This window comes from Mesorhizobium sp. LNHC232B00 (genome assembly GCF_000502435.1).
Lineage (GTDB): Bacteria > Pseudomonadota > Alphaproteobacteria > Rhizobiales > Rhizobiaceae > Mesorhizobium > Mesorhizobium opportunistum.
Genome location: NZ_AYWP01000012.1, coordinates 1 through 114567, shown reverse-complemented (window position 1 = coordinate 114567; position 114567 = coordinate 1). Strand labels below are relative to the sequence as shown.

Annotated in this window: 102 protein-coding genes and 3 pseudogenes (1 of these 105 only partly in view); 57 read left to right on the top strand and 48 right to left on the bottom strand. The window is 63.9% G+C overall.

The annotated features are described in order from the left end of the window. The 10 genes and pseudogenes from X743_RS152185 to X743_RS152225 all read left to right on the top strand — a co-directional run. On the top strand, positions 1-266 hold the 3' end of the coding sequence (locus X743_RS152185; RefSeq protein ID WP_023766391.1) for an ABC transporter permease. 583 nt of this gene lie to the left of the window's left edge; only the last 266 of its 849 coding nucleotides appear in the window; its start codon lies off the left edge, out of view; the stop codon is at positions 264-266. Then, the gene (locus X743_RS152190; protein ID WP_023766390.1) at positions 263-1141 is read left to right on the top strand and encodes an ABC transporter ATP-binding protein; all 879 of its coding nucleotides are present in this window, start codon (positions 263-265) and stop codon (positions 1139-1141) included. The genes X743_RS152185 and X743_RS152190 overlap by 4 nt, the downstream gene beginning before the upstream one ends. After that, positions 1134-1970, top strand: a complete 837-nt coding sequence (locus X743_RS152195) for an ATP-binding cassette domain-containing protein (RefSeq protein ID WP_023766389.1) — start codon at positions 1134-1136, stop codon at positions 1968-1970. The genes X743_RS152190 and X743_RS152195 overlap by 8 nt, the downstream gene beginning before the upstream one ends. Before the next feature lie 153 nt (positions 1971-2123). Beyond that, on the top strand, positions 2124-2723 hold the full coding sequence (locus tag X743_RS152200) for a VOC family protein (protein ID WP_023766388.1): 600 nt from the start codon (positions 2124-2126) through the stop codon (positions 2721-2723). A 143-nt stretch (positions 2724-2866) separates the two neighbouring features. After that, positions 2867-5237: pseudogene (locus tag X743_RS01000000169020) on the top strand (bifunctional salicylyl-CoA 5-hydroxylase/oxidoreductase). Beyond that, a complete protein-coding gene (locus X743_RS152205; RefSeq protein WP_023766387.1) occupies positions 5234-6007 on the top strand; it encodes an SDR family NAD(P)-dependent oxidoreductase in 774 nt (257 codons plus the stop codon). The pseudogene X743_RS01000000169020 and the gene X743_RS152205 overlap by 4 nt, the downstream one beginning before the upstream one ends. After that, complete coding sequence (locus tag X743_RS152210; RefSeq protein WP_013891350.1) at positions 6001-6471, top strand: MarR family transcriptional regulator; 471 nt, start codon at positions 6001-6003, stop codon at positions 6469-6471. The genes X743_RS152205 and X743_RS152210 overlap by 7 nt, the downstream gene beginning before the upstream one ends. Further along, the gene (locus X743_RS152215) at positions 6468-7280 is read left to right on the top strand and encodes an enoyl-CoA hydratase family protein (RefSeq protein ID WP_023766386.1); all 813 of its coding nucleotides are present in this window, start codon (positions 6468-6470) and stop codon (positions 7278-7280) included. The genes X743_RS152210 and X743_RS152215 overlap by 4 nt, the downstream gene beginning before the upstream one ends. Positions 7281-7510: 230 nt before the next feature. Further along, positions 7511-8659, top strand: coding sequence for an acyl-CoA dehydrogenase family protein (locus X743_RS152220; protein WP_023766385.1), 1149 nt, complete (start codon positions 7511-7513; stop codon positions 8657-8659). 54 nt (positions 8660-8713) lie between these two features. Beyond that, complete coding sequence (locus tag X743_RS152225) at positions 8714-9109, top strand: RidA family protein (RefSeq protein WP_023766384.1); 396 nt, start codon at positions 8714-8716, stop codon at positions 9107-9109. A 222-nt stretch (positions 9110-9331) separates the two neighbouring features. On the opposite strand, the gene X743_RS152230 is transcribed toward X743_RS152225, so the two are convergent. Further along, entirely contained in the window at positions 9332-10423 is a 1092-nt protein-coding gene (locus X743_RS152230; protein WP_023766383.1) for an LLM class flavin-dependent oxidoreductase, read from the bottom strand. Positions 10424-10544: 121 nt separating this feature from the next. Here X743_RS152230 and X743_RS152235 point away from each other — a divergent pair, with 121 nt between their 5' ends. From X743_RS152235 to X743_RS152250, 4 genes are all read left to right on the top strand, one after another. Further along, positions 10545-11306, top strand: coding sequence for an HpcH/HpaI aldolase/citrate lyase family protein (locus tag X743_RS152235; RefSeq protein ID WP_023766382.1), 762 nt, complete (start codon positions 10545-10547; stop codon positions 11304-11306). 398 nt (positions 11307-11704) lie between these two features. After that, entirely contained in the window at positions 11705-12502 is a 798-nt protein-coding gene (locus X743_RS152240) for an ABC transporter substrate-binding protein (RefSeq protein WP_023766381.1), read from the top strand. Between the two features lie 144 nt (positions 12503-12646). Beyond that, the gene (locus tag X743_RS152245; RefSeq protein WP_023766380.1) at positions 12647-13321 is read left to right on the top strand and encodes an amino acid ABC transporter permease; all 675 of its coding nucleotides are present in this window, start codon (positions 12647-12649) and stop codon (positions 13319-13321) included. 49 nt (positions 13322-13370) lie between these two features. After that, positions 13371-14660 (top strand): cysteine desulfurase-like protein, encoded by a 1290-nt coding sequence (locus X743_RS152250; protein WP_023766379.1) that lies wholly within the window; start codon positions 13371-13373, stop codon positions 14658-14660. 167 nt (positions 14661-14827) lie between these two features. Here X743_RS152250 and X743_RS152255 read toward each other — a convergent pair whose 3' ends face one another. The 6 genes from X743_RS152255 to X743_RS1000000173330 form a co-directional block, all read right to left on the bottom strand. Then, positions 14828-15658: a dipeptide ABC transporter ATP-binding protein gene (locus X743_RS152255; protein WP_023766378.1), complete on the bottom strand. Its 831-nt coding sequence runs from the start codon at positions 15656-15658 to the stop codon at positions 14828-14830. After that, positions 15655-16512 carry an ABC transporter ATP-binding protein gene (locus tag X743_RS152260; protein WP_023766377.1) on the bottom strand — a complete coding sequence of 286 codons (858 nt, stop codon included), beginning with the start codon at positions 16510-16512 and terminating at the stop codon, positions 15655-15657. Before X743_RS152260 ends, X743_RS152255 begins: the two co-directional genes overlap by 4 nt. A gap of 2 nt (positions 16513-16514) precedes the next feature. After that, positions 16515-17369, bottom strand: coding sequence for an ABC transporter permease subunit (locus X743_RS152265; RefSeq protein ID WP_174324787.1), 855 nt, complete (start codon positions 17367-17369; stop codon positions 16515-16517). A 70-nt stretch (positions 17370-17439) separates the two neighbouring features. Further along, the gene (locus X743_RS152270; protein WP_013891362.1) at positions 17440-18447 is read right to left on the bottom strand and encodes an ABC transporter permease subunit; all 1008 of its coding nucleotides are present in this window, start codon (positions 18445-18447) and stop codon (positions 17440-17442) included. A 51-nt stretch (positions 18448-18498) separates the two neighbouring features. Next, positions 18499-20091: an ABC transporter substrate-binding protein gene (locus tag X743_RS152275; protein WP_023766376.1), complete on the bottom strand. Its 1593-nt coding sequence runs from the start codon at positions 20089-20091 to the stop codon at positions 18499-18501. Between the two features lie 194 nt (positions 20092-20285). Continuing rightward, positions 20286-20945: a hypothetical protein gene (locus X743_RS1000000173330; protein ID WP_245264238.1), complete on the bottom strand. Its 660-nt coding sequence runs from the start codon at positions 20943-20945 to the stop codon at positions 20286-20288. Here X743_RS1000000173330 and X743_RS152280 point away from each other — a divergent pair. Next, positions 20929-22632 carry a long-chain fatty acid--CoA ligase gene (locus X743_RS152280; RefSeq protein ID WP_245264237.1) on the top strand — a complete coding sequence of 568 codons (1704 nt, stop codon included), beginning with the start codon at positions 20929-20931 and terminating at the stop codon, positions 22630-22632. The two genes, X743_RS1000000173330 and X743_RS152280, sit on opposite strands and share 17 nt — an antisense overlap. Positions 22633-22718: 86 nt before the next feature. Then, positions 22719-23375 carry a methyltransferase gene (locus X743_RS152285; protein ID WP_245264236.1) on the top strand — a complete coding sequence of 219 codons (657 nt, stop codon included), beginning with the start codon at positions 22719-22721 and terminating at the stop codon, positions 23373-23375. On the opposite strand, the gene X743_RS152290 is transcribed toward X743_RS152285, so the two are convergent. After that, positions 23359-24081 carry an HAD family hydrolase gene (locus X743_RS152290; RefSeq protein ID WP_013891370.1) on the bottom strand — a complete coding sequence of 241 codons (723 nt, stop codon included), beginning with the start codon at positions 24079-24081 and terminating at the stop codon, positions 23359-23361. The genes X743_RS152285 and X743_RS152290 overlap by 17 nt on opposite strands. Before the next feature lie 5 nt (positions 24082-24086). Beyond that, complete coding sequence (gene pgi, locus X743_RS152295) at positions 24087-25730, bottom strand: glucose-6-phosphate isomerase (RefSeq protein WP_023766373.1); 1644 nt, start codon at positions 25728-25730, stop codon at positions 24087-24089. Positions 25731-26031: 301 nt separating this feature from the next. On the opposite strand from pgi, the gene X743_RS152300 reads away from it, so the two are divergent. Beyond that, positions 26032-27525: a PLP-dependent aminotransferase family protein gene (locus X743_RS152300; RefSeq protein ID WP_013891372.1), complete on the top strand. Its 1494-nt coding sequence runs from the start codon at positions 26032-26034 to the stop codon at positions 27523-27525. Positions 27526-27717: 192 nt separating this feature from the next. Then, positions 27718-29304, top strand: a complete 1587-nt coding sequence (locus X743_RS152305) for a trimethylamine methyltransferase family protein (protein ID WP_023766372.1) — start codon at positions 27718-27720, stop codon at positions 29302-29304. 20 nt (positions 29305-29324) lie between these two features. Here the strand turns inward: X743_RS152305 and X743_RS152310 are convergent, their stop codons facing one another. The 4 genes from X743_RS152310 to X743_RS152325 all read right to left on the bottom strand — a co-directional run bounded on the left by X743_RS152310 (position 29325) and on the right by X743_RS152325 (position 34159). After that, positions 29325-29723 (bottom strand): hypothetical protein, encoded by a 399-nt coding sequence (locus X743_RS152310; protein WP_023766371.1) that lies wholly within the window; start codon positions 29721-29723, stop codon positions 29325-29327. A 143-nt stretch (positions 29724-29866) separates the two neighbouring features. After that, positions 29867-31258, bottom strand: coding sequence for a chromate transporter (gene chrA / locus X743_RS152315; RefSeq protein WP_023766370.1), 1392 nt, complete (start codon positions 31256-31258; stop codon positions 29867-29869). Next, positions 31255-32079: a sulfurtransferase/chromate resistance protein gene (locus X743_RS152320; RefSeq protein ID WP_023766369.1), complete on the bottom strand. Its 825-nt coding sequence runs from the start codon at positions 32077-32079 to the stop codon at positions 31255-31257. Before X743_RS152320 ends, chrA begins: the two co-directional genes overlap by 4 nt. 274 nt (positions 32080-32353) lie before the next feature. Continuing rightward, on the bottom strand, positions 32354-34159 hold the full coding sequence (locus tag X743_RS152325) for an IlvD/Edd family dehydratase (RefSeq protein WP_023766368.1): 1806 nt from the start codon (positions 34157-34159) through the stop codon (positions 32354-32356). 151 nt (positions 34160-34310) lie between these two features. Between X743_RS152325 and X743_RS152330 the strand changes: the two genes are divergently transcribed. Next, on the top strand, positions 34311-34760 hold the full coding sequence (locus tag X743_RS152330) for a carbon monoxide dehydrogenase subunit G (RefSeq protein WP_023766367.1): 450 nt from the start codon (positions 34311-34313) through the stop codon (positions 34758-34760). 17 nt (positions 34761-34777) lie between these two features. On the opposite strand, the gene X743_RS152335 is transcribed toward X743_RS152330, so the two are convergent. Then, positions 34778-35962 carry an Mrp/NBP35 family ATP-binding protein gene (locus X743_RS152335; RefSeq protein ID WP_245264235.1) on the bottom strand — a complete coding sequence of 395 codons (1185 nt, stop codon included), beginning with the start codon at positions 35960-35962 and terminating at the stop codon, positions 34778-34780. 187 nt (positions 35963-36149) lie between these two features. Here X743_RS152335 and X743_RS152340 point away from each other — a divergent pair, with 187 nt between their 5' ends. After that, positions 36150-36527 carry a VOC family protein gene (locus X743_RS152340; protein ID WP_023766365.1) on the top strand — a complete coding sequence of 126 codons (378 nt, stop codon included), beginning with the start codon at positions 36150-36152 and terminating at the stop codon, positions 36525-36527. Positions 36528-36571: 44 nt separating this feature from the next. On the opposite strand, the gene X743_RS152345 is transcribed toward X743_RS152340, so the two are convergent. Further along, positions 36572-37576: an inorganic phosphate transporter gene (locus X743_RS152345; RefSeq protein WP_023766364.1), complete on the bottom strand. Its 1005-nt coding sequence runs from the start codon at positions 37574-37576 to the stop codon at positions 36572-36574. 3 nt (positions 37577-37579) lie between these two features. Continuing rightward, positions 37580-38221 (bottom strand): DUF47 domain-containing protein, encoded by a 642-nt coding sequence (locus X743_RS152350; RefSeq protein WP_023766363.1) that lies wholly within the window; start codon positions 38219-38221, stop codon positions 37580-37582. A gap of 167 nt (positions 38222-38388) precedes the next feature. Between X743_RS152350 and X743_RS152355 the strand changes: the two genes are divergently transcribed. From X743_RS152355 to X743_RS152395, 10 genes and pseudogenes are all read left to right on the top strand, one after another. Then, positions 38389-39288 carry a LysR family transcriptional regulator gene (locus X743_RS152355; RefSeq protein WP_023766362.1) on the top strand — a complete coding sequence of 300 codons (900 nt, stop codon included), beginning with the start codon at positions 38389-38391 and terminating at the stop codon, positions 39286-39288. Positions 39289-39482: 194 nt separating this feature from the next. Next, on the top strand, positions 39483-39962 hold the full coding sequence (locus X743_RS152360) for a formate dehydrogenase subunit gamma (protein ID WP_023766361.1): 480 nt from the start codon (positions 39483-39485) through the stop codon (positions 39960-39962). Beyond that, a complete protein-coding gene (locus tag X743_RS152365; RefSeq protein WP_023766360.1) occupies positions 39959-41515 on the top strand; it encodes an NADH-quinone oxidoreductase subunit NuoF in 1557 nt (518 codons plus the stop codon). Before X743_RS152360 ends, X743_RS152365 begins: the two co-directional genes overlap by 4 nt. A 10-nt stretch (positions 41516-41525) precedes the next feature. Beyond that, positions 41526-44514: pseudogene (fdhF, locus tag X743_RS01000000169015) on the top strand (formate dehydrogenase subunit alpha). Positions 44515-44693: 179 nt separating this feature from the next. Beyond that, on the top strand, positions 44694-45524 hold the full coding sequence (gene fdhD / locus X743_RS152370) for a formate dehydrogenase accessory sulfurtransferase FdhD (RefSeq protein WP_023766358.1): 831 nt from the start codon (positions 44694-44696) through the stop codon (positions 45522-45524). Beyond that, the gene (locus X743_RS152375; RefSeq protein ID WP_013891388.1) at positions 45514-45825 is read left to right on the top strand and encodes a formate dehydrogenase subunit delta; all 312 of its coding nucleotides are present in this window, start codon (positions 45514-45516) and stop codon (positions 45823-45825) included. Before fdhD ends, X743_RS152375 begins: the two co-directional genes overlap by 11 nt. Positions 45826-45937: 112 nt before the next feature. Continuing rightward, positions 45938-47491, top strand: a complete 1554-nt coding sequence (locus X743_RS152380; RefSeq protein ID WP_023766357.1) for an alpha/beta fold hydrolase — start codon at positions 45938-45940, stop codon at positions 47489-47491. Between the two features lie 108 nt (positions 47492-47599). After that, the gene (locus tag X743_RS152385; RefSeq protein ID WP_023766356.1) at positions 47600-48079 is read left to right on the top strand and encodes a carboxymuconolactone decarboxylase family protein; all 480 of its coding nucleotides are present in this window, start codon (positions 47600-47602) and stop codon (positions 48077-48079) included. A gap of 84 nt (positions 48080-48163) precedes the next feature. Further along, a complete protein-coding gene (locus X743_RS152390) occupies positions 48164-48526 on the top strand; it encodes a nuclear transport factor 2 family protein (RefSeq protein WP_023766355.1) in 363 nt (120 codons plus the stop codon). 29 nt (positions 48527-48555) lie between these two features. Continuing rightward, the gene (locus X743_RS152395; protein ID WP_023766354.1) at positions 48556-48870 is read left to right on the top strand and encodes a hypothetical protein; all 315 of its coding nucleotides are present in this window, start codon (positions 48556-48558) and stop codon (positions 48868-48870) included. A 183-nt stretch (positions 48871-49053) separates the two neighbouring features. Here the strand turns inward: X743_RS152395 and X743_RS152400 are convergent, their stop codons facing one another. The 7 genes from X743_RS152400 to X743_RS152430 form a co-directional block, all read right to left on the bottom strand. After that, on the bottom strand, positions 49054-50481 hold the full coding sequence (locus X743_RS152400) for a gamma-aminobutyraldehyde dehydrogenase (RefSeq protein ID WP_023766353.1): 1428 nt from the start codon (positions 50479-50481) through the stop codon (positions 49054-49056). 123 nt (positions 50482-50604) lie between these two features. Further along, positions 50605-51420, bottom strand: coding sequence for an ABC transporter permease (locus tag X743_RS152405; protein WP_023766352.1), 816 nt, complete (start codon positions 51418-51420; stop codon positions 50605-50607). Continuing rightward, a complete protein-coding gene (locus X743_RS152410) occupies positions 51410-52375 on the bottom strand; it encodes an ABC transporter permease (RefSeq protein ID WP_023766351.1) in 966 nt (321 codons plus the stop codon). The genes X743_RS152405 and X743_RS152410 overlap by 11 nt, the downstream gene beginning before the upstream one ends. A 223-nt stretch (positions 52376-52598) precedes the next feature. Next, positions 52599-53597 carry an ABC transporter ATP-binding protein gene (locus X743_RS152415; protein WP_023766350.1) on the bottom strand — a complete coding sequence of 333 codons (999 nt, stop codon included), beginning with the start codon at positions 53595-53597 and terminating at the stop codon, positions 52599-52601. Between the two features lie 183 nt (positions 53598-53780). Next, complete coding sequence (locus X743_RS152420; RefSeq protein ID WP_023766349.1) at positions 53781-54935, bottom strand: ABC transporter substrate-binding protein; 1155 nt, start codon at positions 54933-54935, stop codon at positions 53781-53783. A 138-nt stretch (positions 54936-55073) separates the two neighbouring features. After that, positions 55074-55985, bottom strand: coding sequence for a LysR family transcriptional regulator (locus tag X743_RS152425; protein WP_023766348.1), 912 nt, complete (start codon positions 55983-55985; stop codon positions 55074-55076). Between the two features lie 118 nt (positions 55986-56103). Then, positions 56104-56880 (bottom strand): DeoR/GlpR family DNA-binding transcription regulator, encoded by a 777-nt coding sequence (locus tag X743_RS152430; protein WP_023766347.1) that lies wholly within the window; start codon positions 56878-56880, stop codon positions 56104-56106. A gap of 420 nt (positions 56881-57300) precedes the next feature. On the opposite strand from X743_RS152430, the gene X743_RS152435 reads away from it, so the two are divergent. Together X743_RS152435 and X743_RS152440 are read left to right on the top strand one after the other, a co-directional pair. After that, positions 57301-58188 carry a phosphotransferase family protein gene (locus X743_RS152435; protein ID WP_013891401.1) on the top strand — a complete coding sequence of 296 codons (888 nt, stop codon included), beginning with the start codon at positions 57301-57303 and terminating at the stop codon, positions 58186-58188. Further along, positions 58185-60638 (top strand): FAD-dependent oxidoreductase, encoded by a 2454-nt coding sequence (locus X743_RS152440; protein WP_023766346.1) that lies wholly within the window; start codon positions 58185-58187, stop codon positions 60636-60638. Before X743_RS152435 ends, X743_RS152440 begins: the two co-directional genes overlap by 4 nt. 59 nt (positions 60639-60697) lie before the next feature. Here the strand turns inward: X743_RS152440 and X743_RS152445 are convergent, their stop codons facing one another. Further along, a complete protein-coding gene (locus X743_RS152445; RefSeq protein WP_023766345.1) occupies positions 60698-61330 on the bottom strand; it encodes a class I SAM-dependent methyltransferase in 633 nt (210 codons plus the stop codon). Between the two features lie 98 nt (positions 61331-61428). On the opposite strand from X743_RS152445, the gene X743_RS152450 reads away from it, so the two are divergent. Next, entirely contained in the window at positions 61429-62331 is a 903-nt protein-coding gene (locus X743_RS152450) for a phosphotransferase family protein (protein ID WP_023766344.1), read from the top strand. Here X743_RS152450 and X743_RS152455 read toward each other — a convergent pair. Both X743_RS152455 and X743_RS152460 read right to left on the bottom strand, forming a co-directional pair. Next, a complete protein-coding gene (locus tag X743_RS152455) occupies positions 62328-63248 on the bottom strand; it encodes a DMT family transporter (RefSeq protein WP_023766343.1) in 921 nt (306 codons plus the stop codon). The two genes, X743_RS152450 and X743_RS152455, sit on opposite strands and share 4 nt — an antisense overlap. Before the next feature lie 106 nt (positions 63249-63354). Beyond that, the gene (locus X743_RS152460; protein ID WP_023766342.1) at positions 63355-64635 is read right to left on the bottom strand and encodes an amidohydrolase family protein; all 1281 of its coding nucleotides are present in this window, start codon (positions 64633-64635) and stop codon (positions 63355-63357) included. A gap of 150 nt (positions 64636-64785) precedes the next feature. Here X743_RS152460 and X743_RS152465 point away from each other — a divergent pair, with 150 nt between their 5' ends. After that, positions 64786-66540, top strand: coding sequence for an ABC transporter ATP-binding protein (locus X743_RS152465; RefSeq protein WP_023766341.1), 1755 nt, complete (start codon positions 64786-64788; stop codon positions 66538-66540). Positions 66541-66708: 168 nt separating this feature from the next. Here X743_RS152465 and ilvD read toward each other — a convergent pair whose 3' ends face one another. After that, complete coding sequence (gene ilvD, locus X743_RS152470; protein ID WP_023766340.1) at positions 66709-68553, bottom strand: dihydroxy-acid dehydratase; 1845 nt, start codon at positions 68551-68553, stop codon at positions 66709-66711. Positions 68554-68818: 265 nt separating this feature from the next. Between ilvD and X743_RS152475 the strand changes: the two genes are divergently transcribed. Further along, entirely contained in the window at positions 68819-69286 is a 468-nt protein-coding gene (locus X743_RS152475) for a VOC family protein (protein ID WP_023766339.1), read from the top strand. A gap of 82 nt (positions 69287-69368) precedes the next feature. Here X743_RS152475 and X743_RS152480 read toward each other — a convergent pair whose 3' ends face one another. Further along, a complete protein-coding gene (locus X743_RS152480) occupies positions 69369-70961 on the bottom strand; it encodes a peptide chain release factor 3 (RefSeq protein ID WP_023766338.1) in 1593 nt (530 codons plus the stop codon). Positions 70962-71102: 141 nt separating this feature from the next. On the opposite strand from X743_RS152480, the gene X743_RS152485 reads away from it, so the two are divergent. Next, complete coding sequence (locus X743_RS152485; RefSeq protein ID WP_023766337.1) at positions 71103-72179, top strand: FAD-binding oxidoreductase; 1077 nt, start codon at positions 71103-71105, stop codon at positions 72177-72179. 177 nt (positions 72180-72356) lie between these two features. Here X743_RS152485 and X743_RS152490 read toward each other — a convergent pair whose 3' ends face one another. Both X743_RS152490 and X743_RS152495 read right to left on the bottom strand, forming a co-directional pair. After that, positions 72357-72581: a hypothetical protein gene (locus X743_RS152490; protein WP_023766336.1), complete on the bottom strand. Its 225-nt coding sequence runs from the start codon at positions 72579-72581 to the stop codon at positions 72357-72359. Positions 72582-72701: 120 nt separating this feature from the next. Beyond that, entirely contained in the window at positions 72702-72944 is a 243-nt protein-coding gene (locus X743_RS152495; RefSeq protein WP_013891414.1) for a hypothetical protein, read from the bottom strand. A 324-nt stretch (positions 72945-73268) separates the two neighbouring features. Here X743_RS152495 and X743_RS152500 point away from each other — a divergent pair, with 324 nt between their 5' ends. After that, positions 73269-74219, top strand: a complete 951-nt coding sequence (locus X743_RS152500; RefSeq protein WP_032923124.1) for a hypothetical protein — start codon at positions 73269-73271, stop codon at positions 74217-74219. Positions 74220-74263: 44 nt separating this feature from the next. Here X743_RS152500 and X743_RS152505 read toward each other — a convergent pair whose 3' ends face one another. After that, positions 74264-75064 carry a class II glutamine amidotransferase gene (locus tag X743_RS152505; protein ID WP_023766334.1) on the bottom strand — a complete coding sequence of 267 codons (801 nt, stop codon included), beginning with the start codon at positions 75062-75064 and terminating at the stop codon, positions 74264-74266. Positions 75065-75074: 10 nt separating this feature from the next. Then, complete coding sequence (locus tag X743_RS152510) at positions 75075-75323, bottom strand: DUF6356 family protein (RefSeq protein WP_023766333.1); 249 nt, start codon at positions 75321-75323, stop codon at positions 75075-75077. Positions 75324-75437: 114 nt separating this feature from the next. On the opposite strand from X743_RS152510, the gene X743_RS152515 reads away from it, so the two are divergent. The 5 genes from X743_RS152515 (at position 75438) to X743_RS152535 (ending at position 79089) form a co-directional block, all read left to right on the top strand. Continuing rightward, on the top strand, positions 75438-75908 hold the full coding sequence (locus tag X743_RS152515) for an Lrp/AsnC family transcriptional regulator (RefSeq protein WP_013891418.1): 471 nt from the start codon (positions 75438-75440) through the stop codon (positions 75906-75908). A 229-nt stretch (positions 75909-76137) separates the two neighbouring features. Beyond that, on the top strand, positions 76138-76623 hold the full coding sequence (dut, locus tag X743_RS152520; RefSeq protein WP_023766332.1) for a dUTP diphosphatase: 486 nt from the start codon (positions 76138-76140) through the stop codon (positions 76621-76623). Next, entirely contained in the window at positions 76623-77282 is a 660-nt protein-coding gene (locus X743_RS152525) for an HAD family phosphatase (RefSeq protein WP_023766331.1), read from the top strand. The genes dut and X743_RS152525 overlap by 1 nt, the downstream gene beginning before the upstream one ends. A gap of 78 nt (positions 77283-77360) precedes the next feature. Continuing rightward, on the top strand, positions 77361-78209 hold the full coding sequence (locus X743_RS152530) for a hypothetical protein (RefSeq protein ID WP_023766330.1): 849 nt from the start codon (positions 77361-77363) through the stop codon (positions 78207-78209). A 79-nt stretch (positions 78210-78288) separates the two neighbouring features. After that, positions 78289-79089 carry an oxaloacetate decarboxylase gene (locus X743_RS152535; RefSeq protein WP_023766329.1) on the top strand — a complete coding sequence of 267 codons (801 nt, stop codon included), beginning with the start codon at positions 78289-78291 and terminating at the stop codon, positions 79087-79089. A 57-nt stretch (positions 79090-79146) separates the two neighbouring features. Here the strand turns inward: X743_RS152535 and X743_RS152540 are convergent, their stop codons facing one another. After that, positions 79147-79854, bottom strand: coding sequence for a sulfate transporter family protein (locus X743_RS152540; protein WP_023766328.1), 708 nt, complete (start codon positions 79852-79854; stop codon positions 79147-79149). A gap of 88 nt (positions 79855-79942) precedes the next feature. Beyond that, the gene (locus tag X743_RS152545) at positions 79943-80845 is read right to left on the bottom strand and encodes an EamA family transporter (protein ID WP_023766327.1); all 903 of its coding nucleotides are present in this window, start codon (positions 80843-80845) and stop codon (positions 79943-79945) included. Positions 80846-81069: 224 nt separating this feature from the next. On the opposite strand from X743_RS152545, the pseudogene X743_RS01000000169005 reads away from it, so the two are divergent. After that, a pseudogene (locus tag X743_RS01000000169005) lies at positions 81070-82147 on the top strand (adenosine kinase). Positions 82148-82419: 272 nt separating this feature from the next. Continuing rightward, positions 82420-83106, top strand: coding sequence for an antitoxin Xre/MbcA/ParS toxin-binding domain-containing protein (locus tag X743_RS152550; protein ID WP_023766326.1), 687 nt, complete (start codon positions 82420-82422; stop codon positions 83104-83106). A gap of 62 nt (positions 83107-83168) precedes the next feature. On the opposite strand, the gene X743_RS152555 is transcribed toward X743_RS152550, so the two are convergent. Next, positions 83169-85448, bottom strand: a complete 2280-nt coding sequence (locus tag X743_RS152555; RefSeq protein ID WP_023766325.1) for an NADP-dependent malic enzyme — start codon at positions 85446-85448, stop codon at positions 83169-83171. 211 nt (positions 85449-85659) lie between these two features. On the opposite strand from X743_RS152555, the gene mutS reads away from it, so the two are divergent. Next, positions 85660-88389 (top strand): DNA mismatch repair protein MutS, encoded by a 2730-nt coding sequence (mutS, locus tag X743_RS152560; RefSeq protein WP_023766324.1) that lies wholly within the window; start codon positions 85660-85662, stop codon positions 88387-88389. Between the two features lie 81 nt (positions 88390-88470). Here mutS and X743_RS152565 read toward each other — a convergent pair whose 3' ends face one another. From X743_RS152565 to X743_RS152575, 3 genes are all read right to left on the bottom strand, one after another. Continuing rightward, positions 88471-89316 carry an aldo/keto reductase gene (locus X743_RS152565; protein WP_023766323.1) on the bottom strand — a complete coding sequence of 282 codons (846 nt, stop codon included), beginning with the start codon at positions 89314-89316 and terminating at the stop codon, positions 88471-88473. 85 nt (positions 89317-89401) lie between these two features. Then, positions 89402-89794 (bottom strand): DUF305 domain-containing protein, encoded by a 393-nt coding sequence (locus tag X743_RS152570; protein WP_023766322.1) that lies wholly within the window; start codon positions 89792-89794, stop codon positions 89402-89404. A gap of 43 nt (positions 89795-89837) precedes the next feature. Then, the gene (locus X743_RS152575; RefSeq protein ID WP_023766321.1) at positions 89838-92336 is read right to left on the bottom strand and encodes a heavy metal translocating P-type ATPase; all 2499 of its coding nucleotides are present in this window, start codon (positions 92334-92336) and stop codon (positions 89838-89840) included. Between the two features lie 190 nt (positions 92337-92526). Between X743_RS152575 and X743_RS152580 the strand changes: the two genes are divergently transcribed. The 4 genes from X743_RS152580 to murJ all read left to right on the top strand — a co-directional run bounded on the left by X743_RS152580 (position 92527) and on the right by murJ (position 99018). Beyond that, positions 92527-93369 (top strand): glycosyltransferase family 25 protein, encoded by an 843-nt coding sequence (locus tag X743_RS152580; protein ID WP_023766320.1) that lies wholly within the window; start codon positions 92527-92529, stop codon positions 93367-93369. Positions 93370-93582: 213 nt separating this feature from the next. Next, positions 93583-94380, top strand: coding sequence for a glycosyltransferase family 25 protein (locus X743_RS152585; protein ID WP_023766319.1), 798 nt, complete (start codon positions 93583-93585; stop codon positions 94378-94380). An 89-nt stretch (positions 94381-94469) separates the two neighbouring features. After that, entirely contained in the window at positions 94470-97271 is a 2802-nt protein-coding gene (locus X743_RS152590) for a [protein-PII] uridylyltransferase (RefSeq protein ID WP_023766318.1), read from the top strand. Between the two features lie 148 nt (positions 97272-97419). Next, entirely contained in the window at positions 97420-99018 is a 1599-nt protein-coding gene (gene murJ, locus X743_RS152595; RefSeq protein ID WP_023766317.1) for a murein biosynthesis integral membrane protein MurJ, read from the top strand. On the opposite strand, the gene X743_RS152600 is transcribed toward murJ, so the two are convergent. Both X743_RS152600 and X743_RS152605 read right to left on the bottom strand, forming a co-directional pair. Beyond that, positions 98993-99397: a type II toxin-antitoxin system VapC family toxin gene (locus X743_RS152600; RefSeq protein ID WP_023766316.1), complete on the bottom strand. Its 405-nt coding sequence runs from the start codon at positions 99395-99397 to the stop codon at positions 98993-98995. The two genes, murJ and X743_RS152600, sit on opposite strands and share 26 nt — an antisense overlap. Beyond that, positions 99397-99642, bottom strand: coding sequence for a type II toxin-antitoxin system VapB family antitoxin (locus X743_RS152605; RefSeq protein WP_023766315.1), 246 nt, complete (start codon positions 99640-99642; stop codon positions 99397-99399). The genes X743_RS152600 and X743_RS152605 overlap by 1 nt, the downstream gene beginning before the upstream one ends. A gap of 240 nt (positions 99643-99882) precedes the next feature. Between X743_RS152605 and trpS the strand changes: the two genes are divergently transcribed. From trpS to X743_RS152620, 3 genes are all read left to right on the top strand, one after another. Further along, complete coding sequence (gene trpS, locus X743_RS152610; protein ID WP_023766314.1) at positions 99883-100950, top strand: tryptophan--tRNA ligase; 1068 nt, start codon at positions 99883-99885, stop codon at positions 100948-100950. A gap of 90 nt (positions 100951-101040) precedes the next feature. Further along, positions 101041-101532 (top strand): universal stress protein, encoded by a 492-nt coding sequence (locus X743_RS152615; protein ID WP_013891439.1) that lies wholly within the window; start codon positions 101041-101043, stop codon positions 101530-101532. Between the two features lie 146 nt (positions 101533-101678). Then, the gene (locus X743_RS152620; RefSeq protein ID WP_013891440.1) at positions 101679-102248 is read left to right on the top strand and encodes a NifU family protein; all 570 of its coding nucleotides are present in this window, start codon (positions 101679-101681) and stop codon (positions 102246-102248) included. 132 nt (positions 102249-102380) lie between these two features. Here X743_RS152620 and X743_RS152625 read toward each other — a convergent pair whose 3' ends face one another. After that, positions 102381-102998 (bottom strand): L,D-transpeptidase, encoded by a 618-nt coding sequence (locus X743_RS152625; protein ID WP_013891441.1) that lies wholly within the window; start codon positions 102996-102998, stop codon positions 102381-102383. A 226-nt stretch (positions 102999-103224) separates the two neighbouring features. Between X743_RS152625 and cueR the strand changes: the two genes are divergently transcribed. Both cueR and X743_RS152635 read left to right on the top strand, forming a co-directional pair. Next, positions 103225-103641 carry a Cu(I)-responsive transcriptional regulator gene (gene cueR / locus X743_RS152630; protein ID WP_023766313.1) on the top strand — a complete coding sequence of 139 codons (417 nt, stop codon included), beginning with the start codon at positions 103225-103227 and terminating at the stop codon, positions 103639-103641. A 416-nt stretch (positions 103642-104057) separates the two neighbouring features. Then, positions 104058-104285 (top strand): hypothetical protein, encoded by a 228-nt coding sequence (locus X743_RS152635; protein ID WP_023766312.1) that lies wholly within the window; start codon positions 104058-104060, stop codon positions 104283-104285. A gap of 176 nt (positions 104286-104461) precedes the next feature. Here X743_RS152635 and X743_RS1000000172085 read toward each other — a convergent pair whose 3' ends face one another. Next, complete coding sequence (locus X743_RS1000000172085) at positions 104462-104632, bottom strand: hypothetical protein (RefSeq protein ID WP_156934436.1); 171 nt, start codon at positions 104630-104632, stop codon at positions 104462-104464. Between the two features lie 129 nt (positions 104633-104761). Between X743_RS1000000172085 and X743_RS152645 the strand changes: the two genes are divergently transcribed. Continuing rightward, entirely contained in the window at positions 104762-105274 is a 513-nt protein-coding gene (locus X743_RS152645) for a hypothetical protein (RefSeq protein ID WP_245264234.1), read from the top strand. 151 nt (positions 105275-105425) lie between these two features. On the opposite strand, the gene X743_RS152650 is transcribed toward X743_RS152645, so the two are convergent. Then, complete coding sequence (locus tag X743_RS152650; protein WP_023766309.1) at positions 105426-105668, bottom strand: hypothetical protein; 243 nt, start codon at positions 105666-105668, stop codon at positions 105426-105428. A 234-nt stretch (positions 105669-105902) separates the two neighbouring features. Here X743_RS152650 and X743_RS152655 point away from each other — a divergent pair, with 234 nt between their 5' ends. Then, positions 105903-106403, top strand: coding sequence for an MmcB family DNA repair protein (locus tag X743_RS152655; RefSeq protein WP_023766308.1), 501 nt, complete (start codon positions 105903-105905; stop codon positions 106401-106403). Positions 106404-106417: 14 nt separating this feature from the next. Here the strand turns inward: X743_RS152655 and nhaA are convergent, their stop codons facing one another. The 5 genes from nhaA to X743_RS152680 form a co-directional block, all read right to left on the bottom strand. Next, positions 106418-107602, bottom strand: coding sequence for a Na+/H+ antiporter NhaA (gene nhaA, locus X743_RS152660; protein WP_023766307.1), 1185 nt, complete (start codon positions 107600-107602; stop codon positions 106418-106420). A gap of 341 nt (positions 107603-107943) precedes the next feature. Further along, positions 107944-108507 (bottom strand): ActR/PrrA/RegA family redox response regulator transcription factor, encoded by a 564-nt coding sequence (locus tag X743_RS152665; protein ID WP_013891447.1) that lies wholly within the window; start codon positions 108505-108507, stop codon positions 107944-107946. 63 nt (positions 108508-108570) lie between these two features. Further along, entirely contained in the window at positions 108571-109902 is a 1332-nt protein-coding gene (locus X743_RS152670; RefSeq protein WP_032923119.1) for an ActS/PrrB/RegB family redox-sensitive histidine kinase, read from the bottom strand. 332 nt (positions 109903-110234) lie between these two features. Continuing rightward, complete coding sequence (gene hrpB, locus X743_RS152675; RefSeq protein ID WP_023766305.1) at positions 110235-112697, bottom strand: ATP-dependent helicase HrpB; 2463 nt, start codon at positions 112695-112697, stop codon at positions 110235-110237. Positions 112698-112744: 47 nt separating this feature from the next. Beyond that, the gene (locus X743_RS152680) at positions 112745-113635 is read right to left on the bottom strand and encodes a DMT family transporter (RefSeq protein ID WP_023766304.1); all 891 of its coding nucleotides are present in this window, start codon (positions 113633-113635) and stop codon (positions 112745-112747) included. A 27-nt stretch (positions 113636-113662) separates the two neighbouring features. Between X743_RS152680 and X743_RS152685 the strand changes: the two genes are divergently transcribed. Beyond that, entirely contained in the window at positions 113663-114352 is a 690-nt protein-coding gene (locus X743_RS152685) for a PIG-L deacetylase family protein (protein WP_023766303.1), read from the top strand. Positions 114353-114567 lie beyond the last annotated feature (215 nt).

The window sequence follows — 114567 nt, the reverse complement described above, 5'->3', positions numbered from 1 at the left end:
TGCCCAATGTGGTGCCTTCGATCGTGGCCCTGCTGTCGCTGGAAATGGGCATCGCCGTCATCGTCGAGGCGATCCTGTCCTTCGTCAATCTGTCGATCTCGACCGATGATCCGACCTGGGGCGGCATCATCGCCGAGGGCCGGCTGTCGATCCATCAGGCCTGGTGGGTTCTGGTGTTTCCGCTGGTCACGCTGATCCTCACCGTGCTGTCGTTCAGCCAGTTTGGCGAAGCGCTGAAGACGCGTTTCGACCCGGTGCTGCGATGAGCGCCAGTCTCGATATCGCCAATCTGAGCGCCCTGCTGCCGAACGGCCAGCGCGTGCTGCGTTCGGTTTCGCTCTCCGTGCAGCCTGGCGAGGTCCGCGCGCTGGTCGGCGAGAGTGGCGCCGGCAAGACGATGATCGGCAAGGCGGTGCTCGGTGTCCTGCCGTCGAGCGTGCGCATCGTCGAAGGCGACATGCGGCTCGAGGGCGAGGATCTTGGCAAGCTAGCGCCCAAGGCACGGCGCACGCTGATCGGCGCCCGGACGGCGCTGATCCCGCAGGATCCATTGACGGCGCTCAACCCGTCACGCCGCATCGGCTCGCAGATGACCGACCGGCTGGTGCGCATTCTCGGCTGGAGTGCAGAGAAGGCCAACACCCGAATTCGCCAGTTGCTGGACGAGGTGCAGATCCGCGACCCCGACCGGGTGCTGAAAAGCTATCCACATGAATTGTCCGGCGGGATGCGCCAGCGCGTGCTGATCGCCGCAGCCTTCGCCGCCGAGCCAAGGCTGATCGTCGCCGACGAGCCGACCACTGCGCTCGACGTCACCGTGCAGAAGCAGATCCTGCGGTTGATCGCGCAATTGCAGCGCGAACACGGCACGGCGATCCTGTTCGTTACTCATGACCTCGGCGTCGTCGCCAAGATCAGCCAGAAAGTGTCGGTGCTTTATGCCGGCAAGGTGGTGGAAGAGGCCGATACGGCTGCTCTGTTCGCCGCGCCGCAGCATCCCTACACACGGGCGCTGATGGCTGCCACGCCGCGCTACACGGACCCGCTCGCCTCGCTGAAACCGGTGGACGAGACGGTGCTGGCCGGGCTCGCCGCCGAGATCTCCGCCGCCGACCAGGCCTGGAGGCGACCGCATGGCTGAGCCGTTGTTTTCCGTGCGCGGGCTGAAGGTCGCGCTGCCCGACATGACGCGCAAGCCGCTGATCGGCCGCGCGCCGCTGGCCGAAATCCTGAAAGGGCTGGACTTCGACCTGCCCCAGGGATCGGTAACCGGCATCGTCGGCGAATCCGGTTCCGGCAAGTCGACGCTCGGCCGCGCCTTGGTGCGGCTCTCGGAACCCAGCGCCGGCAGCATCCGCTTCGACGGCCGCGATATCACGCATCTGCCGGAGAATGAGCTGCGGCCGTTGCGCCGCGACCTGCAGATGATCTTCCAGGATCCGATGTCGTCGCTCAACCCGCGCCGCACCATCGCCAGCATCATCGCCGCGCCGCTCAAGCAGAACGGCCTTGGCGACAACCTCAAGAGCCGCGTCGCCGAAGCTTTGCAGCGAGTCGGCCTGCCGCAGAGCTTCGCCAGCCGCTACCGCCACGAACTGTCTGGCGGCCAGCGCCAGCGCGTCGGCATTGCGCGCGCACTGGCGCTGTCGCCGAAATTCGTGCTGGCCGACGAGATCGTCTCCGGTCTCGACGTCTCGACGCAGGCGCAGATCCTCACTCTGCTGGAAAAGCTGGCGGCGGAGATGGGGCTGACGGTCGCCTTCATCAGCCACGATCTGTCCGTCATCCGGCGGCTGTGCCGGCAAGTGATCGTCATGCGCGAAGGCGTGATTGTCGAGGCGAGCGCCACCGACGCGCTGTTCGACAAGCCGCGGCAGGCCTACACGCGCGACCTCATCGCAGCCATTCCGCTGCCCGAGATCGATGCGGGCTGGCTGGACATTCCTTCCGCCGCCAAGGCGCCGACATGAATGCATACGNATTCCGCTGCCCGAGATCGATGCGGGCTGGCTGGACATTCCTTCCGCCGCCAAGGCGCCGACATGAATGCATACGCACGCCGAAGAGCGGGTCCGGACGTGCGGCCACAAAGACCCAAGTCCCGTCAAATGGAGAGGACCGACATGAAGACCACAATCACAATTGCAACGCTCGCCGCCGCGATGCTCGGCAGCGCCGGCATGGCCAGCGCCGGCTCGATCCCGGGCATGCGCGGGCACGACCACACCGGCATCACCGTTCCCGACATGAAGCAAGCGGTCGACTTCTTCACCGAAGTGGTCGGCTGCAAGAAGGCGATGTCGTTCGGCCCGTTCGCCGACGACAAGGGCACCTTCATGCAGGATCTCCTGGGTGTCGATCCCAAGGCTGTCATCGAGCAGGTCACCATGGTCCGCTGCGGCTATGGATCGAATATCGAGCTGTTCAAATACACCGCGCCCGACCAGAAGGACCTGACGCCGAAGAACAGCGACATTGGCGGCTTCCACATCGCCTTCTATGTCGACGATGTCGCCGCCGCCAAAGCCTATCTCGATGGCAAGGGCGTCAAGACAAGGATGGGACCGTTGCCGGTCAAGGAAGGGCCCGCCGCCGGCCAGACCATCCTCTATTTCCAGGCGCCCTGGGGACTGCAACTGGAAGCGATCAGCTATCCAGAAGGGATGGCCTATGAGAAGGGCGCCGAGACCGTGCTGTGGAGCCCCAAGAACCCGGAAAAGTGATATTTGGCAGCGCGCTTGCGGAGCGACACGCAAGCGCGCCGCCCCGATGTCGGCCAATGATTTCGGCATAAAACTTTAAGCTTGAAATATCTGGCTTCCGGCGCGATACTTGAGATGCAGCAAGCGAAGAGGAGATCGCACGGATGAAGGTTGCGGTTCTCGGCGGCGGACCAGCCGGCCTCTACTTTGCCATTTCGATGAAGCTCAGGGACGCCGCGCATGATGTGACGGTGTACGAGCGCAACCGCGCCGACGACACGTTCGGCTGGGGCGTCGTGCTGTCGGCCGAGACGCTCGACAATCTGTCGAAGAACGACCCGGTCAGCGCCGTCTGGATCAAGAAGCATTTCGCCTATTGGGACGACATCGCCGTCATCCATGACGGTGTGCGCACGGTCTCGTCGGGCCACGGCTTCTGCGGCATCGGCCGCAAGCGGCTGTTGATCCTGCTGCAGCGCCGCGCACGCGAGCTCGGGGTCAAGCTGATGTTCGAGACCGACATCGCCGACCCCAAACCCTATATGGAGACACATGATCTGGTTGTTGCCGCGGACGGGCTGAACTCCAGGGCGCGCAACAGCTTCGTCGATGTCTTCAAGCCCGACATCGACACCCGCAAGTGCAAGTTCGTCTGGCTGGGCACCAACCAGAAATTCGACGACGCCTTCACCTTCATCTTCGAGAAGACCGAGCATGGCTGGGTGTGGGCGCACGCCTACCAGTTCGACAGCGACACCGCGACCTTCATCGTCGAGTGCAGCGAACAGACCTGGGCTGCCTTCGGCTTCGGCGCGATGACGCAGCAGGAATCGATCGCCGTTTGCGAGAAGATCTTCGCCAAACATCTTGGTGGCCATTCGCTGATGACCAATGCCAACCACATCCGTGGTTCGGCCTGGATCAATTTCCCGCGCGTTCTTTGCGAACGTTGGTCGTACAAGAACCTGGCCTTGATGGGCGACGCGGCGGCATCGGCGCATTTCTCGATCGGCTCCGGCACCAAGCTGGCGCTGGAAAGCGCGGTGGCGCTGGCCGAGTATGTCGAGACGGAACCGGACCTCGACGCCGCCTTCCGCAAATATGAGGATGCGCGGCGCACCGAGGTGCTGAAACTGCAATCGGCGGCGCGCAATTCGCTGGAATGGTTCGAGGAAGTCGAGCGCTATCTCGGCCTCGATCCGGTGCAGTTCAACTACTCGCTTTTGACCCGCTCGCAGCGCATCAGCCACGAGAATTTGCGGCTGCGCGATGCCGAATGGCTGGGTGGCGCGGAAGAATGGTTCCAGCGCCAGGCCGGCGCCGGCGGCAACAGCCTGCGCCGCGCGCCGATGTTCGCCCCGTTCAAGCTGCGCGACATGCAGCTCAACAACCGCGTCGTCGTCTCGCCGATGGCGCAGTACAGGGCTGTCGCTGGCTGCCCGACCGACTGGCATTTCACCCATTACGCCGAGCGCGCCAAGGGCGGCGCCGGCCTCATCTATATCGAGATGACCTGCGTCAGCCCCGAGGGACGGATCACGCCCGGCTGTCCCGGTTTCTACGCGCCAGAACATGAGGTGGCATGGAAGCGGCTGGTCGATTTCGTCCACTCCGAGACCGAAGCGAAGATCTGCGCCCAGATCGGCCATTCCGGCGCCAAGGGCTCGACCCGGCTCGGCTGGGAAGGCACCGACGTGCCGCTGACCTCGGGCAACTGGCCGGTCATGGCGGCTTCCGCCGTCGCGTGGTCGCCGCAGAATCAGATGCCGAAGGCGATGGACCGCGCCGACATGGACAAAGTGCGCGACGAATTCGTGGCTTCGGCCGAGATGGCCGATCGCTGCGGCTTCGACATGCTCGAAATCCACGCCGCGCACGGTTATCTCTTGTCGTCCTTCATCACGCCGGTCACCAACCGGCGCACGGATCAATATGGCGGTTCCCTGGAAAACCGCATGCGCTATCCCCTCGAAATCTTCCGCGCGGTGCGTGCCGCCTGGCCGGCGGGAAAGCCGATCTCGATGCGCATTTCGGCCAATGACTGGGTGGGCATCGAAGGCGTGACACCGGCCGACGCGGTCGAGATCGCAAGATTGCTGCATGAGGCCGGCGTCGACATCTGCGACGTCTCGGCCGGCCAGACATCGGCACTGGCGAAGCCGGTCTATGGCCGCATGTTCCAGACGCCGTTTTCCGACCGCATCCGCAACGAGGTCGGCATGGCGACGATGGCTGTCGGCAACATCTATGAGCCGGACCATGTGAATTCGATCCTGATGGCCGGCCGCGCCGATCTCNGCGACGATGGCTGTCGGCAACATCTATGAGCCGGACCATGTGAATTCGATCCTGATGGCCGGCCGCGCCGATCTCGTGGCTCTGGCCCGGCCGCATCTTGCCGACCCCTACTGGACGCTGCACGCCGCCGTGACGCTCGGCGACCGCGGCGTGAAATGGCCGGATCCCTATCTGCCCGGACGCGACCAGCTCTACCGCCTGGCCGAGCGTGATGCGGCCGCGGGGCTGAAAGTATGACGGCCCCGGCAACGATCGCGGGCAAGCATGCTTTGGTCACCGGTGGCGGTTCCGGTGTCGGCCGGGCCATCGCGCTGGCGCTGGCGGGCGCCGGCATCGACGTCACCATTTGCGGTCGCCGTGAGGCCGAGCTTGCCAAGGTGGCCGGCCAAAGCGATCGGATCTTTGGCATCGCCGCCGATGTTACCGATGAGGAGTCTATGGCCTCGCTCTACAAGACGGCGGAAGCCGCGCGCGGGGCCTTCGACATCGTTGTCGCCAATGCCGGAATGGCCGGCAGCAAGCCGGCGCACAAGACCACGCTCGCCGATTGGCAGCGCACGCTCGACGTCAATTTGACCGGAGCTTTCCTGACGGTGAAGCCGGCACTGGCCGGAATGGCCGCGCGCAAGGCAGGGCGGATCGTGTTCATCGCCTCCACGGCCGGATTGAAGGGCTACGCCTATGTCGCGCCTTACGTCGCCGCCAAGCATGGCGTCGTCGGCCTGATGCGGGCTCTTGCCGCCGAGACGGCGAAATCCGGCGTCACCGTCAATGCGGTGTGTCCGGGTTTCGTGGAAACGGACATGCTGGAGGAATCCATCCAGCGCATCATCGAAAAGACCGGCCGCTCGGCCGGCGAAGCGCGAGCGAGCCTTGCCTCGACCAACCCGCAAGGCCGCTTCATCCAGCCGCAAGAGGTCGCCGCCGCCGTGCTGTGGCTGTGCGGCGACGCGGCGCAATCGATCACCGGACAGGCGATTTCCATCTCGGGAGGTGAAACATGGTAGCCGGCCCCCTGCCCGCGCCATCGGGACCCGGCAAGGACCGCTTGCGCCTGTGGATCAGGCTGCTGCGTGCCTCCCGCACCATCGAGGCCGAACTGCGCGAGCGGCTGAAGAAGGACTTCAACACGACGCTGCCGCGTTTCGACGTGATGGCCGCACTCTATCGCGCGCCGGAAGGCATGCTGATGAGCGACCTGTCGCGCTTCCTTTTGGTGTCCAACGGCAACGTCACCGGCATTGTCGATCGGCTCGTGTCAGAAGGGCTGGTGGCCCGCGCGCGCCGCAATGGCGACCGCCGCACCTCTATGGTGCGGCTGACCGATGAAGGCACCAAATCCTTCGCCACCATCGCCGCCGCGCATGAGGGCTGGATCGGCGAACTGCTGGGCAAGGTCAGCGAGGACGACGCGCGCCGGCTGACCGGCATGCTGACCTCGTTCCGCAGCAACTGGGAGGGACGCGAATGACCGCGATGGCCGGGCTCAAGCCGAAGCATTTCCTGTGGGAAGTCGAGGGTAGGATCGCCAAGGTCCGGCTCGACCGGCCGGAGCGCAAAAATCCGCTGACCTTCGACAGCTATGCGGAACTGCGCGATACGTTCCGCGACCTCGTCTATGCCGACGATGTCGATGCCGTCGTATTCCTCTCCAACGGCGGCAATTTCTGCTCCGGCGGCGATGTCCACGACATTATCGGTCCGCTGGTCAAGATGGACATGAAAGAGCTTCTCGCCTTCACCCGCATGACCGGCGATTTCGTCAAGGCGATGCTGAATTGCGGCAAGCCGATCATCGCGGCGGTCGACGGCGTCGCGGTCGGCGCCGGCGCCATCATCGCCATGAGTTCCGACATCCGCATCGCCACCCCGGAAGCCAAGACCGCGTTCCTGTTCACGCGCGTCGGCCTCGCCGGCTGCGACATGGGTGCCTGCGCGATCCTGCCGCGCATCATCGGCCAGGGCCGCGCCGCCGAACTGCTCTACACCGGCCGCACCATGACGGCCGCCGAGGGCGAGCGCTGGGGCTTTTACAACCGGCTCGTGGATGCCGCTGCGATCGAGGCCGACGCACTCGACATGGCGGCGCGCATCGTCTCCGGTCCGACCTTCGCCCACGGCATCACCAAGACGCAGCTCAACCAGGAATGGTCGATGGGCCTCGACCAGGCGATCGAGGCGGAAGCACAGGCGCAGGCGATCTGCATGCAGACGCGCGATTTCGAGCGCGCCTACAAGGCGTTCGTGGCCAAGGAAAAGCCGGTGTTCGAGGGGAATTGAGATGGGCGGTTTTTTGGAGACGTTGGCGGGACAGCGCCCCCCTCTGTCCTGCCGGACATCTCCCCCTCTAGGGGGGAGATCGGACGTCCCCCGCGCTTTCGCTAATCTCCGGCGTCGCAAGAATGGCGGCGGCGCCCGATCTGCCAATCTCCCCACTTGTGGGGGAGATGTCCGGCAGGACAGAGGGGGGCGCCGTAGAGCGCAAGGGCCAAAGTACCGCGGAGGCACCAATGCCTGACCGTTCCTTCCTGAACTGGCCCTTCTTCGAGGACCGCCATCGCGACCTCGCCGAGCGCCTCGAATCCTGGTGCCAGCAAAACCTCCCCGTCGACCACCACGACGTCGACGCCGCCTGCCGCGAACTCGTGGCGAAACTTGGCCGCGACGGCTGGCTGAAGCCGACGGCACTCGACACGGACAATCCCGCACCACTCGACGTGCGAACTTTGTGCATCACGCGCGAGACGCTGGCGCGGCATGACGGGTTGGCGGATTTCGCCTTCGCCATGCAGGGGCTGGGCACCGGCGCGCTCAGCCTGTTCGGCACGCCGGAGCAGCAGCAATGGCTTTCGAAGACACGCACCGGCAAGGCGATTTCGGCCTTTGCCCTGTCGGAACCGCGCTCCGGCTCGGATGTCGCCAACACGGAGATGACAGCGACCCGGGACGGCGACGGCTATGTCCTTACGGGCGAAAAAACCTGGATTTCCAACGGCGGCATCGCCGATCTCTATGTCGTCTTTGCCCGCACCGGCGAGGCGCCGGGTGCCAAGGGGCTTTCCGCCTTTCTCGTGCCTGGCGACGCCAAGGGACTTGGCATTGCCGAGCGTCTCGAAGTGATCGCGCCGCATCCGCTGGCGCGGCTGTCCTTCGATCAGGTCCGCCTGCCCGCCACCGCACTGATCGGCAAGCCCGGCGACGGCTTCCGTATCGCCATGTCGGTGCTGGACGTGTTCCGCTCGACCGTCGGCGCGGCAGCGCTCGGCTTTGCCCGCCGCGCGCTGGATGAGAGCATCAAGAGGGCGGCCGAGCGCAAGCTGTTCGGCGCGCCGATGGGCGAACTGCAGATGGTGCAGGGCCACATCGCCGACATGGCGCTCGACGTCGATGCGGCGGCCCTTCTTGTCTACCGCGCCGCCTGGACCAAGGACATGGGTGCGGCCCGGGTGACCCGCGAGGCGGCGATGGCCAAGCTGTTCGCCACCGACAAGGCGCAGGAAGTAATCGACAAGGCCGTGCAGCTGCATGGCGGCGACGGGGTCCGCAAAGGCCACATCGTCGAGAGCCTGTATCGCGAGATCCGCGCGCTGCGCATCTATGAGGGCGCCTCGGACGTGCAGAAAGTCGTCATCGCACGGCAAGTGATGGGCGCGGCCTGACGGCGAGATATTCGATTTTGAGACTTGGATTTTTGAAATACCGGGAGGCTTGAAATGCACGAGATTTTGCAGCCGGCGGGCTGGGCCAAACCGGTCGGCTACGCCAATGGCGTCGCGGCGCGTGGGCGGCTTGTCTTCGTCGGCGGACAGGTCGGCTGGAACGGGCAATGCCAGTTCGAAACCGACGATTTTGTCGGCCAGGTGCGGCAGACGCTTGCGAATATCGTGGCGGTGCTGGCCGAGGCGGGCGCCACGCCGCAGCACATTACCTCGATGACCTGGTATTTCACCGACAAGGCCGAATATCTAGCCAATCTCAGGGGGATCGGCGAGGCCTATCGCGAGGTGATCGGCCGACATTTTCCGGCGATGGCCGCCATGCAGGTGATGGCGCTGGTCGAGAACCGCGCCAAGGTGGAGATCCAGGCGACGGCGGTGATTCCGGACTAAACGCCACCGCTTCGTCATCCACGGGCGGAGCAAGGAGCGAAGCGACGCGGCGCAGACCCGAGGATCCATGCCGGGACTCCGATGCGTCACTACTGTCCAGAATTCTGCACCGCTGCATTACACCACTAAGGCCACGGCATGGATCCTCGGGTCTCCGCGACGTCGCTTCGCTCCTGCTCCGCCCGAGGATGACGACGTTGGGAAGCCTTCGGCTAACCACTCCTATTTGCGCAGCCCCGCCTTCCGCAAAATCGGCAGCACGTGATCGCAGAAATAGGGCAGCTCCTGCGTGTAATTGACGAAGGACAGGGCGATGCCCTGGTAGCCATGCCCGGCAATGGCGGCCATGTCGGCGGCGATCGTTTCCGGCGTCCCAATCAGCGGATAAGTGCCGGCGCCGCCGGCGAAACGCTGCCGGTAGCGGTCATAGGCGTACGGATCGTGCGATTGCGAGAATTCCTTCTTGCCGGCCATATGGGCATCGACCGCGTCGTGGTCGGCCATATCGACGGCATAGCGCGTGTAATAGGCCTGCGCCTCCTCCATGGTCGGGCGGCAGACGACATGCGCCACGGTGTAGACGCCGACATCGCGGCCCACTCTGTCGGCCCGCTCACTGATATCGGCGACATGTTTGCCGGCATCGCCCATTTCGGAGAAAGTCGTGAACAGATAGTCGCATCGGGCGGCGGCGAAATCGCGGCCCGGCCCGCCGAAAGCGGCGTTCATGGTCACCGGACGCGGAACCTGCAGGCTGGCCGGCCGGCTGACGGCTTCCTTGAGACGATAGTAGGTGCCTTCATAGTCGAGAGGCTCGCCCGATGCATAAAGCTTTTCCAGGATCTCGATCCATTCCGCAGCCTGGTCGTAGCCCTTTTCGACCAAGGGCGTGCCGAACATGCCGAATTCCCTGGGGTTCCAGCCGCAGACGATGTTGAGGCCGGCGCGGCCCTGGCTGATGTGGTCGACCGTTGCCAGCGCCTTGGCGGCATAGAGCGGATGCACCAGCGGCACATGCACGGTCATGAACAAGCCGATCCGGTCGGTGGCCATGGCGAGCGCCGCCGCCCAGGTAAAAGTCTCGAACGACCATTCGCGCACCTTGTTGCGGCCGCCGAAGCCGCGCCAGCGGGCGATCGGCAGCATGAACTCCAGCCCCGCGCGGTCGGCGATCTGGGCGACCGTCAGATTGTCCTGCCAGCTTGCCGTCCAGCGTTCCGACACATCGGTGATGGCCAGACCGCCATCGGCATTGGCGGAAAAGACGCCGAGCTTCAGTTTGTTGGGGCCGTGCAAGGGATGTGGTTTGTTCATGTCGCGACCTCCCGGCGAAGATCGCACGCTACGGCCCCGCGAAAATATTTCAAGCATGAAACAGCTTCGTCTGGCGATGGTTTGCGGATATGAATCCAGGCAGCACGAAAAAGGGGACGGCATGAGCGAATTCCGCCAGAAATGCATCGGCAAGACGAACCTCGTCGGTTCCTTCGCCGCCATTCCTCATCCCGTCGCGGTCGAAGTGATGGCACAGTCCGGCCTCGATTTCCTCTGCATCGACTGGGAGCATGCCCAGATTTCGCGCGACATGATCGAGACCATGGTGCGTGCGGCCGATGTCCACCGCGTTCCGGCGATGGTGCGGGTTCCCGGCCATGCGCCGGAAGCGATCCAGGCCGCACTCGACAGCGGCGCCCAAGGCGTGCTGGTGCCGCGCGTCTCGACCGCCGCCCAGGCGCAAGCAGCGGTGAAGGCATCTCGCTATCCGCCGAAAGGCGAGCGCGGCGTCGGACCCGGCCGGGCCGCCGGCTACGGCTATCGCATTCCCGAATATCTTTCCGGCGCCAACGACAGCACCGTCGTCGCGGTCCAGGTCGAGACAGCGGAGGGGCTTGCCAACATCGAGGCGATCGCAGCCGTGGAAGGCGTCGACATGGTCTTCGTCGGCCCCGGCGATCTCTCGGCGTCGATCGATGCGGTCGGACCGAACGGCGCTGACAAGCTCGCTGATGCAATCCGGACGATCATCGGCGCGACGATCGCGCATGGCAGGACAGCGGGCATATTTTGCGCCAGCCCGCAGACTATCAGCCGATGGGCGGCCATCGGGGCGAGTTTCTTCGTGCTGGCCAGCGACACGATGTTTCTTGGCGCCGGCACCGCGGCCAACTGTGCCGCCGCACGCGACGAATTGGCTTGAGACGGGCGCAGCCAGGCAAAAAGTCGTATCGGCCAGGCAACAGGCCAGCCAAGCTTTTTAAGCTTAAAACTTTCGCCTTGAAAAGCGCCTCACTTTGGATAAGCATTCAAAGTCGATGGGCGACTGCCGTGCCAAAGGGTTGCCGGCCAGTCCGTCGTCGAGTTCGGGGTGGGAGGGGTTTCAGTCCTTGTCGTTTGTACCGGCCCAGTCATCGTCGAACGCGCTCTATGCTTTCGATGGCGTGCGCGCCCGTGCTCCGCATACAAAGAATCTCGCCAATCGCGCGCGCAGGCTCGCTGCCATGAATTGACGCCCCGCTGGGAGGTGGGGCGGCAAAAAACCGTGCGGGAAATCCCGCCCGATCAACAACCAGAGGGAACACCCCAGAGGGACCAACAATGAAGCTCACCCGTCGCAATCTCATCCTGCTCGCGGCCACCATCGGTATCGCCGCCGGGCCTGCCACCGCCTATGCCGCCGATGTGCTCAATGTCGGCGCCTACCCGACCAATCCGCCCTTCGAGTACAAGAACGAGAGCGGCACCTTCGAGGGTTTCGAAGTCGACATCGTCAACGAAGCGGCAAAGCGCGCCGGCATGACCACCGACATCGCCGATCTCGGTTTCCAGGCGCTGTTCGCCGCCACCACCTCGAAGCGCATCGATGTCGCGATCTCGTCGATCACCATCACGCCCGAGCGGCTGAAGTCGCAGTCGTTCACGCAGCCCTACTATGATTCCGACATGGGCATCGCGACGAAGACCGACAGCGCTGTCAGCACCGAGGCCGACCTCAAGGGCAAGATCGTCGGCGTGTTGTCGGGCTCGACCGGCGAGACCTGGGTCAAGGGGCACCAGGAAGCCGATGGCTTCAGCGACGTGAAGGGCTATGACACGCAGCAGAACCTGCTGCTCGACCTCAGCGCCGGCCGCGTCGATGCCGCCGTCAGCGACATTCCGGGCATGGAATACTCCTTCACCAAGATGAAGGATTTGAAGGTCAAGCAGCGCATCAAGACCGGCGAACAGTACGGCCTGATGATGACCAAGGACCACCCGCTGCTCGGCAAGCTGAACGACGCGCTGACCGCGATGAAGAAGGACGGCACGCTGGCCGCGATCCACAAGAAGTGGTTCGGCAGCGACGCGCCGGCCGAGTCGTCGACCGTCAAGGAAATGCCTCTGCCGAAGGCCTGAGCGCCAATGCATTGACATCGTGCCGGCCTTCCACGCCGGCACGATTCATTTCATGCTCCGGCACCGGCTGCCGCAGGCCATCCCGCTGCAGGCGCGGGTCAACTGGTTTCAACCTGAGCATCCGTTGCTCTCGGGAACGCTCCCATGTCGCTGATCGACACTTTCTTCAACGCCGATGTCATCGCGTCGAGCCTGCCGGCGCTGTTGCGTGGTTTCCTGAACACGCTGCTGCTCGGAATCCTGAGCATCGGCATCGGCATCCCCATCGGACTGGTGATCAGCCTGCTGCGGCTCTATGCACCGAAGCCGCTGCGGTGGCTGGCGGTCGGCTACACCGACATATTCCGGGCCCTGCCGGTGCTGGTGGTGCTGATCCTGATCTACTATGCGCTGCCCTTCCTCGGCATTCGCTTGTCATCCTGGGCGTCCGCCGTGACGGCGTTCGCCATCATCATGTCGGCCTATTCGGCGGAAGTGTTCCGCTCCGGCATAGAGAGCATTCCGCGCGGCCAGTTCGAAGCCTCGCAGGCGCTTGGCCTGCCGTTCCTCTTGACCCTGCGCAAGGTGGTGCTGCCGCAAGCGGTGCGCGTAGTGATCCCGCCGATGACCAGCAATTGCGTCTCCATGTTCAAGGACACCTCGCTCGCCTCGACCGTGGCGCTGCCGGAGTTGCTCAAGGAAGCGACCAATGCGCAGTCGCTCTACGCCAATCCCTCGCCGCTGATCGGCGCGGCGCTGGTCTATCTCATCTTCCTCTGGCCGATGGTCCGTCTCGTCAGCCTGCTTGAAGACCGCTTCAAGACCGAAAAGACACGCTGACCTCGCCAACCAATCCCACCCCGACCAAGTCCTTCGCAGGAGCCTGCCCGTGAACAAGCACCAAACCGACAATGCGAGCGCCGCCGCGTTCCCCGTCGATACCATCCGCGCCATGTTTCCCGCTCTGCAGCGGGCCGGCGATTTCATCTTCCTGGACAACGCCGCCGGCGCGCAGATCCCACAGAGCGTGCTCGACGCGGTGACCAACCATCTGGTTTCGCACAATGTGCAGCGCGGCGGCCGCTATGGCCGCAGCGTCACCGTCGACCAGTCGGTTGCCGACGCGCGCGAGAGCGTGGCGCTGCTGATCAACGCCTACAGCCCGGCGGAAATCTGCTTCGGCATGAACGCCACCTCGTTCATCCGACTGGTCAGCCTCGGCATCGGCCAGATGCTTGCCAAGGACACAGAAGGAGAGCGCGACGAGATCGTCATCACCGACATGGACCACGATGCCAACATCGCCACGTGGCTCGCGCTGGAACCCGCCGGCGCCAAATTCAAGTGGTGGCGGATGCGCGAGGACGGCAATTTGCATGTCGACGATCTGCGCCCGCTGGTCTCCGAGCGCACCCGCCTCGTCGCCTGCACGGTGACGGCGCATTCGATCGGCTCGATCGTCGATGTCGCTTCCGTGGCAAAAATTGCGCACGCGGCCGGCGCGGAAGTGTTCCTCGACTGCGTGCATTACGGACCGCACGGGCTGATCGACGTGCAGGCCTGGGACTGCGACTACCTCGTCTGCTCCGGCTACAAGAACTTCTCGCCGCATATGGGCTTCCTGTGGGGTCGCTTCGAGACATTGAAGCGGCTGCCGACCTTCCGCGAGGATTTCATCCCGGACGAACCGCCCTACAAGGTCGAGGCCGGCACCTTCATCTACGAGAACGTGTCGGGCATGGATGCCGCCGTGCAGTATCTGGAACTGATCGGCCGCAATCTCGCGCCTTCCAACAACCGCTCGCGGCGCGAGAACATCGTCGCCGGCATGGGCGCCATCCGTGACTACGAGCTTGTGCTGGCGCGCGAGATGCTGGCTGTGCTGAAAGGGTGCGGGGCGACCATCTACGGTGTCGCCGACGAGGCACGCATCCATGAGCGCGTGCCAACTTTCTGCTTCAACATCGGCAAGTTGTCGCCGCAGCGGATCGTCGAGGAAATGGCCGATATGCAGATCGGCATCCGCGACGGCCACATGTACGCGCCGCGGCTGATGAAGCGGCTCAATTTGTCGATGGACAGTGGCGCCATCCGCGCCTCGCTGGTCCATTACAACACCATTGATGAGGTGCATCGGTTCGGCAAAGCGTTGCGCGCCATCATCGCCAAGCTGTCGTGACTAGCTGATAATGGCGAGTGGCTAAGGCGTGTCGAGATTCAGGTCAGGCCGAGTCGAGAGTGGCGGTTTCCGAGAACCGGAGCGGAGCGTACTTAAGTACGTGAGCACCGGAAGCGCAGGAAGCTGCCATTCGCAGACCGGCCTCACCTGAATATCGACACGCCGACTCAGGCCGCCTTCTTCTTCGCCAGCCTCGCCTTGATCGAGGCGACGTCGGCGCATGGTGTCGCGGCGAAGAGTGTCTTGGTGTAGCTGTGCTTGGGGTCTGAGAAGACCTCGTCGCGCGAACCGTATTCGACGGCTTCGCCGAAATACATCACCATCACGTCGTCGGCGATGTAGCGCACGACGGACAAATCGTGGCTGATGAAGACATAGGTCAGCTGGAACTCGTCCTGCAGGTCGGCGAGCAGGTTGAGAACCTGCGCCTGCACCGAAAGATCGAGCGCCGAGACCGGCTCGTCCAGCACCAGCAGGCTCGGGTTAAGCATCAGCGCGCGCGCAATGGCGATGCGCTGGCGCTGGCCGCCCGAGAACATGTGCGGGTAGCGGTTGTAGTGTTCGTGGCCGAGGCCGACCTTCTTCAGCATCTTCATCGCCAGGTCGCGCCGCTCGGCGGCTGGCTTGTCGGTGTTGATCAACAGCGGTTCGCCCAGCACATCGCCGATCTTCTGGCGCGGATTGAGCGACCCGTAGGGGTTCTGGAAGACGATCTGCACCTTGCGGCGCATCTCCCTGGTCAATCCGCCCTTGGCGATGTCGACCTTGTTGCCGTCGATGAACAGTTCGCCTGACGTGGCGGGATCGATCAGCGTAATGATGCGGGCAAGCGTGGATTTGCCGCAGCCGCTTTCACCGACGATGGCGAGCGTCTTGCCCTTGTCGACCGTGAAGGAGACGCCCTTGACCGCAGGCACAGTGCGCGGTCCGGTGAACAGGCCGCCGCCGATATGGTAGTCGCGAACGATGTTCTTGCCTTCGAGGACCGTGGTGCTCATGCCGGAGCTCCCGCGGCAGAGGGTGCCGGCTCGAACAGCATGTCGGAAACGGTCGGCAGCCGGTCGCCGACGGCGTTCTCGGGCAAGGCCGAGAGCAGCGCGCGCGTGTAATTGCTTTTCGGCGATTCGAACAATGACAGCACGTCGGCCTCTTCCATCTTGCGGCCCTTGTACTGGACGATGACGCGGTCGGCGGTCTCGGCCACCACGCCCATATTGTGGGTGATCATGATCAGGCCCATGCCGTATTTGGCCTGCAGCGAGACCAGCAGGTCGAGGATCTGCTTCTGGATAGTGACGTCGAGCGCCGTCGTCGGCTCGTCGGCGATCAGAAGCTTCGGATTGCAGGCGATGGCGATGGCGATCATGACGCGCTGGCACTGGCCGCCGGACATCTGGTGCGGGAATGAACTCAGCCGCTCTTCCGGATCGGCGATGCCGACCAGCTTCATCAGTTCGATGGCGCGCGCGCGCCTCTGGGCGCGGTCCATGCCCATGTGGAAGCGCAGCACCTCCTCGATCTGGAAGCCGACCGTGAAGCACGGATTGAGGCTGGCGATCGGTTCCTGGAAGATCATCGAGATGTCCTTGCCGACGATCTTGCGGCGCTCGGACGGGCTGAGCTTCAGGAGGTCTACGCCGTCGAATGCCATGCGGTCGGCCTTGACCGTCGCGGTGTTGGGCAACAGCCCCATCACCGCCAGCATCGACACCGACTTGCCGGAGCCGGACTCGCCGACGATCGCCAGCACCTCGCGTGGCTCGATCGAAAGGTCGATGCCTTGCACCGCCATGAACGGTCCGGCCGCGGTGTCGAAGGAAACGGTGAGGTTCTTGATCTCGAGCAGGGACATGCTCACGACCTCTTCAGCTTGGGGTCGAGCGCATCGCGCAGGCCGTCGCCGATCAGGTTGATGGCAAAGACGGTGATCAGGATGGCGAGGCCGGGGAAGGTCACCACCCACCAGGCGCGCAGGATGAACTCGCGCGCTTCGGCCAGCATCGTGCCCCATTCGGGCGTCGGCGGCTGCGCGCCCATGCCGAGGAAGCCGAGTGCGGCGGCCTCGAGGATGGCGTTGGAGAAGGACAGCGTCGCCTGCACGATCAAAGGCGCAATGCAGTTGGGCAGGATGGTGACCAGCATCAGCCTGAGATGGCTGGCGCCGGCGACCTTGGCGGAGATAACATATTCGCGGTTCTTTTCCGCCATCACGGCGGCGCGGGTGAGCCGGGCGAAGTGGGGCTGCAGCACGAAGGCGATGGCGATCATGGCGTTGACGAGGCCAGGGCCAAGCACCGCGACCAGCACCAGCGCCAGGAGCAGCGACGGGAACGCGAGGATGATGTCCATGATGCGCATGATCAGCGTGTCGACCCAGCCACGGCAGTAGCCGGCGAGCAGGCCGAGGATGACGCCGGAGATCAGCGCCGTGGTGACGACGACGAAGCCGATGGCGAGCGAGAAGCGCGAACCATAGATCAGGCGCGACAGCATATCGCGGCCGACGGCGTCGGTGCCGAGCAGGAACTGGGCATTGCCGCCCGCTTGCCAGGCCGGCGGCGTCAGGAAGAAGTCGCGGAACTGGTCATCAGGCGAATGCGGAGCAAGCAGCGGCGCGAAGATGGCGATCAGGATCAGCAGCGCGAAGACGAACAGGCCGATCACCGCGCCCTTGTTGACGGAGAAGTAGTGCCAGAACTCGGCGAACATCTGCAGCCGCGCGTCCTGCGGCTTGACGACGGTCGCGGCTTCGATTGTGGCTGGGCCTTCGTTGGTCATGTCAATTCGCCCGTATACGCGGGTTGATGACGGCGTAGAGCACGTCGACGATAAGGTTCACCGACATGACGATGAGGGCGATCAAAAGCAACCCGCCCTGCACGGTGAAATAGTCGCGCTTGGAAATGGCGTCGATCATCCATTTGCCGATGCCTGGCCAGGAGAAGATGCTCTCGGTCAGGATGGCGCCGGTCAGGAGCGTGCCGACCTGCAGGCCGATGGTGGTGACGACCGGGATCAGCGCATTGCGGAAGGCATGCAGGCCGATGACGCGACGCGGCGCCAGGCCCTTTGCGCGCGCGGTGCGCACATAGTCCTCGCCCAGCACCTCGAGCATGGCCGATCGCGTCTGCCTGGCGATGACGGCCAGCGGTATCGTGCCGAGCACGATGGTGGGCAGGACAAGGTGCGACAGTGCCGAGCGGAAGGCGCCCTTCTGCCCCGAGATCAGGGAATCGATGGTCATGAAGCCGGTGACCGGCTTGAAGAAGTAGAGAAGGTCGATGCGGCCGGAAACCGGGGTCCAGTGCAGCGTGCCGGAGAACACGATGATCAGCAGCAGGCCCCACCAGAAGATCGGCATGGAATAGCCGGCAAGCGCGGTGCCCATGGTGAGCTGGTCGAACCAGGAGCCACGGCGGATCGCGGCGAAGATGCCGGCGGCGACGCCGAGCACGACGGCAAAGATCATGGCGAAGATGGCGAGCTCGACCGTTGCCGGGAACCGCACCAGGAAATCCTTGAGCACCGGCGTCTTGGTGGAAAACGAGGTGCCGAAATCGCCGCTGAGGATGTTGGTCAGATAGGTCAGGTATTGTTGCCAGATCGGCAGGTCGAAACCGAACTGATGCATCAGCGCCGTATGGCGTTCGGGCGACAGGCCCCGTTCGCCCGCGAGCACCAGCACCGGATCACCGGGCAGGATGCGCACGAAGCCGAAGGCGAGGATGGTTATCCCGATGAAGGTCGGGATGATGAGGGCGAGCTTACCGAGGATATAACGCAGCATGGCGGGCGAGTGGGGACGGCACCGTGTGGCGCCGCCCCCGTTTCGCGAACCTTATTCGGCGATATCGACGCCGTCGAAGCGGTGGATGCCGAGAGGATCCATCGCAAAGCCGGAAACGGTCTTCTGCATCGGCATGAACACCTTGGAGTGGGCGAGCGTCGCCCACGGTGCCTGCTCCTTGAAGATGACCTGTGCCTGTTCGTAGAGCTTGGTGCGCTCGGCCTGGTCGGAAACCGTCTTGGCCTTGTTGATGAGCGCATCGAAGTCCTTGTTGCACCACTCCGCGCGGTTGTTCGAACCGACGGAAGCGCAGCTCAGGAGCACGCCGAGGAAGTTGTCCGGATCGCCATTGTCGCCGGTCCAGCCGACGATGACGGCGCCGTCGTGATCGACCGCCGAAGCGCGCTTGAGGTATTCACCCCAATCGTAGGTGACGATGTTAACGGTGACGCCGACCTTGGCGAAATCGGCCTGGATCAGCTCGGCGGTGCGGCGCGCGTTCGGCATGTAGGGACGCGACACCGGCATGGCCCAGACGTTCATCTTGAGGTCCTTGACGCCGGCTTCCTCAAGCAGCTTCTTGGCCGCATCCGGATCGTACGGATCGTCCTTCACTTCCTTGTTGTAAGACCACATGGTCGGCGGGATCGGGTTGACCGCCACCTGGCCAGCGCCCTGGAAGACCGCGTCGATGATGGCCTTCTTGTTGATGGCCATGTTGAGCGCCTTGCGGACGCGCACGTCGTCGAACGGCTTCTGCTGGGTGTTGTACATCAGCGCGCCGACATTGAGGCCTTCCTGCTCGTCGACCTTCAGGTTCGCATCGGCCTGGAGGCCGGCGATGTCGGCCGGTGCCGGATACGACATGATGTTGCACTCGCCGGCCTTGAGCTTCTGCGCGCGCACCGCCGGATCGGTGGTGATGGCGAAGACAAGGTCGTCGATCTTCTGCTTGCCGCCCCAATAGTCCGGGTTGGCCTTGTAGCGGATGGCGGCGTCGGTCTGATAGTCGACGAAGATGAACGGGCCGGTGCCGATCGGCTTCTGGTTGAACAGTTCAGGCGTCTTGTCGGCCTGCAGCTTGTCGGCATATTCCTTGGAGACGATCGAGGCGAAGTCCATGCCCAGCGTCGGAATGAAGGTGATCGCCGGTTCCTTGAGGGTGAACTTCACGGTCAGGTCGTCGACCTTCTCGACCTTGGTGATGTTGTCGCCGAACTGGTCATTGTAATACTGGTAGGCGATGCCCGGTATATACTGGAACCAGGGGCCGGTCTTGTCGACCTGGCGCTGGAACGAGAACACCACGTCGTCGGCGTTGAAGTCGCGCGTCGGAGTGAAATAGTCGGTGGCGGCGAACTTGACGCCCTTGCGCAGCTTGAACGTATATTCCTTGCCGTCGTCGGAGATCGTCCAGCTTTCAGCCAGCCCCGGCGAGGTCGTGGTCTTGCCGTGATCGAATTCGACGAGGCGGTTGAAGACGGTGCGCGAGGACGCGTCGAACGTCTGGCCCGCGGTGTACGGCGCCGGGTCGAAACCCTCTGGCGATGCTTCCGCGCAATAAACCAGAGTTTTCGCGTTGGCCACGCCTCCCAGGACGCTTGCAGCCAGCAACGCGGCTGCAAAAGTCAGTTTCTTCTTCATTGAGCACTCCCTGATGTTCTTCCAAGCCCCTCTATCAGGCTCGCGAAGCGCGCATATAAGCACCGTTTTTCCGGCTTTGGAACACCCCGTTTGCTTACCCCGCGGGAAGCAGGAAAAAAATCCGCGATTTTGCTAAATGGCAGAATAAATTAGCAGTTTTTTTCATTCACGCTATTATTAACCACCGCATTTTTTTATTGATCTGCCGTCTGGCGGTATCGATGCCGCGGCCGCTTCCAGCCGATCCACGGCCCGTTCCAGAGGTTACCTTGAGGAAAGATTTTCGACGGCAAATCTTTCGGCGGCTTGCCGCTGGGGCAAGACTTGCACCGCCGCCGATAGAGGCAATACATAGATAAACAGGCTGGGATGGACAGGCTGGCGGCAGCGGAGGACGTCTCCATCAATTTGGAGGCGGCGCGGCACGGGCGACCAAGAAACAGTCGAACAGGAATTCCTAGGGAGGAACGGGTGGCAAAAGCATCGAAGACGCCGGTGAAGGCGTCAGCCAAGGCAGTCTCGAAACCAGCCGCCGGCACCGACGTGCAAGGAAAGGCCACGGCCAAAACCGCGGCCGCGAAGACCGCAGCAAAGCCCGCGGTGAAGGCACCCGCGGCAAAAGCCGCCGCTGCCGCCAAGAGCGTCACCAAGCCGGCGGCGAAAGCCGCCCCGGCAAAGACTTCTCGGACAAAGGCCTCCGCCGCAAAGGCTTCTTCAGCAAAGGCGTCTTCAGCAAAGGCCTCTTCAGCAAAAACTGGGGCGAACAAGACCGGGGCGGCGAAGGCCGCATCGCCGGCCAAGGCAGTCCCGGCACCGAAGCCGGCGCCGGCCAAGCGGCTGCCGAAAGCGCTCACCGAACTTACCGCCGGCCTGCCGGAAAAACTGTGGCTGAAGAGCTATCCGAAGAACATGCCGGCCGAAATCGGGGCCCTTCCCTATAACTCCATCGGCGACTTCCTCGTTGGCGCCTGCAAGCAGTTTGCCGGCCAGCCGGCCTTCACCTGCATGGGCAAGTCCATCACCTATGCGGAGCTCGAGCAGCTTTCGGCGGCTTTCGGCGCCTATCTGCAATCGACGGGTTTGCAGAAGGGGTCACGCGTCGCGCTGATGATGCCGAATGTGCTGCAGTATCCGGTGGCGATGATGGCGGTGGTCCGCGCCGGCTACACGGTGGTGAACATCAATCCCCTCTACACGCCACGCGAACTGGAACATCAGCTCAAGGATTCCGGCGCGCAGGCCATCGTCATCCTGGAAAACTTCGCCAACACCTTGCAGGCGGTCGTCGCCAGGACCTCGGTCAAGCATGTCGTCATCGCGGCCATGGGCGACATGCTCGGCGGCCTGAAGGGCACGATCGTCAATCTGGTCGTGCGCCGCGTCAAGAAAATGGTACCGACCTGGTCGTTGCCCGGCCATGTCAAGTTCAACGCCGCCCTGAAAGCCGGCAGCGGCATGAATTTCAAGCCGGCCACGGTGGCCGCCAATGACGTCGCCTTCCTGCAATATACCGGCGGCACCACGGGAATCTCGAAGGGTGCGACCCTGCTGCACAGCAACGTGCTGGCGAACGTCGCGCAGAATTCGCTCTGGGTCGAGGACGCCTACACGATCAAGCCCAAACCCGCGCATCTCAACCTCATCTGCGCACTGCCGCTCTACCATATCTTCGCGCTGACCGTGAATGCGCTGATGGGCATGCAAATGGGCGGCCAGAATATACTGATCCCCAATCCGCGCGACATTCCGGGTTTCGTCAAGGAACTGGAAAAGTATCCGATCCATATATTCCCCGGTCTCAACACGCTGTTCAACGCGCTGCTCAACAACGAGGATTTTCGCAAGCTCGACTTCAAGCCGCTGGTCCTGACGCTGGGCGGCGGCATGGCGGTGCAGAAGGGTGTCGCCGAGCGCTGGAAGGCGCTGACCGGCTGCCCGGTCTCGGAAGGCTATGGCCTGTCGGAGACCTCGCCGGTGGCGACGGCCAACAAATTCAGTTCCGGCGACTTCACCGGCACCATCGGCCTGCCGCTGCCCTCGACCGAAATCGCCATCCGCGACGATGACGGCAACAACGTCCCGCTGGGAGAAGTCGGCGAAATCTGCATCAGGGGACCGCAGGTGATGGCCGGCTACTGGAACCGGCCGGACGAGACCGCCAAGGTGATGACCAAGGACGGCTTCTTCAAGTCGGGCGACATGGGCTTCATGGACGAGCGCGGCTACACCAAGATCGTCGACCGCAAGAAGGACATGATCCTCGTCTCGGGTTTCAACGTCTATCCGACGGAACTCGAGGAGGTGGTGGCGATGCATCCGGGCGTGCTCGAGGTGGCCGCCATCGGCGTGCCGGACGAGCACTCGGGCGAAGTGCCGAAGCTGTTCATCGTCAAGAAGGATCCGGCCCTGACCGTGGAGACGATCACCGCCTTTTGCCGCGAGAACCTGACCGGCTACAAGCGGCCCAGATACATCGAGTTCAGGACCGAATTGCCGAAGACGCCGGTCGGCAAGATCCTGCGGCGGGCATTGCGCGAATAGGAACGATCTTGGATAACGATCATGCCGGCGATAGTGGGCCGGATCTTGGATTGCGCCTCGACCCGGCTGAATTCATCAAAGCGAACATGCGCCTCGGCCCGGTGCCCGCGCTTCCCGAAATCCGGTTTTACACGGCCCATTCGGGCAGCGGCTTGAGACGGCTCGTCGACCCTGAAAACGAAGGTGATACGGACGACGACGGGCCCGAACCGCAACCGCCCTACTGGGCTTATGCGTGGGCCGGCGGCGCCGTGCTGGCGCGCTACATCCTGGACAATCCGTCGACCGTGACGGGCCGCCGCGTGCTCGACCTAGGGGCGGGATCGGGCATCGTCGGCATCGCCGCCGCGAAGGCTGGGGCGCGCGCTGTGATTGCCGCCGAGATCGATCGCAACGGTGTCGCCGCAATCGGGCTCAACGCGGCTGCCAACGACGTCGCCATCGGCGTGGTCGGAGACGATGTCACCAAGGGTGCGCCACCGGCGGTCGACATGGTGCTCGCCGGCGATGTGTTCTACGGGCAGGACGTCGCCCGCCGTGTCGTGCCTTTCCTCGACCGCTGCCGCGCCGCCGGCATCGAGGTGCTGGTCGGCGATCCGGGCCGGGCCTATCTGCCCCGCTCGCGGCTGCGCCTGGTCGCCGAATACCAGGTGCCGGATTTTGGCGACGCGAAGGGTGCGGCGACCAAACCGAGCAGCGTCTTTCGTTTCGAGGCCGGATCGGTCGTCAAACCGTCTCCTTGACCCGCGCCGACAGGAAATCCGGCAGGTCGGCAACCGAATCCAGGATGACGTCGGCAATCTCGGCCAGCGATTCGCGCGTGCCGGTGCCGGAGAGCACGCCCACCGCGAGGCCGCAGCCACCGGCCCGCGCCATTTCGAGATCGTGGCGGTTGTCGCCGACCATGGCGATCGCCGCCGGCTTCAGGCCGGTGAGATCGCAGAAGGCCTGGATCGTGTCGGGTGCAGGCTTGGGATTGGCCACCGCGTCGTAGCCATAGGCGGCATCGAAGAGTTGGGCGACGCCCAGCGTGACCAGCGTCTTTTCAGCGCCGCTGGTCGAATCGTTGGTGGCGACACCGAGCCGGTAGGCTCTTTTGTGCAGTGCCGCCAGCGTGTCGACGATACCAGGCAGCGCCACCGCCATCGCCGAGCCCTGCATCGAGGTGATCTCGTTGAAGCGGGCGACGGCCAGCATCTGGTCCTCGTCGGACAGCCGCGGGAACCACAATTCGACGACGTCCATGTTGGTACCCGAGGCAAAGATTGAATCAGGCTTGAAGCGGCGGTTGGCGAAATCGAAGCCGGCCGCGGCAAGCAGCCTGTCGGCCTTCCAGCGATCGCCTTCGGCCGCGTCCATGGCCATGAAGTCGGCGACGCCAAGCCAGGTCGCGTTGAAGTCGACAAGCGTTCCGTCCTTGTCGAACAATATTCCCTTGATGTCGGCCAAACGCTTCACTCCGAACCACGCAATTGGTGGATATGTCCGACAAGGCCGGCGGTCGAGGCATCCCGCTTTGCGGCACTTTCCTTGCCTTCCACGACAGGCAGGAGGCCGGTGGCCAGTTCCTTGCCGAGCTCGACGCCCCATTGATCGAAGGAGTTGATGTTGAAGAGCGTTCCCTCGACGAAGACGCGGTGCTCGTAAAGCGCGATCAGCCGGCCCAAGGTGCGCGGATCGAGCTTGCGGTAGAGGATGGTCAGCGAGGGGCGGTTGCCCGAGAAGACGCGGTGCGGCGCGATGCGGTCGACGTCGGCGGGCTTCATGCCCTTGGCCAGCATCTGCGCGCGCGCCTCCTCCAGCGTGCGGCCCTTCATGAAGGCTTCCGACTGCGCCAGGCAATTGGCGAGCAGCAGGTCATGCTGATGCTTGAGATCAGGCTCATGGCCGACGGCGGCGGCGAGGAATTCGACCGGGATGAAATCGGTGCCCTGGTGCAGCAGCTGGAAGAACGCGTGCTGGCCGTTGGTGCCGGGCTCGCCCCAGACCAGCGGTCCGGTCGGCGTGGTCACCGCGGTGCCTTCGAGGGTGACGCTCTTGCCGTTCGATTCCATGTCGAGCTGCTGCAGATAGGCCGGCAGCCTGGACAGGCGCTGGTCGTAGGGGATGACGGCGCGGGCCGGGTATTTGCAGATCACCCGGTGCCACCAGCCGACCAGCCCCAGCAGCGCCGGCAGGTTCTCGCGCAACGGCGCGGTGCGGAAGTGCTCGTCCATCTCGTGCGCGCCATCGAGGAAGGCGCGGAAATTCCGCGGACCGACCGCGATCATGACAGGCAGGCCGATCGCGCCCCAGACCGAATAGCGGCCGCCGACCCAGTCCCAGAAACCGAAGACGCGATCGGGCGCGATGCCGAACTTGGCGACCAGATCGAGCGCGGTCGAGACGGCGGCGAAATGCTTGCCGACCGCCTCCTTGCCGAGCGCTTTCTGCACCCAGTCGCGCGCCGTCTGCGCATTGGTCATCGTCTCGACGGTGGTGAAGGTCTTGGAGGCGATGATGAACAGCGTGGTTTCGGCGGACAGGCCCTTCAGCGTGTCATGGATATGGGCACCGTCGATGTTGGAAACATAGTGCGCGCGCGGGCCGTCATGATAGGGGGCGAGCGCCAGGGTCACCATGGCCGGACCGAGATCCGAACCGCCGATGCCGATGTTGACGATGTCGGTGATCTTCTTGCCGGTGGCGCCGGCCGCCTTGCCGGAGCGGATCGCGTCGGCGAAGACGCCCATCGCGTCGAGCACGGCGATGACGTCCGCCTTGACGTCCTGGCCGTCGACCGTGACGCCCTTGCCGCTCAGGTTGCGCAGCGCCGTGTGCAGCACGGCGCGGTCCTCGGTGATGTTGATCTTCTTGCCGGCGAACATGGCTGCACGTCGACCTTCGAGATCGGCAGCCTTGGCGAGCTCTTCCAGCAAATCCATGGTGGTCGCGTCGACGGCGCATTTCGACCAGTCGAGCAACATGTCACCGTCGGTGGCGGAGAATGTTGCAAATCGCTGCGGATCGGCGGCGAAGGCCTGGCGCATGTCGCCCGGCGCGCTTGCGCGATGGTCGCGCAAGGCGGCGAGTTGTTTCTGGAAGGCTGTCTGATCCACTGGCGAGAAACTCCTGGCGTCTTCGACGCACCATACCAGACCGGATGTTTCCGGCGCGTGTCGTCGCGCCACAACTATTGAGCCGAACTCGGTCCGGTCAATACGCGGTTATGCCGCATCGCATCACGATGCGATGACAGAATGTGTCAGCGGCGCGGTTTGCAGCCGTCGATTTCGGACGAAGGATCACTGGCATAAATCCCAAAGATCAGAAAAATTGATTGGCGCAACCCCTTGTGCCACCGTTACATTCGACTGGTCCAGCCAAACGAAAAAAGCTGGCCATCGAGGAACATTTCCCATGCCACAGCGCAACGACACGGCCATATGGTCCGGCCTGTTCCGGATTTCGGCCGAATCCGGCCAAACCCTCCAGGCACAGATCCGCCAGGCGATCGTGGCCGCCATCCTAGACCGCCAAATCGCCGCTTCGATGCCGCTCCCCTCGTGCCGTATCCTGGCCGAGAAACTCGGCGTGGCGCGCGGAACCGTGGTTCTGGCCTTCCAGCAGCTCGTCGACCAGGGGTTCCTGGTGGCGCGCGAGCGTCGCGGCCATTTCGTCAATCCCGACGTGCTGGCAACACCCGCCAAGCCGCACCAGAAGGCGCCCGACCAGGCCAATGAGATCGACTGGAAGGCACGCCGGCAGATCGCGGCAAGCGATATGCCGCCGCCGGCCAAGCACGAGAACTGGATCAAGTCGTCCTACCCGTTCGTCTACGGCCAGTTCGACCCGGCGCTGTTCCCGACCGCCGAGTGGCGCGAGTGCAACCGCATGGCCCTGGCAGTGCTCGAGATCCGCAACTGGGCGTCCGACATGGTCGATCGCGACGATCCGCTCCTGATCGAGCAGATCCAGGCACGGCTCCTGCCCCGGCGCGGAATCTTCGCCAATCCCGACGAGATCATCGTCACGCTGGGCGCCCAGAACGCGCTCTACATGCTGGCGACACTTTTGATGACCAAGGGCTCCAAGGTGGCGATGGAAGATCCCGGCTACCCCGATGCCCGCTCGATCTTCCGGCTTGCGGGCGCCGACATCCAGCCAGTGCCGGTCGACCAATCCGGCATCGTAACCTCTTCTATCCCCAATGATTCCGGCTTTGTCTTCGTCACGCCCAGCCATCATTGCCCGACCATGGTGCCGTTGTCGGCCGAGAGGCGGCAGGATCTCCTGGCGCGTGCCAACCGGCACAACCAGATCATCATCGAGGACGGCTATGACAGCCAGCTTCTCGACGAGGCGCCGCAGCAGGCGCTGAAGAGCCTCGATCGCTCCGGCCGCGTCGTCTATGTCGGATCGATGTCGAAGACGCTGGCTCCGGGCTTGCGGCTTGGCTACATCGTGGCGTCGGCTGGACTAATCGCGGAGCTCAGGGCCCTGCGCCGCTTCATGCTGCGTCACCCGCCGGCAAACAACCAGCGCGCCGTGGCACTCTTCCTGTCGCTCGGGCATCACGAAGCGCTGGTGCGGCGGCTGTCGAGCGCCTTCGATGAACGGCGCAAGCGCCTGGTCCATGCGATTTCCGCCTTCCTGCCGGAATGGCGTTCGACCGACTCGGCCGGCGGTACGTCACTGTGGCTCGAAGGGCCACGCGGCACCGATTCGCGTGGACTGGCCGAGGCCGCGGCCTCGCGCAGTGTCATTATAGAGCCTGGCGACCGGTTCTTCGACCGCACGGAAAAGCCTTCGCGTTTCATGCGCTTGGGCATTTCCTCGATCGCGCTGCAGCACATCGAGCCCGGCATTCGCGAGCTCGCCACCGCGGCCGGACGCAGGCCGGCAGCGGCCTGATCCACTCTCCGATCCTCTTGACCGGAGCCGCATAACAGCGGCTCCGGCTCCTGTAGCTCTGGCACATGCAACCAGACCGTCTGGCTCATAGTCTGTGCCAATGCCGGCGGCATAGTCGTGGCACAAAGGGGAAGAAGCAGCCGATGGTGGACCAACCGCCGCCCTGTTTCCGAGAAAAAGTGGAGTGCCTCCATGTCAGTGGTTGTTGAAAAGCAGGAAGCGGCGGACCAGCGTTCGCGCCGCTCCGGCGGGCGCGAAGCGCGCCGCGCCATGCGGGCAGCGCCGTTGGCCGACGACATCAAGCCGGTGCGCGCAGGCCTCGAGGGCGGCAGCTACGGACCGCTGGCGGGCAATGACCAGGAGCGCATCCATGAAGCGGTGCTGACGCTGCTGGAGACGGTCGGCTTTGCCAATGCCATCCCTTCCTGCATCGAGGCGCTGACCAAGGTCGGCGCCACCTATGGCGACGATGGCCGCATTCGTTTTCCACGCGCGCTGGTGCTCGCCACGATCAGACGAGCTGCCCGGAATTTCACCTTGCACGGCCAGGACCCCAAACACGATATGGTGATCCAGGGCAAGCGCGTGCATTACGGCACGGCCGGAGCCGCGGTCCACCTGGTCGATGTCGAAAAGCGCGAATACCGCGAATCGCTGCTGCAGGACATCTATGACGCCGCCCGCATCGTCGAGGGGCTCGACAACATCCATTTCTTCCAGCGGCCGATGGTGCCGCGCGACATTCCCGATCCGCTCGAAATGGACTTCAACACGCTCTACGCCTGCGTGATGGGCACGTCCAAACATGTCGGCACCTCTTTCACGGTGCGCGAGAACGTGCAGCCGGCGCTCGAAATGCTCTATGCCATCGCCGGCGGCGAGGAGAATTTCCGCGCCAGACCGTTCGTGTCCAACTCGAACTGCTTCGTCGTGCCACCGATGAAGTTCGCCGAGGACGCCTGCGGCGTGCTCGAAGCCTGCGTCGATGGCGGCATCCCGATCCTGTTGCTGTCGGCCGGACAGGCCGGCGCCACCGCGCCGGCGGCGATTGCCGGCGCCGTCGTGCAAGCCGTGGCCGAAGTGCTGGCCGGTCTGGTCTATGTCAACGCCCTGAAGCCGGGACATCCGGCGATCTTCGGCACCTGGCCGTTCGTGTCCGATCTGCGCACCGGCGCCATGTCCGGCGGCTCGGCCGAACAGGCGGTGCTGACGGCGGCCTGCGCGCAGATGGCACAGTTCTACGATCTGCCGGGTGGTTCGGCCGCCGGCATGACGGATTCGAAACTGCCCGACATCCAGTCCGGCTACGAGAAGGGCATCACCGATGTGATGGCCGGCCTTGCCGGCCTCAACCTGGTCTATGAATCGGCCGGCATGCATGCCTCGCTGCTCGGCTTCTGCCTGGAAAGCCTGATCATCGACAACGACATGCTCGGCCACTGCCTGCGCTGCGTGCGCGGCATCGAGGTGACCGACGAGGCGCTGTCGATCGACACCATCGCCGATGTCTGCCTGAGGGGACCTGGCCACTATCTCGGCAACGAGCAGACGCTGCGGCTGATGCAGACGGAATATTTCTATCCCGCCGTCGGCGACCGGTTTTCGCCGAAGGAATGGAACGAGAAGGGCCGGCCCGACATCCTGCAGCGCGCGATCATCGAGAAGAAGCGCGTCCTTGCCGAACGTTTCCCGCGCCACGTGCCGAAGCTGCTCGACGACAAATTGCGCGCCCGTTTTGGCGAGATGATCAAGCTGCCGCGCGCCAATATGGGCGGGTAGCGCCGCTTTTCGTCAAGGCTTCAGTCCGCGCCCAGCCCATAACGCTCGACGACCTCGGCATCGATCAGCTTGGCGTGCAGCGCCATCAGCACGATCCGCGCGTCGAAACTGTCGCCGGCCTCGACCGCGGCCTCGATCCGGTGCTCGGCGTCCTGCCGCTGCTGCAGGCCTTGGGACCGCTCGAACGTCTCCGGCCCGGCAATGCAATAGCTGAACAGGCGCGCGACTTGCGGATAGGCCTGCGGCGGCGGCTCGCCGGTCCAGTGATCCTTCATCAGATTGACGATGGTGAGTTTTACACCTTCGGGCACAAGGGCGGGATGCAGGTCGGCGCCGCGCAAGGCCGTGTCGAGCTGCCTCAGATCGCCCGAGCGGCCGAACATTCCGAGGAAGCCGAGGGAAGAGCGCCGTCCCGCCATGATGGTCCAATCCGTTTCCAACCAGTTAGGTGGTTCGCAAGCGGATTACAAAGGCAGCGGAACCTAAAGCGCGCCGCGCGCTTTGGTCTTTGTTTTGATGCATGTCGTTCTCCCAAAACCGAGTCACTTTTGGGCGACATGCATTAGCCGCTTACCGCCAACAACAGGACACCGGCCAGAGCCGATCCGGCGAGCGTCGGCAGCATGCCGATCTTCAGCTTCAGGATGGCGATCATGGCGGCCAGGGAAAGCAGCGCCGCGCGCCAGTCGATCGACGAGAGCACCGGCACATTCATGCCTGGGCCTATCGTGTGAACCTCACGAAAAACGACATGCAAGGCAAACCACAAAGCGAGATTCATGATGACGCCGACGACGGCGGCGGTGATCGCGCCCAATGCGGCCGACAGGGCCTTGTTGCCGCGCAGGGCTTCGATGTAGGGCGCACCGAGGAATATCCAGAAGAAGCAGGGCGTGAACGTCACCCACAGTGTGAGCAGCGCCCCGAGCGACCCGGCAAGCAATGGGTCCAGCCCCCCGGGGTGACGGAACGCAGCGATGAAGCCGACAAACTGCAGCACCAGGATGAGCGGGCCTGGCGTGGTCTCGGCAAGCCCGAGACCATCGACCATTTCACCGGGGGCAAGCCAGCCGAAGGACTGGACGGCCGCCTGTGCGACATAGGCAAGCACCGCATAGGCGCCACCGAAGGTGACGACCGCCATCAGGCTGAAAAATCGGCCTATCTCGGTCCAGACGCTCGCGGAGCCGGTGAACCACCAGATCGCAAGGACAGGTCCGAGCCAGATCGGCAGCCAGATGGCGACAGTGCGCGGCGCATGCCATTTGGTCGGCGTGACATGGGCCAGTTCGCCGCGCTCGAACATCAGGTCGACCGCGCCCTTGATATCGGCAGTGTCGCCCTTGCCATGGGCGGAGCCGGAAAACAGGCCTGGAACAAGGCGGTCTCCCAGCCATCCTGTCAGGCCCGCCAGCAGGACGATGAGCGGGAACGGCACATTCAACGCATAGATGGCGATGAAAGCCGCGACCGCGATCGACACCATGACCGGGTTTTTCAGGGCACGCCGTCCGATCCGGATCACCGCCTGGACGACAATGGCCAGCACCGCCGCCTTCACCCCGAAAAACAGCGCCTCGACGAGCGGCACGTCGCCATAGAGTGCGTAGAGAACGCTCAGGGCCAGCATGACGAGCGCGCCCGGCGCGACGAACAGCACGCCGGCGACGAGGCCGCCGATCGTCCTGTGCAGCAGCCAGCCGATATAGATGGCGAGTTGCTGTGCTTCCGGGCCAGGCAGCAGCATGCAGTAGTTCAGCGCATGCAGGAAACGCTGTTCACCGATCCAGCGCCGCTCCTCGACCAGTTCCTTGTGCATCAAGGCGATCTGCCCGGCCGGCCCGCCGAAGCTGAGCAGTCCGATTTTCGCCCAGAGCCTCAGGGCTTCGGCAAAGGTCGGTGCGGCCGGCACTTCGACATTTACCCCGGCATCCTGCGGCACAAGAGCACTCATGCTGGTTTACCCCCAGCTGCCCCAGGCCAATTGTGGGTTTCTTCGGTGGCGTCGCGACACCAGCGGAAGAACGCGTCGTAGAGCAGCATGCCTGCTTCCAACTGTTCCAAATCGTCGCGATACATCCGCGACAGGCCGAGCGATGCCGCCAGAAAACCGGCGGCCTGGGGCACCAGATCGAGGCTTGCCGTGTCGGCGGCGCGCACGATCAGGGCAAGCCGATCGAGCGCCTCGGATTCCAGCCCGAACTCCTCGATCATCGTGTCGAAGGTGCAGCGATCGCCGCGATGGCTCCAGAACACATTGTCGATGTCGAAAGGCACGGCCTGAAAGCGGTCGGCGACAGCAGGCACTTCGGCTGCCTCGACGAACAGGAAGATCGCATGAGGATCGACGAAACGCCGGATCAGCCAGGGGCAAGCGATGCGGTCGACCTTCGGGCGCGATCGCGTCACCCACACAGTGCGGCCTTTTTCGTCGCGTGGCGGTAATTTTTCGGTGCGGACCAAAAGCCCCTTCGCGTCACGCCAGGCTTCGAAGCCGCCTTCGAGGGATTCAGCGGAAATTCCCTCCTGCCGCAGCCATGCGGCCACGCCTTGCGAGAGTTTTTGACCTTTCTGACAGACGACCGCGACCTGGCCGCCGGCAAATTCGGAAGCCCAGGTCGAAACAGTTTTGAAATTGCGTCGGCATGAGGCCGGCAGCAGGCGCTGATCGGCGTCGAAATCCTCATCGATGCGGACATCGATGATCACGGGCGCACCCGGCAGACCGACCAGACGGGACAGTTGCGATACGGTGATAGCGGTTGTTGACGGCATGGCGTCCACCTCCTGATAGAGAAGCCTGGACGCGAACGTTGGGCTGACGCCTCACGGGGTCGTCGCGATGCACCCCTTGCCATGACAGTGGATTTGTCCGGCCCGCTTGTCAAGGATCGCGCACGGTCTCGACCCGTCGTCGGCGCACGCCAAACGAAACACGGCCGGCGACCTGCGTGAGCAGGCCGCCAGCCGTCGATCCAATACCCGCGATTGTCGCCAGGAATAATCCATGACTATCCCTTGGAATAATCAGTGATTATCGCCGGAGCAATCAGTGATTGTCCCTGGGCACGCCGCTGGTGTGCGCGACATCCTGGTATTTCACCGCCGGCTTCAGCACCATTCCCTCCGAGAACTGGTCGACCATGCCGCGCTGGATCTCCTGCCACGGCGTCTGGTGCTTGGGATAATGATAGCCGCCATTGTTCTGCAGTTCGGCACGGCGCCGCGTGATCTCGTCATCGGTGACCAGGATATCGGCGGTGCCCTTCCTGAGATCGATGCGGACGCGGTCGCCTGTCTTGAGCAGCGCCAGGCCGCCGCCGATCGCGGCTTCCGGCGAGGCATTCAGGATCGACGGCGAGCCCGACGTGCCCGACTGGCGGCCGTCACCGATACAGGCCAGTGCGTGGATGCCCTTCTTGATCAGGTAGGCCGGCGGCTGCATGTTGACCACCTCGGCGCCACCGGGATAACCGACCGGGCCGGCGCCGCGCATGAACAGGATGGTGTGCTCGTCGATGCCTTGCGCCGGATCGTCGATGCGGGCGTGGTAATCCTCGGGGCCGTCGAAGACCATGGCGTTGCCTTCGAAGGCTTCGGGATCCTTCGGGTTGGACAGATAGCGCTCGCGGAATTCGGGCGAGATGCCGCTGGTCTTCATGATCGCCGAATCGAACAGATTGCCCCTGAGGTTGATGAAGCCGGCATTGGCCTTCAGCGGCTTGTCGACGCTGCGGATGACCTCGGCATTCTCGTTGGCGACCCCCTTGCAATTGTCACCGATCGACTTGCCGTTGACGGTCAGCGCATCGGGATGCGGCAACAGCCCACCCTTCATCAGTTCGGCCACCACCGCCGGCACCCCGCCGGCGTGATGGTAATCCTCGCCGAGATACTCGCCCGTCGGCTGCAGATTGACGATGAGCGGCACTTTGAGGCCGATCTTCTGCCAGTCGTCATTGTCGAGCGGCACCCCGAGATGGCGGGCAATCGCATTGAGGTGGATCGGCGCGTTGGTCGAGCCGCCGATCGCCGAGTTCACGACGATGGCGTTCTCGAAGGCCTTGCGCGTCATGATGTCGGATGGTTTCAGGTCTTCATGCACCATCTCGACGATGCGCTTGCCGGTCTCGTAAGAAATCTGGCCGCGCTCGCGATAGGGCGCCGGGATGGCGGCCGAGCCCGGGAGCTGCATGCCGAGTGCCTCGGCCAACGAATTCATCGTCGTGGCAGTGCCCATGGTGTTGCAATAGCCGGTGGACGGCGCCGAGGAGGCGACGATGTCCATGAACTCGTCATAGTCGATCTCGCCGGCCGACAGGCGCTCACGCGATTCCCAGACGATGGTGCCGGAGCCGGTGCGCTTGCCCTTGTGCCAGCCATTGAGCATCGGGCCGACCGACAGCGCGATGGCCGGAATGTTGACAGTGGCCGCCGCCATCAACAGCGCCGGCGTCGTCTTGTCGCAGCCGATGGTCAGCACCACGCCGTCGAGCGGATAGCCGTAAAGCACCTCGACGAGGCTGAGATAGGCAAGATTGCGGTCGAGGGCCGCGGTCGGGCGCTTGCCTGTTTCCTGGATCGGATGGCAGGGAAATTCGAACGGAATGCCGCCCATCGAGACGATGCCTTCGCGCACACGCTTGGCGAGTTCGATGTGGTGCCGGTTGCAAGGCGAAAGGTCCGAGCCGGTCTGGGCGATGCCGATCAGCGGCTTTCCCGACATTAGTTCGGCGCGCGTCAGCCCGTAATTCAGGTAGCGCTCGAGATAGAGCGCGGTCATTCCCGGATTGTCAGGGTTGTCGAACCACTCTTGCGAGCGAAACTTTTTCTTCTTCGTGGGGGCGCCAGCCATCATGGTCTCCGTATTTGTATGACAAATCGATATGACAACGCGCGGATGCAGGCAAGGGGCACGCGTGATCTGAACCCGCACTTTGGTGCGATAGACATGTATCGACCCGCACGCTACGACCAATCCGACATCGGTGATCCGGGAGGTTTTGATGGCTTTGGTGATCGAGGGCGAGGAACGTATCGCCGCACCCATACAGAAAGTATGGGAAGCTTTGAACGATCCGGCGGTGCTCAAGGAGAGCATTCCCGGCTGCCAGAGCCTGGAGATGAAGTCGCCGACCGAGATGGCGGCGACGGTCGTCCTGAAGATCGGACCGATCAAGGCGACCTTCAATGGCGAGGTGACGCTGAAAAACCTCAAGCCGCCGCATGCCTACACCATCCAGGGCGAAGGCAAGGGCGGCATTGCCGGCTTTGCCAAGGGCGGCGCCGACGTGACGCTGACACCGGATGGGCCGGACGCCACCGTCCTGAAATACGCGGCCAAGGCCGATGTCGGCGGCAAGATCGCCCAGCTTGGCAGCCGGCTGATCGAGTCGACCTCGAAGAAGCTGGCCGGACAATTCTTTTCGACATTCGGCGAGAAGGTGGGCGGATAGGCCCGCCCCCTTGAGAATCACTCGAAGACGATGTTCGGCACCGCCGCTTCGGCGGCGCCACGCTCCTCGTTGACCCGATCCCAGACCTTCGAAGCAATATCGCGATAAATTTTCGCCTCGGCGCTGTCGGGCTTCGACGCCACGACCGGCGAACCTTCGTCGGAACTTTCGCGAATGCCCATCTCCAGCGGCACTTCGCCGAGGAAGGTGACGCCGAGGCGCTCGGCCTCGCGGCGTGCGCCGCCATGGCCAAAGATGTCGTAGCGCTTGCCGGTGTCGGGCGCCAGGAAGTAGCTCATGTTCTCGACGATGCCGAGCAGCGGCACGTCAACCTTCCTGAACATGTTCAGCCCCTTGCGGGCATCGATCAGCGCCAGGTCCTGCGGCGTCGAGACGATGACGGCGCCGGCCAGAGGCACCTGCTGAGCCATGGTCAGCTGGGCGTCGCCGGTGCCGGGGGGCATGTCGACGACAAGCACGTCGAGCCGCCCCCATTCGACCTCGCGCAGCATCTGCGTCAGCGCCGACATCACCATCGGGCCGCGCCAGATCATCGGTGTCTCCTCGTCGACGAGGAAACCCATCGACATCACCTTCAGCCCATAATTCTCCATCGGCTTCAGGATCTTGCCGTCGACCGTCTGCGGCCGGCCGTGAATGTTGAGCAGCCTGGGCATGGACGGGCCGTAGATGTCGGCATCGAGCACGCCGACGCGCAGGCCGTTGGCGGCAAGACCGAGCGCGATGTTGACGGCGGTGGTCGACTTGCCGACACCGCCCTTGCCGGAAGCAACGGCGATGATCGCCTCAATGCCGGGCACGCCGCGCTTGCCATGGCTGTGCGAGGCGGGAGCCTGTGGGGCAGCACGCGGTGCGGCAGCGGCGGGCGGTGCCGATGGTGCCGGCCTGGCAGCGGGACGCGCTGGAACCGGCGCCTCCATGCCGCCGCCCTTCTTTTCGGCCGTCAGCGCGACGACGGCGCCGGCGACACCGGGGATTGCCTTGACGACACGCTCCGCGGCGGCGCGCAACGGCTCCATCTCCTGCGCCCTGGCGGCAGGAACCGTGATCGAGAAGAACACTTTTGCGTCGGCGATGAAGATCTCGGAGACCATGCCGAGATCGACGATATTGCTGGTGAAGTCAGGCCCATTGACCGTCTTCAGGCGCTCGGTGACGATTTCCTTGGTAACGGACATGATCTTTTCCTCGGCGTTCGGCCCCTCAGATAGTGTAGTTTTCGGGCAGAACCAAGCAGCCGCCTCGACGCACCCCTTGACGTCCCCTTGGCTGATGCGAACGAGAGCCGCGGTGGGCACAAGTCGCCAAGCATGGCGCGCGACCTATTTCAATGAGCATGAGGGAAGACAATCAGGGAAGGATAGGATCATGCTCGAAAACAGCAACGCCACGGCCAACATCGCGGTGAAGGACCTGGCGAGAGCAAAGGCCTTTTATGAGGGAACCCTAGGCCTCAAGCAGGTCGACGACATGGGTGGCGAACTGATCGTCTACAAAAGCGGCGACACGTTCATCAATGTCTATCGGTCCCAGTTCGCCGGTACCAACAAGGCGACGGCGGTGACCTGGATGGTCGGCGATCAAATCGAGACTGTCGTCAAATCGTTGAAATCGAAAGGCGTTGCCTTCGAACACTACGAAATGCCCGGGCTGACGATCGAGGGTGACGTCCATGTCGGCCAGGGCATGAAGGTCGCCTGGTTCAAGGATCCGGACGGCAACATCCTCAATCTTGTGAGCCAGTAGACCGCATCACGATTGGCGGGGGCTCCGCGCGCCGCGATATTGCCTCAACCCGCCAGGTTGACGGCAAAATAAGTAAGAGCCGAAATCGCCGCCGTCGCCGGCAAGGTGACGATCCAGGCGATGACGATGTTGCCGGCAAGGCCCCAGCGCACCGCCGAGACGCGGCGGGCGGCGCCGACACCGATGATGGCGCCGGTGATCGTATGCGTGGTCGAGACGGGAATGCCGAGCCAGGTGGCGGCGAACAGCGTAATGGCACCGCCGGTCTCGGCACAGAAACCCTGCATCGGATTCAACCGGGTGATCTTCGAGCCCATGGTGTGGACGATGCGCCAGCCGCCGAACAGCGTGCCCAGCGCCAGCGCCGACTGGCAGGTGAGGACGACCCACAGCGGCACGTAGAATTTCTCGCCGAGCATGCCTTGCGAATAGAGCAGCACGGCGATGATGCCCATGGTCTTCTGGGCATCGTTGCCGCCATGTCCGAGCGAATAGAGCGAGGCGGAAAAGAACTGCAGCACGCGGAAGGTGCTGTCGACGGCAAACGGCGTCTGGCGCACGAACAGCCACGAAACCACGAGGATGAGGACGAGCGCCAAGACAAAACCCGTTGCCGGCGACAGGACGATCGCGGCGACCGTCTTGCCGAGCCCCGACCAGACGATGGCGCCGACGCCCGCCTTTGCAACGCCGGCGCCGACCAGCCCGCCGATCAGCGCGTGCGAGCTGCTCGAAGGGATGCCGGCGATCCAGGTGACGATGTTCCAGACGATGGCGCCGACGAGAGCCGAGAAGATCACCGCCGGCGTGACGATGCTGACGTCGACGATGCCCTTGCCCACGGTTTCGGCGACATGGAGGCCGAAGAACATGAAGGCGATGAAATTGAAGAAAGCCGCCCAGAACACCGCATAATGCGGCCGCAGCACGCGCGTGGAGACGATCGTGGCGATGGAGTTGGCCGCGTCGTGCAGGCCGTTGAGAAAATCGAAGAACAGTGCGACGGCGACAAGGCCGGCCAGCAGGGGAAAGGCTATGGTGGCTTCCATCCCCTAGACGTTCTCGATGACGATGCCGCTGATCTCGTTGGCGACGTCCTCGAAACGGTCGACCACCTTCTCGAGCTGGCCGTAGATCTCGCTGCCGATCAGATAGGCCATAGGGTCGCTGCCGCCGTGTTTCCTGAACAGGTCTTTCAGCCCCTGCTCGTGCAGATCGTCGGCCCGGCTTTCGACGCGCATGACTTCTTCGGCGATGGCGTTGAGGCGCACCGTGTGGGTGCCGACCTTGGCGAGCAGCGGGATCGCCTCGGCCACCAGCTTGGCGGCAGCGACGATGACCCCGCCCATCTCCTGCATCAGCGGGTCGAATTCCTTCTTTTCGAACAGTCTTACCGTCTTGACGGTCTTGTGCATCATGTCGATGGCATCATCCATCGACTGGATCAGGTCCTTGATGTCGCCGCGATCGAAAGGCGTGATGAAGGAGCGCCGCACGGCAAGCAGGACTTCGGCGGTGATGTGATCGGCCTCGTCCTCGAGATCGACGATCTTCTGGCACCAGCGATCGATATCCTTGCCCTGGAGGAGGAGCTGCAGCGCTTCCGCGCCGCCGACCACCGTGCGGGAATGCCGCTCGAACAGATCAAAGAAGCGATCTTCGCGCGGCAGCAGCTTGCGGAACCAGCCCAGCATGTCAGTCTCCCATCACGGCCGGTTCACGACCGTTTTACTGACATAGCGCCGCACGGCGCCGCGGGGAACCGTAAGCCGGCTGAAAAGATGTGGATGCGGGGCGTTATGCATATCGCTTGCGGCAAAGGACAAATTGCCCGAGCCTGCGTGACGACCGGAAGGATGGCATGATCGACAAACTCGAATTCTTCATCGCGCTGGCCAAGGAAGAGCATTTCGGCCGGGCGGCGGAAGTGTGCGGCGTTACCCAGCCGACGCTTTCGGCCGGGATCAAGCAACTGGAAGGCCAGCTCGGCGTCATGCTGGTGCTGCGCGGCTCGCGCTTCCAGGGCCTGACGCCGGAAGGCAAGCAGGTGCTGGTTTGGGCGCGGCGCATCGTTGGCGACTCAAGGACCATGCGCGAGGAAATGCGCGCGGCGCGCCACGGCCTTGCCGGCCGCATCCGCATCGCCGCTGTCCCGACGGCGCTGGCCATGGTGGCGCGGCTGACGACGCCGTTCCGCGAAAAGCATCCCGGCGTCACTTTTTCCGTCCTGTCGCGGACCTCGATCGAGGTGCTGACGCTGCTCGGCAATTTCGACGTCGATGCCGGCATCACCTATCTCGACAACGAACCTCTTGGGCGGGTGACCAGCGTGCCGCTCTATGACGAGCGCTACCAGCTGATCACGGCGGTCGGAAACCCCTATTCCGACCGCGACAAAGTGACGTGGGCCGAGATCAGCCATCTGCCGCTCTGCCTGCTAACGCCGGACATGCAGAACCGGCGCATCATCGACCAGCATCTGGCGGAAGCCGGCGTGCAGGTGCGGCCGACTCTGGAATCCAACTCGATGATCGTCTTGTTCTCGCATATCCGGACCGGCAAATGGTCATCGATCATGCCTCTCAACCTCGCGGAAACATTCGGCTTTTCGGAGCCGATCCGGGCCATTCCGATCGTCGAACCGGATGCCAGCCATACCGTCGGGCTGGTGGCGGCGCCGCGCGAGCCGCACACGCCGCTGGTGCAGGCGCTGCTGGACGAGGCGATGGCGCTGGCAGACGATTTCCGCGCCCATCGCTAGGCTAGGAATGCCCTGAGAAGACGCTTGATAGAAATTTTCTATCGAACGACGAAACCGCTTTATTGATTTCGGAGGTTTCCTCTGATTTCTTAAGCACTTAGCGATATTGCGCCTTATGCATGTCGTTGCCCCAACACCGCTTCGCATTTTTGGGCGACATGCATAGGGAAAGCCACGACCAGGGAGGGCGCTGCATGACGATGCAGCCTGCAAGTACCGAGATTGCATCGCGCACGGCCGCGATCGTCCAGGAATTGAAAGGCCTCGAAGGCCCGCTGCTGCCGATCCTGCACGGCATCCAGGAGGAATTCGGCCATGTGCCGCATGATGTGCTGCCCGTCATCGCCGACGGGCTGAACCTCTCCAGGGCGGAGGTGCATGGCGTCGTGACCTTCTATCATGATTTCCGTGCCCGGCCGGCCGGCCGTCACGTGCTCAAGCTTTGCCAGGCGGAAGCCTGCCAGTCGATGGGCTCGGATGCGGTCGCCGCCAAGGTCAAGCAACTGCTCGGCATCGATTTCCATGAGACCACCCGCGACGGATCGGTTACACTCGAGCCCGTCTATTGCCTCGGGCTTTGCGCCTGTTCACCTTCGGCAATGCTCGACGGCGAGGTGATCGGGCGGCTCGACGACGACAAGATCGACGAGATCGTCGCCGAGGTGCGCTCATGATCCCCCGCATCTACATTCCCGGCGATTCCGGCGCGCTGGCGCTGGGCGCCGAAAAGGTCGCCAAGGCGGTTCGCGCGGAGCTCGCCGAACGCGGCATCGAGGCCAAGATCGTGCGCAACGGCTCGCGCGGCGCCTATTTCCTGGAACCGATGGTCGAGGTCGCGACCGCCAACGGCCGCGTCGCCTACGGTCCCGTCAAGGCTTCCGACGTCAAGAGCTTGTTCGACAGCGGCTTCCTCACCGGCGGCCATCACAAACGCTGGCTGGGCGCGCCGGACAAGATCCCCTTCCTGGCCAAGCAGACCAGGCTGACCTTCGCGCGCTGCGGCATCAACGACCCGTTGTCGCTCGACGCCTATAAATCGCTCGGCGGACTGAAGGGCCTGCAGAACGCGGTGGCCATGGCGCCCGCCGACATCGTCAAACAGGTGACGGAGTCCGGCCTGCGCGGCCGCGGCGGCGCCGGCTTCCCGACCGGCGTCAAGTGGAAGACGGTGCTGGATACGACGGGTGACCGCAAATACATCGTCTGCAACGCCGACGAGGGCGACAGCGCCACATTCGCCGACCGCATGATCATGGAAGGCGATCCCTTCGTGCTGATCGAAGGCATGACGATCGCCGGCATCGCCACCGGTGCCACCAAGGGTTTCGTCTATATCCGCTCGGAATATCCGCATGCGGTGGCTGTCATGAACAAGGCCGTCGAAGTCGCCCGCAAGGCCGGCGTGCTCGGCGCCAACGTGCTGGGCTCGCCCAACGCCTTCGACATGGAGATCCGCGTCGGCGCCGGCGCCTATGTCTGTGGCGAGGAAACCTCGCTCTTGAACAGCCTTGAAGGCAAGCGCGGCGTGGTGCGTGCCAAGCCGCCGCTGCCGGCGATCCAAGGGTTATTCGGCAAGCCGACGGTGATCAACAACGTCATCTCGCTGGCTTCCGTCCCTGTCATCATGGACAAGGGTGCCGCATTCTACAAGGATTTCGGCATGGGCCGCTCGCGCGGCACGATCCCGATCCAGATCGCCGGCAACGTCAAGCATGCCGGCCTGTTCGAAACCGCCTTCGGCCTGACGCTGGGCGAGATCGTCGACGATATCGGCGGCGGCACGGCCACCGGCCGGCCGGTGAAGGCCGTGCAGGTCGGCGGCCCGCTCGGCGCCTATTTCCCGCGCGCGCTGTTCGACACGCCGTTCGACTATGAAGAATTCGCCAAGCGTGACGGGCTGATCGGCCATGCCGGCATCACCGTGTTCGACGACACCGCCGACATGCTGAAGCAGGCGCGCTTCGCCATGGAGTTCTGCGCCATCGAAAGCTGCGGCAAGTGCACCCCTTGCCGCATCGGCTCGACGCGCGGGGTGGAGACCATCGACAGGCTCGCCGCCGGCATCGAGCCGGAAAAGAACCTCGCTCTGGTCACCGACCTCTGCAACACGATGAAGTTCGGATCGCTCTGCGCGCTGGGCGGCTTCACGCCCTACCCGGTGATGAGTTCGATCACCCATTTCCCCGAGGATTTCAAGCCGGCGCCCGCGCGCGTGGCTGCTGAATAGGAGCTGGCAGATGAACATCAAGGCCGACTTCCCGACGCTCATCGAAGAACTCGATTACGGAACCCCGGAATCGAAGGCGCAAAAGCAGGTCACGCTGACCGTCGATGGCCGCAGCATCAGCGTGCCGGAAGGCACGTCGATCATGCGTGCGGCGATGGAAGGCGGGGTCGAGATCCCGAAACTCTGCGCCACCGACATGCTGGACTCGTTCGGCTCCTGCCGCGTCTGCCTGGTCGAGATCGAAGGGCGCGGCGGCACGCCGGCATCCTGCACGACGCCGGTCGGCGAAGGCATGGTGGTCAAGACGCAATCCGATCGGCTCGACGCCATCCGCCGCGGCGTCATGGAACTCTATGTCTCCGACCATCCGACCGGCTGGAACGAGAAGGCCGGAACCGGCGCCAGCGAGTTCGACGCGGTGGCGAAGTCGGTCGGCCTGGCCGAGAACCGCTACGGTGTCGAGGGCCGCAATCACGTCAAGCAGGAAGACGGCGTCGCGCCCGGCCATGGTTCGCTGGCGGTCGACTACATCGCCCGCGATGAATCCAATCCCTACTTCACCTACGATCCGGCGCAGTGCATCGTCTGCTCGCGCTGCGTCCGCGCCTGTGAGGAGGTGCAAGGCACATTCGCGCTGACGATCGAGGGCCGCGGTTTCGAATCGCGCATGGTCGCCGGCATGCACGAGGATTTCATCGCCTCCGAATGCGTATCCTGCGGCGCCTGCGTGCAGGCCTGCCCGACCGATGCGCTGCGCGAGAAGACCGTGCTTGCCAAGGGTCTGCCGGAGCGCTCGGCCGTCACCACCTGCGCCTATTGCGGCGTCGGCTGCTCGTTCAAGGCGGAAGTCAAGGACGACGAAGTCATTCGCATGATGCCCTACAAGGAGGGCAAGGCAAACCATGGCCATTCCTGCGTGAAGGGCCGTTTTGCCTATGGCTACGCCACCCACAAGGACCGGATCCTGTCGCCGATGATCCGCGAGAAGGTCAGCGATCCCTGGCGCGAGGTGAGCTGGGAAGAGGCGATCGCCCATNATCCTGTCGCCGATGATCCGCGAGAAGGTCAGCGATCCCTGGCGCGAGGTGAGCTGGGAAGAGGCGATCGCCCATACGGCCAAGGAATTCCGCCGCATCCAGTATCAATACGGACGCACATCCATCGGCGGCATCACCTCGTCGCGCTGCACCAACGAAGAAACCTATCTCGTGCAGAAGCTGGTACGCCAGGGCTTCCGCAACAACAATGTCGACACCTGCGCGCGCGTCTGCCATTCGCCGACGGGCTACGGGCTCGGCCAGACCTATGGCACCTCGGCCGGCACGCAGGATTTCGATTCCGTCGATTACACCGACGTCGCCGTCATCATCGGCGCCAATCCGGCTTCGGCGCACCCGGTGTTCGCCTCGCGGCTGAAGAAGCGGCTGCGCCAGGGCGCCAAACTGATCGTGCTCGATCCGCGCCGCACCGAGATGGTCAAGTCGGCGCATATCGAAGCGGACTATCACCTGCCGCTGAAGCCCGGCACCAATGTGGCGGTGCTGACGGCGCTGGCGCATGTCATCGTCACGGAAGGCCTGTTCAACGAGGCCTTCATCCGCGAACGCTGCGACTGGACGGAATTCCAGGACTGGGCGTCCTTCGTCGCCTTGCCGGAAAACAGCCCCGAGACCGTCGGCAAATTGTCCGGCGTCGATCCCGAGCTGATCCGGGGAGCCGCGCGTCTCTACGCCACCGGCGGCAACGGCGCGATCTATTACGGCCTCGGCGTCACGGAACACAGCCAGGGTTCGACCACGGTTATGGCGATCGCCAACCTTGCCATGGCGACCGGCAATATCGGACGGCCGGGCGTCGGCGTTAACCCGCTGCGCGGCCAGAACAACGTGCAAGGCTCGTGCGACATGGGCTCTTTCCCGCACGAACTGCCGGGCTATCGCCATATCTCGGGCGACGCCGTGCGCGACATCTACGAGAGCCTGTGGGGCGTGAAGCTCGACGACGAGCCTGGCCTGCGCATTCCCAACATGCTGGATGCCGCCGTCGACGGCTCCTTCAAAGGGATCTACATCCAGGGCGAGGACATCCTGCAGTCCGACCCCGACACCAAGCATGTCGCCGCCGGCCTGGCGGCCATGGAATGCGTGGTCGTGCACGACCTGTTCCTCAACGAGACGGCGAATTACGCGCATGTCTTCCTGCCGGGCTCGACCTTCCTTGAGAAGGACGGCACCTTCACCAACGCCGAACGCCGCATCAACATGGTGCGCAAGGTTCTGGAGCCGAAGGCACGCTACGCCGACTGGGAAGCGACGCAGGAGCTTGCCCGCGCGATCGGGCTCGACTGGAACTACCAGCATCCCTCTGAGATCATGGACGAAATCGCCCAGACGACGCCGAGCTTCGCCGGTGTCTCGTTCGGGCTGCTCGACCGTGTCGGATCCGTGCAGTGGCCCTGCAACGAGAAGGCACCGCTCGGCACGCCGATCATGCATGTCGACGGCTTCGTGCGCGGCAAGGGCAAGTTCATCCGCACCGAATATGTGGCGACGGACGAGCGGACCGGGCCGCGCTTCCCGCTGCTGCTCACCACCGGCCGCATCCTCAGCCAATACAATGTCGGCGCGCAGACACGGCGCACCGACAACGTCATGTGGCACTCGGAAGACCGGCTGGAGATCCATCCGCACGATGCCGAGAACCGTGGCCTGCGCGATGGCGACTGGGTGCGGCTGACCAGCCGTTCTGGCGAGACGACGCTGCGGGCGCTGATCACCGATCGGGTGTCGCCGGGCGTGGTCTATACGACGTTCCACCATCCGGACACGCAGGCCAACGTCATCACCACCGACTTCTCCGACTGGGCGACGAACTGTCCGGAGTACAAGGTGACGGCGGTTCAGGTCGGCGCGTCGAACGGCCCGTCGGACTGGCAGCGCGACTATGACGAGCAGGCACGCAACAGCCGCCGTATCGCACCGCTGGAAGCGGCGGAGTAGGGTTGGGTGTCTCGTCGAGGCGCCCCCCTCTGGCCTGCCGGCCATCTCCCCCTCAAGGGGGGAGATTGGATGGCGCACCGCCTTTCGCCAATCGCCAACGTCGAAAAGTGGGTGATATCGGCCAAGCTGCCAATCTCCCCCCTTGAGGGGGAGATGGCCGGCAGGCCAGAGGGGGGCGCGTGACCCGCAAACGTCTAGCCATTACGCAAATCTCCCGCCTGGCGCACCGCGCCAGTGGCACTGTCGCGGCCAACCGGATGGTTCCGGAGGAGACGCCGGTGGCATTCTCGTTCGCCGGCACCACCCATGCGGTGATGATGGCGAGCCCGGCCGATTTCGAGGATTTCGCGCTCGGCTTCTCGCTGACCGAAGGCATCATCGCCGCGCCTGAGGAAATCGAGGCGATCGAGGTCGAGGATCATGGCGCCGGCATCGATATCCAGATCCGGCTGAAGGACCAGGCCAACACGCGCTTCGAGGCGCGGCGGCGCCGGCTTGCCGGGCCGGTCGGCTGCGGGCTTTGCGGCATCGAATCCATCGAGGAAGCCATGCGCTCCGTCGACGCGGTTGGTGCGTCAAAACTTACGCTTGATGCGAACGACGTCGTGCGCTCCGTGAAGCTCTTGTCGAAAGTGCAGCCGCTGCATGCCGAGACCGGAGCCGTGCATGCCGCCGGTTTCTACGTTCCGGGCAAGGACGTCGTCATGGCGCGCGAGGATGTCGGCCGCCACAATGCGCTGGACAAGCTGGCCGGCGCTCTGGCCAAGGCCGGCATCGACGGTTCGACGGGCGCCGTCGTGGTGACCAGCCGTGTCTCGGTCGAGATGGTGCAGAAGACGGCGGCGATCGGTTCCGCCTTCATCATCGCCGTCTCGGCGCCGACCGCACTTGCCATCCGCACGGCGCAAGAGGCCGGCATGACGCTGGTGGCGCTGGTGCGCGGCGATGATTTCGATGTTTTCACCCACCCTGACCGGGTGGTCTTGGGAGTTGCCCAGCATGTCGCATGACGAAGACCACATCACGAGCACCAGCGAGAAGCTGGTGCGCATGGCCAACCAGATCGCGGCCTTTTTTCATTCCAGGCCGCGCGAAGAGGGTGTCGCGGGCGTCGCCGAGCACATCAACAAATTCTGGGAACCCAGGATGCGGCGGCAGTTCTTCGAGATGCTGGACAGTGGCGGCGAAGGCTTCGACGAACTCGTCGTGGTCGCTTCCGCCAGGATCAAGCGGCCGATCTCGCCGGCCGAGGCCGATCTCAAGCTGGGATTGAAGGCCTCCCCGGCCGACATCGCCGCCTCACAAAAATAGCCGCAGGAGCCGCGCAGGCTTATATTTCTGCTTGCTAAAGTTTAAGCTGCCGCAAGCGGCGCGGCTCTGCTATGGTTGACGATCAGAAATCGTCAGGCCGGGCGGAAAACTCGTGAGGCCGATCGCGACCCGATATGCCCTCAGTGGCGAGGTGCGGATCGCCTATCAGGTGGTCGGCCAAGGATCGTTCGATCTCGTCTTCGTGCCAGGCTTCATTTCCAACCTCGACCTGCACTGGGATGACGAGGGCTACAGCCGGTTGCTCAAGCGGCTTTCGGCGTTCTCGCGGTTGATCCTGTTCGACAAGCGCGGCACGGGCCTTTCCGACCGTGTCGATGTCCATAACCTGCCCAGCCTGGAAACCCGCATGGACGATGTGCGCGCGGTGATGGATGCGGCCGGCAGTGGGCGTGCCGCGCTGCTCGGCGCTTCCGAAGGCGCGCCGATGGCCATGCTGTTCGCCGCCACCTATCCGGAGCGGACACGGGCTTTGGCGCTCTATGGCGGCTATGCGCATTTCCACAAATGGGTGATGCCGCCGGAGCGCCTCGACGCCTTCATCGAGATGGCCGAGACGGCCTGGGGCACCGGCGCCACCTTGCCCCATTTCGCGCCGGGCCGGGTTGACGACGCCCGTTTTTCAACCTGGTGGGCGCGCTTCGAGCGCCTGTCGGCGAGCCCGACCGCGGCGGCGGCACTGGCGCGGATGAACGCCGAGATCGACATACGCGGCGTGCTGGCGGCGATCGGCGCGCCGACGCTGCTGATCCATCGCCGCAACGACGTCCGGGTCGATCCCGACGCCAGCCGCTTCCTGGCCAGGAACATCCCCAATGCGCGGCTGGTCGAAATCCCGGGGCGCGACCATCCGATCTGGACCGGCGATGTCGACAGGGTGGCCGACCTGATCGAGGAGTTTCTGACCGGCGAGCGCGCGGTGGCGGAAGCGGAGCGCGTTCTAGCGGCGCTTCTGGTGACACGTATCTACGATACGGCGCGGCTTGGCGACCGGATGTGGAGCGAACGCAGCCAGCATTTCCACGAAACATGGCGGACGCTTGTCGGACGCCATGGCGGGCGCTGCGTGGATATACACGGCGAGATGATGATTTCACGCTTCGATGGACCCGGGCGTGCCTTGCGCTGCGCGGCGGCGTTGCGCGACGCGGCGCAGCAGATCGGCGTGGCAAGCGCACAGGGCGCGCATGTCGGCGAGATCGAGACGCGCGGCCCTCCCATAGGATTGACGGGCCGCGTGACCATTCAGCTCGCCGCTCACGCCGGGCGCGGCGACATACTGGCGTCGCGGCTGGTCGCCGACCTGGCGGTCGGCTCGGGACTTCACTTCGTCGAAGCGGGGCGTGTCAGCATCGATGAGCTGGACGAGCCGCTGGCGCTTGTGCTCGCGTTGTCCGAACAGCATCTGGAGCCGGCCTGCCGTCCCAAGGTCAAGGCGGCCGAGCCGGCCTCGCTGACGGTGCGCGAGAGCGAGGTCGTGAATCTGATCGCCGACGGCAAGAGCAATGCCGCGATCGCCGCCGAACTCAGGCTGAGCGAGCACACGGTCAAGCGCCACGTCGCCAACATACTGCTCAAGCTCGACCTGCCGTCGCGAGCCGCGGCAGCGGCATTTTCCGTCAGGCACGCTGGCCCGGACGGGCCATGAGAGCCATGGCGATTTCGGGCGAAGCGCCGGGGCCGAAGTAAGGGCTATCAATGTCCCCATGCAGGCCAGGCGGGTATTGCCAGGAAGGCGCTGCGAACGGAGGATGAAATGCTCAAGTCAAAGCTGAATGTCAGATCACTCGTGATAGCGGCAGGCGTTGGCGCGCTGTTCACGATCTCTCCCGCGAGAGCCGAGGATGCATCGGCGGCGGCCGCCTACAAGGACATCGAGGCAACGCTCGGTTCGGTGCCTGACATGTTCAAGACGCTGCCCGACGTCGCCATCGCCGGCGCCTGGGCCGAGATCAAGGGGGTGCAGCTCAACCCCAACACCGCGCTGGACGGCAAGACCAAGGAACTGATGGGCCTTGCGGTCGCCGCGCAGATCCCCTGCCAGTACTGCATCTATTTCCACACAGAGGCTGCCAGGCTCAACGGCGCGAGCGACGAGGAGATCAAGGAGACGATCGCAATGGCGGCGATCGTGCGCCACTGGTCGACGATCCTCAACGGCAGCCAGGTCGATCTGGCGACTTTCAAGAAGCAGACCGACGACGTCTTCGCAGCCGTGAAGGCGAAGTCGCAGTGAAAAAACACGGCCCGTCGATGATCGACGGGCCGTGCTTCCAATCATCGAACGCCCGATCGGGTAGACGGGCACATGGAGGATAAAATGCTGACCAAGACTCACACAGTGGATGGCGCGGCGATCAAGAAGGCGATCGAAGGCCGTGACGGCAAGATGCTGTCGAGCTTCTACGCCGACGATGCGCTGGTGCGGGTGATCGACCGCAACAACCCGCCGAGCAAGCCACGTGAAATCCGCGGGCGCGCAGCGATCACGACGTTCTGGGACGACATCTGCAGCCGCGCGATGACCCACAAGGTCGACACCACCATCGCCAACGGCGACAGCCTGGCCTTCACCCAGGCCTGCTCCTATCCGGACGGCACCAAGGTGTTCGCCGCCGCGATGTTGGAGTTGAAGAACGGGCAGATCGCACGGCAGACCGTCGTGCAGGCCTGGGACGAGTAGATCAACCGCAAACCACCGAGGGAGAAAAAATGTTCAGCGCGAGATGGCAGATCGACGCCAAGTTCGGACACAAGCAGACCGTGCTCGAACTGCTCAAGAAATGGGAACGCGAGATCGGCTCGCAGGTCGGCCTCGCCGACCTGCAATTCCAGATCATGACGGGATCGATCGGTGCGAGAGAAGCAACGGTCGAGTCGCATCATCAGGTCGAGAGCCTGGCCCAGCTGGAAGCGTTCTTCGCCAAGATCAACAGGATCGACGCGCATGCCAAATGGGGCAAGGAGATGGAGCCCTATGTCGTTTCGGGCACCAGCCTGTGGAACATCTATCGCATCGTGGAGTAGTGATTACGCTCGACCTTCCTTCTCCCATTGCGGGAGAAGGTGGATCGACGCGTCAGCGTCGAGACGGATGAGGGGTGTTCCAGCTTGGCGCCAAGCTACCCCTCACCCGGATTGCCAACCGATTTGCGAAGGGCAAATCGGGGCAATCCGACCTCTCCCACAGGGGGAGAGGTAGAAGCGCTACTACCCATGCGCCACCATCACGTGGCGCACCGCGGTATAGTCCTCCAAGGCATAGAGCGACATGTCCTTGCCGTAGCCGGACTGCTTCAGCCCGCCATGCGGCATCTCGTTGGTCAGCATGAAGTGGGTGTTGATCCAGGTGCAGCCATATTGCAGGCGGGCGGCCGTCGCCATGGCGCGCGAGACGTCCTTGGTCCACACGGACGACGCCAGGCCGTAGTCGCTGTCATTGGCCCAGCCCACCGCCTCGTCGACTTCCGTGAACCGAGTGACCGAGACGACCGGGCCGAAGACTTCTCGGCGCACGATCTCGTCCTCCTGCAGCGCGCCGGCAACAACGGTCGGCTGATAGTAGAAGCCGGTGCCCTCGCCCGGCTTGCCGCCCGTGGTGATCTCGATGTGCTTCAGTTCCGAGGCGCGCTCGACGAAGCTCGAGACGCGGTCACGCTGGCGGCGCGAGATCAGCGGCCCGATCTCGTTCTCGGTATCGTCGGGCAGATTGAACTTGATGGTCGACACGGCCGAAGAGAGATCGGCGACGAGCTTGTCGTAGATCTTCTTGCCGGCATAGATGCGGCAGGCGGCGGTGCAGTCCTGGCCGGCATTATAATAGCCGAAGGCGCGCAGACCCGCGACGACGGCGCCAAGGTCCGCGTCGTCGAAGACGATGACCGGCGCCTTGCCGCCGAGCTCCAGATGCGTGCGCTTGACCGACTTGGCGGCGGCTTGCAGCACCTTCTTGCCGGTGGCGACGTCGCCGGTAATCGAGATCATGTTGACCTTGGGGTGGTTGATCAGCGTGTTGCCGACACTGTCGCCACGGCCGAGCACGACATTGACGACGCCTTCAGGCAGGATCTCGGCCAGGATTTTCGCCAGCTTGAGTGCCGTCAGCGGCGTCTGCTCAGACGGCTTGAAGACGACGGTGTTGCCGCCGGCGATCGCCGGCGCGACCTTCCAGGCCATCATCATCAGCGGATAGTTCCAGGGCGCGATCGAGGCGACGATGCCGATCGGATCGCGCCGCACCATGGAGGTGTGGCCAGGCAGATATTCACCGGCGACGACACCCGGCATCGAGCGGACAGCGCCGGCGAAGAAGCGGTAGCAGTCGACGATCGCCGGAATCTCGTCATTGAGCACGGAATTGACCGGCTTGCCGCAGTTCAGGGCTTCGAGAGTTGCGAATTCCCTGGCTTCGGCCTCGATACGGTCGGCGATCTTGAGCAGATAACCCGAGCGCTGCGCCGGCGTGGTGCGCGACCACAAGACGAACGCCTGTTCGGCCGCCAATACCGCTGCCTCGATCTGCGCCTGGCTGGCCTCGGGCAGGTTGAGGATGGCCGCCCCGGTCTTCGGATTGAGGATCGGCTCCTCGGCGTCCGTGCCCTTCTCGAATTTCGAGCCGATCAGCATCTGGGTGTCCATTGGGTTCCTCCTTGGACGGAAGTGAGTAGTGAGTAGTGAGTAGTGAGAGTAGAGATCAGGGTCTGACCGTGATTTTTGCTACTCACTACTCACTACTCACTTGGCTACTCCCTATTCGCTGTTTCATTTCCCGCTTCCGGCGATCTGGTCGCCGTCGCGGGTCAGGTAATAGGCAAACAGGATAGGCAGCAGCGTCACCAACACGACGACCATGGCCACGACATTGGTGACCGGGCGCTGGCGCGGACGGATCAGCTCCTCCAGCATCCAGATCGGGACGGTCTGCTGCTGGCCGGCGGTGAAGGTGGTGACGATGACCTCGTCGAACGAAAGCGCGAAGGCCAGCATGCCGCCGGCAAGCAGCGCGGTGGCGATGTTGGGCAGCACGACATGCCGAAAGGTCTGGAAACCGTCGGCGCCGAGATCCATCGACGCTTCGATCATCGAACCGGAGGTGCGCCGGAAACGGGCGACCGCGTTGTTGTAGACGACGACCACGCAAAAGGTGGCGTGGCCGAGCACGATCGTCCAGAACGAGAAGGGAATGTCGGCGAGCGCGAAGGCCGAGCGCAGCGCGATGCCGGTGATGATACCGGGCAAGGCGATCGGCAGGATGACCAGCAGCGAGATGGTCTCGCGGCCGAAGAATTTTGTCTGCGACACCGCGGCGGCGCAGAGCGTGCCGAGGATCAAAGCAATCGCGGTCGAGATGGCGGCGACACGCACCGAAAGCGATAGTGCTTCCCAGACATCGGGCCGGTTCCAGGTGACGGCGAACCACTGCATGGTGAGCCCGGGCGGTGGCCAGACGAAGCTCTTCTCTTCCGTTGTGAAGGCGTAGACGAAGATCAGCAGGATCGGCAGATGCAGGAAAAGCAGACCGCAGGCGGCGGCGATCTTCAGACCGAGCGGAGCCGATTGACCACGGTCAGAGCGCATCGAAAGCCCCCATGCGCTTGGCGCCCCAGAGGTAGAAGCCCATGATGACGATCGGCACCACGGTGAAGGCGGCGGCGAGCGGGATGTTGCCGGCGGTGCCCTGCTGCGAATAGACGGCCTGGCCGATGAACAGCCGCGAGGTGCCGATGATCTGCGGGATGATGTAGTCGCCCAATGTCAGCGAGAAGGTGAAGATCGAGCCGGCGACCATGCCAGGCAGCGCCAGCGGGAACAGCACGTTGCGGAAGGTCTGGCCGGGTGAGGCGCCGAGATCGGACGAGGCCTCGACCAGATTGCCGGGCACGCGTTCGAGCGCCGCCTGAACCGGCAGGATCATGAAGGGCAGCCAGACATAGACGAAGACGATGAAAGTGCCGGTGAACGACACCGACAGCGAGTTGCCGCCGACGACCGGCAACGACAGCCAGGCATCGAGCAGCCACAGCAAATGCAGCTTGGCGAACAGCCAGGTGAGAATGCCTTCCTTGGCAAGGATCAGCTTCCAGGCATAGATCTTCACCAGATAGCTCGACCACAGCGGCAGCATGACGCCGAGATAGAACAGCGCCTTCCAGCGGCCGCGCGCATAGCGTGCGGCGTAGTAGGCGATCGGAAAGGCGACAATGGCCGAGGCCAGCGTGACCAGCGCCGCCATGGTCACGGTGCGCAGGATGATGTCGAGATTGGCGGCCTGGAACAGGTCGCCATAGGTCTTCAGCGTGAACTCCCGGTTGATGAGGCCGGAGAACTCGTCGATGGAGAAAAAGCTTTGCGCCAAAAGGGCGAACAGCGAGCCGATATAGACGATGCCGAGCCACAGCACTGGCGGCAGCAGCATGAGGAGCAGCAGGAGTTGCGGCCGGCGCCAGAACAGGTCCGACAGCGCGCCACGCAAGCCGCCGCTGCCCGGCAGGATGGCGGGGGCGGGATTGGCGTTGAGGGCGACGATGGTCATGGCGCCACTCTGTGTTGAAGGGGACTATGCGAGAAGCCGCGCTCTACGTCGCTCCCCTCTGTCCTGCCGGACATCTCCCCCTCAAGGAGGGAGATTGGCAATTTCTCGGCCCCGCCAGTTCTGCGACGTTGGAAATTGCCGAAACCCGAAATGGCAGCCGATCTCCCCCCTAGAGGGGGAGATGTCCGGCAGGACAGAGGGGGGCGCACGGCGCAAACCTTCCTCATGCCGGCTCATCCATCAGATGCAGGTGCTCGCGGTTGAAGGTCAGCACCACGGCGTCGCCTTCCGCTGGGAGGGCCGCGCCGGCCGGCACGATGGCATGCAGCTTCAAGCCGTCGGCATCGAGCGCCAGCCTGGTGGTGGCGCCGAGATAGTTGGTCGAGACGAGGCGGGCGGCGACGCCTTCGCCGCTTGCGGCGCGGCCGACGCGAATGGATTCGGGGCGCAGGCTGCCCCAGCGGTGCTGGCCGGAATAGCGCTGGACGAAATCCGGCGGCAGCACGTTGGACGAGCCGACGAAATCAGCGACGAAGCGCGTCTTGGGCCGCTGGTAGATGTCCTCCGGCGTGCCGATCTGCATGATCTTGCCGTCATTGAAGACGGCGACGCGATCGGCCATCGACAGCGCCTCGCCCTGGTCGTGGGTGACGAAGACGAAGGTGATGCCGAGCGCCTTCTGCAGCGACTTCAACTCTTCCTGCATGTTCTCGCGCAGTTTCAGGTCCAGCGCGCCGAGCGGCTCGTCGAGCAGCAGCACCTTGGGCTGGTTGACCAGCGCACGGGCAAGCGCGACGCGCTGGCGCTGGCCGCCGGAAAGCTGGCCGGGGCGGCGGGCGCCATAGCCGGGCAGGCGCACCAGCGTCAGCGCTTCCTCGGCCGCCTTGTGCCGCCCAGCCTTGCCGACGCCCTTGACCATCAGCCCGTAGGCGACATTGTCGAGCACGTTGAGATGCGGGAACAGCGCATAATCCTGAAACACGGTGTTGACGTTGCGGCGGTAGGGCGGAACGCCCTCGGCGCGCTCACCGAAGATCGAGATCGAACCCGCAGTCGGCTGCTCGAAGCCGGCGATCAGGCGCAGGCACGTGGTCTTGCCCGAACCCGACGGCCCGAGCATGGCGAAGAACTCGCCCGGCACGATGTCGAGATCGACCGCGTCGACGGCGCGAACGCTGCCGAAATGGCGGGAAACCTTCTGGAAGGAAACGGCTGATGTCATGGCTGCCAGTCTGTTTTTGGCGGGTCAAACAAGGACGAATTCACGCGCGGCTTCACCTCCCCCTCGATGGGGGAGGTCGCGGCGAAGCCGCGGGGGGGGGTGATGGCGCGGACTTATCGGACAGGTCCCCCCACCCCGACGCTGCGCGTCGACCCTCCCCACAAGGGGGGAGGGTAAGAGAACTCACCGTCCGCCGATGACGCCGATATAGTCGGATACCCAGCGATAGTAGGGCACGCACTGGTTGTTCTGGGTGGCGCATTTCGAGACCGGCGTCTTCCAGAACTTGATCTTGTCGAAATTGTCGTAGCCGTTGGTCTTGCAGCCTTCCTCGCCGAGCAGCTCGTTGCCCTTGCAGGCGGCGGGCACCACGGGGAGCGATCCGAACCAGGCCGAGACGTCGCCTTGCACCTTGGGCGACAGCGAATGTTCGAGCCACATATAGGCACAGTTCGGGTGGGCCGCGTCGGCTTCCATCATGGTGGTGTCGGCCCAGCCGGTGACGCCTTCCTCCGGCACGGTCGAGGCGACCGGCTTCTTGGCGGCGACCAGCGTGTTGACCTGGTACGGCCATGAACCCGAGGCGACGACGCCTTCATTCTGGAAATCGTCGACCTGGATGGCGGCATCGTGCCAGTAGCGGCCGACCAGCGTGCGCTGCACGCGCAGCAGGTCGAGGGCTGCCTTGTATTGGTCTTCGTTGAGCTCGTAGGGATCCTTGATGCCGAGTTCCGGCTTGTGGAACATCAAATAATTGGCGGCGTCGGCAATGTGGATCGGTCCGTCATAGGCCTGGACGCGGCCCTTGTTGGATTTGCCGTCGGGCAACTTCATCTCCTCGAAGACGACGTTCCAGCTCTTCGGCGCTTCCTTGAAGACCTCGGTGTTGTACATCAGAATGTTCGGTCCCCACTGATAGGGAACGCCATAGTGGACCTTGTCGACGGTGAACCAGGGCGCGTCCTTGAGCCGGTCGTCGACCGCCTTCCAGCTCGGGATGAGATCGGTGTTGATCGGCTGCACGCGCTTGCCGGCGACGAGGCGCAGCGACGCATCGCCCGAAGCCGTGACGAGGTCGAAACCGCCCTCGTTCATCAGCGAGACCATCTCGTCCGAGGTGTTGGCGGTCTTGACGTTGACCTTGCAGCCGCTTTCCTTCTCGAAGGCGGTGACCCAGTCATAGCCCTTGTCGGTCTCGCCGCGCTCGATATAGCCCGGCCAGGCAACGATGTTGACTTCGCCTTCGCCCTTGCCGAGTTCCTTGACCTGGGCGATGGCCTGGCCGGAGAAGGCGAGCGCGACCGTCAGCGCCGTGCATGACTTCAGGAATGAATTCATCGTCGATCTCCCATTTGAGGGGCCGCGCTGCTGTGGCGGCTTTGTTCCCTGCAGGGAAAGTGCTTGGAAAACTCCGGTTTCGCAAATTCATTTATCAGAAGGGCGGTATCGGTTTTTCCGATAGCTGACCCTGCTGGATCAGAGGCGCTGGCGGACCATCCGCTGCGACTGGGCAAGCCCGATGAAATCGCGCGCCGCCTGCGGCAGGCCGGAGCCGCGCCGCCAGACCATGCCAACCTGCACCACCGGCAAGGAGCCGGAGATATCGCGCGATTCGATGCGGTCGCCTTCCAGCGACCATGGCCGGTAGACGAGGTCGGGCAGCAGCGCCACGCCGGCGCCGGTGGCGACCAGGCTGCGCACGGCTTCCACGGAGCGAGTACGGAAGGCGACATGCGGCCTGGCACCGATCGCCGTCAGCAGCTTGCCGGTGTTCTCCTCGATTTCGTCGACGGTGAGCATGATCAGCGGCTCGGAGGCGATGTCGCCTATGCCGATGATGTCGGCGCCAGCCAAGGGATGGCCGAGCGGCAACCACAGGCGATAGGCCGAGACCTCGAGGATTTCCGATTGCAGGGCGGTGCGGTCGCGCAAATTGGACGTGACCATGACGGCTATGTCGAGCTTGCCGCCGATCAGGAGATGCTCGAGGTAGTCGCCATTGTCCTCGATGGCCGAGACCTCGACGCCCGGATAGGCGCGGCGGTAGCGGGAAAGCAGATCCGACAGCACATAGCCGGCGACCAGCGAGGTGACGCCGAGCTGCAGCCGCCCGCCGGTCGCGGCCTGCTCGCCGGAGAAGGAGCGGCGGGCATCGGAAACGTCGGCGAGGATCTTGGTCGCGTGGCGCAGGAACTGATGGCCCTTGTGGGTGATGTTGAGGCCGCGCGGATGGCGTTCGAACAGTTCGACGCCAAGATCGCTTTCGAGCTCCTTGATCGCTTCGGTGACCGACGACTGCGAGATGGAAAGATTTTGCGCCGCACCCGACACGGTGCCCTGCTCGGCGACGGCAATGAAGAACTGCAGCTGGCGGATGGTGAAAGCCATGGCCGGACTAAACACGGCGCAAGCGGCTGTGGGAAGTGCTGGTCGGCCGATCGTCAACAGGCCCAGTCGTCAACAGGCCTGGTCGTCCAGGCCTAGTCGTCAAAAGGCATTGGCCGGATCAGAACCCGGCGGCGTCGCCGGCGACGCTGAGCCGCGCGCCGGCCTGCGCGAGGGCGGCGGCAATGTCACGTGGCGGCGAGCGGTCGGTGGCGAGTTCGGAAAAGCCATCGAAGCCGCAGACCTGGACCAGGCCCTGACGGCCGAATTTCGTGTGGTCGGTGACAACAAGCGAGCGCTGGCCGCGCGACAGCACCATGCGGGCGAATTCGGCCTCGTCCAGATCGTAATCCATGACGCCCGTCACCGCGTCGACGGCGCCGGTGGAGATGACGGCGTGGCTGACTGAAAAACGGCTGACGAACTCGATGGCCGAGGCACCGAAGGCGGCACCGGAATCGCTGCGCAACTCGCCACCGGCCATATAGACTTTGTTGCCGTTGATGGTGGCCAGCGTGCGGGCGATGTCGGACGAATTGGTGACGACCGTCAGCCGCCGGTGGCCGAGCAATTCCCGCGCCAGGAATGAGGTCGTGGTGCCGGTGTCGAGCATGATCGATTCACCGTCGCGGATGGTGGCGGCGACCATGCGGGCAATGACGCGCTTGGCATCGGCATTCTCGCGCATGCGCCGTTCGAAAGGCGCTTCGCCGACCATCGAAGGCAGGCCGATGGCACCATGCATCTTCAGGACCGAGCCGTCGCCGGTGAGCGGCTTGACGTCGCGGCGCACGGTTTCGAGTGAAACGCCCAGCCGGTCGGCAAGGCTGGCGATGGTGACGGTGCCCTCCTCCTGAAGCAGCCGCAGGATTTCGCCGTGGCGTTTCGAATGGACCATCTGGTTTCCCGGGTTCAGAACTTTGACCGATTCTAAGGTAATTGAAGCGGTTTTAAAGGAACTATCCCTTCATTTCGGGCAAAATACCCAAAAAAGGTCACATCTTTTTGTTGACAGCCGGGCAACCTTGGCGTGAAATTCAATGTCAGAGGGTTCCGAGCTGCAACGGGAGGGCGATGGCAGAGCCGGAACTCGCAGAGCCAGACAGCCTGGCATGTGGCTGGCGCAAGGAATTTTCAGATCCGCGGGGGCGGATGCCGGGCTCAAAAACCTGGCCACGGGGCTCGTCGGTGCGGTGCGGGATACCGATCCTGGCGTCCCGCACCGACGAGATTATCCGCGTTTCTCCCCCTGTCGTCGCGCTGCCCGTAGCGCCTCGTCGAAACCCAGCAAACCAGGCCATAAACCAGGGATAACTCCGTGATTGCAGAAGACCGCATCCGTGCCCTGCCCTGCTGGACCGGGGCCATCGAGATCGCCCCGCTGCCCGGCGGCCTGAGCAATGCCAATTATGTGGTCAGCGACGCCGCGGGACGGCATGTCGTGCGCTTTGGCCAGGACTATCCCTTCCACCATGTCTTCCGCGAGCGCGAGGTGATGACCGCGCGGGCCGCGCACGCCGCCGGTTTCGCGCCGGCGGTGCACTATGCCGAACCGGGGATCATGGTGACGGCGTATCTTGGCGCCAGGACCTATCTGGCCGACGATGTGCGCGCCAATCTTGGCCGGGTCGCGGCCCTGATGCGCGGTTTCCACCGGGAGATGCCCAACCATATCTCCGGCGCCGGCTTCATGTTCTGGGTGTTCCACGTCATCCGCGATTATGCACGTACGCTGGAGGAAGGCGGCAGCCGCAAGCGCAGCGAACTGCCGCACCTGCTGACACTGGCGGACGAACTGGAGCGCGCTCAGAAACTGCTGCCGATCGTCTTTGGCCACAACGATCTGTTGCCGGCCAACATTCTCGACGACGGCAACAGGCTGTGGCTGATCGATTTCGAATATGCCGGTTTCAACACGGCCATGTTCGACCTCTCCGGCGTTGCCTCGAATGCCGGCATGAGCGATGAGGAATCCTTCGCTTTCCTGACCGCCTATTTCATGAAGGAGCCGGACGAGGCGATCCGCCGCTCGCACGCGGCCATGCAATGCGCCTCGCTGCTGCGCGAGGCGATGTGGAGCATGGTGTCGGAACTCTATCTCGACGCGCCGGGCATCGACTACGTCGCCTATACCGAGGAAAACCTGGTGCGGCTCGACGCGGCGCTGGAAAACTACCGGACAAAATACGGGATCCTGAAATCATGACATTGCCTGGCCATGCCGCGATCGTCGTCATCGGCGGCGGCATCATCGGCTGTTCGACGGCCTATCATCTGGCGCGCGATCACAAGGCCGACGTGGTGCTGCTCGAGCAAGGCAAGCTGACCTCGGGCTCGACCTGGCACGCCGCCGGCCTGGTCGGGCAATTGCGCTCGTCGGCCTCGATCACGCGCGTGCTCAAATACTCGGTCGAACTCTACAAGGGGCTGGAGGCCGAAACCGGCCTTGCCACCGGCTGGAAGATGACCGGCTGCCTGCGGCTCGCGACCAATACCGACCGCTGGACCGAATACAAAAGGCTGGCGACGACAGCGAAGAGCTTCGGCATGGACATGCAGCTTTTGTCGCCGGCGGAGGTCAAGGCGATGTGGCCGCTGATGGAAACCGGCGATCTCGTCGGCGCCTCCTGGCTGCCGACCGATGGCCAGGCGAGCCCCTCGGACATCACGCAGTCGCTGGCCAAGGGCGCGCGCATGCATGGCGCCAAGCTTTACGAGGATGTGCGTGTCACCGGTTTCGAGATGAAGGACGGCCGCATCACCGCGGTGAAGACCAACAAAGGCGACATTGCCTGCGACAAGGTGGTGAACTGTGCCGGGCAGTGGGCGCGGCAGGTCGGCGCGATGGCCGGCATCAACGTGCCGCTGCAGCCGGTGAAGCACCAGTACATCATCACCGAGAAGATCGCTGGCCTGGCGACCGACGCGCCGACAATCCGCGACCCCGACCGCCGCACCTATTTCAAGGAGGAGGTCGGCGGCCTGGTGATGGGCGGCTACGAGCCCAATCCGCAGGCCTGGAGGACCGATCTGCCCGGCGGCGACGTGCCCGACGATTGGGAATTCCGGCTGTTCGACGACGACTACGATCATTTCGAGCAGCACATGACGCAGGCGATCGCGCGCGTGCCGGCGCTGGAAACCGTCGGCGTCAAGCAGATGATCAACGGGCCGGAGAGCTTTACGCCGGACGGCAATTTCATCCTCGGCACGGCACCGGAATGCGCCAACATGTTCGTCGGCGCCGGCTTCAACGCGTTCGGCATCGCGTCCGGCGGCGGTGCCGGCTGGGTGCTGGCGCAGTGGGTGGTCGATGGCGAGGCGCCGCTCGACCTGTGGGTGGTCGACATCAGGCGCTTTTCCAACTTGCATCGCGACCGGCAATGGGTGTGCGACCGCACGCTGGAAGCCTATGGCAAGCACTACACGATCGGCTTCCCGCATGAGGAGTATGCCAGCGGTCGGCCGCGCATCGTCTCGCCGCTTTATGAGCGGCTGAAACAGCGGCAGGCCGTGTTCGGCTCGAAGCTCGGCTGGGAACGGCCGAACTGGTTCGCGCCAGAGGGGGTCGAACCGCGGGACATCTATTCCATGGGCCGGCAGAACTGGTTTGCGGCGGTCGGCGACGAACACCGGCATGTGCGTGAAAAGGTCGGTATTTTCGACCAGTCGTCCTTCGCCAAATACGAGTTGAGCGGACCTGACGCGGCGAAGGCGCTGGACTGGATCTGCGCCAACGACGTCAGCAAGCCGGCCGGCCGGCTGACCTACACCCAGCTTCTCAACACGCGCGGCGGCATCGAGGCCGACCTGACCGTTGCGCGGCTGGCCGAGGAGACATTCTACATCGTAACCGGCACCGGTTTCCGCACCCACGATGCGTCGTGGATCAGCGACCATATCGGTGAAGGCCTCGATGCCACGCTTGCCGATGTCACCGAGGATTTCGGCACGCTGTCGCTGATGGGCCCCCGGGCGCGCGACGTGCTGGCTGGCGTGACCGATGCGGATGTGTCGAACACAGCATTCCCGTTCGGCCATGTCCGGGAAATTGCCATTGCCGGCCACACGGTACGGGCGTTGCGCGTCACCTATGTCGGCGAACTCGGCTGGGAGTTGCACGTACCGATCGGCGCCACCGGCGAAGTCTTCGACGCGCTGATGGCGGCCGGCAAGAGGCACGGCATCCGCCCTGTCGGCTATCGCGCACTGGAATCGCTGCGGCTGGAAAAAGGCTATCGCGCCTGGGGCTCCGATATCACACCCAACGACACGCCGCAGGAAGCCGGGCTCGGCTGGGCGGTCAAGCTGCGCAAGAACACCGATTTTGTCGGCCGGCGCGCGCTGGAGAAGGCCAACGGCACGGCATTGAAGAAGCGCTTTGCCGGCTTCACGGTCGATGATCCCGACATCGTGCTGCTCGGACGCGAGACCATCCTGCGCAATGGCGAGCCGGTCGGCTATCTGACCAGCGGCGGCTATGGCTACACGCTGGGCAAGAACATCGGCTACGGCTATGTGCGCAACGCCGACGGGGTGAGCGACGATTTTCTCGCCTTGGGCGACTATGAACTGGTCGTGGCCATGGAGCGGGCGCCAGCCAAAATCCATCTCGAGCCGATGTACGATCCGGCAGCGGGGCGAGTGAAGGCCTAGGCTCTTTGTTTTGACGCAATTCCCAAGAGAAAGCGCTACGCGCTTTTCCTGGAATTGCTCTAGTTGACGCGCAGCGCAAGACCGCGGCTGGGCACGGTGTCGGCCTCGCCCGGCATGGAGACGTAAGGCCGCGTTTCCTCGACGCGGGTGACGAGGCCTTGCGCCTCGAGTTCGGCGATGCGCGCGGCAAAGCCTTGATCCCAGAGCGTGTTCTTGACCGTCAGCACGACGATGCCGCCGGGCCGGCAGATGCGGATCAGTTCGTCCAGCCCTTCGACGCCGACATGACCAGAGGTGAAGACGCCGGCAGAGACGATGCCGGCATAGGCATCATCGGCAAAGGGCAGCTTGCCGCCGAGCGCCAGGCAATGCAGCGCCGAATAGACGCCCTTGCGAGCGGCCTGATCCAGCATGCCTTGCGAGATGTCGAGCCCCTCGACCTCAGGATAGCCTGCAATGTTCAACCATTCGCCGATGAGCCCGGTGCCCGCGCCGGCGTCGAGCAGCGGGACTGAGCCGCGCGGCAGATGGCGGGCCAGCAAGGCAAGGCAGATCGTCGGATGGCGGTAGCCGGCGGCCGACATGTCGGCGTCATAGGTTTGCGACCAGCGATCATACAGCGCCGCAACTTCCTCGGGCCGTGTCGCGGCATAGGCTGCGCTGAGCGCGCCCAGGTGTTTATCGTCCGTCATGCTTTCTCGTCCGATCGAGTTGCCTTCGATCGGATGATAGCCAAACGGCGAAAATTGTGGAACCGTTGCGGCGAGAAATAACCGCGTGGGGCGAAGGCATGGTGACGGACGAGGCGCGGGCGAAACTTGCCGCAATTCCGATGCTGGCCGGCTATACCGGGCCGCTGGATCGGCTCGGCGGCCTCACCAACCTGGTCTTCAAGGCCGGTGAGTTCTGCCTGCGCATTCCCGGCAAGGGCACGGAAGAGTACATCAACCGCGCCAATGAGGCGGTGGCGGCGTGCGAGGCAGCCAAGGCAGGCGTAGCCCCCGAGGTGCTGCATGTCGACCCCGGCACCGGGATGATGGTGACGCGATTCATCGCCGGCGCCGAGACAATGTCGCCGGAGAAATTCAAGGCCCGGCCGGGCAGTCCGGCGCGTGCCGGCGAGGCCTTCCGCAAGTTGCATGCTTCGGGCGCCGTATTCCCGTTCCGCTTCGAACTGTTTGCGATGATCGACGATTATCTCAAGGTGCTGTCGACCAAGAATGTCGCGCTGCCCGCCGGCTATCACGACGTGGTGCGCGAGGCCGAGACCGTGCGATCGGCGCTTGCCGCGCATCCGCTCCCCGTCGTCGCCTGCCACTGCGATCCCCTGTGCGAGAACTTTCTCGATACCGGAGAGCGGATGTGGATCGTCGACTGGGAATATTCCGGGATGAACGACCCGCTCTGGGATCTCGGCGACCTCAGCGTGGAAGGCAAATTCGATGCCGCGCAGGACGAGGAGATGATGCGCGCCTATTTCGGCGGCGAGGCGACGCCGGCGGAGCGCGGCCGCGTCGTCATCTATAAGGCGATGTGCGACCTATTGTGGACGCTGTGGGGCCTGATCCAGCTCGCCAACGACAACCCGGTCGACGACTTCCGCGCCTATGCCGACGGGCGGTTTGCCCGCTGCAAGGCGTTGATGGAGACGCCGGAGTTTTCACGGCACCTGGCGGCCGTGCGTAGGGGCTAGTTCACACCCTTCGGCACGTTTTCCGGCGGCACCGTCGTCTCGACCACTTTCTGGCGGTGGAAGATGAACAGGCCGGCGAGCACCACGATGCCGGAGCCGATCAGGATGCGCGGGCCGGGAACGTCGCCGAAGAACGCCAGCCCGAAGACTACCGCCCATAACAGCAGCGTGTAATGCAGCGGCGCCAGCGTCGAGGCCGGCGCCAGCTTGAGCGCCCTGGTGATCATCAGATGCGCACCGCAAGAGACGATGCCGAGCAGCAGCATGGCGCCGAAATCGAGCGCCGACGGTGTCTGCCATGCGCCGATGGTCATGACGCCGCCGACCACCAGCGTGCCGATGGTCTGCCACGTCACCAGATTGGTGTCGCTGGTGCCGCGCAGCCGGCGGTTGAGGATGATGGCAAAGGCAAAGGCGATGCTGCCGACGAGCGCGAAGCCCGACGACAGCGAAAACGCCGCCGAAGACGGTTTCAGCATGATCAGCACGCCGCAGAAGCCGAGCAGGATCNCCCAGCGGCGCCAGCCGACCTTTTCGCCCAGCAGGAAGTGCGATAGTGCCGCTACGTAGATCGGCCCGGCCATGTAGAAGCTCATGACATCGGCGAGCGGCAGATAGACGACGGCAGCGTAGAACAACGCGGTGTCCAGCGTCGTCGCCACCACGCGCAGGATCTGCAGCCCCGGCCGCTCCATCTGGAACAGTCTGCCGGCGCCCTGGTTGGCGATCATCGGACCAAGCACGAAGAAGGCGCCGATCGACCGGATCAGCACCACCTGGCCAACGGAGAAGCTGGTGACCAGCCACTTGCCCATCGCGTCGTTCAGCGCAAACAGGAAATCGCCGGCCAGCATCAGCAGAATGCCGGCCAGAAGAACGTTCCTGATCGTGGAATTTTGCGCCACGGGTTGCGTCATGCCGATCCCGATTCCTCCCTTTCGTAACTGCGTCCTAGACGGAAGCGGCCACTTTGACGAGGAGAATCCGGGAAAGGGCGAGACCAGAACCGGGAATCGACTGAGCCTACCCGGCCTGATGCCTGCGGTTGACCGTTGCCGGCCGGCCGGGGATGGACAGCCTGGTGTCCTGCCTTGTCCTTTCCGCCACCACCTTGCCCCTGGCGACGACGCAAATGCGCTCGGCGCGCAGGCGCAGGGCCTCGATCGGGTTGCCGGCATCGAGGATGACAAGGCTGGCGCGCTTGCCGACCGCCAGGCCGAGATGATCGAGCCCCATGATCGCGGCATTGACGCTGGTGACCATGTCGAAGCAGCGCGCCATGTCGGCCGGGCTGGACATCTGGGCCACATGCAGCCCCATGAAGGCGACGTCGAGCATGTCGGCGGTGCCCAGCGAATACCAGGGATCGAGCACGCAATCCTGGCCCCAGCCGACGCGGATGCCCAGCGCCTGCATCTCCTTGACCCGGGTTAGGCCGCGGCGTTTCGGGAAGGTGTCGTGGCGGCCCTGCAGCATGATGTTGATCAGCGGGTTCGGAATGGCCGACACACCGGCCTCGGCAATCAGCGGCAGGAGCTTCGAGACATAGTAATTGTCCATCGAATGCATCGAGGTGAGGTGCGAGCCGGCCACCTTGCCCTGCAGGCCCAGCCGCTGCGTCTCATAGGCCAGTTGCTCGATATGGCGCGACAGCGGGTCGTCGGTCTCGTCGCAATGTAGGTCGACCATCAGGCCGCGTCTTGCCGCGATCTCGCAGAGTTCGGTCACCGAGCGCGTACCATCGGCCATGGTGCGTTCGAAATGCGGGATGCCGCCGACCACGTCGACGCCCATGTCCAGCGCGCGGATGGTGTTTTGGCGTGCCGTCGGCGAGCGATAGAAGCCGTCCTGCGGAAAAGCCACCAATTGCAGGTCTATGTAAGGGGCGATGGTCTTCTTGACGTCGAGCAGGGCCTCGACCGCCAGCAGCCGGTCGTCGCAGACATCGACATGGGTGCGAATGGCGAGCAGGCCCATCGACACCGCCCAGTCGCAATAGGCGAGCGCCCGGTCGCGCACCGCCTCATGTGTCAGCAGCGGCTTCAGTTCGCCCCAGAGCGAAATGCCTTCGAGCAGCGTACCCGACGCGTTGATGCGCGGGATGCCGTAGGAGAGCGTGGCGTCCATGTGGAAATGCGGGTCGACGAAGGGCGGCGACACCAGATTGCCATATGCATCGATTGCCACACCGGCGGTGACATTCAGTTCGGGCTCGATTGCCGCGATTGTCTCACCGATAATGCCGATATCGGCGATGGTGCCGTCAGGCAGCGTTCCGCCGCGCACGATAAGGTCGAAATCCATCGTTCGTCATCCCCTGAAGAATCACTCTGGCATGGTGGCGCAAAAGGCACCATGCCACAGCCGTTTCTTGCCGACCGTTGCGGACAGTTCCCTCCGGCGGCAACTCCCTCTATAAGCCGCCTTCGTCCTCCCGGCATCAAGGATCAGCCGTTGTTTCGTTTCTTCCGTTCGACGGAAAACCAGCGCCTCGTCGCAAGGCTGCTCAAGGAATCCTTCCGGCAGCACAGGGTCGGCTACGGCGCCGCCATCCTGTCGATGCTGGTGGTGGCCGGCATGACGGCTGCCAGCGCCTGGATCCTGCGCGAAATCACCAATGAATTCGTGATCGACAAACGGGTCGACCGCGTCAACATGATTGCCTTGGCGGTCGCCGGAATCTTCGTCGTCAAGGGCCTCGCCAATTTCGTGCAGGCCTATTTCATGAGCCGGGTCGGCAACGCCATCATCGCCGAGCGGCAGCGCAAGATCTACGACCGCATCCTGGCGCAAGGCATCGAATTCTACCATTCGACCTCTTCGTCCGACCTGATCACCCGCATGACCAACAATGCCCAGGCGGCGCGCAACGTGCTCGACCTGATCGTCACCTCCTATGTGCGCGATCTGGTGACCTTGGCTGCCCTGATTGGGGTCATGGTATGGCAGCAGCCGGCGCTGTCGCTGATCTGCTTCGTCGTCGGCCCAGTCGCCATCTATGGCGTCAACCGCATCCTGAAGCGTGTGCGCAAGTTCGCTGCCATGGAGTTCCGCTCGGTCGGCCAGATCGTGCAGGTGATGCAGGAAACCGCGATCGGCGTGCGCGTGGTCAAGTCCTTCAACCTCGAAGGGTTGATGCGCAAGCGCATGTACAAGGCGGTTTCGGACGTTGAGGACAGGGCCAACAACATCGCCGCGCTGGAAGCGGTGACCAGCCCAGTGATGGAGACGCTGGCCGGGCTGGCGATCGCCGGTGCGGTCATGGTGAGCGGCATGCTGGTTCTGCAGGGCGGCCAGATGCCCGGCAACATCATGGCCTTCATCGCGGCGCTGCTGCTGGCTTATGAACCGGCAAAGCGGCTCGCGCGCGTGCGCATCTCGCTCGAAAGCGGCATTGTCGGCGTGCGCATGATGTTCCAACTCGCCGACGAACCGCTGACGCTGGCCGAAAAACCGGATGCGAGACCGCTTCTGGCAGGACCGGGCGAGATCCGCTTCGACGCCGTCAGCTTCGCCTATCAAAATGGCCCGCCGGTCCTGGATCGGTTCGACCTGACCCTGACGCCCGGCAAGATGACGGCGCTGGTCGGGCCTTCCGGCAGCGGCAAATCGACGATCCTGAACCTGATCATGCGCATGTACGATCCGCAGGGCGGCAAGGTGATGTTCGACGGCCAGGACATCTCCCACGCGACGCTCGCCTCGCTGCGGGAAAAGATCGCCTATGTCAGCCAGGATACGTTCCTGTTTGCCGGCACGATCATGCACAACATCCGGCTCGGGCGGCAGGATGCGACCGACGAAGAGGTGGTCGCCGCCGCCAGGGCGGCCAACGCGCATGACTTCATCATGGCGCAGGCGAAAGGCTATGAGACCGACGTCGGCGAGAATGGCGGCCTTTTGTCCGGCGGCCAGCGCCAGCGCATCTCGATCGCGCGCGCCATGCTGCGCAACGCCGAAATCCTGCTCCTGGACGAGGCGACCAGCGCGCTCGACGCCGAGTCAGAAGCCCTGTTCCGCGACGCGCTGCAGCAACTGACCGAAGGCCGCACGACGATCGTCATCGCCCACCGCCTGTCGACGGTTCACCAGGCCGACACGATCGTGGTGCTGGAAGGGGGCAAGGTGGTAGAGAGCGGCCCACACCGGACCTTGCTCAAGCAGGGCGGGCTGTATCAGAAGCTTTATGAGTATCAGCTGATGCCGTGAGGCGCTTCTTCCTTCTCGCCTTGCGGGAGAAGGTGGCCTCGCGTAGCGAGGTCGGATGAGGGGTGCTCCAGCTTGGCGCCGCTGGCACTCCGTCACCCCACCCCTCAACCGTCTCGGCGCTGCGCGCCGATCCACCTTCTCCCACAAGGGGAGAAGGGAAGAACCGCGCTATTCCGGTACGTGCCGCACCGCGCCCTTGTCGGCGCTGGTGGCGAAGGCGGCGTAGGCGCGGAGCGCCGTCGTCACCTTGCGCTTGCGCTTTTCCGCGGGCTTCCAGGCCAGGGCGCCTTTTGCCTTCATTGCAGCACGCCGGGCATCGAGCTCTTCATCGCTGACCGCCAGGCGGATGGTGCGGTTGGGGATGTCAATCTCGATCGTGTCACCCTCCTGCACCAGCCCAATCGTGCCGCCCTCCGCCGCTTCCGGCGAAGCATGGCCGATCGACAGGCCCGATGTGCCGCCGGAGAAGCGGCCGTCGGTGACCAGCGCGCAGGCCTTGCCGAGGCCTTTCGACTTCAGATAGCTGGTCGGGTAGAGCATTTCCTGCATGCCGGGGCCACCGCGCGGGCCTTCATAGCGGATGACGACGACATCGCCGGCCTTGATCTCGTTGGACAGGATCGCCTTGACCGAGGCATCCTGGCTTTCGAACACGCGGGCGGGCCCGGTGAATTTCAGGATCGATTCATCGACGCCGGCGGTCTTCACGATGCAGCCGTCGAGTGCCAGATTGCCCTTCAGCACGGCAAGGCCGCCGTCCTTCGAGAACGGCGTCTCGGCCGATCGGATGACGCCTTTCTCGCGATCGAGATCAAGGTCGTCCCAGCGGCGATCCTGGCTGAAGGCGACCTGCGTCGGCACGCCGCCGGGTGCGGCGAGGAAGAAATCGCGGACGTTCTGGCTGGTCGTGCGCGAGATATCCCAATGGTCGAGCGCCTCGCCAAGGCTTGATGTGTGCACCGTCGGCAGGTCGCGGTTGATCAGGCCGGCATTGTCGAGCTGGCCGAGGATCGCCATGATGCCGCCGGCGCGGTGGACGTCTTCCATGTGGACGTCGGACTTGGCCGGCGCCACCTTGCAGAGCACCGGAACCCGCCGCGACAGCCGGTCGATGTCCTCCATCGTAAAGTCGACCTCGCCCTCATGCGCCGCAGCCAATATATGCAGCACCGTGTTGGTCGAGCCGCCCATGGCGATGTCGAGCGTCATGGCGTTCTCGAAGGCGCCCTTGGAGGCAATGCTGCGCGGCAGTGCGGTCTCGTCGTCCTGTTCGTAATAGCGCTGGGCCAGATCGACGATGAGATGGCCGGCCTCGACGAACAACCGCTTGCGGTCGGCATGCGTCGCCAGCGTCGAACCGTTGCCGGGCAGCGACAGGCCGAGCGCCTCGGTCAGGCAGTTCATCGAATTGGCGGTGAACATGCCCGAGCAGGAGCCGCAGGTCGGGCAGGCCGAGCGCTCGATGACCTTGACGTCCTCATCGGAGATCTTGTCGTCTGCGGCCGCGACCATGGCATCGACCAGGTCAAGCGCCTGCGTTTTGCCGGCGAGTACCACCTTGCCCGCCTCCATCGGCCCGCCGGACACGAAGACGGTCGGGATGTTGAGGCGCAACGAGGCCATCAACATGCCGGGGGTGATCTTGTCGCAATTGGAGATACAGACCATGGCGTCGGCGCAGTGCGCATTGACCATGTATTCGACGGAATCGGCGATCAGCTCGCGCGATGGCAGCGAATAGAGCATGCCGTCATGGCCCATGGCGATACCGTCATCGACGGCGATGGTATTGAATTCCTTGGCGACGCCGCCGGCCTTCTCGATTTCACGCGCGACCAGCTGGCCAAGGTCCTTCAAATGGACATGGCCCGGCACGAACTGGGTGAAGGAGTTGACCACGGCGATGATCGGCTTGCCGAAATCACTGTCCTTCATGCCAGTGGCGCGCCAGAGGCCCCGGGCGCCGGCCATGTTGCGGCCATGGGTGGTGGTGCGGGAGCGATAGGCAGGCATGTTTTTTCCTTGGTGGCTGGCCGCAGCCGAGGAAGGGCGCGGCGGCGCTGAATTCGGATCGCAGGCGTTATAGACGCGCAAGTCCGGTCTGGCCACAATTTTGCTATGCGCCAGATTCCGCGAAAAGCCGGATATCGCAAAAAATTTCAGGCCGCTGTCGGATCGCTCAGCGCATGGCCGTCCTTGGGCAGACGGCAGGAATGGCACCATTCTCGGAGTCAGCCGTTTCCCTGTAACAGCAAAAGAGCAAACCGAGGAGCACGACATGCAAAAGATCACCACCTGCCTGTGGTTCGACGGCCAGGCCGAGGAGGCGATGAATTTCTATGTCTCCATTTTCAAGAATTCGAAGGTGCTGAGCGTGATGCGTTGGCCCGAAGGCCACGCCGATGAAGGCAAGGTGCTGGTGACCACGTTCGAACTCGACGGCGTGCCGTTTCAGGCGCTCAATGGCGGGCCGCAATTCAAGTTCAACGAGGCGATGTCACAGTCGATCGACTGCAAGACGCAGGAAGAGGTGGATTATTTCTGGGAGAAGCTCACCGAAGGCGGCGAGCCCGGCCCTTGCAGCTGGCTGAAAGACAAGTTCGGCGTTTCCTGGCAGGTCGTGCCGGAGCAGCTGCCGAGGCTGCTTCAGGATCCAGACCGGGCCAAGGCCGGCCGGGTGATGTCGGCGATGATGAAGATGGGCAAGATCGATATCGCCACGATCGAAGCGGCGGCAAGAGGCTGAGTGAAGCCCTCAACGCCGCGCTGCCCCTCATCCGCCCATCGGGCACCTTCTCCCCGTGAACGGGGAGAAGGCAAGCTGGCGCTTACGCCGCCTTGTCGCGGACCTGGTAGTCCTTGATGGTGGCGAAGCGGATCGCTTTCCAGCGTTCGGCTTCGTAGTTCAGCGAGAAGGCGTGCTGGGCCAAAAACACCGGGTCGTTGTCGAGGTCGCGGGCGATGTCGCCGCGATGCGCTTCGATGAAGCGGAGCGTCTCGGCCTTGTCGTCGGCCGAGATCCAGCGACACACTGAGAAGCGCGACATTTCGAATTCGACCGGCAGCGTGTACTCGAAGTTCAGCCGCTCCTTCAGCACGTCGAGCTGCAGCGCGCCGACGACGCCGACGATGGCCGGCGAGCCGTCCTCGGGCGAGAACAGCTGCACGACGCCCTCCTCGGCCATCTGGTGCAGCGCTTCCTTGAGCTTCTTGGCCTTCATCGCATCGCCGAGACGCACACGACGCAGGATTTCGGGTGCGAAGTTCGGCACGCCGCGAAACAGGATTTCCTCGCCCTCGGTCAGCGTGTCGCCGATGCGCAGCGTGCCGTGGTTGGGAATGCCGACGACATCGCCGGCGAACGCTTCGTCGGCGGTGACGCGCGTGCGGGCAAAGAAGAACTGCGGCGCCGACAGCGACATCGGTTTGCCGGTGCGCACCAGCTTGGCCTTCATGCCGCGCTCGAGCTTGCCCGAGCAGACGCGCACGAAAGCGATGCGGTCACGGTGGTTGGGGTCCATGTTGGCCTGGATCTTGAAGACGAAGGAGGTCATCTTCTCCTCGGTCGCCTCGATCGTGCGGGTGTCTGCCTCCTGCGCGCGCGGTGGCGGGCCAAAGGCGCCGAGCGCCTCGATCAGGTCGCGAACGCCATAATTTCGCAGCGCCGAGCCGAAATAGACCGGCGTCAGATGGCCCTCGCGAAAGGCTTCTATATCAAGGGGTCGGCACGCTTCTCGCGCCAGTTCCAGTTCCTCGATGAAGGCCTCGCGCTCGTTCTCCGGCAGCAGGCCGGCGACACGGTTGGAATCGGGACCATTGACGGGCGTGCGTTCCTTCTCGTCGTCGCCCCTGCGCACCGCGTTCAGCGCCAAATGGTAAGTGCCGGAAAACGTTTTGCCGCGGCCGATCGGCCAGGTGATGGGCGCGGTATCCAGCGCCAGCTTCTGCTCGATCTCGTCGAGGATTTCGAACGGGTCGCGGCTCTCACGGTCCATCTTGTTGACGAAGGTGATGATCGGGATGTCGCGCAGCCGGCAGACCTCGAACAGCTTCAGCGTGCGCGGCTCGATGCCCTTGGCGGCGTCGATGACCATGACGGCCGAGTCGACCGCCGACAGCGTGCGATAGGTGTCGTCGGCGAAATCCTCGTGGCCGGGCGTGTCGAGCAGGTTGAAGACATTGTCCTCATACTCGAAGGTCATCACCGAGGTGACGACCGAAATGCCGCGCTCGCGCTCGATCTTCATCCAGTCGGACCGGGTCTGGATGCGGTCCTTCTTGGCCTTGACCTCGCCGGCAAGCTGGATGGCGCCGCCGAACAGCAGCAGCTTTTCGGTGAGCGTCGTCTTGCCGGCGTCCGGATGCGCGATGATCGCGAAGGTGCGGCGGCGCGATACCGCCTGTTCGATGTCTTCAGCCAATTTCTGGAATCCTGTCTGTGGCGCGGGCTTCTAGCAGCGCATTTCGGGCCTGTCGAACAGATTTGGCCGGATTGGGCTGCCGGCACTTGAGATAGGTTCGACGCGATGGCATCAGAAGACCCTGTTCGACGGAGGTTCCGCATGGGCGCAGCCAAGCAAGTGATAGTCATCGGCGCCGGTATCATCGGTGCTTCCATTGCCTGGCACCTGACCAGGGCCGGGGCGCGGGTGACGGTCATCGCCGCCGACAGTGCCGCGGGTGGGGTCGCCACGCCGAACTCCTTTGCCTGGATCAATGCCACATGGGGCAATCCGGAGCCCTATTTCCGGCTGCGCACCCGCGCCATGGCCGAATGGTCGCGGCTGGCGCGGGACCTGCCCGGCCTGCCACTCAGTTGGTGCGGCGGCCTGTGCTGGGATCTGTCGGCGACCGACATGGAAACCTATACCGCGCAGCATTCGACCTGGGGCTATGGCATCGAGCGCGTCGACCGCGCCGGCGCGGCCCGTATAGAGCCTAATCTCATCGAACTTCCGGACGTCGCTTTGCATGTCGCCGAAGAGGGCGTTGTCGAGCCGGTCGCGGCAACGAAGGCGCTGTTGGCCGATGCCGAACGACGCGGCGCGCGGATCATCTCCAGCACGGTGACGGCGCTTGTCCAGACAGGCGGCAGGATTTCGGGCGTCGACACATCGCATGGGCTGCTTGCCACCGACGAGGTGGTGATCGCGGCCGGCGTCGGCTCGGCGGATATTGCCGCCACCGCCGGCATAAATCTGCCGCTCGAGACGCCACCCGGCCTGATCGTCCACTCGCGGCCCCACGAGAAGCTGCTGAACGGACTGGTGCTGGCCGAGCGGCTGCATATGCGCCAGACGGCCGAGGGCCGTATCATCGCCGGTTCCGATTTCAGCGGCGCCGACCCCGGCATGGATGCGCAGGTCACCGCCAGCGAACTGTTCGCGGTCCTGAAAGCCAGCCTGCGCGGCGGAGACGGGCTGACGCTCGATTTCCACACGGTCGGCTACCGGCCGACGCCGATCGACGGTTTTCCGATCATCGGCCGCGCCGAGGGCATGGACGGCGTCTATGTCAGCGTCATGCATTCCGGCATCACGCTGGCGCCGGCCGTCGGCCTGTTTGCCGCTCGTGAAATCCTTGATGGCGAGCGCGATTCGCTGCTGGCGCCTTACGGATTGGCTCGCTTCGCTCAATAGCCTGGCGGGCGGCTGAAGCCACCGGTCAACGGCGTCATTGCCCGGGCGATGGCGAGCAGACGAGCTTCAGACCAGTTTGTTCCTGCCGGGCCATCGACCGGGCCGTGACCTTCGCTATGGCTCCCGAAGCGATACCCAGTTGCGGATCATCGATCGCCGCGTCGACAAGCAACTGGCCTACTGGAAATTGAAATACAGCGCCGGCGGGTATTGCTGCCCTTCGGTGGCCGTCGCGGTTGCCCCCGCGGCCGACCTGATTCCGCCTGTCGACGTGTCGTCAAGGGGCGGCCGGGTCACCTGGGCCGTGGCGGCATTGTCTTGCGTCACCACAACTTTCTTCTTGGCCTCCGCCACTTGCGACAAGACAAGCAGCACGAGCAGTGCGGACAGAACGAGTTTCATGACAGTTTTCCTCTCTGGCTACAAAGCGCGCGCATTTCCTGGATAGGCTCATGCGGCGCGCCCAAGTTCCTCTTCATGAGTCATCAACTCCACCTCGCCGCTGTGCCCGGCTTGGCCGCCTCACTGCCTGAATCCGGACTCGTCGAGCAGGGCGACCTGCTTGCCGTCGATATAGAAGCGAATCGCGTGCGCCTCGTTATCGACGTCGATGCGGGTCGGCTTGGCGGCCACCACAGCCGTTGCGCCCTTGAGATATCTCGAGTGAGAGTCGCCGGCCGGCGCGTATCGAAACAGCAGCACCAGTGCGATGCAGCCTGCGGTAAATACGATGAATGTCAGTCTGGAAGAGGCGTTTGCGGTCATCCGGTCATTCCTTCAATTCGAGGTGGCATTACGGTTCGGTTGCTACCGGGCTTCTCAGCCTGGTTTCGCCGTTGCTCGATGGGAGCGTGTCACAGCTTTTCGAAAGAAAGGGGAATGACCTCCCCGGCGCACGTTCAGAACGTTCGCTGACAGTATGCCCCTTGCCCTTCGCGAGCTTAGCGCCGGCCCACAAGCCGGGAAGGCGGCACGCGCGGAATGCCGTGGAATTCTCTGGAATTCCTCGTATATTAGCAAATCGAAAAGTAAGGATGGGGGGTTTGCCGCAGCGTGTTATGGCGGAAACCAAACCGCAAAGGCAGCCGCGTGGCACAGCACATTGCTCAGAAATTACGGCTGACTTCGGCGTTGTTGGGGACGGTAACCCGCAAGGATCTGGCGGCGGCTTTCCGGTCCGTCAATCCGAAGACCTCATTCGATCTCGGCCGTGCCGACAAATGGCTGCAGGGCCGCGCCCAGCCGCGCGAGCATAGTGTGTATGAAGACTGGGTGAAGCTGCTGGGCTTGGAACAGTCAGGCGCATGGATCGCCGACTGCGACCTGCCAAACTTCACAGCCGCGATCGCCGCCCGGCACAACATCGATATCGTAGATCTCGAACGCCGCGCCGGATCTCAGTTCGAGACCTCGTCCAACCATGAAGAGCGCAGCCTCGCCTTGGCGCTTGCCGGTACCTATGCATGCTATTCGCGTGCCTGGTCTCCTTACTATCGCGGCCAATTCATCAGGGGCATCCTGTCGATGGAGCCGGGGCCTGGCTCACATGGCCTGACCGCCAGCTATCGCGAAATCTTGCCGACAGGCCAGTTGGTGCTTGGCGGCCCGGTCACGCCGGCCAAGCGTGCCCTTTACATGCATCTGAGGGAAGTCGGCGGGGATGCGCAGTTCTTCGTCAGCCTGTTCCCGCGGTCGCAGCCGGGGAGTGTTCTTGGCGGCTATATGTGTGGAACGGCAATTATCGGGCCGGAGGCACAGCCGTCGCTGACAAGGATCCTCATGGTGCGTCTGCGCGATCAGGCGCGGGGCGCCACCCCGTGGGGCGGATACCTGCTGCCAGATGAGTCGATTTCGGCAGATCTGGCATCGGTCGGCATGTCCATCGAGCATCCCGAGCAGGTCGACCGGCAGCTCACGCGGTTCCTCGTTGGAGGTAGCGATGGCGGCGTCCACCAGATCCCGCCAGCCGATTTCCGCGCCATCCTCGATGTCTTCGACCGCCACTGGCTGAAGCACTCGAGCGCGCGGCAAAGCCCCTGAAGTGCCAAACGCCGGATGTCGCGCGGCGCTGACTGATTTGTAACCTAAAGGGCCAGAGCAAGCCTTGCAGATGCGGGCGCAAACGGTCGAATGGCGATGCCATCTCGGGTCATGGTGACGAAGCTCGACGGCGGGATCGCCTGCCAATCGCCGCCCTCGCGATCGAACGGTTCGGAGACGATGCAGCGGCCGCCGCCTTTTCGCAGGGCGGAGGTGTAGAGCGTCGGCGCGTGAGCGTCGGTGGCATAGCGCACCGCATGCAGCGCCTGCCCGTCCGAGAAGGCGGCGGTGAGCTTCAGCGCCGGTTCGAGGCCGGCGCGGCGCGAAGCGTCGAGCACGCGGCTGGTGGCGCGCGACACCGCGCCTTGCGGGTCACCGGCCAATCCCTCGTCGATCATCAGCAGGAAAAACAGTTCGGAATCGGTGGTGCCTTCGCGCTGGTCGAAGACGGCGTCGCAGAGCGTGTTCTCCAGCGCGCGGCGGATCTTTTCGAAGCCACCTATCTGGCCATTGTGCATGAACGACCAACGGCCCGAGATGAACGGATGGCAGTTCATGCGGCTGGTGGCGCCGCCGGTCGAGGCCCGCACATGGGCAAGGAACAGGCCGGATTTGATCTGCCGGCACAGGCTCTTCAGATTGGGATCGGACCAGGCCGGCAGGATGTCGCGGTAGAGGCCGGGCTCCGGCCGGTCGCCATACCAGGCAAGGCCGAAACCATCGCCATTGGTCGGCGATTTCGCTTCCTGGGCGCAATGGCTCTGGGCAATCAGCGAGTGGCAGGGCGCGGTGAGGATGTCTTCGAGAAAGACCGCTTCACCGAGATAGGCCGCCCATCGGCACATCGCTTCTCTCCTAGGCGCGATCCGGAAGAGCCGCCGGCTCCTTGGTCGCGTGCGTGCCTCTGTTGTGCGTCCGCTCGTAAAGCTCACGAACGATTCGGCTGGCGGTAGTCTCAAACAGAAATGGCAAGAAAGCATGAACGAGCGCGGCACCGGCCGCCGTCAGCAGCCGCGAGGAGAACCACGCCGCAAAGGCCATATGGCTGAAATAGGTTTCGCCGACCTTGGCCGGATGAGAGGTGAAAATCCTTGCGACCGACATGCTGGTTCCCCTTCAGCGCTTCAGGTTCCGATATGAGTATCCTGACACGCTTCGCAGGTTCACTGGTCTCAAAATGTCCTTGTGTTTTGCCATTTTGTGGGACACACATCCCACATGGCGTTGAATATCGATGAAATCGACCGGAAATTGCTGACCGAATTGCAACGCGACGGCACGCTGTCGGTCGACCAGTTGTCGGAACGTGTGGCCCTGTCGCGCAATGCCTGCTGGCGGCGCGTCAAGCGGCTGGAGGAGGATGGCGTCATCACCGGCCGGGTGGCGCTGGTCGATGCCGAGAAGCTCGGACTTGGCCTTTCGGTGTTCATTCTGGTCCGCACGTCCAATCACGATCCCGACTGGCTGCAGAAGTTCCGCGCGGCGGTGACCGGTCTTTCCGAGATCACCGGCGTCTACCGCATGTCCGGCGACCTCGACTATGTCCTGCGCGCCCGCGTCGCCGACGTGAAGGCCTACGACCGGCTCTACCAGCGGCTGATCGCCAAGGTGGCGCTGTCCGATGTCTCCGCCTCTTTCGTGATGGAGGAGATCAAGGAGACGACGGTGGTTCCGATGGAAGTGCGCTAAGGTATGTTGATATTCAGGTGATGCCGGCCTGCAAACGACGGGTTTCTCCGCTTCCGGTGCTCACGGACCGAATGTCCGCTCCGCTCCGGTTCTCGAAATCCGCCGTTTTCGACTCGGCCTGACCTGAATCTCAACACACCTCAGGCCATACTGATGCCTGAAAGAAAGCCGTTGATAGGCTTGCGGGCGAATTGACCGAATCGGCATTCGCGCCGATAGGATCGATTTTATGCGCGCAGCCCTCCAAAACTCCTCCGTCATCGGTCCGACTGTCGGCGTCGTCAGGCTGCCGCATGCTGAAGGACTACCGCTTCCCGCTTACGAAAGCGCCGGCGCCGCCGGCATCGACCTGCGCGCGGCGGTGCCTGACGACCGGCCGCTGCTGATCCTGCCGGGAAAGCGCGCTCTCGTGCCGACCGGGCTGATCCTCGAAATCCCCGAAGGCATGGAAGGCCAGGTGCGGCCGCGCTCCGGCCTTGCCTTCAAGCATGGCCTCACCGTCCTCAATTCACCGGGCACGGTCGACAGCGACTATCGCGGCGAGGTGAAGGTGCTGCTGATCAATCTCGGCGACGAGGATTTCGCCGTGACGCGCGGCATGCGCATTGCCCAGCTGGTTTTCGCCGCGGTGACGCAGGTGGGCGTCGAAGAGCGCTCGCTGGCCGGCGGCACCGCGCGTGGCTCGGGCGGGTTCGGATCGACCGGCACCGCCTGATGCAAATTCCAAAGCTGGTCATCTTCGACTGCGACGGGATCCTGGTCGACACGGAGAATCTCGCCAACCGACGCCTCGCGGAATGGCTGAGCGCGGCGGGCTATCCGACCAGCTTCGAATATTGCCGCAAGAACTTCTCCGGCCGCAGCATGGTGTCGGTGCAGAAGGAGATCGAGGTGCAAACCGATGTCCGGCTCGGCGCCGACTTCGTCGATCGCTGGAACGCCGGCCTGCCGGACCTGTTCGCCCACGGCGTCGAGGCAATCCCCTATGTCCGCGAGTTCATCGAGGCGGTTCGCGCGGCCGGCATCGCCTATTGCGTCGCCACGTCGGCCCGGATCTCGAAGATGCACATCACGCTTGGCCAGACCGGGCTGTTGCCGCTGTTCGAACATGCGATGTTCAGCGCCACCATGGTCTCGCGCGGCAAACCGTTCCCGGACCTGTTCCTGCATGCGGCCAAGACGATGGGCTTTCCGCCCGCCGACTGCATCGTCATCGAGGACAGCGTCGCCGGCACGCAGGCCGGCATCGCCGCCGGCATGCGGGTGTTTTCCTATCATGGCGACCCCTATTCCGACCGCGATGGCCTGATCCACGCCGGCGGCATCCTGTTCGACGACATGCGCGAACTGGCGGGACTGGTGCCGATCCACTGATCCGCCGGGCTTGATGGACGGGCTGGACGCCGTAGGGCGCTGTGCTACGGTCCGTGCGCCCGACAGCCCGAGGCGTCCATGCCAACGAATCTCTTTCGCTTCATCCTCGCCTTGGTGCTGCTGCCGTTCTTGTGGACCGTAGCCGGCGCGCAGGCCGTCAGCTTTCCGGATCTCGGCAGCGCGCTGCCCGGCCGCACCGATGTGACCTATCTGGATCTGGCAAAAATGGTCATTCCGGGCCTCGTCGCTGATAAGGACGGCTTCTACAAGGGCGGGTCGCCCATCGACATGCGCCACATCGAGGGACCGGATGATGGCGGGTCGCCACCCGAGACCTCCAGCTTTTCCAATGTCGCGGTGCTGGCCATCAAGGCCGGCGGCAAGGACCGGCTGGCGATGCTGTTCGACCTTGGCGATTCTCCCGACAGCGCCGAGGGCTACGCGGTGCTGGCGCTGTACGACATCACGGCCAAACCGAAATTGCTCGACGCGGCCAATGTCGCGGTCGACCGCAGCACCTATTTCCGCGAGCCGAACAAGCTTTCGATCGGCGACGGCGACGACGCGCTCATAACCATGAGCGCGCATTTCAATTCGAACCAGAACTATGTGGCCACGCCGCTGATCATGGTTGCCAAGGACAGGTTCGAACTGATCGACATGATCTATACGTTCGATGAGAAGCTGTGCGCCTACAGCCGCAAGCAGGACATCGGGTTCCAGACCATCGCGGACGGACAGCCTTATGCCGCCATCAAGGCGACAGTCACCGACGCCACCGAGCCAAGCGGTGAAAGCTGTGACGAGGCCGCGCCCAAGGCTGCGGCGCACGAGATTTCCGTAACCTACCATTGGGACAAGACGCACTACGTCAAGGATTCCGACGCGTTCGAAAAATTGGCAGCAGAGAACGAGAAACGCTTCTGATCCAGGCGCATTCATTTGCCCGGGCAAGGCGGGCAAGCTAAAATCCGCGCCATCGCACTGCACATATGGGGGAATTGCCATGGACAAGGGTAAGATCTTTCGTGACCTGCATGCCTCGACCTTCGTCATGCCCAATCCCTGGGATGTCGGCACGACGAAGCTGCTTGGCTCGTTCGGCTTCAAGGCGCTGGCGACGACCAGCGCCGGCTTTGCCTTTTCGCGCGGCCTGCCGGATGGCGCCGTGACCTTCGACCAGATGATCCATCATTGCCGCGACGTGACGGCGGCGACCAGCCTGCCGGTTTCGGCCGATCTCGAAAAAGGCAAGGGCGACAGCGCCGAGCAGGCCGCCGAAACGATCTTCGCGGCGGAAGCGGCGGGCCTTTCCGGCTGCTCGATCGAGGACCACACAGGTGACCCCGACAAGCCGATCTATGATTTTGCCCACGCGGTCGAGCGCGTCGCGGCGGCGGTGGAGGCGGCGCGGGCGCTGAAGCGCGATTTCGTCTTCACGGCGCGGGCCGAGAACTTCTTGTGGGGCAAGTCCGATCTCGACGACACCATCAAGCGGCTGCAGGCCTTCGAGAAGGCCGGCGCCGACGTGCTCTATGCGCCGGGCATCGACGACGTCGAGATGGTGCGCACCATCTGTTCGGCGGTGAGCAAGCCGGTCAATGTCATGGCGCGGCCAGGCTTCACCATCGCCGATCTCGCCATGGCCGGCGTCAAGCGCATTTCGCTCGGGCCGTGGCTGACCAATTTCGCCTACGGCATGCTGGAAACGGCGGCACGCGAGATCCAGCAGGACGGCACGTTCGGCTTCACCCGCGCCGCCATGCCGTTCGGCAAGTTGCAGGCGCTGTTTCGCGAGTCCTCATGAACAGGGAAGTCCTCATGAATAGGCCGGGCGGCGGATTCCCGCGCCGCCGAGCCGAGTTTAGCCCCGCGAGGGGTGAGCCGCCCGCGCCGAAATCGCCTTGTGCAGGTGCACCATCATGGCGGCGGCGAAAAGCGGCGTCACCAGGTTGAGCAGCGGCACGGCGAGGAACGCCGCGATGACCAGCCCGGCGAGGAACACCGTTCCGGCATGGTGCCTGCGCCAGGCCCTGGCTTCCTCCTCCGGACGGAAGCGCATGGCGGCGAATTCGAAGAATTCCCGCCCGAGCAGGTAGCCGTTGACGACGAAGAAGGCGGCGATGTTGATGCCCGGCACCAGGAGAAGCAACAGGGCGACGATGTTGCCGAGGATGACGACGCCGAAGAACTTTATCGCCAGCACCAGCGAGCGCAGCGCCGGCATGGCGCGGCCGGGTGGATCGCCGGGATAATCGGTGCGCTCGACCACTTCGGCGACATCGTCGAGGAACAGGCCGGCGATCACGGCCGTCACCGGCGCGACGAGCAATGCCATGCCGAAGGCGAGCGCAATTGCCGCAATGATGCCGCCCAGCCAGCCGGCCCAGGACGGTATGCCCGGCAACAGCGTCTGCAGCCATGGCAGGGCCAGCCATTCGACAAGGCTGGTCAGGCCGAACCACAGGGCGACCAGCGCCAGCAGGGTCAAGCCCAGCGTCTTGAGAAAGACGGCCCGAAAAGGCGGTGAGAGCAGCTCAAGGGCCGCGGTGCGGGCAGCGTCGAAAATCACCGTGCTTCAACCCCTCGATGAGCAGACACCGCCGAATGGACGGACGCTCCCGAGATAGGCAGCCCAAGCCATGAGCACAAGCGCGCAGCTATCTTGCAAGCGCCGGCTTGCGAACCGGGATGGTCATGGCCGCGACGCCGGCAACGACACAAGCCATGCCGAGCCACGCAGTCGGCCCCAGGGTTTCGCCGAGGAAGACAGCGCCGATGCCGACGCCGATCGGCACGCGCAGATAGGCCTGCGACGTCGTGCCGACCGAGCCCAGCGTGTGGATGAGGCGGAAATAGATGACGAAGGCGAGCGCCGTCGAGAACACCGACAGGCCGAGCAGCGCCAGGATCGACGCCAGAGATGGCGTGAGCGTCCAGGGCTGGTCCACCACCAGGCTGAGCGGCACCAGCATCACCGCACCGCAGAGCATCGAACCGGCCGCCGGCAGCATCGGATCGAGGCCCTTGAAGCCACGGCCGAAAATCGCGGCGCCAGCATAGCAGATCGTCGCCACGACGATGGCGAGCTGCGCCCACAGTTCATGACCGAGACCGCCCAGCGCTTCGGTACCGATGATGAGGCAGATGCCGGCAATGCCGGCGCCGACGCCGACCAGTTTGCGCAGCGTGACCGGTTCATGGCGGGTGATCAGCGCGGTGAGCAGGAAGGTGAAGATCGGCGAGGTCGCGTTCAGGATGGTAGCGAGGCCGGCATCCACCGAACGCTCGGCGGCGGCGATCAGCGTGAACGGGACGACGCTGTTGAGGCATGCCTGGAAGGCGAAGCGGCGCCAGCTCGCCGCATCGCTGGGCATGGCAAGCCCACGCCAATGGATGATGGCCAGAAGAATAGCGCCGGCAATTAAAGTGCGGGCGGCAATGAAGGTGATCGGCGGGATCGTCTCGACGCCGATCTTGATGAAGGTGTAGGAGGCGCCCCACAATACAGCAAGCACGCCGAGCAGCGCCAGGTCGGTCGTTGTATCGTTTCGTGTCGGCATCCGCTGGCTCGCCTTCGGGCTGTGATCGAACAGGCCAGAGTTGTAGGCAAGGTCGCGACAAAATGCTTCGGCCACGGTCGAATTGTCGTAGCGCCTCAAGTGGGTGCGCTGGGATGATCCGCCAAAGTTGAGTGCCGCGCTCTAGGCAAAGCCGTTTCGAATCGCTAGACCCGCGCCCGGCCTGCATGGCAAGAAGCTGGCTCTGGTTTTTGGCGGAGATATTGATGCCGGATTATGACGTGCTTTGCATCGGCAATGCCATTGTCGACATCATCGCCCAGTGCGAGGAGGAATTCCTCGAAACCAACGGCATCATCAAGGGCGCGATGAACCTCATCGATACCCACCGCGCCGAACTGCTCTACAGCCGCATGGGCCCGGCGATCGAAGCCTCCGGCGGCAGCGCCGGCAACACGGCGGCCGGCGTCGCTTCCTTCGGCGGCCGTGCCGCGTTCTTCGGCAAGGTTTCCAACGATGCGCTGGGCGAAATCTACGTGCACGACATCCATGCCCAGGGCGTCGCCTTCGACACCAAACCGCTCAAGGGCGAGCCGCCGACGGCCCGCTCGATGATCTTCGTCACCCCCGACGGCGAGCGCTCGATGAACACCTATCTCGGTGCCTGCGTCGAGCTCGGGCCGGAGGACGTGGAGGCCGACAAGGCGTCTGGCGCCAAGGTCACCTATTTCGAGGGCTATCTGTGGGATCCGCCGCGCGCCAAGGAAGCGATCCGGCAGACAGCCAGGCTGGCGCACGCGGCAGGCCGCGAAGTGTCAATGACGCTGTCGGATTCGTTCTGCGTCGACCGCTACCGCGACGAATTCCTCGAGTTGATGCGCTCGGGCACCGTCGATATCGTCTTTGCCAACAGCCACGAGATCAAGTCGCTCTACCAGACATCGTCGTTCGACGAGGCGCTGGCGCAGATCCGCAAGGACNATCGTCTTTGCCAACAGCCACGAGATCAAGTCGCTCTACCAGACATCGTCGTTCGACGAGGCGCTGGCGCAGATCCGCAAGGATTGCCGGATCGCCGCCGTGACGCGGTCCGAGAAAGGCTCCGTCATCGTGCGCGGCGACGAGACCGTGGTCATCAAGGCCACCGCCATCAAGGAGCTGGTCGACACGACCGGCGCCGGCGACCTCTACGCCGCCGGCTTCCTGCATGGCTACACGCAAGGCCGCGACCTCAAGACCTGCGGTGACCTTGGCTCACTGGCGGCCGGCCTGGTGATCCAGCAGATCGGCCCAAGGCCAAGGCAGAATTTGCGCCGCGAGGCCGAGCAGGCGGGGTTGTTGTAGGGGGCGCTTTTTTCCTTCTCCCCCTGTGGGAGAAGGAAAAAGCGCCCCGCTGCTCACCGTCGCGTCACTGTCACGTATCGCTCCTACACGACATCGCGAGCCTCCCGCGACTGATATTTCGGGGCGCCCGCAATCAGATGGGATGTTCAAAAATGCAAGGCAGCAAGCTGTCGGGCGGCGCGGGTCGTTGCCGCCGCGATCTTCGTTTTCAGCACTAGAAATTCAGCAACCGGCCGCGGCTAAGGGAGGAGCGCGGCCCGGAAGACAGATGCATGAACAGATTTCAGACAACCGGTCTCGGACAGGACGACTTCGCGGAGATGGTCGCGGAGGATGTCGAACGCGCGCTTGCCCATTATGACGAGGCCATAAACCAATCCACCGTGGTCTCCGTCGGCAAGATTGCCGGCAGCATAGCATCCGCCGTCACCTCGCTGTCGCCGAGACACCAGCGCGCCATCGATACCATCCATGCCGACCTTCCCGGCCTTGCCCAGAAATTCGTGCGCGCACTCGCGGCGGAAGCCGCGCGCCGCAGCGAAGCCGGCACCGCAGGCCTGCCGGTGCCGTTGTCGGCCGGCGAACCACCTCCCCCGCAATCCGACGACCTCGAATCGATGCTGATCGAGGACTGGGCCGGTCGCGTCGCCGGCTCGACCTATCTGGAAGAGAACCTGCGCATCGCTCGTTCGACCCTGCACCGCTGGCAACGACGCGGCGACGTCATCGCCTTGCGCAAGGGCGGCCGCAAGCACGTCTTCCCGCTGGCGCAGTTCGTCGACGGCAGGCCGGTCGCGGGCATCAGCGACGTGCTCAAGCTGATCGGCAATCCGCGGCTCGCCTGGCTGTGGCTGACACGCCCGGCGGCGCAGCTCGACGGCCGCATACCGATCGATCTGCTGCGAGCGGATCAGATTGAAGAGGTGGTCGAGGCGGCGCGGGTGTTCGCCCCCGGCTGAGCTGCGCTCGAAGAGCGTTCACAGGCTCGCAATCGGCTCTTGCTTGCTGCCCGGATCGCCGCTCAGGTCCCCGCGGTATAGGCTGCGATCGCCGCCATGTTGACGATGTCTGAGTCCTTGGCATTGAGCGACACGATCTGCACCGGCTTGTTGAGGCCGACCAGCAGCGGGCCGATGACCGTCGAGCCGCCGAGTTCCTGCAGCATCTTGGTCGAGATCGAGGCCGAGTGGAACGCCGGCATGATCAGCACATTGGCCGGGCCGGTCAGCCTGATGAACGGGTATTGTGCCATGACCCGTGCGTTGAGCGCGACGTCGGCGGCCATTTCGCCGTCATACTCGAAGTCGACGCGGCGCTTGTCGAGGATGCGCACGGCCTCCTGGACGCGCTCGGAGCGCTCGCCCTGGGGGTGGCCGAAGGTGGAATAGGCGAGCATGGCGAGCCTCGGCTCGTAGCCCATGCGGCGGGCAAAGCCGGCCGCTTCCTCGGCGATGTCGGCGATCTGCTCGGCGTTGGGCATGTCGTGCACGGCGGTATCCGCAACGAGCACAGTCTTACCCCGGGCGAGCACGATCGAGACGCCGATGACGCGGTGGCCGGGCTTGGCGTCGATGACGCGGCGAATGTCGTCGAGCGCGGTGGAATAGTTGCGGGTGACGCCGGTGACGATGCCGTCGGCGTCGCCCAGCGCCACCATGCAGGCGGCGAAGTGGTTGCGGTCGTTGTTGATCAGGCGCTGGCAATCGCGAAACAGGAAGCCTTTGCGCTGCATGCGCTCGTAGAGGTAGTCGGTGTAGATGCCGTTGCGGCGCGACAGCCGGGCATTGATGATCTCGATCCCTTGCTTGTTGAGGTCGATGCCGGCGTGCTTGGCGTTCTCCTTGATGACGTCGTCGCGGCCAAGCAGAATGGCGGTGCCGAGCTTCTGGTTCACATAGGAGACGGCGGCGCGCATCACCTGCTCCTCCTCGCCCTCGGCGAAGACGATGCGCTTGGGCTGGCGGCGCACGCGGTCGTAGATGCGCTGCAAGGTGGAGGCGATCGGATCGCGCCGGGCGGACAGTTCCTGCGCGTAGCGGTCGAGGTCGAGGATGGGCTTGCGGGCAACGCCCGAATCCATCGCCGCCTTGGCCACCGCGAGCGGAATGGCCGAGATCAGGCGCGGGTCGAACGGCACCGGGATGATGTAATTGGGTCCGAATCTCGGCCTGTTGCCCTGGTAGGCGGCGGCGACGTCGTCGGGCACGTCCTGGCGCGCCAGTTCGGCGAGGGCGCGCGCGGCGGCGATTTTCATGTCGTCGTTGATGGTGGTCGCCCGCACATCCAGCGCACCGCGGAAGATATAGGGGAAGCCGAGCACGTTGTTGACCTGGTTGGGGTAATCGGACCGCCCCGTGGCCATGATCGCGTCGGTGCGGATCTCGGCCACTTCTTCCGGCGTGATCTCGGGATCTGGATTGGCCATGGCGAAGATGATCGGGTTCTTGGCCATCGACTGCACCATGGCGGTGGTCAGCGCACCCTTGGCGGAGAGGCCGAGGAAGACGTCGGCGCCGTCGAGCGCTTCGGCAAGGCTGCGCCTGTCGGTCTTGACCGCATGCGCCGACTTCCACTGGTTCATGCCTTCGGTGCGGCCCTGGTAGACGACGCCCTTGGTGTCGCACAGGATGATGTTTTCCGGGGCAAAACCCATCGCCTTCATCAGTTCGATGCAGGCGATGCCCGCGGCACCGGCGCCATTGCAGACCAGCCTGGTGGTCTTCATGTCGCGACCGGTGACCTCCAGTGCGTTGATCAGGCCGGCGGACGAAATGATGGCGGTGCCGTGCTGGTCGTCGTGGAAGACCGGGATATCCATCAGCTCGCGCAGGCGCTGCTCGATGATGAAGCATTCCGGCGCCTTGATGTCTTCGAGATTGATGCCGCCGAAGGAGGGGCCGAGGTAACGCACGCAGTTGATGAATTCCTCGGCATCCTCGGTGTCGACCTCGAGGTCGATGGAATCGACATCGGCGAAGCGCTTGAACAACACCGCCTTGCCTTCCATGACCGGCTTGGAGGCCAGCGCGCCGAGATTGCCCAGACCGAGGATGGCGGTGCCGTTGGAGATGACGGCGACCATGTTGCCGCGCGTCGTGTAGTCGAAGGCGCGGCTCGGATCCTCGGCGATGGCGCGCACCGGCACGGCGACACCCGGCGAATAGGCGAGGCTGAGATCGCGCTGCGTCGTCATCGGCTTGGTGGCGACGATCTCCAGCTTGCCGGGCCGGCCCATCGCGTGGAATTCGAGCGCTTCCTGCGCGCTGACGGACGGACCGCTGTTCTCGGTTTTCCTGGCCATGATGTCTTGATTTCCTCGCCGGTGCAGCACCTCCTTGAAGCGGGTGCTTTGTTTCGGTCCGAATTAAGACCACGCGCCGCCGCGTGTAAACCGCCAGCGCGTGGGAATCGCAGGCCGGCGCGCAAATGCCGGCAAGCTACCAGCCAGTCGTCCCCTGCTTTTCGAGGCTCCGGCATTAAACCGGGCAATCACATCTGCTAGCGTGCCGCGCATGAATATGCACAGCCCGAACGAGCCAGACGCCCCCGAGGCGATGACGCCGCCGCAGCCTGGTGCGGCCGCCGTCACGCCGATGATGGAGCAGTTCATCGAGATCAAGGCGGCGAACCCGGATTCGCTGCTGTTCTACCGCATGGGCGACTTCTACGAGTTGTTCTTCGACGATGCCGAAAAGGCCAGCCGGGCACTGGGCATCGTCTTGACCAAGCGCGGCAAGCACCAGGGCCTCGACATTCCGATGTGCGGCGTGCCGGTGCATGCGGCCGACGACTACCTGCAGAAGCTGATCGGCCAGGGTTTTCGCGTTGCCGTCTGCGAGCAGATCGAGGATCCGGCCGAGGCCAAGAAGCGCGGCTCCAAATCGGTGGTGCGCCGCGACGTGGTGCGGCTGGTGACGCCGGGCACCATCACCGAGGACAAATTGCTGGCGCCGTCGGAATCGAGCTTCCTGATGGCGCTGGGGCGGGTGAAGGGCGGCAGCGATCACAGCTTTGCAATTGCCTGGATCGACATCTCGACCGGCGCCTTCCGCGTAGCCGAGACCACCGCCGATCGGTTGCTGGCGGACATTTTCCGCGTCGATCCGCGCGAGCTGATCGTCGCCGAGCCGGTGTTTTACGATGCCGAGCTGAAGCCGGTGTTCGACGTGCTCGGCCGGGTCGCCAACCCGCAGCCGCCATCGCTGTTCGATTCGGCCTCCGCCACCGGGCGCATCGCGCGCTTCTTCGATGTGGCGACGCCGGACAGTTTCGGCACGTTTTCGCGCGCCGAGCTGTCGGCGATCTCGGGCGCCATTGCCTATGTCGAGAAAACGCAGAAGGCCGAGCGCCCCCCATTGTCACGGCCCGAGCGCGAGGAACAGGGCTCGACGCTGTTCATCGATCCGGCAACGCGTGGGAATCTGGAGCTGCTCCGCACTCTGTCCGGCACCCGCGAAGGGTCGCTGTTCAAGGCCATCGACCGCACTGTGACCGGCGGCGGCGCCAGGCTGCTCGCCGACCGGCTGATGGCGCCGCTGACCGACCCGGCAGCGATCGGCGCGCGCCTGGACTCGGTGTCGTTCTTCCGCTCCGAAACGCGGCTGTGCCAGGCATTGCGGACAAGCCTGAAGAGCGTCGCCGACATGCCGCGCGCCCTTTCCAGACTGGCGCTCAACCGGGGCGGCCCGCGCGACCTCGGCGCATTGCGCGCCGGTTTCGAGGCGGCCGGCGCCATCGCCGAAATCTTTGCCGCGACCGCCCTGCCCCAGGAGTTGGCGAGCGCACTAGCCGCCATTCATGCGCTGCCCCAGGCGCTCGCCCGGCATCTGACGCAGGCGCTTGGCGAGGAACTGCCGCTGCTCAAGCGCGACGGCGGCTTCCTGCGCGGTGGCTATCACGGCGAACTCGACGAGATGCGGGCGCTGCGCGACGAGTCGCGAAAAGTGATCGCCGGGCTGGAGCGCTCGCTGATCGAAGAGACCGGCATCCGCTCGCTGAAGATCCGCCACAACAATGTGCTGGGCTACTACATCGAGGTGACCGCCAACCATCATGCGGTGATGACCGGCAGCGATGGCGCCAAGGCGCGCTTCATCCACCGCCAGACCATGGCCAACGCCATGCGCTTCACCACGACTGAACTTGCCGAACTCGAGACCAAGATCGCCAATGCCGCCGACCGGGCGCTGGGCATCGAACTGGCGGCCTTCGATGCACTGACGGCGGAAGCGGTCGGCGAGGCGGAGAAAATCCGCGCCGGTGCCGATGCGCTCGCCGTGCTCGACGTCTCGGCGGCATTGGCGCTTTTGTCGGAAAGCGAGGCCTGGTGCCGGCCGGTGGTGGATTCCAGCCTTGCCTTCGAGATTTCCGGCGGCAGGCATCCCGTGGTCGAGCAGGCCCTGCGCCGTTCGGGTGACGGCCCCTTCGTCGCCAATGATTGTGACCTCTCGCCGGAAGGCAGCGCCAAGAACGGCGCGATCTGGCTGCTGACCGGCCCCAACATGGGCGGTAAATCGACATTCCTGCGGCAGAACGCGCTGATCGCCATCCTCGCCCAGACCGGCTCGTTCGTGCCGGCGGCATCGGCCCATATCGGTGTCGTCGACCGGCTGTTCTCGCGCGTCGGCGCTTCCGACGATTTGGCACGCGGCCGCTCGACGTTCATGGTCGAGATGGTCGAGACGGCGGCGATCCTCAACCAGGCCGGCGAGCGGGCGTTGGTGATCCTCGACGAGATCGGCCGCGGCACCGCGACCTTCGACGGCCTGTCGATCGCCTGGGCGGCGGTGGAGTACCTGCATGAGAAGAACCGCTGCCGGGCGATCTTCGCCACCCATTTCCACGAAATGACTTCGCTCGCCGGCAAGCTGGCGCGGCTCCACAACGTCACCATGCGGGTCAAGGAATGGGAAAACGACGTCGTCTTCCTGCACGAGGTCGGAAAGGGTGCGGCCGATCGCTCCTACGGCGTCCAGGTGGCGCGCCTCGCCGGTCTGCCGGAAGCGGTGGTCGACCGGGCCAAACAAGTGCTGCACCAGTTGGAGGAAGGCGAGGTTTCCGGCAAGACCAACCGGCTGGTCGACGATTTGCCGCTGTTTTCCGTGGCGGTGAAGCGCGAAGCACCGAAGCCGGTGAAAAGCGACGCACTGGGCGCAGCACTCGGCGACATCAACCCCGACGAGATGACACCAAGGGAAGCGCTGGAGGCGCTTTACCGGCTGAAGGGGCTGGCGGGAAAGTAGATTGGGCTGTGGGCATGGCTGCATCGCCGAAACCGCCAATCTCCCCACTTGAGGGGGAGATTGGCAGCTTCATCGCCGCGCTTAGATCATCTCCAGTCCGCGCTTGCGCGTCGGTGGCGGGAAGGCACGGTCGAGATCGGCGAGATCCTCACCGGTGAGCTTGATGTCGAGCGCGGCAAAATTCTGGCGGACGTGCTCCTGGCTGCTGGCCTTGGGAATGGAGATGACGCCCTCCTGCTGCATCACCCAGGCCAGGGCTATCTGTGCCGCGGTGGCGCCATGGCGGGCGGCGACCGCGTCGAGCCTGGCATTGCGCGCCAATGCACCTTGTTCGACCGGAGAATAGGCCATCAGCGGAATGCCTCGCTTCCGGCTCCAGGGCGCCAGATCGAACTCGAGGCCGCGCCGGACCAGATTGTAAAGCACCTGATTGGTCTGGACATTGCCGCCATTGGGTAAGCCGGCGAGGTCTTCCATCTCCTCGATGTCGAAATTGCTGACGCCCCAGTGGCGGATCTTGCCGGCTTTCTTCAGCGCCTCGAAGGCTTCGACCGTCTCCGCCAAGGGCACGCTGCCAGGCCAATGCAAGAGATAGAGGTCGATGCGGTCGGTGGCGAGGCGCTTCAGGCTGTTCTCGCAAGAGCGCTGCACGCCCGCGCGTGAAGCGTTCGATGGCAGAACTTTCGAGACCAGGAAAACCTCGTCGCGGCGCCCGGCAATGGCCTCGGCCACGACCTCCTCGGCACCGCCGCTGGCATACATCTCGGCGGTGTCGATCAGCGTGACGCCGAGATCGAGGCCAAGCCTGAGAGCAGCGACCTCATCGCCACGGCGCCTGATGTCCTCGCCCATTTTCCATGTGCCCTGGCCGAGAACGGCAATGGCTTCGCCGGAGGGCAGCGTGGTGGTTCTGACGGTCGATAGCATGGAAGGCTCCGTTCGGGGCCGGATCGCATCACAGGCCGGACGAGAAATCCAGAGGCGTTCTCGCCGCCGGCGATCTGTTGGAGGCCTATTTCACCGGATGGGCGGCGAGCCAGTCCTGCATCTCCTTGATCTCGGCCTCCTGCGCGGCAATCACCGCTTCGGCCAGTTTGCGGATTTCCGGATCCTTGCCATTGGCAAGCTCGACCTTGGCCATGTCGATGGCGCCCTGATGGTGCGGGATCGTGCCGCGAACGAAATCGACGTCGGCATCGCCGGTATATTGCGAGGCCATCATGCCGGCGTGCATCTTGTCCATCGCCGCCTTGTAGCCCTCGGTCGACGGGCTTTCCGCGCCCATCGCCATGCCGGCCATGTCGTGTTTCATCTCTTCGCTTTGCGCCGGGACGCTTTCGAGGAAGACGGCAAGCAGCATTCCGGCCGCCATCAGCAAAAGCACGAGTTTCTTAGCCAAGGTCATTCATGGTCTCCTGTCGCATGGATTTCGTATTTGGGGGCTTGGATCAGAGTTTCAACGTTCTCAGCCGCAATGCGTTGGCGATCACCGACACCGACGACAGGCTCATCGCCGCCGCCGCCAGCATCGGCGACAAAAGCGTGCCGGTGAGCGGATAGAGCACGCCGGCGGCGACCGGTACGCCAAGCACATTGTAGAGGAAAGCGAAGAACAGGTTCTGGCGGATGTTGCGGATGGTGCCCTGGGCCAGCGTGCGCGCCCGCACGATGCCGTTGAGATCGCCCTTGACCAGGGTGATGCCGGCACTTTCGACCGCAACATCGGCGCCGGTACCCATGGCGATGCCGACATCGGCGGCGGCAAGCGCGGGTGCGTCGTTGACGCCGTCACCGGCCATGGCAACGCCGGCGCCCCCGCCGCGCAACTCGTCGACGAGGGCTGCCTTCTGTTCGGGCAAGAGCCCGGCGCGCACCTCGTCGATACCGAGGCGGCCGGCGATCGCCTTGGCCGTGCGCTCATTGTCGCCGGTCGCCATGATGATCCTCAAGCCGCTGTCATGCAGGGCCTTGATCGCCTCGGCGGTGGTCGCCTTGACCGGATCGGCAACGGCGACGATGCCGGCCAGCCTGCCGCCGACAGCGACGAACATCGCCGTCTTGCCGTCGCCCTGCAACGCCTCGGCGATGGCCGCAACGGCGGAAACATCGACGCCGAGGTCGCGCATCATCGCGGTATTGCCGAGCGCGACCGTCTTGCCCGACACGGTGCCGGAAACGCCTTTGCCGGTGGTCGCCTCGAAATCGCCGACGTCGGCGACGGTCACGCCGCGCGCCACGGCACCTTCGACGATGGCCTCGGCCAAGGGGTGTTCAGACCCCTTCTCGAGACTTGCCGCAAGCCCCAGCAATTCGTCCTCTGCAAAGCCGCTGGCAGCCACGATATCGGTCAGCTTCGGCCGGCCTTCGGTCAGCGTGCCGGTCTTGTCGACGATCAGCGTGTCGACGGAGGCGAAGCGTTCGAGTGCGGCGGCCTCCTTGATCAGCACGCCGGCAAGAGCGCCGCGACCGGTGGCGGTCATGATCGACATCGGCGTGGCAAGCCCAAGCGCACAGGGACAGGCGATGATCAGCACCGAGACCGCCGAGACGACGGCAAAGACCAGGCTGGGCTCGGGACCAAGGACCGCCCAGGCGATGAAGGCCGCGACGGCAACCAGGACGACGGCCGGAACAAAGTAGAAGGAAACGCGGTCGGCCAACCCCTGGATCGGCGCACGCGAGCGCTGTGCCTTGGCGACGAGTTCGACGATGCGCGCGAGCGTGGTCTCGGAACCGATCCGTTCGGCGCGCATGATCAGCGAGCCTTGCCTGTTGAGCGTGCCGCCGGTCAGGGCGTTGCCTTCGGTCTTTTCGACCGGCAACGGCTCGCCCGTGATCATCGATTCGTCGATGGAAGAGCGGCCTTCGAGCACGGTGCCGTCGACCGGCACGGCTTCGCCGGGCCGGATGCGCAAGCGGTCCCCGGCCTTGACGCCGTCCAGCGGGACGTCGCTCTCGGAGCCGTCTTCGGCGATCCGCCGCGCTGTCTTGGGCGCCAGATCGAGCAGGGCGCGGATTGCCGAGCCGGTCTTTTCTCGGGCGCGCAATTCCAGCACCTGGCCGAGGAAGACCAGCGCGACGATGACGGCGGCGGCCTCAAAATAGACCGGCACCGCACCGCCATGGCCGCGGAACTGATGCGGGAAAATGTCCGGGAACAGCGTGGCGACGACGCTGTAGAGATAGGCGGCACCGACACCGAGCGAAATCAGCGTCCACATGTTGGGGCTGCGGTTGAGTATCGATTCCCAGCCGCGATGAAAGAAGGGAAAGGCGGCCCAAAGCACCACCGGGCTTGCCAGGGCCAGCTCGACCCAGACCTTTGTGCGATCCCCGACCAGTCCTTCGAACGACAGGCCGACCATCGGCGCCATGGCGACGATCAGAAGCGGGATCGACAGAGCCGCGCTGACCCAGAACCGCCTGGTGAAGTCGATCAACTCCGGATTAGGCCCTTCATCGCCAGTCGGCACGCCCATTGGCTCCAGCGCCATGCCACAGATCGGACAGGAGCCTGGCTTGTCGCGGACGACCTCGGGATGCATGGGGCAGGTGTACTGCGTACCCTTAGGCATCGGCGCCGGCACCGGCCTGTCGCCGAGATAGGCTGGCGGGGCCGCCTCGAACTTGGCCTTGCAGCCGGCGGAGCAGAAATAGAAGCCTTGGCCTTCATGGCGGATAAAGTGCCTGGCCGTGGCGCGCTCGACGCCCATGCCGCAGACCGGGTCGGTGGCCGTCAGGTATTTCTCCGGCTCCGCCTGGAATTTCGTGCGGCAGCCTTCGCTGCAGAAATGATAGAGCCGGCCGCCATGTTCTGCTGTCGGCTTGCCTGCGGCCGGATCCACGGTCATGCCGCAGACCGGATCGCGCAGGACCGCGTCCACGGCCGCGGCTTTCGGCGCGCAGCAGCCGCCATGTGTGTGATGATCGTGATCTGAATGCGCCATTCCAAAATGCCCTTAGCAAACTGCCTCGGGCAGGAGGTAGTGCTTCCAGTAACTGGAAGGTCAAGGGCCGTTATGATTATTCGTATTTCGAGGCTCGACCCGGCTGTTCGCCCAGAAAAAGTCGACATTCCGCACCGCTGCGTGTGCTAACGCTCGGCCTTTCGACAACAATTCGAATCCCGGTAAATCAATGAAATGTCTGGTCATCAATCTTGATCGGTCTCCCGACCGGCTCGCCCACATCACGGCGGAGTTTGCCCGCATCGGCATCGCCTTCGAGCGAATCGTCGCAACCGATGCCCGTGACCATCCTGAGTTGGTGCTGCAGCCACAAGATGCGATCTACGCCGTCCGGCGCCTGTCCTCCAGCGAGGTCGCCTGCATGCACAGCCATCGCGCCTGCTGGTCGATCATCGCTCAAGACGATGCCCCTTATGGCGCCGTCTTCGAGGACGACGTTGTGTTCTCCGCGAAAGCCGGTGCCCTTCTGGCCGATAGTGGCTGGATTCCGGCCGATGCCGACGCCATCAAACTCGAAACATTCTTCAGCAAGACCATGATCCAGAGGAAAAGGATCGCCGTCGGCAACGGCTTCTCCATGTTCAGGCTTCGCAGGAGCCATATGGGGACCGGCGGCTACATCGTCTCCAGGCAGATGGCGCGCGACCTCCTGGAAGCTACCGCGCAGGCCAGCGCAGCTGCCGACGACCTCCTCTTCAACCCCGTGTTCCCGACGTCGGCAAGCAAGACGATCTACCAACTCGTTCCCGCACTCTGTGCGCAGGACCAGTTCGTGGGCGACAGATTGCCGAGCCTGCTTTACGAAGAGCGCGAAGCCGAATGGGTCGCAAGCGGGCTGACCATCAAGCGCAGAAAGCCCGTCGCCGAGAAGATAAGGGTAGAAATCAGGCGGGTCGTCGAGTGGGTCGTCGATCACTGCAAGCTGCGGCATTATACGGTCGTTGCGCTCGATCCCCCTGCGGAAGAGCCGATGTCTTGCCTGGTCGCCGGAGGCAACGAGAACGCGCTTTAGACGCCCAAAGGGCAAGACCGATCCGTATCCGAAAACCCGATAGTTTTGGTTCAGGCACTGCTTCGAACTTGCTGTGGCCGGCAAAGTAGAAATTGACCATTTCGGCCCTATCATTTCATCACGGTGCAAAATACTCTTAAAAAGTCAGCAGACACCGGCTCCGGTGTGCTAGAGAACGCCGCCACTCCCGAAAGACAACGATTTCGTCGAACAATGAAGCGCCTGGTCATCAATCTCGATCGATCTCCCGACCGACTTGTCCACATGACATCGGAGTTCGCCCGCATCGGCATTGGGTTCGAGCGGGTCGCGGGGATCGATGCCCAGGAACATCCCAATCTGGTGCAGCAGCCGCAGCACGCGATACACGCCATCCGGCCCCTCGCCGGCAGCGAGATCGCCTGCCTGCATAGTCATCGTGCCTGCTGGACGATCATCGCCCAGGACGACGCCCCGTACGGCGCCATCTTCGAGGACGACATGGTGTTTTCCGGCAGAGCCGGTGCGTTGCTGGGCGATACGAGCTGGGTTCCGGCGGACGCGGACGTTGTGAAGCTCGAGACGTTCTTCTCCAGAACCGTGATCCAGAGGAGAAGGGCCCCTGCCGGACACGGTTTTTCCACGGTCCGGCTCCGCAAGGGCCATCCAGGGGCTGGGGGTTATCTCCTCTCGCGGCAAATGGCGCGCGCGTTTCTGGAGGCAACGGCGCAGGTCAATATAGCTGTCGACGATCTCATCTTTAACCCCGCTATGTCGGCCGGCAGGAATATCTACCAACTTGTTCCCGCGCTCTGCGCGCAAGACCAGTTCGTCGGCTACAGGCTGCCGAGCCTGCTTGACCAGGAACGGGATGCCGCGCGGACCGCGAGCGGGCTTATGACAAGGCAGAGCAAGCCGACAGCGGTGAGAATCAGCCGGGAAGCCGGGCGGACCATGAGGTGGATCGCCGACTTCTGCAGGCTGCGGCGGCAGATTGTCGTGCCCTTCGGCCCTGTCGAGGCAACCGACTAGGCCGATTCCGGGCTGCCGGCCGGCCCCATACCCAGCGCCGCGAAAACGCGCTATAGACGCCGCCCAAAAGGCAAGGCCAACCGGTACCTATGGCGAAAATCTCCCTAAAGCTCCATGAACTGATCGACGGCGAAGCCTTGCGCCGCGAGATGACCGCTCTGACCGCGGCGAGCGCCGGCGATGGTTCCAGCGCTATCATCCGCACGGCCGCTCTCCAGCTTCTCAAGGGCCGGCTCGCCGAGGGCCGCAGAAAAACCGAGGCCATGCTGAGAGAGGATGGTGGCGGCAATGCCTGCGCCGAGCGGCTGTCGCATGTGATGGATCAGCTGATCCGGGCGCTTTACGATTTCGCCGCGACCCATGTCTACCCGGTGAAGAACCCGTCGTCGGCCGAGCGCATGGCCGTGGTTGCGGTTGGCGGCTATGGGCGCGGCACGCTGGCGCCGGGATCCGACATCGACCTTCTGTTTCTGTTGCCCTACAAGCAGACGCCGTGGGGCGAACAGACAGTCGAATACATGCTCTACATGCTGTGGGACCTCGGACTGAAGGTCGGCCATGCCACCCGCAATATCGACGAGTGTCTGCGGCTGTCGCGCACCGACATCACCATTCGCACCTCGATCCTGGAAGCGCGCTTCCTGTGGGGGGAACGCAAGCTCTATGAAGAGTTGATGCTGCGCTTCGACCATGAGGTGGTGCGCACGACCGGCCCGGAATATGTCCAGGCCAAGCTTGCCGAACGCGACGAGCGTCACGCCAAGGCCGGCGAAAGCCGCTATCTGGTCGAGCCCAACGTCAAGGACGGCAAGGGCGGCCTGCGCGACCTGCAGACGCTGTTCTGGATCGGCAAGTATTTCTACCGGGTGCGCACCGGCGAGGAGCTGGTCGAAAAGGGCGTCTTCACCGACGCCGAATATCGCGAGTTCCAGAAGGCCGAGGACTTCCTGTGGGCGGTGCGCTGCCATATGCATTTCCTCACCGGGAAAGCCGAGGAGCGGCTGCATTTCGACATCCAGCGCGAGATCGCCGAACGGCTGGGCTACACGACGCATCCCGGCCTGTCGGCGGTCGAGCGCTTCATGAAACACTACTTTCTCGTCGCCAAGGATGTCGGCGACCTCACGCGCATCTTCTGCGCGGCACTCGAGGAGGAGCAGGCCAAGCATGTGCCTGGCTTCAACCGCATCTTTCTCACCTTCCAGCGCCGCAAGCGCAAGCTTGCCGGCACGTCGGACTTCATTGTCGACAACCACCGCATCAACATCGCCGACGACCAGGTGTTCGAACGCGATCCGGTCAATCTGCTCAGACTATTCTGGTTCGCCGACAAGCACGGTCTGGAATTCCACCCCGATGCGCTGAAGCTGCTCACCCGCTCGCTCGGCCTGGTCAACAAGTCGCTCAGGCGCGACGAGGAGGCCAACCGGCTGTTCCTCGACATCCTGACGTCGGACCGCAATGCCGAACTCAACCTGCGCCGGATGAACGAGGCCGGGCTGCTGGGCAGGCTGATCCCGGATTTCGGCAAGATCGTCGCCATGATGCAGTTCTCGATGTACCACCACTACACGGTGGACGAGCACCTGATCCGCTGTATCGGCGTGCTGGCCGAGATCGAGCGCGGCGATGGCGAGAAGGTGCATCCGCTGTCGCATTCGCTGATGCCTGGCCTGAAGAAGAGCCGCGAGGCGCTTTATGTCGCGGTGCTGCTGCACGACATCGCCAAGGGCAGGCCAGAGGATCATTCGGAGGCCGGCGCCCGGATCGCACGCCGCATCTGCCCGCATATGGGGCTGTCGCCGGCCGATACCGAAACCGTTGCCTGGCTGGTCGAGAACCATCTCGTGATGTCGATGACGGCGCAGACCCGCGATCTCAACGACCGCAAGACCATCGAGGATTTCGCCGCGATCGTGCAGTCGGTCGAGCGGCTGAAGATGCTTTTGATCCTGACCGTTTGCGACATCCGGGGCGTCGGTCCAGGTGTCTGGAACGGCTGGAAGGGCCAGTTGCTGCGCACGCTCTACTATGAGACCGAACTGCTTTTGACCGGCGGCTTCTCGGAAGTGTCCCGTGCGCAGCGGACGGCGGCATCGCGCGAGCGTCTGGCCGAGGCGCTCGCCGACTGGCCCGACAAGGCCCGCAAACGCTATGTCGGCCAGCACTACGAGAATTATCTGCTGACCGTCGACCTGCCGGACCAGCTTCGCCACGCCGAATTCATCCGCGATGCGGATGCGGCGGGCAAAAAGCTTGCCACCATGGTCAAGACGCACCAGTTCGAAGCGGTGACCGAAATCACCGTGCTGGCGCAGGACCATCCGCGTCTTCTCTCCGTCATTGCCGGGGCATGCGCCGGCGCCGGCGGCAACATCGTCGACGCGCAGATCTTCACCACGTCGGACGGCCGCGCCCTCGACACGATCCTGATCTCGAGGGAATTCGACCGTGACGAGGACGAGCGGCGGCGCGCCGAGCGTGTCGGCCGGCTGATCGAGGACGTGCTGTCCGGCAAGAGCTGGCTGCCGGAGATGATCGAGAAGCGCACCAAGCCACGGCGCGGCTCCAAGGTGTTCAAAATCCCGCCCCGCGCCGAAATCCGCAATGCGCTGTCAAACCGCTTTTCGGTCATCGAGGTCGAGGGCCTCGACCGCCCGGGCTTGCTGTCGGAGATCACCAGAACCCTGTCCGACCTGTCGCTCGACATTGCGTCGGCCCACATCACCACCTTTGGCGAAAAGGTCATCGACACCTTCTACGTCACCGACCTTACCGGCCAGAAGATCGACAGTCCGGCGCGCATTGCCACCATCCGCAACCGGCTGATAGCGACGCTCGAAGGCGCCGCGCCGGAGCGCGGCGGCAGGGCCAAGGCGGCGGCCGAGTGAGAGCCATCATCACTTTGTCCCAATCTCCAGAGCTATTCGCCGTTTCACGGAAACGGCGAATAGCACTAACTTTTTGTTTTAACACAATTCCGGACGGAAAACCGTTTAGCACTTTTCCTGGAATTGCTCACAGGCAGTCTCCGAACGCATGAGCCTCGTCAAGAAATTCGCAACAGTCGCTTCCGGTACGCTGATGAGCCGCGCGCTGGGGTTTGGCCGCGAGATGCTGATGGCGGCGGCGCTGGGCACCGGGCCGGTGGCCGACGCGTTCAACGCCGCCTTCCAGTTTCCCAACACCTTTCGCCGGCTGTTCGCCGAGGGCGCCTTCAACGCCGCCTTCGTGCCGCTGTTTGCCAAGGAGATCGAAACGCACGGCACCGATGGCGCCAAGCGCTTCTCCGAGGAAGTGTTCGGCGTGCTGTTCACCGCGCTGCTGGCACTGACCATCGTCATGGAACTGGCGATGCCGCTGATCGTGCGCTACCTGGTGGCGCCGGGCTTTGCCGACACGCCTGGAAAGTTCGAGACGACCGTCGCACTGGCGACGATCATGTTCCCGTACCTCATCTGCATGTCGCTTGCCGCCATGATGGCGGGCATGCTGAATTCGCTGCGCCGCTATTTCGCGGCGGCGATCGCGCCCGCGTTCCTCAACATCATCCTGATCAGCGTGCTTGGCTACGCCTGGTATCATGGGCTGGATGCACGCGCTGTCGGCTTCAGCCTGTCCTGGGGCGTTTTGGCGGCAGGCATCGTGCAGCTTGCCATCGTCTGGGTGGCGGTGCGCAACGCCGGCATCTCTATCGGCTTCCGCCGGCCGAAGATGACGCCGAACGTGAAGCGGCTGTTGATCCTGGCGCTGCCGGCGGCGATCACCGGCGGCATCACCCAGATCAACCAGCTGATCGGCACGGCGATCGCGTCGGCGCAAGACAGCGCCGTGTCCTCGCTCGCCTATGCCGACCGCGTCTATCAGCTGCCGCTCGGCGTCGTCGGCGTGGCGGTGGCGATCGTGCTGTTGCCGGAACTGTCGCGGGCGCTGAAATCAGGCAATCTGATTGAGGCGGCCAATCTGCAGAACCGCTCCGTCGAGTTCACCCTGTTCATGACCTTGCCGGCGGCGGCCGCACTCTGGGTGATGTCGGAGCCGATCGTGCGGCTGGTCTATGAGCGCGGCGCGTTCGCCGCCAACCATTCGACCCCGACGGTGGCGGCGATCCTGGCGATCTTCGGCCTGGGCCTGCCGGCCTTCGTGTTGATCAAGGCCTTCACCCCCGGCTATTTCGCCCGCGAGGACACGCGCACGCCGATGATCTTCGCCGCCATCTCGGTGGCGGTGAATGTCGCCACGGCGCTGACGCTGTTTCCCAGGATGGGCGCACCCGGCATCGCGGTGGCGTCTGCCGTGGCCGGCTGGGTCAACGCGCTGATGCTGCTTGGCATGCTCATCCGGCGCGGCCATTGGGGCCGCGACGTGCCGCTCCTGAAGCGCATTCCACGCCTGGTGCTGTCGGCGGCGGTGATGGCGGTGGCGCTGTATTTTGCGGAGCATTGGTTGGCCGTCAGACTCGGCCCCGGCTCGCCGCTGGTGGTCAAAGCGACGACGCTTCTGACGCTCGTCGCCGGTGGAGCGCTGCTCTACTTCGTCACCGCGTTTGCCACGGGTGGCGCCGATTTCGGCATGATCCGGCGCAATGTCGGACGCAAGGAGACACCACAGCCTAAGGAACAGTCTTCAGATCCGTGAGCTGGAATTCGTCGGCTGTCGAAAGCATCGGGACGGCATAGTAGCGCGCGCAAGCATAGTGAAAACAATCCGCCAAATTCAGTCGGATGGCGTTGTTGCGAAACCGCGACGCAGCCTCAACGGACAATGACGTTGCGTCAGCGGCAGGCGGAAGCTCCCGCACGGCAATAGCCCGTTCTTCGAGAAAACGACTGACTATCTTGAGGCTCACTTCGACCGGCACCGCTAGCTTTTCGGATCGCGAAAGGGCCATTGCCGCTTCCCACACCGCGATTGCCGACGTGAACGGAGCCGATGCTTCCAAGACGGCCCGTGCGCAGCGCTGCGCTTCGGCCTCCTGGCTGAGCATCGCGACGATAGCGGCTGCGTCGACAAACATCAGTCTTCGCCGGACAATTCGTCGTAGACCGAGCGCGGCAGCGGTTTGCGCGCCTGCTCGCTGAGCTCGATTCCAAATTCGGCGCGCAGCCTTGCCGCCGTCTCCAACGGCGTCTCGCGATTGCGGCGGCGCTCAAGCGCTTCGCGCATGGCAATCACGATCGCCTCGGTTATGCCAACGCCCTCAATTCTAGCGAAGGTGCGCGTTAAGTCATCCGCTTCTTTATTGTTGATGTTGATCGCCATAACGTGCCTACTCAATCGAATGTAGCGGAAATAATGTAGCCACCTACATCAAAATGTCAATATCTTGAGGGGCCTTTGGAGGGCCAACCAGCCCCTTGATCCTGCCGCCCCCTTCGTCCATAAGCGCACCGTCGAAAGACTTTCGCCGCGTGCGGTTTCCAGCCGCATGATTGGCTCCAAAAAGTCTGCAACTTTTTGGAATCATGCTTATACGGCCCTCCACAAGCCATGAGGAAACCCATGTCCGCCTTCAAGCCACTCGTCTTCTCCGGTGTCCAGCCGACCGGCAATCTGCACCTCGGCAACTATCTCGGCGCCATCAAGAAATTCGTCGCCCTGCAGGACACGTCCGACTGCATCTATTGCGTCGTCGACCTGCATTCGCTGACCGCGCAGCTCGTCTATGACGACCTTGCCGACCAGACGCGGTCGATCACCGCGGCGTTCCTCGCCTCCGGCATCGACCCGAAGAAGCATATCGTCTTCAACCAGTCGCGGGTCATGCAGCATGCCGAGCTTGCCTGGATCTTCAATTGCGTGGCGCGCATCGGCTGGATGAACAAGATGACGCAGTTCAAGGACAAGGCCGGCAAGGACCGCGAGAATGCCTCGCTGGGGCTGCTCGCCTATCCCTCGCTGATGGCGGCCGACATCCTGCTTTACCGCGCCACCCATGTGCCGGTCGGCGAAGACCAGAAGCAGCACCTGGAGCTGACCCGCGACATCGCGCAGAAATTCAACAACGATTTCTCCGACCGCATTGCCAGCCTTGGCGTCGGCGTCGAGATGCAGGTTGGCGAGGAGACGGTGAACGGCTTCTTCCCGATCACCGAACCGGTCATCGGCGGCCCGGCGGCGCGCATCATGAGCCTGCGCGACGGGTCGAAGAAGATGTCAAAGTCGGATCCGTCGGACCTGTCGCGCATCAACCTGACGGATGACGCCGGTACCATCTCGAAGAAGATCCGCAAGGCCAAGACCGATCCGGAAGCCTTGCCGAGCGAAGTCGACGGGTTGGAAACCCGGCCGGAAGCCGAAAACCTGGTCGGCATCTATGCCGGTCTCGCCGAGCTTTCCAAAGCCGAGGTGCTGAAGGAATTCGGCGGCCAGCAGTTTTCGGTTTTCAAGCCGGCGCTGGCCGATCTGGCGGTGGAGAAGCTGGCGCCAATCGCCAGCGAGATGCGCCGCATCCAGGGCGATCGCGCCTATGTCGACGCGGTGCTCAGGGATGGCGGCGAACGCGCCGGCGTGCTGGCCGAAACGACGATGAAGACGGTGCGCGACATCGTCGGCCTGCTGCAGGGCTGACCTGTACCAAGACACCGCCGCCAGCCGGCCGCTTGCGGCCAGATGGTGGCGGTGGCAGATTGCGGCCGAAAACACATCGAGCAGATAGACATGGTCTCCAAACGCCTCATCCGTGAAGCCGGTCATCGCAGGAAATTCCTGACGATCATCGACGACACGCCGGAATGCGAGCGTGCCGTCGCCTACGCCTCGAAGCGGGCGCAGAGCACCAGCGGCACGCTGGTGCTGCTCTATGTCATCGTCCCTGATGATTTCCAGCACTGGCTGGGCGTCGAGAAGATCATGCGCGAAGAGGCCAACGCCACGGCGCGCGCGGCGCTTGATGGCTATGCCAACAAGGTGCGCCAGAAGCTCGGCATCGAGCCGGAGATGGTGGTGCGCGAAGGCAAGCCGACGGAAGAGATCCACAGGCTGATCGAGGAAGACCAGGATATCGCCATCCTGGTGCTGGCGGCCGGCGCCGGCAAGGAAGGCCCAGGGCCGCTGGTCGGCGCCGTGGCCGGCAAGGGTGCTGCCTTCCCGATCCCTGTGACTGTGGTGCCGCAGAATCTTTCCGACGAGGAGATCGACAGTCTCGCCTGAAGCCTGCCAGGAATTTCGATTCCCCAGCTAGCAAAACATTCCGCCAGCCAGCCGTTCCGGCGACGCGTTTCGCTTGAATGTCGAGCCGATAGAGCTTATTTAGAACTATTCCAAACTATCTGCCCGACACGGGCACGGAGACGTCCATGTTCATCCAGACCGAATCGACGCCAAACCCGGCGACGCTGAAATTCCTGCCCGGCAAGGAAGTGCTTCTGGAAGGCACCGCCGATTTCCGCGATGCCGACAGCGCGGCGGTGGCGTCGCCGCTGGCCGGCCGGCTGTTCGAAATCCCCGGCGTCACCGGCGTGTTCTTCGGCTATGACTTCATCACTGTGACCAAGGACGGCCCCGACTGGCAGCATTTGAAGCCGGCGATCCTCGGCGCCATCATGGAGCATTTCATGTCCGGCGCGCCTGTCATGGCCAAGGCGGGTCCCGCCGCCGAAACCAGCCAGACCGGCGAATTCTACGACAAGGCGGACGAGGAGCTCGTCATCACCATCAAGGAGCTGCTCGACACGCGGGTGCGCCCGGCGGTGGCCCAGGATGGCGGCGACATCACCTTCCGCGGCTTCGAGAACGGCACCGTGTTCCTGCACATGAAGGGCGCCTGCGCCGGTTGCCCGTCATCGACGGCGACGCTGAAGCACGGCATCCAGAACCTGCTTCGCCATTTCGTGCCCGAAGTGCAGCAGGTCGAGCAGGTCGCCTGATCGTTTCGCTCTATTGCCAACCGTAAAAAACAAAAAACCGGGCCGAATTGCCCGGTTTTCTGTTTTGGGACGTCCATTGTTGCCTAGACGGTCCGCGTACGAACTGCTTTGACCCTGGTCTTGCGACCACGATCAGAGGACGATGACCTTGGCGCCGACCGAGGCGCGATCATAAAGGTCGATGACGTCCTGATTCATCAGCCGGATGCAGCCCGACGACATCGCCTTGCCGATCGAGTTCCATTCCGGGCTGCCGTGCAGGCGGTAACCCATGTCACCGCCCTTGTTGAACAGATACATGGCGCGAGCGCCGAGCGGGTTCTTCAGGCCCGGCTCCATGCCGCTGGCGAACTTGGCGAGTTCCGGCTGGCGCTTGATCATCTGCGACGGCGGCGTCCAGGTCGGCCACTCACGCTTGATCGCGATATGGGCGGTGCCATGCCACTCGAAGCCCTCGCGACCGACGCCGATGCCGTAGCGGATCGCCAGGCCGTCGCCCTCGACGAAGTAGAGGAACTTGTTCTGCGTATCGACGATGATCGTGCCGGGCTTTTCCTTGGTGTCGTAATTCACTTCCTGGCGGTGATACTTCGACGGCACCTTCTCGATCGGGATGCGCGGCAGCTGGTAACCGGCATCGGTCACCGCGCCATAGTCGTTGGAAAATATCTGCCCGCCAATGGTGCTGCAACCGGCGAGTGCAGTGGACAGCGCCATTGCGGCAACTATTGCGAGCGACTTCATGCGCATGAGGTGATCCGGAGCCCCGCCCAAACTTAGAGCGGCACGAGTCGGCCGCCTTCTCGCCATCATTCATGCTGGCATTTGCTTTGCTTGCCAAGCACGCGATGCCTATATCCAGGACCTTACCTGCTGGTAAGCGTATCACTGCGGCATTTCGGCAACAGCCTCCGCCGGATTGTGAAGCAAATTCAATGGGCCTGAACCGCGGGCCTGCAAAATCAGGGAAACCGCCATGAATGTCGGCGACGCCGCCAACCGCTCGGGCCTGCCGGCCAAGACCATCCGTTACTATGAGGAGATCGGCCTGATCGCGCCGGCGCGCGCCGCCAACGGTTACCGCGACTATTCCGGCGACGACATCCACCGGCTGGCCTTCCTGCGCCGCGCGCGCAATCTCGGCTTTTCCATCGACGATTGCCGCCAGCTGATGGCGCTCTACCAGGACCGCAGCCGCGCCAGCCACGACGTGCGCGAGATCGCCGCCGCCCATGTCAAGGCGATCGAGGACAAGGTGCGCGAGCTGCAGTCGATGCGTTCGACCCTGCAGACGCTGATCCATGCCTGCCATGGCGACAACAGGCCGGACTGCCCGATCCTGGACGATATGGCGGGAGCGGCTGGCGACGGAGCCGTTTCGGCGAGGCGATAGCGAGAAGAGGTTTGCCGGCCGGCGCGATGACCTCGTGTACCCATCCGTTCAATGTCTGGAACGGACCGGATAGGCGTGCTTCGGCTGACTCGCGCGCGAAAACTGATTTAGGTAAGTCTAATATGCTAATTGGCTAAAGTACGGAACGTCCAATGCACAAGAACGGAACCAAAGCGGTTACGTCAGACCTTTGCGCTCATGACGTAAGACTTTAGTCCTGCCGTCTTATAGTTAAGAACGGAAGGTGATCGGCATGACATAGGGCCGCGCCGGATCATTACCAGACTGCGCTCAGACAAATTATGGTGCGATCGCGGAAGGCGCTCGGGTTGCCCCCGGAGCCCGGTTGGCTGCCTGTGGCCGGTAGCCTCGTCCAGTCTCCACCCGGCAAGTCGCATTCTCGCCATGGAGCGGAGATGACCGAGATCGTGAGGCCCGCAACCGACAGCCAGGTGTCTTACATGGTGCTGTTGAACATTCTGCGGGAAGTCATCGCAAAGCAAGTCGGGGCACAGGATATCTCGGCCCAGGTCGGCATGACCGCGGATGCCATCGAGAGAATCCGGTCCTCAGGACTAGAAGAAAGCCCGGCTAGAAACCGAGCATCGAAAATAGGAGGATTGCGCTATATGCTAATTTGCTAAAGTAATAGAACATCCGATGGACAAGACCGGAACTAAAGCGGTTACGTCAGACCTTCGTTGGCGAGATGCAAGACTTTAGTCTTGCGATTCTTTATAGTTAAAATTGAAAATTAATCGACACGGCATGAGGCCACGCCGGATCAATACCAGATTATACTCAGGAAGATATGGTGCGATCACGGAAGGCGGCGCTGTACCTGGTGATCTCTCTGTTTTTCGAGAAACAGCTTGGCGTGTTCGCCCCATTCAGGAACCGTGGTCTTGTGCTCCTGAACGAACTTGCCGAAGGCCTCGCGCAGAGCGGCAAGGTCAAATGCCCAAAGATGTTCGCCCTTATCGTCGTTCAACGTCACTTCACCAGCCCCATCGAGTCGATGGTATTGCCTCCAAATTAGGCGTTCAAGAGCTGAGGTCTGACTTCTTTTGGGGGCTTTTGGGTTTCTCAAAGCGAAATCGCCCTTTGTGGGCGATCATATTTGACAGACCCGGCCAAATCGCAACGGGCCGCCGCCTTCCCTCTCGGTCTGATTCCGTACAAGCATTTGTTATTGAAAGACCCGGTTCAGCGGGCTTACAAATTGGACGTTAACCATTGCTCGGCAGGGGAGGCTGCGATGGTCCCAACTCACATAGAGATCGCACAGTCGGTCATAGAAACCAGCTACAGATTGCGGCATCATAGCCTGGCGGGAACAGCCGCCTTCCGCCGGGACATGGATCAATCCCGTAAGGCTATCAAAGCGTCACGCGAACTGCTGAAACGCCTCCGCGGCCGGCACAGGGCGCTTGATTGGGAAGGCGCCGACCCGGCTCCGGTTGTCGTCTCCGCGTTCGATGCCGACATTCTCCGCTCTGCATTCCGCGAACTGGTCAGGGAAACGAATTTGCCAGAGTGTCAGTGGCGCGATATCGCGGCGAGCCTGGTATACGAATACACCGGGTGTGAGCGAGTGGAAGCTTGCTTGGTGGATTGGATGACCGGCAAGTAGGCGCTACCGAACCGTAGGGGAATGGCCGGCACCGTGCCCCTTTGGGTCCAAGCACTCGTACCGGCCATGCAGGGTGGGGGAAATGGGATGTGGGTGGCCCGCGTCACGCACTATGCTCTAACTCAGCGATACCTAAATTTAGTCAAAAGGCTTACCCAGCCGTAGGCGGCCTGACCGGTCCTGTGGTGTTCCACCGGATGAACTCGACTTCCTGCCCGGTGATGTCCCGCACAGCCTTTAAAAGCACGTCATGCAGGGTCCGCGTTGCCCGGTAGTGGTCGCAATGCGGCGATATGAGCGGCTTGATGATGCTTAGGTGCAACGCCTCCGCTGCCGCCAGAAAGCGCTCGATTTCAGCCTGCGACAACTGCTTTGACGGTTTCGACCTAGCCATTGCGATCTCCTACGAGAATCGCCCCACCTAGGATTATCGTCCTGCAATGGTCGTTCGGCGTAAAGGCCTTCGTTGCGCAATTGACGATTTCGGCTCTCGTTCCTGATAAGATCGCAGAGCCGCGACCGCCATCCCAAATCACCTGGCCTTGCGCTGCCGGCGTGCGTTCGTTGGCCGAAGATTAAGGCATTCGCCGGGTTCAAACCGTGAACAGAATCTGGCATGGTGCCTGCCATGCCAATCATCTCCCCTATCGCAATCAATCCATTGATCGACGGACGCCAGTCGGAGCGTGCCATGCTCGTGCGGCGTGGCGTGCAGCGGCTGCTCATGGACATGGGCGCGCATGTGTTGCCTGAGCTGTCGCTGGCGACCGGCCGCCGCGCCGATCTTGTGGCGCTGACCCGGCAAGGCGACATCTGGATCATCGAGATCAAATCCTCGATCGAGGATTTTCGCGTCGATCGCAAATGGCCCGACTACCGGCTGCATTCCGACCGCTTCTTCTTCGCCACCCATCCCGGCGTGCCTTCGGAGATTTTTCCGGAGGAGTGCGGGTTTATCCTTTCCGACGGCTACGGCGCCGAAATCCTGCGCGACGCACCAGAGCACCGCATGGCGGCGGCAACGCGCAAGGCGCTGATGCTGCGGATCGCACGCGCCGGGGCTTCGCGGCTGCTGGCCGCGGAACTGGCAGGCGTGTCGGTGCCGGCGCTCGACGGGGAGAGCGAGTAGCTTCCGGACGCGCGCTACTCCTCGCTCTCCTCGCCAGCCGCCGGTGCCATCAACAGCACTGCGGCGCCGAGGATGGCGGCGATGAAGGAGCCGGCGAGGATGCCGACCTTGACGGCGTCCTGCAGCGCGACATCGCTGGCGAAGGCGAGCAGGCCGATGAACAGGCTCATGGTGAAGCCGATGCCGCAGAGCAGCGAAATGCCGATCATATGCCGCCAGCCGGCATGGGCCGGCAAATCAGCCAGCCCAAGCCCTATGGCGAGCGCGGAGGAGCCGAACACGCCGACCAGCTTGCCGAGCACGAGGCCGGCGGCGACACCCAGCGTCAACGGCTCGATCAGCGCGCCAAGGCTCAGGCCGGCGAACGAAACACCGGCATTGGCAAAGCCGAAGATCGGAATGACGATGAACGGCACGATCTTGTGCAGGCCATGTTCGAGCCGATGCAGCGGCGAATGGTCGAGGTCATGGCCGATCCCGGCGGAGCGTTCGAGCGGAATGGTCAAAGCCAGCGCCACGCCGGCAAGCGTGGCATGGACGCCCGATTTCAGCACCAGCACCCACAATATGGCGCCGAGTACCAGGTAAGGCACCAGCGTCATCACCCGCATGCGGTTGAGCACGACGAGCGCGGCAATGACGGCGAAGGCCGCCCCCAGATACGCCAGCGACAGGCCGCTGGTGTAGAAGATGGCGATGATGATGACGGCGCCGAGGTCGTCGATGATGGCAAGCGCGGTGAGGAAAACCTTCAGCGATGCCGGCACCCGGCTGCCGAGCAGCGACAGTACGCCGAGCGCGAAAGCGATGTCGGTGGCGGTCGGGATGGCCCAGCCGGCGAGCGCGGCCGAATTGCCGCGGTTGACGAAGACATAGACCAGCGCCGGCACCACCATGCCGCCGGCGGCCGCGACGCCGGGCAGCACGCGCCTGGGCCAGGTCGACAGCTGGCCGTCCAGCATCTCGCGCTTGATCTCGAGGCCGACGAGCAGGAAGAACACCGCCATCAGCCCGTCATTGACCCAGTGCGAGACGCTGAGCGGGCCAAGATAGGCGTGGAGAACGGAGAAATAGGTTTGCGAGAGCGGCGAATTGGCGACGATCAGCGCCAGCGCGGCGGCCACCATGAGAATGACGCCGCCGGCCGCCTCGCTGTCGAGAAATTCGCGGAAGACGGATTTTTGCCGCTCGTCGTGCATGTATCCTCCGTTGCCTGGTGTGGCGGCCGGGTTCCTATCGCTACAATGATGCGCAGGCGTCGCCGGCACCGCAAGACTTCTGGTTTCCTAAGTCTGCATAGTTCGCATTGGCAGTTGGCGTGCCTCGACGTTTGGCCGGGAACGCCCATCACTTCGTCATCCTATGGCGAAGCAAGGAGCGAAGCGACGCGGCGCAGACCATAGTATCCATGCCGTGACTTCAGAGCGCTGCCGCGGTGCCGAATTCTGTTCCGTTGCACTCCGCGGCTGGTGTCACGGCATGGATCATTGGTTCTTCGCTCCGCTTCGCGTCGCTACGCCCAAGGATGACGAAGCTCTGTTCAGCGCGGCGCGCGCTTGGCCAGTATGCGCTGCAGCGTGCGGCGATGCATGTTGAGCCGACGCGCGGTTTCGGAAACGTTGCGCTCGCACATTTCGTAGACACGCTGGATGTGCTCCCAGCGGACGCGGTCGGCCGACATCGGATTTTCCGGGGGCGCGGCGCGCTCGCCGGCGGTGCGGGTGAGTGCGGCGAAGATGTCGTCGGCATCGGCGGGTTTCGACAGATAATCGACGGCGCCGAGTTTTACCGCGGTCACCGCGGTGGCGATGTTGCCGTAGCCGGTCAGGATGATGGTGCGGGAGTCCTCGCGCTTCTCGCGGATGGCGGCGACGACGTCGAGCCCGTTGCCGTCGCCGAGCCGCATGTCGACCACGGCGTAGGCCGGCGGATTGGCGCGCGCCTTGCCGACCGCCTCCTCGACGCTCTCGGCCGTCTCGACCACGAAACCCCTGGTTTCCATGGCCCGGGCCAGGCGTGTGAGGAACGGCTTGTCGTCATCGACGATCAGAAGGGAGGTGTCCTCGCCTTCAACCATTGCACCGATATTTTCATCGCCAGTCATCGTCTTAAAAATCCTGCTGCCTTAATTTTACGCAGATATAGTTTTGCGTCGCTATTGTCCAATTTACGCAGTGTCAAACATCGTCGCGGGCGCCGATTCCGGGTTCAGGAAGACGTTTCTGGGCCACGAAATCTGCACCACGGCGCCCTCGCCCAAGCCGCTCGAGTTGCGGAAGTCGAGCGTGGCGCCGGAGCGTTCGAGCAGCGTCTTGGCGATGAACAGGCCAAGCCCCAGGCCACCGCCGGCTTCATTGCCCTGGCGCGTCGACATATAGGGCTCGCCGATGCGGTCGATGATCTCGGGCGGGAAGCCGGGGCCGTCGTCGATGATCGAGAAGGTGACGATGGCCTCGTCCCAGCTCCAGCGCACGGTGACGCTCTTGCGGGCGAAATCGACGGCGTTCTCGACCAAATTGCCGAGGCCGTAGATGACGCCCGGATTGCGGCGCCCGACCGGTTCCGGCCCGGTTCGCTCGCCGGGGCGAAGCTTGATCGAGATGCCGAAGTCGCGATGCGGCGCGGTGACCTCCTCGACCAGCGAGGTCAGCGGCAGACGGGAAAGATGCGCTTCGCCCTCGGTCGACAGGCTGGTCAGGCGCTTGAGGATTTCACGGCAGCGTTCGCTCTGGGAGCGAAGCAGTTTTACGTCCTCGCCGTATTTTGGATCGCTGCCGAGTGCTTTTTCCATCTCCTTGGCGACAAGCGTGATGGTGGCGAGCGGCGTGCCAAGCTCGTGCGCCGCCGCCGCCGCGAGGCCGTCGAGCGCCGAAAGGTGCTGCTCGCGCTGCAGCACCAGTTCCGTGGCGGCAAGCGCATTGGCCAGAAGCCGGGCTTCGGCCGCCACCCGGAAGGCATACATCGCCGTGAAGGCGATCGAGGACAGCACCGCCATCCACATGCCGGCGACATAGATGAAGGGCATCTCCAGCGGCGCGCCCTCGTGCCAAGGCAGCGGCAGGTGGATGAACACAAGCAAGGTCGCCGCGATCATCACCAGCCCGCCGAGCAGCGCGGTCAGCCGCAAGGGCAGCGACGTCGCCGAGATGACGACGGGTACGGTCATCAGCAGCGAGAACGGATTGGTCAGGCCACCGGTCATGTAAAGCAGGCCGGCAAGCTGCAGGCTGTCGAAGATCAGGATGCCGAAGGCCGCGAACGGGGTGAGCCGGTGCGCCGCCGGAAAGCGGAAAGCGAGATACAGGTTCATCCAGGCCGAGCAGGCGATCAGCGCGAAGCACAGGCTGACCGGCAGCGGGAATTTCAGGCCATAGGCGACGACGAGCACCGTCACGCTCTGGCCGACAATGGCAAGCCAGCGCAGCCGGATCAGCGTGTTGAGGCGCAACCGCTGGCTCTGCTGGAAATCGGGCGAACGCAAAACGTTGATCATGGCCATGGATTACAGCCGCAGGAGGGCAAGCGCTAGTAGCGGTGCGCAGTCGGCATTCGCGATTGGCCGAGGCCCCCCGACGTCGTCATCCCTGGGCGAAGCAGGAGCGAAGCTCCGTCGCGGAGACCCTGGGATCCATGCCGCGACCCTGGACGTGGAGTGCAGCGGTGCAGAATTCTGGACCGTGGTGACGCTTCAGAGTCCCGGTATGGATCCTCGGGTCTGCGCCGCGTCGCTGCGCTCCTTGCTCCGCCCGTGGATGACGAAGTGGTTGATGTTTGCGCCAAAATTTCAAGGAACCCCTCCTGATCCAAGCGGTCCGCCCAAGCTTCCCGAGGCTAGGTGCCTCTGGGCTTGGCGCGGGCGGTAGCGGCGGCGAGCAGCGGATTTTCCGGCCAGACATGCTTGGGATAGCGGCCGCGCATGTCGGCGCGCACATCCGCCCAGGAGCCGCGCCAGAAGCCGGGCAGGTCGCGCGTGGTCTGGATCGGCCGGTGCGCCGGAGACAACAGTTCCAGCGTCAGCGGTACCGTGCCGTTGGCGATCGAAGGATGCCGGTCGAGGCCGAACAGTTCCTGCACGCGGATAGCCAGCACCGGCCATTCGCCGTCATAGCGGATCGGTACGTGGCTGCCGGACGGCGCGTCGAAATGGGTCGGCGCCAGCGTGTCGATCTTGCGCTGGAGATCGTGCGGCACGAGCGAAGCCAGCCCGGCGGAAATGGCGCCTGAATCAATGGCGGCAAAGGATGCGGCCCCGGACAGGAACGGCAGCAGCCAGTCGTCGAGATGTTCGAGAAGCGCCGCATCCGACATGTCGGGCCATGGCGACCCAAGCCCACGATGCAGCCAGGAGAGCCGCTGGCGCAGCGTCTTGGCCTCCTTGCCCCAGCTCAGCAGCGACAATCCGTGTTCGCGCAAGGCATCAAGTATCGCTTTGTCCGCATCCGCGCCTGAAGGCGCCGGCAGCATGCGCTCGGCGAGCGTGATGGCGCCGAGGCGCACGGTTTCGCGCACCCGCACGGCGCGGCGCTCGCGATCGAAGCTCGTTTGCCGGCGCGTTTCGATCCGGTCGGCCAGCGCGGCGCGGATGTCGTCCTCGCCGATTGCCGCCGCTGCCGCGATGCGCGCATTCTGCGCCTTGCCCTGCAGGTCGGCGACGACCAGAAACGGCTCGCCGGCCAGCGGATCGGCGGCATCGAGCATGGCGCCGGAGCCATTGGCCAGCACGAAGCGCCCGCGTTCACCGCGCGCCTTGGCGACGCGGTCGGGCCAGGCGTGGATGAGCAGAGGACCGGCTGAAGCAACTTCGCTGTTTTTTGTACCGCCCACCTGCCTAGCCAACCTCTCAGCCAGTTGCCGCGCGGCGGTGGCGCGCGACGATCCCTCCCCACGAAAGCGCATCAGCCGTCGCTCCAGATCAGCGCCGTCGCCGCCAAGCCCGCGTTCGGTGAGCAACACGGCCAGCATGGCCGCCTCCCCGGCATGGCCGCTCTTCGCAGCCTCGGCGACCATATGCGCCAGCCGCACGGGCAGGGCGAGTTTGCGCATCGCCATGCCCGCTTCGGTCAGACGCCCGGCCTCGTCGATGGCATGGAGCGCGCGCAGCAGCACCCTTGCCTCGTTGAGCGCCGGGGCCGGCGGCGGATCGAGGAAGGCGAGCGTCGCGGGATCGGCGACGCCAAAGGCGGCGCAGTCGAGCAGCAGGCCCGAAAGGTCCGCTTCGAGGATTTCCGGCGGCGTGAAGGCTGGCAATGCCGCTGTCTGCTCGGCGCGCCACAGCCGGATGGCGACGCCAGCCTGGGTGCGCCCGGCGCGGCCGGCGCGCTGGTCGGCGGATGCCTTGCTGACGCGCACGGTTTCCAGCCGGGTGAGACCGCTGGCCGGCTCGTAGCGCGGCAGGCGTGACAGGCCGGAATCGATGGCGACGCGTACGCCGTCGATGGTGATCGAGGTTTCCGCGATCGAGGTCGCCAGCACCACCTTGCGACGGCCCGGTTGCGCCGGCTTGATCGCCGCGTCCTGCGCTTTGCCGTCAAGCTGGCCGTAAAGCGGCACGATATCGGTATCGGCGCCGACCTTGCCGGACAGCCGCTCGGCGGTGCGCTCGATCTCGCGCTGGCCGGGCAGGAAGGCAAGCACGCTGCCGCTTTCGTTCGCGAGAGCGTTGCGGATCGCCTTGGCCATGGCGTCCTCGATAGGGATGCCGGCCGGTCGTTCGTCGTAGCGGATGTCGACGGGGAAGGCACGGCCCTCGCTTTCGATCACCGGCGCGCCAGACAGGAGTTTTGCGACGCGCGCGCCATCGAGTGTCGCCGACATCACCAGCAGCCGCAGGTCCGGCCGCAGGGCGCCTTGCACATCGAGCGCCAGCGCCAAGCCGAAATCGCCATCGAGCGAACGCTCGTGGAATTCGTCGAAGATCACCGCCGAGACGCCGGGCAATTCGGGATCGTCGAGGATCATGCGCGCCAGCACGCCTTCGGTGACGACCAATATCCTGGTTTTTGCCGAGGTGCGGTTTTCCATGCGCATGGCATAGCCGACGGCGGCGCCGGGTTCTTCGTCGAGCAGTTCAGCCATGCGGCGGGCGGCGGCGCGAGCGGCAAGCCGGCGCGGTTCGAGGAGTACGATCTTGCCGGCACCCAGCCACGGCGCATCGAGCAGCGCCAGCGGCACCAGCGTGGTCTTGCCGGCGCCGGGCGGCGCCACCAGCACGGCGCTGTTGCCGGTGTCGAACACCTCGCTCAGCGCCGGCAGCACGGCTGATACCGGAAGCTCCGGCAAGGGTTTTGCGGTCATCGCGTCCGCATATCAGCGGTCACGGTCGCCGTGCAACTGGCACCAGCTCAGAGCCGGGTCCGCGAAAACGGGTTCCAGCGCACCGTGCCCAGCCTTACTTCCTCGCGCACCATGGTCAGCAAGCCGGAACCGCCGACGACCGCGAGGCCGACCAACGACAGCCAGTCGGGATATTCCTGGAAGAACAGCGCGCCGAGGATGACCGCCCAGACGATCTGCGAATAATGCGTCGGCGCTATACGGTTGGCTGGGGTGTATTTGGCGGCGAGCAATTGCAGCAATTGTCCGCCTGCGGTGAAGGCGCCGGCCAAAGCCAGCCAGACCAGCTGCATGGCATTCGGCAAGGTGAACGAGGTGGCGGCGGCGCCGAGCCCGTTGAACACCAAGCCGTAGCCGACAAGCACGCCGAGCATCGACGTGCGCTTCTCCTGCTGGGCGAGCGAGCGCATCAGGATGACGCTGGTCGCGGCGAGGAAGGCAACCAAGAAGGCGGCGAGATGGCCGAGGTTCAATTCACGAAAACCCGGCCGCACCACCAGCATCACCCCGGCAAAGCCGGCGACCACGGCCAGCCATCGCCAGGGGCCGACCTTTTCCTTCAGGATGACGGTCGACAGGATGGTGACCAGCAAGGGTGCCAGGAAGATCAAGGCGTAGACTTCGGCCAGGGGAATGTGGGTGAAAGCATAGACGCTGAGTACGCCGGACGCGATGCCGGCCCAAGCCCGCGCCTGCACGGCCCATGGCCGCTTCATGCGCCAGAAATCGCGCCAGCGTTCGCCCGCCGGGCGGGTGAAGAACAGGAAACAGCCGGCAAACAAGGTCGCGAAGAAACCGATCTCGAAGACGGTGAACTGTCCGCCCAGGCTCTTGATAACGGCATCGCTGCCCGAATAGCTTGCATAGGCGATCAGGGCGAGCAGAATTCCGTTCGTCACGTTGTTCCATTTCCGGGGAGAGAAGCATTGAAAATACTGGCTCTCGGTGCGCATCCGGACGACATCGAGATCTTCATGTTCGGTACGATGGCCGCCTATGCGGCGCAAGGCGCAGAACTCACTTTTGCCGTGGCCACGGATGGGGCCAGGGGCGGCAAGAGCGATCCTGTCATTCTCGCCCGTGTCCGGCGCGAGGAAGCCACGGCCGCTGCCGCGCTGCTGGGGGCGACGCCGCGCTTCCTCGACTTTGCCGACGGCGAGCTGGTGGCCGACGCCGCACTGATCGGCGCACTGAAAGGGCTCATTCGCGAGATCGGGCCGGACCTTGTGATCACGCACGCGCCCAACGACTATCACGCCGATCACCGCGCGCTGTCCGACGGCGTGCGCATCGCGGCCTCGTTCGGCGTTCCGGTGCTGCATGCCGACACGATGGGCGGTACCGGATTTTCGCCGACGCACTATGTCGATATTTCCGCCCATGCCGAGATCAAGGCGCAGGCCATCCGCATGCACCAATCGCAGGACCCGGACCGCTTCGCCGACGCCGCCCGGACGCAGAACCTTTTTCGCTCCGGCCAGTGCAATGGTGCGCAAGCCTCGCAGGCCGAAGCCTTCCGCTTCGAGCCGATATTTCCTTTCGGCGACATTCGCGCGCTGCTGCCGCCGGCACCACCGATCCGGACAGTCATGGTGAGCACCAAGAAGGTCGACTGAGCCGGGAGACGGCCTGCGAGCCTGGACTCCGGCAGCGCTGCACATTGAGTTTTCGTGGGCAACGCCATCGCGTCCGGGCAATGTCGTCCCCCACTCCGTCGCCGCTTCGCGGCGCCACCTCTCCCCCCTCCGGAGGGCTAGTGTGCGCACACATTTGCTTCGTGCTTTGATCAAGCGTGAAGAAGCGACGCCGGAAAATGGCTTGAAGCGTTTGA

Excerpts from the sequence above, each read along its gene's own strand:
- X743_RS152190 (WP_023766390.1), top strand. The coding sequence starts at position 263 with ATGAGCGCCAGTCTCGATATCGCCAATCTGAGCGCCCTGCTGCCGAAC.
- X743_RS152195 (WP_023766389.1), top strand. The coding sequence starts at position 1,134 with ATGGCTGAGCCGTTGTTTTCCGTGCGCGGGCTGAAGGTCGCGCTGCCC.
- X743_RS152200 (WP_023766388.1), top strand. The coding sequence starts at position 2,124 with ATGAAGACCACAATCACAATTGCAACGCTCGCCGCCGCGATGCTCGGC.
- X743_RS152205 (WP_023766387.1), top strand. The coding sequence starts at position 5,234 with ATGACGGCCCCGGCAACGATCGCGGGCAAGCATGCTTTGGTCACCGGT.
- X743_RS152210 (WP_013891350.1), top strand. The coding sequence starts at position 6,001 with ATGGTAGCCGGCCCCCTGCCCGCGCCATCGGGACCCGGCAAGGACCGC.
- X743_RS152215 (WP_023766386.1), top strand. The coding sequence starts at position 6,468 with ATGACCGCGATGGCCGGGCTCAAGCCGAAGCATTTCCTGTGGGAAGTC.
- X743_RS152220 (WP_023766385.1), top strand. The coding sequence starts at position 7,511 with ATGCCTGACCGTTCCTTCCTGAACTGGCCCTTCTTCGAGGACCGCCAT.
- X743_RS152225 (WP_023766384.1), top strand. The coding sequence starts at position 8,714 with ATGCACGAGATTTTGCAGCCGGCGGGCTGGGCCAAACCGGTCGGCTAC.
- X743_RS152230 (WP_023766383.1), bottom strand. The coding sequence starts at position 10,423 with ATGAACAAACCACATCCCTTGCACGGCCCCAACAAACTGAAGCTCGGC.
- X743_RS152235 (WP_023766382.1), top strand. The coding sequence starts at position 10,545 with ATGAGCGAATTCCGCCAGAAATGCATCGGCAAGACGAACCTCGTCGGT.
- X743_RS152240 (WP_023766381.1), top strand. The coding sequence starts at position 11,705 with ATGAAGCTCACCCGTCGCAATCTCATCCTGCTCGCGGCCACCATCGGT.
- X743_RS152245 (WP_023766380.1), top strand. The coding sequence starts at position 12,647 with ATGTCGCTGATCGACACTTTCTTCAACGCCGATGTCATCGCGTCGAGC.
- X743_RS152255 (WP_023766378.1), bottom strand. The coding sequence starts at position 15,658 with ATGAGCACCACGGTCCTCGAAGGCAAGAACATCGTTCGCGACTACCAT.
- X743_RS152260 (WP_023766377.1), bottom strand. The coding sequence starts at position 16,512 with ATGTCCCTGCTCGAGATCAAGAACCTCACCGTTTCCTTCGACACCGCG.
- X743_RS152265 (WP_174324787.1), bottom strand. The coding sequence starts at position 17,369 with ATGTTCGCCGAGTTCTGGCACTACTTCTCCGTCAACAAGGGCGCGGTG.
- X743_RS152270 (WP_013891362.1), bottom strand. The coding sequence starts at position 18,447 with ATGCTGCGTTATATCCTCGGTAAGCTCGCCCTCATCATCCCGACCTTC.
- X743_RS152275 (WP_023766376.1), bottom strand. The coding sequence starts at position 20,091 with ATGAAGAAGAAACTGACTTTTGCAGCCGCGTTGCTGGCTGCAAGCGTC.
- X743_RS152285 (WP_245264236.1), top strand. The coding sequence starts at position 22,719 with ATGCGCCTCGGCCCGGTGCCCGCGCTTCCCGAAATCCGGTTTTACACG.
- X743_RS152300 (WP_013891372.1), top strand. The coding sequence starts at position 26,032 with ATGCCACAGCGCAACGACACGGCCATATGGTCCGGCCTGTTCCGGATT.
- X743_RS152305 (WP_023766372.1), top strand. The coding sequence starts at position 27,718 with ATGTCAGTGGTTGTTGAAAAGCAGGAAGCGGCGGACCAGCGTTCGCGC.
- X743_RS152310 (WP_023766371.1), bottom strand. The coding sequence starts at position 29,723 with ATGGCGGGACGGCGCTCTTCCCTCGGCTTCCTCGGAATGTTCGGCCGC.
- chrA (WP_023766370.1), bottom strand. The coding sequence starts at position 31,258 with ATGAGTGCTCTTGTGCCGCAGGATGCCGGGGTAAATGTCGAAGTGCCG.
- X743_RS152320 (WP_023766369.1), bottom strand. The coding sequence starts at position 32,079 with ATGCCGTCAACAACCGCTATCACCGTATCGCAACTGTCCCGTCTGGTC.
- X743_RS152325 (WP_023766368.1), bottom strand. The coding sequence starts at position 34,159 with ATGGCTGGCGCCCCCACGAAGAAGAAAAAGTTTCGCTCGCAAGAGTGG.
- X743_RS152330 (WP_023766367.1), top strand. The coding sequence starts at position 34,311 with ATGGCTTTGGTGATCGAGGGCGAGGAACGTATCGCCGCACCCATACAG.
- X743_RS152340 (WP_023766365.1), top strand. The coding sequence starts at position 36,150 with ATGCTCGAAAACAGCAACGCCACGGCCAACATCGCGGTGAAGGACCTG.
- X743_RS152345 (WP_023766364.1), bottom strand. The coding sequence starts at position 37,576 with ATGGAAGCCACCATAGCCTTTCCCCTGCTGGCCGGCCTTGTCGCCGTC.
- X743_RS152350 (WP_023766363.1), bottom strand. The coding sequence starts at position 38,221 with ATGCTGGGCTGGTTCCGCAAGCTGCTGCCGCGCGAAGATCGCTTCTTT.
- X743_RS152355 (WP_023766362.1), top strand. The coding sequence starts at position 38,389 with ATGATCGACAAACTCGAATTCTTCATCGCGCTGGCCAAGGAAGAGCAT.
- X743_RS152360 (WP_023766361.1), top strand. The coding sequence starts at position 39,483 with ATGACGATGCAGCCTGCAAGTACCGAGATTGCATCGCGCACGGCCGCG.
- X743_RS152365 (WP_023766360.1), top strand. The coding sequence starts at position 39,959 with ATGATCCCCCGCATCTACATTCCCGGCGATTCCGGCGCGCTGGCGCTG.
- X743_RS152375 (WP_013891388.1), top strand. The coding sequence starts at position 45,514 with ATGTCGCATGACGAAGACCACATCACGAGCACCAGCGAGAAGCTGGTG.
- X743_RS152385 (WP_023766356.1), top strand. The coding sequence starts at position 47,600 with ATGCTCAAGTCAAAGCTGAATGTCAGATCACTCGTGATAGCGGCAGGC.
- X743_RS152390 (WP_023766355.1), top strand. The coding sequence starts at position 48,164 with ATGCTGACCAAGACTCACACAGTGGATGGCGCGGCGATCAAGAAGGCG.
- X743_RS152395 (WP_023766354.1), top strand. The coding sequence starts at position 48,556 with ATGTTCAGCGCGAGATGGCAGATCGACGCCAAGTTCGGACACAAGCAG.
- X743_RS152400 (WP_023766353.1), bottom strand. The coding sequence starts at position 50,481 with ATGGACACCCAGATGCTGATCGGCTCGAAATTCGAGAAGGGCACGGAC.
- X743_RS152405 (WP_023766352.1), bottom strand. The coding sequence starts at position 51,420 with ATGCGCTCTGACCGTGGTCAATCGGCTCCGCTCGGTCTGAAGATCGCC.
- X743_RS152410 (WP_023766351.1), bottom strand. The coding sequence starts at position 52,375 with ATGACCATCGTCGCCCTCAACGCCAATCCCGCCCCCGCCATCCTGCCG.
- X743_RS152415 (WP_023766350.1), bottom strand. The coding sequence starts at position 53,597 with ATGACATCAGCCGTTTCCTTCCAGAAGGTTTCCCGCCATTTCGGCAGC.
- X743_RS152420 (WP_023766349.1), bottom strand. The coding sequence starts at position 54,935 with ATGAATTCATTCCTGAAGTCATGCACGGCGCTGACGGTCGCGCTCGCC.
- X743_RS152425 (WP_023766348.1), bottom strand. The coding sequence starts at position 55,985 with ATGGCTTTCACCATCCGCCAGCTGCAGTTCTTCATTGCCGTCGCCGAG.
- X743_RS152430 (WP_023766347.1), bottom strand. The coding sequence starts at position 56,880 with ATGGTCCATTCGAAACGCCACGGCGAAATCCTGCGGCTGCTTCAGGAG.
- X743_RS152440 (WP_023766346.1), top strand. The coding sequence starts at position 58,185 with ATGACATTGCCTGGCCATGCCGCGATCGTCGTCATCGGCGGCGGCATC.
- X743_RS152445 (WP_023766345.1), bottom strand. The coding sequence starts at position 61,330 with ATGACGGACGATAAACACCTGGGCGCGCTCAGCGCAGCCTATGCCGCG.
- X743_RS152450 (WP_023766344.1), top strand. The coding sequence starts at position 61,429 with ATGGTGACGGACGAGGCGCGGGCGAAACTTGCCGCAATTCCGATGCTG.
- X743_RS152460 (WP_023766342.1), bottom strand. The coding sequence starts at position 64,635 with ATGGATTTCGACCTTATCGTGCGCGGCGGAACGCTGCCTGACGGCACC.
- ilvD (WP_023766340.1), bottom strand. The coding sequence starts at position 68,553 with ATGCCTGCCTATCGCTCCCGCACCACCACCCATGGCCGCAACATGGCC.
- X743_RS152475 (WP_023766339.1), top strand. The coding sequence starts at position 68,819 with ATGCAAAAGATCACCACCTGCCTGTGGTTCGACGGCCAGGCCGAGGAG.
- X743_RS152485 (WP_023766337.1), top strand. The coding sequence starts at position 71,103 with ATGGGCGCAGCCAAGCAAGTGATAGTCATCGGCGCCGGTATCATCGGT.
- X743_RS152490 (WP_023766336.1), bottom strand. The coding sequence starts at position 72,581 with ATGAAACTCGTTCTGTCCGCACTGCTCGTGCTGCTTGTCTTGTCGCAA.
- X743_RS152495 (WP_013891414.1), bottom strand. The coding sequence starts at position 72,944 with ATGACCGCAAACGCCTCTTCCAGACTGACATTCATCGTATTTACCGCA.
- X743_RS152505 (WP_023766334.1), bottom strand. The coding sequence starts at position 75,064 with ATGTGCCGATGGGCGGCCTATCTCGGTGAAGCGGTCTTTCTCGAAGAC.
- X743_RS152510 (WP_023766333.1), bottom strand. The coding sequence starts at position 75,323 with ATGTCGGTCGCAAGGATTTTCACCTCTCATCCGGCCAAGGTCGGCGAA.
- X743_RS152515 (WP_013891418.1), top strand. The coding sequence starts at position 75,438 with ATGGCGTTGAATATCGATGAAATCGACCGGAAATTGCTGACCGAATTG.
- dut (WP_023766332.1), top strand. The coding sequence starts at position 76,138 with ATGCGCGCAGCCCTCCAAAACTCCTCCGTCATCGGTCCGACTGTCGGC.
- X743_RS152525 (WP_023766331.1), top strand. The coding sequence starts at position 76,623 with ATGCAAATTCCAAAGCTGGTCATCTTCGACTGCGACGGGATCCTGGTC.
- X743_RS152530 (WP_023766330.1), top strand. The coding sequence starts at position 77,361 with ATGCCAACGAATCTCTTTCGCTTCATCCTCGCCTTGGTGCTGCTGCCG.
- X743_RS152535 (WP_023766329.1), top strand. The coding sequence starts at position 78,289 with ATGGACAAGGGTAAGATCTTTCGTGACCTGCATGCCTCGACCTTCGTC.
- X743_RS152545 (WP_023766327.1), bottom strand. The coding sequence starts at position 80,845 with ATGCCGACACGAAACGATACAACGACCGACCTGGCGCTGCTCGGCGTG.
- X743_RS152550 (WP_023766326.1), top strand. The coding sequence starts at position 82,420 with ATGAACAGATTTCAGACAACCGGTCTCGGACAGGACGACTTCGCGGAG.
- X743_RS152555 (WP_023766325.1), bottom strand. The coding sequence starts at position 85,448 with ATGGCCAGGAAAACCGAGAACAGCGGTCCGTCCGTCAGCGCGCAGGAA.
- mutS (WP_023766324.1), top strand. The coding sequence starts at position 85,660 with ATGAATATGCACAGCCCGAACGAGCCAGACGCCCCCGAGGCGATGACG.
- X743_RS152565 (WP_023766323.1), bottom strand. The coding sequence starts at position 89,316 with ATGCTATCGACCGTCAGAACCACCACGCTGCCCTCCGGCGAAGCCATT.
- X743_RS152570 (WP_023766322.1), bottom strand. The coding sequence starts at position 89,794 with ATGACCTTGGCTAAGAAACTCGTGCTTTTGCTGATGGCGGCCGGAATG.
- X743_RS152575 (WP_023766321.1), bottom strand. The coding sequence starts at position 92,336 with ATGGCGCATTCAGATCACGATCATCACACACATGGCGGCTGCTGCGCG.
- X743_RS152580 (WP_023766320.1), top strand. The coding sequence starts at position 92,527 with ATGAAATGTCTGGTCATCAATCTTGATCGGTCTCCCGACCGGCTCGCC.
- X743_RS152585 (WP_023766319.1), top strand. The coding sequence starts at position 93,583 with ATGAAGCGCCTGGTCATCAATCTCGATCGATCTCCCGACCGACTTGTC.
- X743_RS152590 (WP_023766318.1), top strand. The coding sequence starts at position 94,470 with ATGGCGAAAATCTCCCTAAAGCTCCATGAACTGATCGACGGCGAAGCC.
- murJ (WP_023766317.1), top strand. The coding sequence starts at position 97,420 with ATGAGCCTCGTCAAGAAATTCGCAACAGTCGCTTCCGGTACGCTGATG.
- X743_RS152600 (WP_023766316.1), bottom strand. The coding sequence starts at position 99,397 with ATGTTTGTCGACGCAGCCGCTATCGTCGCGATGCTCAGCCAGGAGGCC.
- X743_RS152605 (WP_023766315.1), bottom strand. The coding sequence starts at position 99,642 with ATGGCGATCAACATCAACAATAAAGAAGCGGATGACTTAACGCGCACC.
- trpS (WP_023766314.1), top strand. The coding sequence starts at position 99,883 with ATGTCCGCCTTCAAGCCACTCGTCTTCTCCGGTGTCCAGCCGACCGGC.
- X743_RS152615 (WP_013891439.1), top strand. The coding sequence starts at position 101,041 with ATGGTCTCCAAACGCCTCATCCGTGAAGCCGGTCATCGCAGGAAATTC.
- X743_RS152620 (WP_013891440.1), top strand. The coding sequence starts at position 101,679 with ATGTTCATCCAGACCGAATCGACGCCAAACCCGGCGACGCTGAAATTC.
- X743_RS152625 (WP_013891441.1), bottom strand. The coding sequence starts at position 102,998 with ATGCGCATGAAGTCGCTCGCAATAGTTGCCGCAATGGCGCTGTCCACT.
- cueR (WP_023766313.1), top strand. The coding sequence starts at position 103,225 with ATGAATGTCGGCGACGCCGCCAACCGCTCGGGCCTGCCGGCCAAGACC.
- X743_RS152635 (WP_023766312.1), top strand. The coding sequence starts at position 104,058 with ATGACCGAGATCGTGAGGCCCGCAACCGACAGCCAGGTGTCTTACATG.
- X743_RS152650 (WP_023766309.1), bottom strand. The coding sequence starts at position 105,668 with ATGGCTAGGTCGAAACCGTCAAAGCAGTTGTCGCAGGCTGAAATCGAG.
- X743_RS152655 (WP_023766308.1), top strand. The coding sequence starts at position 105,903 with ATGCCAATCATCTCCCCTATCGCAATCAATCCATTGATCGACGGACGC.
- nhaA (WP_023766307.1), bottom strand. The coding sequence starts at position 107,602 with ATGCACGACGAGCGGCAAAAATCCGTCTTCCGCGAATTTCTCGACAGC.
- X743_RS152665 (WP_013891447.1), bottom strand. The coding sequence starts at position 108,507 with ATGACTGGCGATGAAAATATCGGTGCAATGGTTGAAGGCGAGGACACC.
- X743_RS152670 (WP_032923119.1), bottom strand. The coding sequence starts at position 109,902 with ATGGCCATGATCAACGTTTTGCGTTCGCCCGATTTCCAGCAGAGCCAG.
- hrpB (WP_023766305.1), bottom strand. The coding sequence starts at position 112,697 with ATGACCGCAAAACCCTTGCCGGAGCTTCCGGTATCAGCCGTGCTGCCG.